Source organism: Herbidospora galbida (assembly GCF_005233835.1).
GTDB lineage: Bacteria > Actinomycetota > Actinomycetes > Streptosporangiales > Streptosporangiaceae > Herbidospora > Herbidospora galbida.
In genome coordinates, this window is the sequence record NZ_SZQA01000035.1 from 1 (window position 1) to 92734 (window position 92734).

The following is a 92734-nucleotide window of genomic DNA, read 5'->3' on the forward strand; positions in this document are numbered from 1 at the left end:
CGCCGGACCGCCGCAGGCGGGCCGGCTTGATTACGTAGAGAAAATCCTCATCCAGCAGCCTGTACGCCTGTGCTTCGATGAGCAGGTGGACGAACAGGATTCGGCCAGAGTCACTCATATGGCCGGCCACGCGAAGCCGTAACGGAAAAGGATCCTTACCACAGGCGACGGGAACGGCCGATACGGCGGTGACGATGCAACCGAGCCGGATTGCTCGTGCAAGCCCACTGCACCCAAAGCAATCAGGAGAAGCGGGCTCATACGGTCGAGATCGGATCGCTCAAGTGAGGATCTACTTCAACGCCTCACGGGTCTGGTCAGCGAGACTGATGGCGGCGAACAGCGTGTTGTCGAGCGTCAGGTGCGCTGCCGGACTGTTGTTGAGCTTGAGCGCGGCCGTGTAGTTGTCCAGTTGGCGAGTTTCCACGCGTCGCGAGGAACGGCCCGGTGTTCTATGTACTCGCGCATCGTGTCGGGATCGCACGTCACCCAGGCTGCCGCGACGTCGACTCCCTTGGCTGCACACCGGTTTGTCAGCCGAGAGAGCCACGCACTGTCATGAAGCTCGGCGACAAGGTTGGCCGAAAGGATCGTCGAGGTGCCGACCGAGATGTGTCGAAGGCCGCATCGATGAGGCACCGATATTCGAGAGGGCGCACCTCGGTGAGATAGAGGTCGCTGTGCCGATCGTGGGGGTCTCCCCCAAGCGTGGTCAGCAGACGTTCGGTGAGGGCCCGGGTCAGGGTGTCCTTGTCGAGCAGCGCCCAACCGGTCACGTCGGCCAGGAACCGCGCGAACTCGGTTCGGCCAGATCCGGAATGTCCGCCGATCAGGATGAGGATCGGCCGCGGACTGGGCTGGCGGTGCCATGCGTCGACAACCCGCCGGCGAAGCATGTCCAGCTCGCCGCCAGATGGGGTGAGCCGGGCCGAGAGCTGGACCAAGGTCTCTTCGATGACCGACGCGGTCTGGGCATCGATCACCGGGTCCGTGGGGCGCGGGAGAGCGGAGATCGGGCTCTGGTGCGTTTCGCCGGGAAGCGGGAGCCGGAAGCCCAGTGCTGATTCGGTGGCTTGGTCCATGAGGCAGTAGGCCCGGCGATATCCCGGGCTCGGGTATACGGCGCCGCTCTCATGCGACCAGAGCGTCTGGAAGCCCCGAACAGGTCGCGTCGCCTCTCGCGGGACGCCCCTACGACCTGCGCCACGCTGCGGTGAGCCTCTGGCTCAACGCCGGAGTGGCACCACCCGATGTCGCCGAACGAGCCGGTCACGGAGTCGATGTTCTGCTCAAGGTGTACGCGAAATGCATCGACGGCGGCGCCGAATCCGCCAACCGCCGGATCGGTGCGGCATTGACAAGCTGACCCGTCGGCAAAGCTCCGCCCCGCCCTCGGCCAATCGGCCGGGGGCTTTTTCGCGTGATCACTGTCGAGCCGAGTCCTGGGGTGCTCCCGCGCAGGAGCCTCGGATTCGGCCCCGCGACCTGGGAAAACGCCACCAAGATCATGTCGCGTATACGTCGCGATCAACGACATGGAGCCGCATTGGACAGCACACGGCTGCACACAGGGAAAATGATCACCAGGTCACCCGACACCCATAAGGCCAGGTCAGACCACGTTTCCCAAGCTAAGCGGAGAGCGTGGGATTCGAACCCACGAGGAACGTCACCGCCCCTAGCGGTTTTCAAGACCGCCAACAGCTATCAGGGGTTTCCTCTGTGACCTGCGCCTCCTGTCGCACTACCGCCCTCCCATGAAAGATCATCCCGTACATATCACACCGCTCGCACCTACCCCGGACTACCGGGACTACCCACACGTGCCGAACTTGAGCGGACGTTGCCGGACATGGGGCCGATACCGCCGGTACAGCCAGTGAGAGCACGGTCGGCGTCAGGCCGCCCGATAGGCACCCCGCTCATAAGGCGATACAGACTGCATCCCGTATTTCGTCATCCGCTGATATCCAGACACCGAGTGCGGACGAGGGGACTGGCGCTTCTCGATTCCGGCCACGGACTCGGGAAACAATTCGGTTTTCCCGAATTCCTCAATAGTGTCCAACCCCTTCGTCCGGCTGATAAGTACGGCGGCCGCGACGACGGCCGCACCGCCGACAGTTAAGATGATCTTATTGTTCTTCTTGATCCACTTCTTTACGGTCTCGGAGACGGGGGCGGTCTCGCCGACCTTGGAGGTGGTCTGGTTGTGCATGGGGGCGTTCATGCACACAGATCTACCGGACGCACCCCTTAATTGTCGAGAAATCACCCGACATCGCCTAATCGAGCAGAGCCGGCGCGAGCAAAGGAACCGACTGAAGCGCGAAGACGGCCCTCTCGCAAGGCAGTGGAGACCTAGGACCCGGCTGTGTCGATGTGCCCGAGTTCAGACGTATTAGAACAGCGACTTCTGCACGGGCCGAAAATCGACACCCGTCGAATCGGCTGCAGCAACATGGGCCATCAAAGTGGCACCAATAATTTCGCCGAGTCTCACCGGAACGGCATTACCGATCAGCCGGCCCAGAGTACTAAAAGTCGGGGATTCCCCTTCTCTTACAAACTCGTATCGTCGAGGAAACGTCTGGATCATGGCAGCCTCCCGCAAAGAAATGGCGCGATTCTGTTCAGGATGGCCAAACCGCCCATTTCCATACCCGAAGCACTGAGTAGTCATCGTCGGCGCTGGGGCATCCCACTCCATCCGGCCATAAACGCTGGGGTACGTAGATCCCGAGTCTCTTTTATGGCACGCGGCCAGCAGTTCTGGATCCCAGTCTCGCCATGTGCCACCTGGCTTGGATGCCTTGATGCGTTTCATGTTCAGATCACTCAACGCTGAAGCGACATGCAGAGAATCCGCTTGATCTTGGCTACCCGCCGCCAAGCGAGGAAGATCCTCAATTGTCTGACGGACTGTACGTTCAGGTCCGAGACTTTCAGGTATGCGTAGGTTCTTGCTTCCCAGTTTTGAAGCTATGAGTACCAGGCGGCGCCTCGTTTGAGGGATTCCCAGCTTGGAACACTCTACTACGGACCAGCTAATAGCATATCCATCGAGCGAGACCAGAAACTCATCGAATACTTCATGTCGCGCAAGTTGGGGAACATTTTCCATGGTTACGAGATCCGGCTGCACTTCTCGGATCAGGCGCCCAAAGGAAGACAGCAGTTGCCAATCCATCCCTCTCTTCTTGCCACGATCACCCTGACTGTATGTAGAAAACGGCTGACACGGAGCACAGCCAGCGAGCAGCGATATCTCATCCTCGGGAAAATAAGGGAGAATGTCTTCGGCAGAAACTTGGTTAACATCTCGTTCGATAAAAACTGCCGAATTGTTCGCCTCGAAGGGGAAGCGGCAAGCTGGATCGAGGTCAATGCCGGCCCGCACGTTAATACCGCTTTGCAAAAGCCCGTGAGTCAAGCCACCCGCACCACAAAATAGATCAACTGCGGATATCCGTGGTGGCGTTTGAAGATCTTCCATCACGTAGCTCCCTGCGGCCTGTGCTCAGGCTTCAAAAAATCGAAGGACTGGATGTGAGAAACAAAGCATTCTATCACTTCTCGAAGGTAGGATCCAACTGCATTCGAGGTGATTCGCAGCTCAGATACTCCGATCCCGTCAGCGCAATCAACGAAAGATATGGATCCATGCGCCAGACTGTTCCGGCGCTGTTTTACGAGCTTTAAAGCGCCGAGGTCGTCTCGCAGGGGGCGTTTAACTTTGGCCCGAACCTTTGCCGAAATGGCGATCTGGCAACCTATACGCTTCCCTATTTTATCTATCGCCTCATCGTCCCAGTTTCCGCCGCCACCAACTTCTATCTCAAACGAAGCAATCGGTAACTGATTGATAAGGAGATCACACATCTCGACTACTTGCTTAAGTCGATTTTCCGGCGACAGCTCTACATGCGTTCGCGCCACCGAGCGCACCCATTCCCGTTGCAGCTCAACATTGAGATGTTCGGGCCGCCATTGGCTCCCATCTTGAGCAGCAAGAGAGAGTGCGTCGATACACCTCGATACTGTCGCCTCTACAAGGTTGTACAGTTGAAGATAAACACTGGAGTACAGGATCTTCTGCTGAGAAGCCGTAATAGGATGCGATGAGCCATTTATTCGCGGCACACCCGACTGGGCGGACAGTTCGATCTCACCCAACAGATCGATGTATGTTTCTATCTCTTCGAATCGTTCGTTAAAGAACGGAAGAAGGCCGCCGGTGGTCACGATTCGACCAACCGGGAGCGCACGAAATCGATTCGACCCTTAAGGCGCGCCTTCGCGTTAGCTCCATCAGAGCCAGTTATGTCGGAGAACTCTTGCCCATGTATCCAGCCTGACACGTCGATAAGCTCAGGGCTAAGGGATTCCAATTCCGGACGATCGCTAAGAGCCCAAAATGCACCAATGGCGATCGATTCGAATCTGGCTCTAGGAGTTGCCCGGCCATTGCGGGTCTTTGTGAAGCCGTGCGGAAATACCCTTTTCACAAATGCCATGGTGTCGCTGAACCTCTTACGATAAAAGGTAGCAAGCCTCGGATTATTTGTGAATTCTTCATTCATCTTTTTGACGTAGTCAAAGATGAAATCGGAAGGGCGATCACGATACCCTTCCAATCCGTCGCCGTAGGCGAAGAATCGAGTCACCAACTCTTCTGGGCCGCGCTCTTTTTCTCGCTTGTTGCTCATCGGCGCCAGCTTGGCGAAGGTCGGATCCTTGGCGAGGTCTATTACCATCGATATGAACGGACCAGCCAATGCTCCGCGCCGAATTTCGGCGTTATTCGCGTGCTTGCTTCCGGTGTTGATCCTTTCGAACATATCCAAACGTGCAGCCTCGTCGGCATGCTCATTCAGGACGATACCACGAATCGATCGGTTCTTAATTTTACGCTGCCGGGATTCGGGTAGATCCGTAAAATAGAAACCGGCCAGCCGTGTAAGCTGATCCAGCTCCCCCAATTGAAGTTCCCCGAATATGAACTCTTCGAGCGTTCGAAGTCTTTGAGAGCCATCTACAATTTCCAGTTTTCCATCCGGCATTTCCCAGAAAAAGATAAATGGAATCGGCAGGCCCATGATCAGCGACTCGATAAATTTCGACTTGCGCTCTGGCTCCCACGTGAACTCTCGCTGATATGCGGGCACAACATACTCACCGGTGCGCATTTTATTCGCGAGAATTTCAACCGAATACTCGGTGATATAGAAGTCTATTCGTTTGGCTTGCTCAACGATTTGAGCTTCCGCAGCCTCTTCGTCTTCGACCCCGAGGATCATGCCTTGACTCATTCCTGGCTCCATCCCGAGGTGGCCAACACTGCGGTTGCAATTGTAGTGATGTTGCGACCAAGTGCACTGACGTGCTGATCATTCCATACCATACCTGCGAACGTCGGGCATACGCCCGGGGCAATCTCGTCGAGACGGCCACAGCAGGAAACCCACCCCCGGTCAGCTATGTCCGGTGGAACCAGGCGCCAGCCACCTGCAGAGACGATGTGATTGCTGAAGGTAGCTAGAACTTGCGCCTAGGTGACACCCTCTTGCGATGGGTCAGCTTCGAGCGGACGATCCTGAGAGGCGACTCCCTCCCAAGGAAGCGAGCGAATCGTGATCTCAATGCTGATCTCGATCGCGTTGAACCGCAGGCTGAGCGGCGATCCCCGCTATGTCCGCTGCGCAGCCTGCGGCCACACGGCAAGCGAACTTGAAGCGCCACTGCTCATCTCAATGCGGTTCACCTTTGTCCAGGGGCAACCCATGGATGGAGATCAGATGCCAGCAGTGTGGACGTGCCCCTCCTGCGGTCGCGCCGGCCCATTGGAGGTGGGCGAGTTACTGGCGAACGACACTCTTTTCGGCTGCCGACGAACTTTGCTCTGCCGATACCGTTGGACGGTCCCGAACAGTGCCTCCACGGTCACCTGCCCCCGCTGCTACACCGGCCAACCTGGCCCCGCCGCCTAATGCACGCGCTTGGGGGTCCGACTGACGTCGTATAGCTGCGCCGGTCGCGACCGGCCGAAGAGCCGCAGCGCGACCGGCGCGGGCGGCACGCCGCAGGCGGGCCGCCTTGAAGACGTAAGGAAAATCCTCATCGAGCGGACCAAGTGTTCTTGATCAGCTCGACTCGTTCAGGCCTCGGGCGGGCTGACAATCGATCCCTTGCCTGGCTTGGTCGTGATCAGCCCGCGTTCCCGGAGAGCCTCCATGGCCTTCCGCACGGTGACCCGAGCAACGTCGAACTCCTCCTGAAGCTTGACTTCGGAGATGAGCGTGAGCGGCGGATAGGTCCCGTCCTCGATCCGGCCGGCAACGACGTTGGCTATCTGCTCCCACTTGTAGAGCCTGGGGTCCCACTCGATCACGTGACGACTGTAGGTATGCCCCCACCTGCGAACATAGAACAGCATGTCCTAGGTACGGCATAGACAGGATAGGACAGGTTGACCTAGGCTCATCTTCATGGCGACGCGATCGGACATCGACTCTCTCCGGACCGCCTTCCCCAACTGGGTGCTGTTCCGCAGCGACGAAGGCGTCTTCTACGCCACCCGGCGCGGCGTAACCCTGGACTGGGAGCAACTCGCCGAGGGTCTGATGCAGACCGTCGCAGCCGACACCGCTGACGACTTAGCCAAGACCATCAAGACGCAAGAGTGCCCGGACGGCACCCAGTGACCAGCCTCAAGGCGTTGGACGCCGCAACTCACGGTCCGCATGTGTCGCCACCGCATCCCGAATCCGGGCGTGTGCGTTGGCTCAGTCCCACCAGTCGCGCCGTCCGCGTGCGCGTTCGCCGGCACACCTGCGAGTGCCAGCCCACTCTCTATGAGCTGTGTCAGTCGGGCGGCCTGATGTTCATCCGCCGCACGCGAAGAGTCAACCACCCTTCGACGATGGAGACGGACTGGCTTCCCACCCGGGACGCCGAGCAGCTCTGGACCAGGATCCTCACTGGCGAAGTCCGATAAGGACTCGATCTATTCGCGATATTGGAGGTGATAAAACCAATATGTCCAGTCGGTGATTCTCCTCATCGACAAATACCGCACTGATTCATAGCGCGCATTCCCGCAGGCCAGCGAAGGTCATGCGGGCTTAGGCGCTGCCCACTGGCAGTTTTTCTGCCAGTCCCCGCAACGCCCCGACCTATCGTCGAGTCACGACGACAAAGGAGGGGTGGGCATGACGGCAACCGAACACATGACCACGGGCCAGCGAATCGCACGCGCCCGTTATCGCAACGGCTGGGATCAAGCCACGCTGGCCGAGAAGATCGGCCGCTCGGTCTCCTGGCTCTCGAAGGTGGAGAACGGACGGCTCCCCCTCGACCGTATGAGCGTCGTCGGCCAGGTCGCCGAAGCGCTGAACGTCGAGATCGCCGAACTGACCGGCCAGCCCTACCGGCACGACACCGCAGAACTCGACTCCGGTCATTCCGCGATCCCGGGTCTCCGCCTCGCTCTCCAGCACGCGAGCATGCCGGGTGGTGCAGCCTTGCTCGGCAGTCGCGAACCACGCGACCTTGCCGAACTGGAGGCCAACGTCAAACTGGCCGAACGGCTCCGCCAGGACGCCCGGTTCAGCGCCCTCGGCGAAGTGCTTCCCGGCATCATCACCGATCTCCTGATCTCAACGAACGACGAGAGGAACCGCGACAGGGCCGAAGCGCTCATGCTGCGTGCCTGCCACATGGCGCGAGTCTCGTCCAACCTGCTCGGACATCACGACCTCGGCTGGACCGCTGTCCAACGCGAACTGGTCGCCGCCCAACGGGTCGGCTCCCCCGAACTGGTCGCCGCCGCAGCTTGGGACCTGTGCGGCGTCTGGCTCCACGAAGCCTCCGTGGACGCCGCGAAGAACGCGGCCTTGGCCGCACTCGATCAGATCGAACCTCACGTCGGCATAGGGGGCGAGACCATCAAGGCGCTGTGGGGCGCCCTCCACCTGCGGGCGGCCGTCGCGCATTCTCGCCTCTGGCGAGCGGTCGAAGCGGAAAGTCACCTCGCCGAAGCCCGCCGAGTGGCCGTCGACCTGCCGGGGTCCGGCAACGTCTTCCAGACACAGTTCAACCAGGTCAACACCACGATTCACGCTGTGGAAGTCAGTATGGAGCTCGGTCGTCCACGCGAGGTCATCTCGCGCGCCGAAGACGTCGCCGTCGCAGAGATCGCCTCGTCAGAACGCCAGGCCCACTACTGGACCTGCGCGGCGGCCGGCTACCTCATGAACCGCAAAGAAAGTGATGCACTAGATGCGTTGCTGCGCGCGGATCGCATCGCGCCACAGCACGTCCGCAACCGCCCACTGGTCCGCAACCTCGTGCGTGACCTCCGTGACAGCGGTAAGCACCGTCGCGAACGCGAGGTGTCCCACCTCGCCTCGGTGATGCGGCTTGCCTGATCGCCTACATGGGGTGATACGTGGCTCTCAACGACATCGAGCGGCAGATCTTGTTGCAGGAACTCGCGGAGATCTCGGCGGACCTGTCCGACCTCCAACGGCGCACTGTGGCGATCACTGCTCGGGTTGATCGGTCCGAGTCCGGGCGTCCAGCTCGTCCAGCCTGAGACTCAGTTTGTGCATGTGTTCGCGGATCTCGCGGAGTTGCTCGGAGATGATCGCGAACTCCTCGCTCTGCTGCGCGGCGGGGGCCTGCCGCGCGCCGGTCGCCTCGGGACGCTCGATCACAAAGCTTCCCGTGCCCTGGCGCGTCTCGATCAGTCCTTCATCGCGCAGCACAGCCAGGGCGTTGCCGATGGTCATCATGGCAACGCCGTACTGTTCCGCCAGCTCACGCGCCACGGGGAGTTGCTCCCCTACGGTGTAACGCCCGTGCGCGATCTCACTGCGGATGCTGTCGGCGATCCGCAGATAGGGCCGCCGTCGATCCGTACCTGCCATGGCACCACCGTACAGGTTCTAGACATCTAGGTCTCTGGGCAACTTCTGTCGAGCTCCTTAGGGCGACATCGCTATATCGGTTTACAGATCTAGTTACCTAGGTATCTTTATATGCAGTACACCAACTCTTCAAGGAGTCTCCAGTGCGCAACATCCCCATCCCCGTCGACACGAGCAGGCTCGCCATCACCTGTGTGAAGGCCCCGCAACCGCGCATCCGCGACCGACAGACAGGAGAGATCAAGGTCGACAAGAACGGCCAGACGGTCTACGAGATCACGACCTCGACCGAAGACGCCTTCGGCAGGATCGAGCTGGTCAAAATCGCCGTCGCCGGCGAACCGCCCGTCGGCGTCGGTCAGCGAATCTTCCCCGTCAACCTGGTCGGCTACGTCTGGGAGATCGCCGGACGTTGGGGCATCTCCTACCGCGCCGATTCGATCATCTCGGCGGAGACCGCACAGGTGGGGGCGAAGTCCCGTGACTGACCACCTGGACTGGCTCGCACTGGTGGCCGCTTCGCTGTCCTGGCTGGTGGCCTGGCGGCTCTGTCACCCGCGTTCGTTCTGGTACGCCCTGGGCTACCCCCTGACCGCCCTCCGCGTCCGTGCGACGTGGCGCAAAGTCGCCCTTGGTTGCGGGCTGACCAAAAAGCGTCAGCGCTTCTGGTTCACCACCGTCCCCGGGCTGATCGCCTCGACCGGCGTCGTACAGGTCAAGCGACGCTGGCAACGCATCTCCGTCGACACCAAGCCGTGGATGTGGCTACCACTGCCCACCCGGCACGGCTGGCGCGTCACCCTGCACCTGCTCGAAGGCCAGATACCCGCCGACTACTCCGAGGCGGCCGAACGCCTGGCGCACTCCTGGGGCGCGCACGCCGTCCGCGTCTCCTCCGACAAGCCCGGCCGCCTGCGCCTGCACGTCACCATGCGCGACCCGTTGGTCAAGCTCGACAACCTCCCGGCGTCTCCGGACCTCCTGAAGATCACGGTAGGCGCCCTGGAGACAGGCCGCCCTTGGGTGATCGACTTCCGGACTGTCCCGCACTGGCTCAACGCGGGCGCCACCCAATCCGGCAAGTCCAACCTGGCCAACGCTCTCATCGTCGGACTGGCCCCCCAGCCCGTCGCCCTGGTCGGCTTCGACCTCAAGGGCGGAGTCGAGTTCACCCCGTACAAATCCCGCTTATCCGCCCTGGCTACCAGTCGCCCCGAGTGCACCGGCCTCCTGGATGACCTGCTCGGCATCATGACCGACCGGATGGACCTGTGCCGCATGGCCGGCGCCCGCAACATCTGGCAACTCCCGCCCTACATGCGACCGACCCCCATCGTCGTCCTGGTCGACGAGCTCGCCGAGCTCTACCTGATGGCCGACAAGAGCGAGAAAGACGACATCGCCAAGACCTCCACCGCGCTCCTGCGCGTGGCCCAACTCGGCCGCGCCTTCGGCATCTACCTGTTCTGCTGCGGCCAGCGCATCGGCTCCGACCTCGGACCCGGCGTCACAGCACTCCGCGCTCAGTGCTCGGGCCGCGTCTGTCACCGCGTCAACGACCCCGAGACCGCGACCATGACCCTCGGCGACCTCGACCCGGCCGCCCTGGACTCCGCCCGCGCCATCCCGGCCGAAACCCCCGGCGTCGCCATCGTCGCCGGTCAGGACGGCCAGTGGTACCGCGCCCGCTCCCACTACGTCAGCGAAGCCACGGCCGAACACTCCGCCCAGACCTTCGCCCACCTGACTCCCGCCTGGGAGGACCTCATCAACCCCAACCCGGTCGCCGACCCGGCGCCCAAAGGAGCCTGACCTTGCGCATTCGCCTCGAAGGCAGCCACGCCGAGATCACGTACGTGGTCATCCGGCTCCGCCAGATCTTCACCGTCATGTCGGTCACCCGGCCCAGGCCGAACCGCAAGCGGCGCGGCCACTACCGGTCTGACCTGACCCTCATCCCGCGCAAGGTCCGCTGACCGGCGCGACGCCCCCCGCCTGGCCACACAACCGCCAAGTTCCGCGCCAGGCCGGGGGCCATCCCACACAGATCACCTCTGCTAAGGACGGTCCCATCTTGCCCCACCCCACCGCTTCGCACGCGGTCGCCGGGATCATCGCCCGGCTCGACGACCCTCGATACGCCCGCTGGGCCGCGCAGATCAGGCGCACCGGCGGATGCCGTCAGCCCATCCACCTCCGGGGCTCCGTCGACCACATCGACGCCGGCACCGGCGAACTCCTCCACCGCTACAGCACCCGCAGCGAACCCGACGGCGTCCTGCGCGTGGCGTGCAAGACTCGCCGCGCCTCCCGCTGTCCGGCCTGCGCCGAGACCTACCGCGCCGACACGTACCAACTGATCCGCGCGGGCCTGGTCGGCGGCAAGGGCGTACCGGCCTCGGTCAGCGCGCATCCGTCCCTGTTCGTCACCCTGACTGCGCCGTCCTTCGGGGCCGTGCACGCGCGCCGAGAGGCCAACGGACGAGTCCACCCGTGCCGCGCTCGCCGGAAGGCTGCACCCTGTCCGCACGACCGGCTTCTGTCCTGCACCGTCCGCCATGCTCCCGACGACCGCCGCCTGGGCGAACCGCTGTGCCCCTCGTGTTACGACTACACCGGGTCGGTCCTGTTCAATGCCACCGCCCCTGAGCTGTGGCGACGCTTCACCGAAGCCCTTCGCCGGCGACTCGCCAAAACGGGCGGCCTGCCCCTGCGGGAACTTCGTGAGCACCTCATGCTCTCCTTCGCCAAGGTCGCCGAGTACCAGAAACGCGGCGTGGTCCACGTGCACGCCGTCATCCGCCTCGACGGTCCGACCGGTCCCGACTCGCCGCCTCCAGACTGGGCAACCGCCGGCATCCTGGCCGACGCGATCCGGCACGCCGCGAACGCCGTCACGGTCACCGTTCCCATCCCCGGCCAGCCTGGCCGAATCCTCACCTGGGGCGATCCGAGCAAGGGTCTGGACATCCGCCCCATCGCCACATCCGACGACCTGACGGAACAGGCCGTCGCCGCGTACATCGCCAAGTACGCCACCAAGGCCGCCGAGTGCGTCGGCACGCTCGACCGTCGAGTCGGTGCACTCGACGACCTGTCCGCCCTGCCCGTCCGCGACCACGCCCGGGAGCTCATCGCCGAGTGCCTGCGATTGGGCGCCCTGGATGAACTCGCCGACCTCAACCTGATCCGCTGGGCGCATATGCTCGGATTCCGCGGCCACTTCTCCACCAAATCCCGCCGCTACTCCGTCACCATGGGCGCCCTCCGAGCAGCCCGCGAGGAACATCAACGCGGCGATGAGATCGGTACAGGTCGCATCCCGCTGTTCGACGAAGACACCGCCCTGGTCATCGCTCGCTGGGAGTACGCCGGAAAGGGCCTGTCCCTCGGCGAAGCGGTCTTGGCCCGCGCGATCGTCGGGGGCGCCGTATGAGGCGGAACGACGAACTCCTGACCGTGCGGCAGATCCTCGACGAGCTCGGCGGCGTCTCCCGCCGCACCTTCTACCGCTGGCGCGAACTCGGCCACGCCCCACGCGGCCTGAAGCTGCCCAACGGCGAGATCCGCGTGTACCGCAGCGAGCTCGCCGCCTGGCTGGACACCCTGCGGGAGGTGTCGTGAACCCCTCGTACGACGTCAAGCTGTGGGAGATCAAGCGCAACCAGTCGAGCAAGACGCCGTCCTACGTCGTGAGGTGGGCGGTCGGCCGCAAAGAGAGGTCACGGACCTTCCGGACGAAGGCCCTGGCCGACAGCTTCCTGTCCGACCTCCGTCAGGCGACCAAGCGTGGCGAGGCGTTCGACGTCGACACTGGGTTGCCCGTGTCCATGGTCCAGGCCAAGAAGGCGACGAGCTTCTACGTCTTCGCGCTGGGATACGTCGACATGAAGTGGCCTCACGCGGCGGCCAAGACTCGCGACAGCATGACCGACGCCCTGAGCACGGTCATCCCGGCTCTCGTCAATGAGGACGCGACCGGCAAGCCCGAACCGTCCGTGATGCGTCGGGCGCTCCGGCAGTACGTGCTCTCGCCGACAACCCGCGACATTCCCCCACCTCAAGAGATCAAGGAAGCGCTCACCTGGCTTGAAAAGAACTCCCTGCCGGTCGAGGAACTGGCCAAGCCACGCCTTGTCCGACTGGGCTTGGACGCCCTGACAGTCCGCCTCGACGGCACCGCCGCCGCGCCCACCACGATCGCCCGAAAGCGTTCGGTCTTCTACAACACCCTTCAGTACGCCGTCGATCTGGAAGAGCTTCCGTCCAACCCGATCGACAAGGTCAAGGCGTGGAAGCCTCCGAAGGTCCGGGAGGTCGTCGACCGCCGCGTCGTAGTGAACCCTGGCCAAGCTCGCGAACTGCTGAACGCGGTCACCTACGTGGGCCTCGTCAAGCGGGGGCGCCACCTGAAGGGGTTCTTCGCCTGTCTCTACTACGCGGGCCTACGCCCGGCCGAAGCCCTCGCGCTTCGTATGGGTGACTGCCGCCTGCCCGAATACGATTGGGGCCTTCTCCTCGTCGCCAAGTCCAAGCCCCAGTCCAACAAGCGCTGGACCGACAGCGGCGAAGGCCACGACGATCGAGGACTCAAGCACCGTGCAGCAGACGAGGGCCGGCCGGTGCCCATCCCTCCCCAACTCGTCACCATCCTCCGGGATCACATCGAAGAGTTCGGCGTCCACGAAGACGGTCGCCTGTTCCGGACCTCACGCGGCGGGATCATCTCGATAGGCACGTACTGCGAGACCTGGCGGGCCGCTCGCGCCCTGGCCCTCACGCCCGAACAGGTCGCGTCTCCCATGGCCGCCCGACCCTACGATCTCCGGCACGCCGCCGTCAGTCTGTGGCTCAACGCCGGAGTAGCTCCACCCGACGTTGCCGACCGCGCCGGCCACAGCGTCGACGTCCTGTTGAAGGTCTACGCCAAGTGCATCGACGGCGGCGCAGAGGTCGCCAATCGTCGTATCGGCACGGCTCTGGACGAGTGACCAGGAGCGCTCAACCGGCCCCGTTGACTTATTCGGTCACGGGGCCCTCGTCATGTCCGGCTCTTCAACAAAGCTCAACCGTGTCAACTCCTGGTTGACACAGCTCCGGCTGCTCAGAAATTGGTATAAGCCCGGCCCACACGGCGATTCCGTGATGTACGGTGCGTGGAATCGTGCCCTTGGCGGGGGCGATGCACCATCCCGGAGATCGCTTCGGGGGCTTCCAGAAGGAAGCCATCTAGTACGCGCATGGCCGGTGACATGAACCGCGCCCGGCGATGTGACCAGGTGTGGGGCTTTCGGATCCGTCAAGCGACGCAGCGCGGGCCTTCATGATCCCCGCGTCCCCATTTGGCGTATCACGAGCTAATAGGGGCAGGGCCCCGGCGACTGCCGGATGGCGCCCAGGATCAGAGAGAGCAGACGGATATGTCTGTTGATCCCCAGTTCCAGGCACCCCATCTCGGCGGAGGGCATCACCCCGACCAGCCGAATACTCACTCCAACGAGCGGTGGGACCCCATCACGCTGAAGGTCGGCGATGAGACGCTGACTGTCAGTAACTTCAGCCACGAACTCCCTGCTCCGTCAGAAGTTCGCGATCGCACCAAGCTGGTGCGCGCCGGTGAAAACAACCCCTACTGCGCGCTGCCGGAGGACGGCTGGCACGCGCTGGCGCGGGCGATTGTGCATCCGGCCGCGCTGACAGCGCAGCTTTCGTACCAGTCTGGCACTGGTGGGTCATCGCTCATTGAGGAGCACGTCGGCGGAGCGACCATGCGCTCGGGAAACGGCCGCGTCTGGCTGACCGAGATCTTCACGTTGGTGCAGCCACGTATCGGGCAAGATCCCCATGCCGAGTCAGACCCGGAGATCGAGGGCGAGTTGATCGCCGATGCCGCCCAGGCGATGCTGGTGTACCGGTTTCGCGACCAGAATCATCTTCGTAACTACCTGCGCCAGACGATCATCGCGACCCGGAATTCCAACAAGCAGTACGACGAGTCCATTCTCAGCCGGCGCATCACTCGGGCGGTCGTCGCGCACATAGCCCGCATCGAATTCTCCGACGGGTCCGAATCCTTCTACGTCCTAGTCGTCCGCGACGGAATCACTCGCGTCGTCAGCGCTTGGGGCGCATTGTGCGGGGATCAGGCGACCCCTGAAGAGATCGCCGATCGGGCCATTGAGGTCATGCTTTCCGAAAAGCCCGCGCGCCGTGGAGCGGACAAGCCACAGACCCAGCGCATGGCACTCGGCCGGCAGGGTGAACTCGACAAGTTGCGTGCCTCCTTCATCCGTGGACTGAGCGGCACCACCCCCGCCGAGGAAGCGATCAGAATTGGACAGGCGATCGTCGTACCGGCACAGATCGCCGTCGGGCTTCAGGTGCACCCCGGTTCTGGGCTGCCTCCCGGCGAGGTCTTTGATGACGCCGTCCGCAGCATCCTCTCCTCGATCCATGTTGAGTTCGGCATGTGGGATTCGGCCGCACAAAACGCCGAAATCGGCTCCCGCGCGCTCAAGCGGACCATGCTCGACGGTGTCAACGACACCACCGGTATCAATGTCGCCGATGTATACCGGTTGGCCATCGGCCACTATCCGCCTGAGCAAACGCCCCAGGTCTTTCGCGACCCCAACATCCCCGGCACACCGCTTTGGCGTGCAGTATTCCTGGTCCACTACCTGACCCGCCCGCCTGTCTTCGCGGTCATGAAGAAGCACGTAAAGACAATCGCGGGCAAGCAGCGGCTGCGCACCAACACCTACGCGGAGATCCTCGGCCCTATTACCGACCGACCGTGGCGTCTGGCCAAGAAGCAGACCCTACGGCAGGCACGCAACGCCTGGGGCAATGGAGGCGTGCTCACCAAAGAGGTCACCGACTCTGATTGGCAGCCGACCCCCTGCTCCGACTTCACCTCGCTGGTCGAACCGGCCGCCTCAGGCAACCTCGACGCCAGGCTTACCTTGGCCGTCGCCGGTGGTATCGCGCTGATCACCGACAAGTTGCTGACTCGCAGCGTCGGCTCGGCGGTTGATCACACCGTCCCGTTTCGCTCCGATGTCGACGACGTCATCGCCATGCTGGCCAGGGCAGAAAACCCCGCCGGCCTGCTCCTACTTGCCCACGCCGCCGACCGGTTCGACGCCGGTCGGGTAGCAGTGAACTCCTTCACCAACAGTCAGTTGATCAAAGAGGGTGGCGAGGACAACCGCTACACGATGGTCGCCGTCGATCTCGAAGCCGAGGATGGCATCGCCCGCGACGGAGCAGGCGTACCCCGCCGCCTCGACGAGTGGACAGTCGTCGCGGTGTCCGACCCCAAGCGCGCGGCCCAAGAAGAGGATGGACGTACAAAGGACAACGACACCGAGCCCAAGTCGGTACTCGATCAAATGGCTGACCACCGGCGCAAACTCCTCGGTACCCTTACCGATGCACAAGAGGCCCTTACCCAGCTCATGCGGCTGAGCCAAACATCAGACGCCGCAGGTGCCCATCCCCTTGGCTCCTCCCGTGAATGGGCAAAACTCTCGAAGCTCGCCGTCAAGGTTCAATCGACGATCTCCTCCAATGATCCGAACCCCGACTCTGATGACGATGCGGTTTAGCGTCAGTGTCAGTAAGTAGAACATGCAGAACCACCAAAGATCATTATTGATGGTGGTGCCAAGATCGCCACTCGTCGTATCGGCTCAGCACTGGACGAGTGATCAGTAACGCCTGATCAGGCCCCGTTGACTCCATTCGGTCGCGGGGCCTTCGTCATGTCCGGCTCGTCCAACACCTTGCTCCGATGGACCTGGGCGAAGCCCTGGGCCGCCGATCGCCCCCAGCCTGACCGGGACATCAGCCACCGCAAGGCGATCGTAGGGAGATGCGTCTACGGACCTAATGACCTGGCGAAACACCACCAAGATCATCCCGTGAATATCCCGTGATCAACGACATGGAGCCGCCCACGACGGCCCACGGTTGCACACATGGGAAATGATCACCAGGCCACCCGACACTCATAAGGCCAGGTCAGACCGCGTTTTCCAAGCTGAGCGGAGAGCGTGGGATTCGAACCCACGAGGAACGTCACCGCCCCTAGCGGTTTTCAAGACCGCCGCCATCGTCCACTAGGCGAGCTCTCCAGCGCACCCCTGTAAGGCGGTGCCACAAAACGCAACCCTACTCTCTCCCGCCCCCACCAGAGGACGGGAGAGCCACGCCACTAGATGTGATCCGGAATCTCGGAGTACCGCCGCTCCCCAACCCCCGGCGCCCCCGCGAACCCGTCCCCCACACAAGCCGCCAGCCGAAGGAACGCCGCCCGAGTAGGCTCCTGCAACCTCTCCAGGTCGATCTCCGCCCCCTCCTCAAGGTGAGGGTCGTAAGGCACCCGGACCACAGCCCGGCACCGAGCCGCGAAGTGCGCCTCAAGCCGCTTGAGGTCGACAGTCGACTTCGACCGGGGCCGCACGCTGCACAACACCACGGTCGCCGACCGAACCAGGTCCCCATAGTCGTGCGCCTCAAGCCAGTCCAAGGTCGCCGAAGCAGCCCGAGCCCCGTCGACCGAAGGGCTGCTCACCAGCACCAGTTGGTCGGCCAGGCCGAGCACACCGGACATCGCCGAGTGCAGCAGCCCGGTCCCGCAGTCGGTGATGCAGATCGAGTAGAAGTTCTCCAGGACGGCGGAGACCGCCTGGTAGTCCTCGGCGGAGAAGGCTTCGGACACGGAAGGATCCCGGTCGGAGCCGAGGATCTCCAGCCGCGAGGGCGTCTGCGAGGTGAAGGCCCGGATGTCGACGTACCGCCGGATGTCCCCGCGCTCGTTCAGCAGGTCGCGGATGGTCGCCGACGTCTCGAGTTCGACCTTGTCGGAGAGCGTTCCACGGTCGGGGTTGGCGTCGACGGCGATCACGCGGTCGCCGCGGACCTGTGCCAGCGTCGCGCCGAGGCCCACCGTGGTGGTCGTCTTGCCGACGCCGCCCTTGAGGCTGAGCACCGCGACGCGGTGGTGGCCGGCCGAGACGGGGGTGCGGGCCCGTGCGACCAGTTCCTGCCGGCGGCGCACCTCAGGGGCCTCACCGGGCTTTATCAAGCCGGCCGTCGCCTTGAAGACGACGCGCCGCCAGCCGGTGGCCGGTCCGTCCTTGCGGCCCTTGAGGAGGGTCGCGGGGTCGAGGCTGTCGGCCGAGGGCTTCGACGAGCGGGGCACCAGGGCCCGCGACGGGGCCGAGAAGGCCGGGGCGGGCAGGTTGTCGGGCTGGCGGCGCCGCGCCTGGTAGGGCTCGCGCTCCGCGATCTCCCGCGACTCCGAGAGGGGTGGCTGGACTTCTCTCGTGTACGCGTCCAGCGCCTCCCGCGCCGAAGTCCGGAAGGTCTCTCCGGGGCCGGGGGCGGGTTCGGCCGGCTGGCTGAGGTTCTCCCGCAGGGATCCCCTTAACGGCTCCTCGGCGTCCCGGATGGGGCGGAAGCGGTCGCCGGGGTCGGTGTCCTCGACGGCCGGGGTCTCCTCGACCTCGGTGCCGGGCCAGGAGAAGCGGCCGGAGTCGTGGTCGGTCAGCGGCTCCGACGGCAGCTTGAACGGCCCGGAGTCGGAGTCGCTCTCGGGGCGCGCGACCCGGTCGGTGTCGCGGGAGAACCTGAAGCCGCCGGAGTCCGATTCGCTGTCGGTACGCAGCCCGAAGGTCCCCGGGTCGGTGTCGTTACGCCCGAAGCTCGCCAGATCGGCCACCGTCTCGGGCGAGAACCGGCCCGTCTCGGCGTCGGGCCGGGGGAAGCGGCCCGAGTCGGCCTGCTCCTCGGACACCGGGACGGCCGGCTCCAGCCAGCCGCGTACCGGCTCGTCGGAGAGGTCGGGCTCGGCCGGTGGCCGCTCCCCGAACGCCCCCACGTTGTAGGAGTCGGTGTCGACCGGGGAGTCCCCGAACGCCCCTCGCCCGTTACCGAACGGCAGCGGGTCGAGCGTCTCCACCCCGTTGTCGATCGCGGGCGGCTCGTCGACCGCGGCGACCGCGCGGAAGGGCGCCGGCTCGGCCGGGACCGACCGCCATGGGTCCTTCGGGTATGGCGAAGGCACCTCGTCGGTTGGCGTCACCGGCTGCTGGGTCGCAGCCAGGGACGACGCCGTCACCGCGGACACCGCGATGTCGACCTCGTCGGGCATCTCCTTGATCGCGTCGAGCCAGGCCAGCTGGTCTTCGAGCGAGTGGGGATCCTCACGATCGTGTCGTGCCACCGTGTTTCCCCCTCGGGATGGGCTAAAGGGGCAGCAAACACATTGCAGATTAGCGCCCCGTATACAGGCGAACGCGGCCAACCGTCGAGTTGGCTGCTCGGTTACTTTAGGTCACATGCGTGCGATCGTGATTTCAAGCCCCGGCGGACCGGACGTTCTGGAGTGGCGCGAGGTGCCGGATCCGGTCCCCGCCCGAGGTGAAGTGGTGATTGAGATCACGGCGTCAGCCGTGAATCGGGCCGACCTCCTCCAGCGGCAAGGACTCTACCCGCCCCCGCCCGGCGCGTCTGAAATTCCCGGGATGGAATGTTCTGGGGTGATCACCGAGGTCGGCGAGGGTGTCGACACCCTCACCGTCGGTGACGAAGTCACGGCCCTGCTGGCCGGCGGCGGATATGCCGAAAAGGTGGCAGTTCCGTGGCAGCAGGTGATGCCCGCCCCCACCTCCCTGGCCGAGTCGGCCGCGCTGCCCGAGGTGGCCTGCACGGTCTGGGCCAACGTCTTCATGGCCGCGCGCCTGCGCAAGGGCGAGACGCTGCTCGTCCACGGCGGGGCCAGCGGCATCGGGACGATGGCCATCCAGCTCGGCAAGGCCTTCGGCTCGCGGGTGATCGTCACGGCGGGCTCGGAGGCGAAACTCGAACGATGCCTGGCGCTCGGCGCGGATAGAGGAATCAACTACCGAGAGGAAGATTTTTCCCAAGCGCTGAAGGACGACCGCCCCGACGTGATCCTCGACATCATGGGCGCCAAGTACCTGCAACCCAACGTCGCGGTCCTGGCCCATGGCGGGCGGCTGGCCATCATCGGGATGCAGGGTGGGACGAAGGGCGAACTCGACATCGCCGCGCTGCTGCGCAAGCGCGGGACCGTCATGGCCTCGGCCCTGCGCAGCCGCACCCCCGACGAGAAGGGCGCGATCTGCCGGGGCGTCGCCGACAGCGTGTGGCCGCTGGTCAGCGCGGGTGCGATCAGCCCGGTCGTCCACGCTGAGATACCGATGGAACACGCTGCGGAGGCCCACCGGATGCTCGAAGCGGGCGACCACATCGGCAAGATCCTGCTAGTAGGTTGAGAGACATGAACGCTGACGAGAGCACTCCACACATCGTGGTTCTTCCGGCAGGCGAAGAGGCCCCGGACGGCGAGGAGCGGTCGGTCGCCGACCTGGTGGAACAGCCCGCGAAGGTGATGCGGATCGGCAGCATGATCCGCCAGCTTCTCGAAGAGGTCCGCGCGGCCCCGCTCGACGAGGCGAGCCGCAAGCGTCTCATGGAGATCCACCAGAGCTCGATCAAGGAGCTCGAAGACGGCTTGGCCCCCGAACTCGTCGCCGAACTCGAGCGTCTCTCGCTCCCGTTCACCGACGCCAACGGCGCCCCGCCCAGCGAGGCCGAACTCCGCGTGGCCCATGCCCAGCTGGTCGGCTGGCTGGAAGGCCTCTTCCACGGCATCCAGACCACCCTCTTCGCCCAGCAGATGGCGGCCCGCGCCCAGCTGGAGCAGATGCGCCGCGCCCTCCCGGGCGGCTTCTCCCAGCAGGGCGGCCAGGAAGACCCCGGCCAGCGCGGCGCCTCGGGGCCCTACCTCTAAAACCGTCGTTCGTGTACGGGCTGGGCGACCCCCACGGCACCCGGCCCGACCACACGACTCCCTCTCAGGCCGCGTAGAGGCGTTCGAGCACCTGGGCGACCCCGTCGTCGTCGTTGGCCGCCGTCACCTGGTCGACCGCCGCCAGCACGTCAGGATGGGCGTTCGCCACCGCGTAGGACGTGCCGGCCCAGCCCAGCATCGGAAGATCGTTCGGCATGTCGCCGAACGCCACCGCGTCGGCGGGCGCGATCCCGCTGCGTTCGGCGAACCGGGCCAGGGCGGTCGCCTTGGTCACCCCCAGCGCGCTCATCTCGATCAACGCCCGCCCACTCGAATGCGTGGGCGTCACCAGGCCGCCCACCAACGCCACGACCTGCTCGTAGAGATCGTCGGCGTCCATCGTGTGGTGATAGGCGAGCAGCTTCGCGCAGGGCAGCCCCAAGACCGAGGCCACCGGCGCGCGGCCGTCGCCGAAACGCAGATCCCAGCCGCCCAGGGGAAAGTCGGTCTCGTACGCGTAGCCGTTCTCGTACTCGACCGAAAAGGCCAGTGAAGGCACGGCGGCCCGCAATAGGGCGACCGTTTCCGCCACCACCTCGGAAGACATCAAGTGGGAGTCGGCGATCGACTCGGTGTGCAGGTCGTAAAGGAGTGCGCCGTTGGCGCAGATGGCCAGGCCGCGGTGATTGACGACGTGCGAGACGGTCGTCATCCAGCGGGGCGGGCGGGCGGTGACGAAGACCAGGGTCGCCCCGGAGTCCTCGACGGCGGCGAAGGCGGCGGCGGTGCGGGCCGAGATGGTGCCGTCGGAACGCAGAGCGGTGCCGTCGAGGTCGGTGGCGATGAGGCGCGGTGGGGCCATAACAGCTCCCAGTTTGCCCTGTCCCCGAGACTCCCCGGTCAGGGGGATCTCAGGACAAGAATTCTCCCCCGGACTTGGAACACCGGGGGGCCGTCATAGTGTTAGATGTGAACGCGTTGTATTAGCTGTTCCCGTAGCGAAAACCAGCTTGACTGTTATGAGCCACCCGGGGAGCTGTGCGACACACCGGGGCTCACGAGGTGTGTGCCCCAAGATTCACTTCCTTAGGGAGAGCGTTAATGGCTCAGGGAACCGTCAAGTGGTTCAACGCTGAAAAGGGCTTCGGCTTCATCGCCCCGGACGGCGGCGCGCCGGACGTGTTCGTGCACTTCTCGGCCATCACCGGTTCCGGCTACCGGAACCTGGAAGACGGTCAGCGTGTGGAGTTCGAGGTCACCGAGGGCCCGAAGGGTCCGCAGGCCTCGCAGGTCCGCGCCCTCTAGACCACTGACAACGGCGAAGGCCGGGGCTCTTCGAAAGAAGAACCCCGGCCTTCGTCGTGTTATTTGACGGGTTCGAGAACGTCGAGCCCCACAAAGGGCCGCAGCGCCTTGGGAACCACGACCGAACCGTCGGCCTGCTGATGGTTCTCGAGAATGGCCACAATCCATCTGGTGGTCGCGAGTGTGCCGTTCAGGGTGGCCACCACGCGGGGCTTGCCGTCTTCGTCGCGGAATCGCACCTTGAGGCGGCGGGCCTGGAACTCGGTGCAGTTCGACGTCGAGGTGAGTTCGCGGTAGCGGCCCTGGCTGGGGATCCAGCCCTCGCAGTCGAACTTGCGGGCGGCCGACATGCCGAGGTCGCCGGCGGCGGTGTCGATGACGCGGTAGGGCAGCTCGCACTTGTCGAGCATCTGCTTCTCCCACGCCAGCAGCCGCTGGTGCTCCTCGGCCGAATCCTCCGGCTTGCAGTAGGAGAACATCTCGACCTTGTCGAACTGGTGCACCCGGATGATGCCGCGGGTGTCCTTCCCGTACGACCCGGCCTCCCGGCGGAAGCACGACGACCAGCCGGCGTAGCGGTGGGGGAGCTGGGAGCCGTCGAGGATCTCGTCGGCGTGGTAGGCCGCCAGCGGCACCTCGGAGGTGCCGACCAGGTAGAGGTCGTCTTCGGGCAGCCGGTAGATCTCGCTGTCGTGGGCGATCGTGAAGCCGGTGCCCTGCATCGACTCGGGCTTGACCAGCACCGGAGTGATCATCGGGACGAAACCGGCCTCGACGGCCTGCTGCATGGCCATGTTGAGCAGCCCGAGCTGGAGCCGGGCCCCGGCGCCGCGCAGGAAGAAGAACCGGGAGCCCGAGACCTTCGCGCCCCGCTCCATGTCGATCGCGCCGAGCAGTTCGCCCAGCTCAAGGTGGTCGCGCGGGGTGAAGTCGAACTCCCTGGGGGTGCCCACGTGGTCGAGGACGACGTAGTCGTCTTCGCCGCCGTGGGGCGCGGCCGGGTCGACGATGTTGGGCACCGACATCAACTCGGCCTCGAGTGCGGAGCCGAGCTGCTCGGCCTCCGCCTCGGCCGCCTTCACCTGCGCCGCGAGATCCTTCGCCCGGTCGAGCAGCGCCTGCCGCTCGTCACCGGACGCCTTGGAGACCGACTTGCCCACGTTCTTCTGCTCGGCGCGCAGGGACTCGAAGGAGCCCAGCGCACTGCGACGACGCTCGTCGAGAGAGAGCAGCGTGTCGACGACGGTGTCGTCCTCCCCGCGGGCGCGCTGCGAGGCGCGCAGCCGGTCGGGATCTTCGCGTAGGGTTCGCAGGTCAATCACGGAGCAAACGCTACCGTTGCACGGCTCCCGCCCGCATGCGACCCAGCCACCCGGCCGCCTCGGCGAAATCGGGGTCGGCCGTGCCGCGCTTGATCTGCGTCGGCACCTTGTCGGCCCGCGGATAGCTCCCGAGGAAGCGCAGATCGCCCGAAATGCGGTGCAGCCCGGAGATGGCCTCCCCGACCCGCGCCTCGGCGATGTGCCCTTCGCAGTCGAAGTGGAAGAAGTAGCTGCCGATCCCGTCACCGGTCGGACGCGACTCGATGCGGGTCAGGTTGACGCCGCGTACGGAGAACTCAGAGAGCATCTCCAGCAGCGCGCCCGCGTGGTCGTCGCGCAGGAAAGCCACCATCGACGAACGGTCGGCGCCGGTCGGCTCGGGCAGCTCACCGGGGGGCGCGACCCGGACGAACCGGGTGACCGTGTCGTTGCGGTCGCCGATGTCGGAGGCCAGCTCGGTCAGGTCGTAGATCTCACCCGCGATGGCCGGGCCGATGGCGGCGTCGTAGGGGGACTCGGGGTTGGCGATCTCCTGGGCCGCGCCGGCGGTCGAGGAGGCGTGGACGACCACGGCCCCCGGGATCTCCCGGTCGATGAAGTCACGGCACTGGGTGTGCGCGGCGGGGTGGGTGAAGATGCGCTTGATCTGCCGCATCTCGGTGCCCGGACGGGCGAGCAGGGAGAACTCGACGGGGAGCAGCAGTTCGGCGACGATCAGCAGCGGCTTGCCCCAGGCGAACTCGTCGAGCGTCTGGGCGATGCCGCCTTCGAGCGAGTTCTCGAGGGGCACGACGGCCCCGTCGGCCTCGCCGTTACGGACCGCGTCGAGCGCGGCCCTGACGTTGGCGCACGGCAGGCGCTCGGCCTCGGGCGCCAGTTCACGAAGGGCGGCCTCACAGAAGGTGCCCTCGGGGCCCAGATAGGCGAGCTTTGACATACCACCAGGTTAGTCACAGTCGGCCGTGGTGTATGCGCAAAAGGAGACACGGACGGCCGAAGGTCGGCCGTGTCTCCGTCATGAATCTGCCCAGAAGACAGGCGACTTCAGCGCGCGGAGTTGCTCCAGAGCCCTCCGGCGGGTCGCAGCAGGTCACCGTCGGCCGCCTCGACTTCGGGCCCCAGCCCGAGCCGCGCGGCCCGCACCGCCTGCTCCTCCTCCGGCGAGAGGGGCTGGAGCCCCTTGCCGCCTCTGAGGGCCCTGACGTAAGTGCGGGTCTCGGTCCGCCCGTTGATCGAGGTGAGGACGATCCCGTCGCCCAGCCCGTTGATCAGCGCGACCGAGAACGACAGCCGCCCGGTCATCTCCTCCAGGGCGTCGTAGCGGAAGACGGCGACGTCGCGGATCGCCTTGGTGTCGACGACCCCCTCGACCGCCGCCCGCCTGGCCAGGACGTCGAGGCAGTCGTCGACGGCGGCCCGCGCGTTGCGCAGCGTGTAGAGGCCGATGGCGACCCCGGTGAACCCGGCGAGCAGCCCGACGATCACGAAAGCGGTAACCAGCACGCGACCGAGCGTAACGGCGCGGTCACGGTTTCGCCCGGGTTCGGGCAAGGATGAACACGAGCGCGACGGCGCCCAGCCCGAACGCGTTCTGCACGATCTTCCCCAGCGTCGGCGACAGCACGGGGATCTCCCACATCTTGATGTAGGCCCCCCACCAGGGAATCGGCAGCACGTAATAGACCCAGGTGACCGCCTTCTGCCGGATCTCCGGCAGCGCCGCCAGCACGACCACGATCCAGGCGAGATGGTGGATCCAGGCCACGGGCGACAGCAGCACGGCCATCAATCCGGTCAGCGCGGTCGCGGTAATGAGGTCGCCGCCGAGGTAATGGCGGCGGGCGGCGCGGAAGCCGTACCAGCCGATAAAGGCGACGGCGGCGAGCCAGAGCACGGTGGTCAGCGCATCGGGCCAGTAGAGGCGCAGCAGCATCCCGCGCATCGACTGATTCGTGGTCGCCGTATTGGCCCCGAGCCTTTCCGAATCGAGCAGCGCCCCGAACCAGAAGTCGACCGCGTCCTGCGGAATCACGAGAAACGGAATGACCGTGAGGAAGGCCGCCGTTCCCGATGCCGTGAGGAACGCTTTCATTTCCTCATTCCGGTACGGCTTCCGCCACGCCACCAGCAGCAACAGGATGAGAAACACGCCCGGCGTGAGCTTCACCGCCGTCGCGACGCCGATGAGAATCCCGCGCGGCCACCACGGCCGTTTGACGACGACGTCGAACAGGCACAACGCGACGAGGAACAGATCGACCTGACCGAACCTGATCTGGTCGCGGATCGGCATCAGGTAAAGGCACGCGATCGTGACCAGCGGCAGCCATTTCCGCTGTTCGGGAAAGGCCACCCAGACGACCGCCACGAGCGTCGCGACGATGGCCGCCGTCCAGACCCACTGGAGCACCGGCCACGGCAACAGCGCGAGCGGCACCGCGAGCATGGCCGCGATCGGCGGATAGGTGAACGGCAGCAACTGCGGCGCCGGCGTGACCACGCCGTAAACGGGCAACCCGTCGAGAAGCGCCTGCCCGCCGAGCCGGTAGACGTCGAGATCGACGAGCCGCTGGTCATCGGGGTTGGTCAGCCAGTAGTGCACCAGTGGCGCGGCCGCGGCCACCACCAGCAGCATCCCCGCCAGCGGCCACCAGGTCGTCCGACTCCGCGCAACGCTTCCCACAGCGAGGCAGGCTACCTTGACATGCCCTCCGGGCCGGTGCGCGCTTCGGCCCTGGTTTGGGAGCCCGAACCGCTGACCCCCATGCTGGTACCGCGCCGACGGACCCCAGGGAAGGACCTCCGTGAACAGACCCTCTACCGGTATGTCCGGCCTCGCGGCGACCGGAGTGGCTCGTCGCGAATGCGGCGGCGCCGTTGGAGGAGCGAGCAGGCGCACCTCCACGCGTCGTGTGGTCTTGGCCCTGCTCATCGCCTTTCTGGCCGGGGTCTTCTGCCTGCCGGGCACCGCGCTCGCGGCCCCTCAGGGGCAGGTGGTGATCATCGGTGTGCCGGGGCTGGAGTGGGCCGATCTCAGCCCCTCGCGGACGCCGCACCTGTGGCAACTGGCCGGGAGCGCCGCCAAGGCCTCGCTGTCGACCCGTGCGGTGCCGCTCGAAGGGCGCGGCATCACGTGCCCGGTCGCGGGTTGGCTGACCGTCTCGGCCGGGCAGCGGGCCGCCTCTCCGGGCTGCGCGCCGCCCGTACGGCCCACAGGCACCGCCGTGCCCGACTGGCAGGCGCTGGTCGCGCTGCAGCGGGAGTCGTCGTTCCAGGCCCGGATCGGGGCCCTCGGGCAGGCGGTGAAGGACGCCGGTGGCCGGGTCGCCGCCGTGGGACCGGGTGCCCTGCTGGCCGCATCCGACATTTCCGGAAATGTCACCACCTACGCCGCCACCATCGCCGACCTCGACCCCGCCGGTCACCAGCTCGTCGTCACCGAAGCTCCGGAGATCTCCGACGCCTGGCTCGCAGCCGGCATGAGCGACCGGGGAAGAGACCAGGCCGTCGCCGCCGCCGACGCGACCGTCGGGGCGATCCTCGCCAAGGTCCCGCAAGGGGCCACGATCCTGGTCGGGGGGATCTCCGACGCCCGTCCCGGCGCCCATCTGCACGTCGCCATGGCCAGTGGGCCCGCGTACGGGAAGGGTCTGCTGACCGCGTCGTCGACCCGTCAGGTCGGCCTGGTCACCATCACCGATCTGACCGCGACCGCCCTGACCGCCCTCGGCCTGCCCGTCCCCGACGGCGTCGTGGGCCGTGCCTGGACCTCGACGGCCCAGGCCGCCGATCCGCGGGCCCTGGCCGACGACGATCTTGCCAGCCAGGTTCTCAGGGACGTGCGCGAGCCGTTCTTCTTCGCTCTGGTGGTGATCCAGGTCCTCTTCTACGCCGTCGCGGCGGTGATCATGCGCCGCCAGGTCGTCGCCGCCGGGCGGGCCATGATGATCGTCGGCGTGGTCAGCGGAGCGGTGCCCGTCTCGACGTTCCTGGCGCAGCTCGTGCCGTGGTGGAGCGTCGCGCATCCGATGCCCGCGCTCGTCGGCACGATCCTCGGCTTCGCCCTGCTCATCGCGGGGGTCGCGTTCGCCGGGCCATGGCGGCGCGACGTGCTGGGGCCGCTGGGCGTCGTGGCGGGGGTGTCGTCGGTCGCGCTGCTGCTCGACGTCATGACGGGCTCGCACCTGCAGGTCAACGCGGTGACCGGCTACGAACCGGTCACCGGCGGCCGGTTCTACGGCTTCGGCAACATGGCCTTCGCCGTCTACTCGACCGGCACCATCCTGTTCCTGGCCGCCGCCGCGCACTTCATCCGCCGTCGTGGGCCGGCGTTCGTCTTCTGCGTCCTGTACGGCCTGCTCGCCATCGCCGCCGACGGCTGGCCCTCCTGGGGGGCCGACTTCGGCGGGGTGCCGTCGTTCGTGCTCGGTTTCGCGGTGTTCCTGCTGCTCCTGGCCGGGCTGCGGGTGTCGGTGGCCCGGCTGGCCCTGATCGCCGTCGGTGGCGCCGCGCTGATCACGGCGATCGCGCTGGCCGACTGGTCGCGTCCGGCCGAGCAGCGGACCCACCTGGGCGCATTCGTCCAGCAGGTCATCGACGGCGAGGCCGGCGGGGTGCTGGCGCGTAAGCTCGGCGCGATGCTCGGCACCTTGGGCAACTGGCCGCTGACCCTGCTCTCGCTGGTCGCGGTGGCGTTCCTGTTCCTCGTGCTGGCCCGGCCGCGCGAGATGAAGGTAGCCGCGCTGAGCGTGGCCTACGAGCAGGCCCCGGAGCTGCGGGCCGGGTTGATCGGCGCGCTCACGGCGGCGTTCGTAGGGTTCCTGATCAACGACTCGGGGATCGCGATTCCGGCGATGGCACTGACGGTGGCCGTACCGCTGACACTCGCGGCAGCCGTACGAGCAGAAACACCACCACCCCCAGCAGCAGCCACGGAACGACCTGAGACCTGACCACCTCCACCAGCCACTCCGACCCGGCGGGCTGGTCGAACTGCCGCGCCGGCAGATAGGCCAGCGACAGCAGCGCGACGCGGGCGACCATGACGTAGTCGAGCCACGACCTCGGCACCAGCGCGAGCAGCGCGAACGCGAGCCCGTCATACCAGGGCAGCGCGTAGGGCGTGGAGAACAGCCACGCGACGGAGAACGCCACGGCGACCCGCGCTGCGTCGAGCGGCGCCAGCGCCCGCAGCAGCAGCGCGGCCAGCGCGGCGAACAGGATGAGCGACCCGACCTGAATCCAGACCTTGTACGACCCCTCGCCGATCACCGTCTGCAGCCCGGTCTTGACCACGCTCCACGGCGTCGCGAGCGAGACCATCTTGCTGGCGTCGAGCACCTGCCCCAGCGAATGCGGCCCCGCGAGCCAGTAGGCCACCCCGGAGACCGCCAGCGCGGTCGCGGCGACCAGCGCCAACCGGCCCAGGTTCCGCCGCAGCTCCCAGGCGACGCCGAGCGCGACCACGCCGACGGTCACCTTGGCCGCGACCCCCAGGCCGAGGAACACGCCCTTGAACCGGGTGACCAGCGCGGCGACCACGAAGGCGATGGCGAGCGTGTCGGCGTGCATCCCGGCGACCAGGTGGTAGACGACCAGCGGATTGGCCGTCCACAGGACCACCCCGCGCGACCCCAGCATCCACGCGACGGCGAGGAAGGCGGCGGCGTTGACGAGCGCCATCACGAACACGGTCAGCCGCACCGAGTCGCCGCCGACGAGACTCGCGAGCGCCTGCACGCCGGTCGTCACCGGGCCGTAGACGCTCGGCGTGGTGGCCCACTCCTCGACCGCCCCGAGAACGGGGTCGCCGGGGAATCGGTCAGGCGTGACCGAATAAGGGTCATGCCCCAAAGTCACCAGCCGGCCGTAGGCGGCGTAGTTCAGATGGTCTGACGACCCGATCGGCGGCAGGAAGGCGAGCAGCACGACGGCGGCGACCCCCAGCCATCGCAACACCCGCAGCGAAGGCGCACCGTAGAGCCCCAGCAGCACCCCGGCCGTCCCCAGCACGACCACCGCCGCCGCGAGCCCGATTGCCGTCCACCCGGACAGCCCGGCGTCGAAGAAGAAGGGCACCCACCCTGCGCCGGTCAGCCGTGGCTGCAGCGCCGACGGGCCGAGCAGGGCCGGCAGCACCGTCAGCCCAAGGGCCGCCGCCACACACCCGACGGCCAGCCTCCCCGCAGCCACACGCTCCACGCCGAGAAGCCTAGAGCCGCACCCTGCGCGTCGACTCCCTACGGACGGGTCTGGGGCCGGAGGCCCTCGATCGTCTCCATGGCCTTGACCACCGTCGGTTCCCGGGCCGCCAGCGCCCGCGACACGTCGCGCAGTTGCTTGGCCCGATGCAGTTGGGCGCGCCAGTCGGTCCCGGTGGCGCGGTGGGCCATCTCGACCTCGACCTCCACGACCCGGAACCCCTTCCGGACGAGGTCGATCGTCAACCCGGTCTCCACGCCGAACCCCGCCGCCAGGGGGCGGGCCGCGTCGAAGGCCGCGCGGGTCAGGCAGCGCTGGCCGTTCAGGGGCTGGGCCGGGTCGAATCCGGTCAGCCGTTTGATGCCGTCGCGGGCGACCCGGACGACGACACCGTGGCCGCCGAGCTTCACCCGGGTGGCGAAGGTCGCGATGGTCATGTCGGCCACGCCGTCGCGGACCGGTCCGATCAGGGGAGCCGCCGCGGCGGCCGTCTCCCCCAGGTCGGCGTCCAGAAAGAGCAGGTGGCAGTCTTCGTCGAGCAGCCGCACGGCCTCGGCGCCGCTCTCCATGGCCGCGGCCTTCCCGCGGTTGCGGCTGTGGCGCACGACGCGGGCGCCGGCGGCCTTCGCCACCCGTCCGGTCTCGTCTGACGAGCCGTCGTCCACCACGAGGACGAGCGAGACGCCGGGCAGGCGGAGGGCGGCGGTGACCGTCGCGGCTATGCGGTCGCCCTCGTCTTTGGCCGGGATGACGACCGCGGTGTCCGAGCGGGGGGAAAGATTGCTCATCCGGTCGGGTTGGCCAGCTCCGCGGGCACGCTCTCGTGCACGGTGAACACCGAGTCGAGACCGGTGACCTGCAGGATCTTACGGACCGCTGGACGTGGCGCGGCCACCTCCAGCACGCCGCCGCGTTCCTTGAGCCGCTTGAGAGCGGACAGCAGCACGTTCATGCCGGTGGAGTCACAGAACTCCACGCCGGACATGTCGATGACGACCCGGTCAAGCGCGGTCTCTTCGAGCACTCGGGTGAACTCCGACTGCAGGCGAGGCGCGGTATAGAGGTCGATTTCTCCGATTACGGCCATCACAGCGTGACCCGCATGCGATCGAGTCGAGACTTTGAGCTCCACAGCGCGCACACTAGCGCCGGTCGGGCGCTGGGTCACGTTCCTCTGGGATTACCGAAGAGTCGTCCGCCCTTTGTCCCCGATTTCGGTCCCATGTAAACGCAGAGTGCGCGAAGCTTGACGCTATGGAACCGGCTCCCGCCGGAGCCCGAGGAGGAGCGGCGCTCATGAACACGGAACTTCCCGAAGATCCACAGAGACGTCGGCTTCGTGAGCGGCTGGAAGTCATCCAGATCCGCACCGACAAGGCGAGTTCATGGCGTGACGCGGTCAGACCTCTGCGGTTCCTGCTCAACCGTGAGGGCTTCGTACCGATCAAGACCCGGCTCGCCTCGACCGACCTCGACTTCCTGGAAGCCTCCCGAGACGATCTGCTCGCCTTCTCCGAGCTGTCGCTGCGGTTGATCGATCTCCACCAGCCGCGCGACGCGGGCGGCATCACGAGTGACACGGCCCATCCGATCCTGCGCTGCCGCAGCTGCATGTGGCGCTGGCCGTGCCCGACGTTCCGGGCGATCACCGAGGCGTTCTCGATCGGTCACGACATGGGTTCGTAGCGGTAGCCGACGCCCCAAACGGTGATGATGCGGCCGGGGTCGGTCGGGTCGCGTTCGATCTTCTCCCTCAGTCGGCGCACGTGCACGGTCACCGTCGAGGAGTCGCCGAAGGCCCAGCCCCAGACGCGGTCGAGCAGGTCGGTGCGGCTGAAGGCCTGGCGCGGGTTGCGCAGCAGGTAGACGAGCAGGTCGAACTCGCGGGCGGTCAGGGTGACCTCCGCGTCGCCCAGGCGCACGTGGCGGGCGCCGACGTCGACCACGAGGTCGGCGTCGCGCAGCACCCCGGTTCCGGCCGGCACGATCGATCCACGGGCTCTGCGGAGCACCGCGGCGACCCGCAGGGCCAGCTCGCGGGGGCTGAAGGGCTTGGTGACGTAGTCGTCGGCGTCGGCGTCGAGGTCGACGGCCAGCTCGATGGCCTCGCCGAGGATGATCACCGGGACCGGCCAGCGGGCGCGCAGCTCGCGGCCGACGGCGAGCCGGTTCATGTCCAGAATGAGCAGATCGGGCGGGCCGGTGAGCTTCCGGGGATCCTGCCGGACCTCGTGGCCGTCGCGTTCGAGATAGCGTGCGACGACCTCGGACACGGCGGGGTCGTCGTCGACCACGAGAATGACGGTCACGCCCCAAAGACTAGGTCGCACGGCGATCGCCGAACGCGTAGTTTGTTGGCCATGACCCGTACTGTTCTTGCGGTCGTGGGGATCGTCCTGGCCATCTGGCTGGTGACCGGATTCATCATCCCCGCGCTCTTCGCGACGCTGAAGTTCCTCCTTATCGTCGCGCTGATCGCGGCGGTCGTGGTCGGTGTGATCACGCTGGTGGGCAAGAAGTAACGCATGTTCGTCCAGGCCCTGCTCGGCGCGCTCGCGATGCCCGGTGGCATCGCGCTCTTCGCCGTGCTGGGCCTGCTGCTCGTCGCGTGGGCGCTGCGGCTGCTGTCCGCAGCGCCACACGTAGCGCACGCGCCGCTCGGCGCGGGCGTCGAAGCCGTTCTCGTACGGCTCCGCCGCCCCAATTCACCAGGCCGCACAAGGTCGAGAGCTCCGACAGGAAACCCGGCGCCCCGCTGATCGCCATTGATCGGCAAGGGCGCCTTCGTCATGCCCGAAGCGAGACGCAGACGGCCGAAGGCCGGCTGTGGCTCGCGCTTTGAATCTGCCTCAAAGCTCGACGAGAGGTTTCCTGAATCGTGTTCGACTTCATCCTGGGCCCGGCCTACGACGCCACGGCGGCGCTGGCCGGCCTCGTCGGCGCCGCCCCGGCGATCGTGCTGCTGACCCTGCTGGTCCGACTCGCTCTGCTCCCCCTGGGGATCCGCCAGGCGAAGCTCCAGCGCATCCGCCAGAGGCTGGCCCCCGACCTGGCGAAGATCCAGAAACGCCATGCCAAAGACCCGGAACGGATGGCCAGGGAGGTCCGGTCCCTCTACGCCGGCGCCGGCACCTCGATGTTCGCCGGCGTCGGGACGGGCCTGGCCCAGATCCCGTTCGTGTTCGTGCTGTACAACCTGTTCACCCACCCGGTGATCGCCGGGCAGCAGAACGTCCTGATGACTCACAGCGCGCTGTCGGTGCCCCTGAGTGAGCACCTGGGGGCGGTCGTCGCCCAGTCCGGGTTGTTCGGCGGGCCCACCCTGGTGTTCGTCGGCCTCCTCGTGCTCATCGCACTGGTGGCGTGGCAGTCGTCCCGACTTGTGATCAGGACGGCTGAAATGCCCGGAAGCGGGCTGTTGAAACTGCTCCCTTACGGGACCGTGCTCGCCGCCGCGTTCCTGCCGTTCGCGACCGGCGTCTACCTGCTGATCAGCACCGCATGGACGACGACCGAACGGCGACTACTCACCGCTTAGACGACTTCGCGCAGTGCGCTTATTTCGGACTCACCTGACTGCCCATTTCGGGCAGGCTGCGGGGCGTGGACGATGGCCCAAACAGTCGTCGTCTCGCCCTCGTGGCGTACTCCCCAGCGCTCTGCCAGAAACTCGACGATGCCGAGCCCCCGGCCCCCCAGAGACGAGAGGGTAGGCCTTCCGGCACGCGGCTCGGTGGTCGCCCCACCGTCGCTCACGGCCACTTCCACATGTCCGTCACCACAGGCCCATGTGACTCTGAGCTGCCCAGACGCGAGGGGGTGTGCGTGGCGCAGGGCATTGCTCAACAGTTCGCTCATCACCAGGACCGTGTCGTCGACCGCCGCTTCGAAAACCCCGGAAGCGAGCAGGTCGGCGCTGAGGCGTTGACGCGCCACAGCCACGCTCGACAGAGCGTACGGCAGCATGACGACGCTCGACGCACTCACCTCCCCGTTCTCCCGAACCCCCTGAAGATGGTCACCCCAGTAAGACCGAAATGCCCCGTTCGCTGACCGTGGAAACCGAGCACTGATTACAGCTTGTGCACATTGGACAATAGGTCAGCTTCGGTGTTACCCCGGCTTACCGCCCCGGTGTGTCGGGTGCGGTGACAAACCCCTCTCTGCGCAGCACGAACTGCATACGTGTACCACCCTCGGGTCGAGGCAGTGCGGCCACCTCCCCTCCTTGGGCCCGCGCAAGGCTCCGGACGATGTAGAGACCCAGCCCCACCCCGCCGAACCGGCGGCGGTCGCCGCTCTCGCCCTGGACGAACCGCTCGAAGACGCGTTCCCGGTCGGACGGGGCGATGCCGATGCCCTCGTCGTCGACCGTGAGGACCACCCGGGACTCCTCCGACCAGGCCGAGACCTGGATGAGGCCCCCGTCGGGGGAGTACTTGAACGCGTTCTCCAGCAGCTGGTCGAGCAGTATGTCGGTGGCGAGGGCGTCGCCGCGTACAAGGGGAAGATCGTCGGGGACCCGCACCTCGACACGGTGGCGGTCGGAGAGGACCGGCAGCCCCAAGGTCGCGGCCCGCACGCGTTCGGCCAGGTCGAAGGCCTCGTCGCGGACCGACGGCTCGGCGGCCCCGGCGCGGGCGCCGAGCAGGAGGTGGTCGATCAGCCGGCCGAGCGACTTGGCCCGTTCGGCGATCGTGTGGACGTGGGCCCGCCGGTCGGCGTCGGAGAGCTTGTCCCACCGGTCGGCCAGGGTGCTGGCGAAGCCGGTCACGACGGTGATCGGGGTGCGCAGTTCGTGGCTGGTGGTGGCCAGGAACAGGTCCTTGGCCTCCTCCAGCTCCTTGGCGCTGGTGATGTCGCGGAAGTCGGCGACGATCTCGCCGGTCTCGGGGATGGTCGCGCAGAGCACGTCGAGCCAGCGGCCCGATTCGAGCTGGAAGGTCAGCTTCTCGCCCGGTGCGGGCAGATCGAAGGGCGGCGGCCTGCCGATCACGTCCTCGTAGGCGTAGCCGGTCAGCTCGGCCGCCTTGGGGTTCCAGCGCATGACGGTGCCGCTCTCGCTGAGCACGGCTATGCCGTCGGCGCTGGCGTCGAAGACCGCGCGTTCGTGGGCCCGCTGCCGGACCGCGTCCTGGTAGGCCACCGCGTTGCCGACCGCGATCCCGGCGTGGCCGGCGAGCAGTTCGAGCAGTTCGAGCTCGACGTGGCCCGGCTTGCGCCGGGCGAACAGGGCGTAGAGGGCGCCGTAGGGCCGCCCGCCGACGGCCGCGATGCCGACCGCGATGGTGTGCAGCCCGTCGAGCTGGGCCCAGATGAGGTCCTGGAGGCCCTCGGGACCGGTTTCTAGGATCACGGGCTTGCCGGTGCGCAGCAGCTTGCCGACCAGGCTGCTGCCCAGGTCTGCGGTGGCGCCCTTCATGCCCTCGGGCAGGCGGTGGGAGCTGACCAGCCGGAGCTTCTCCCCGTCGATCAGCACGAACCCGCCCGCGTCGGCCCCGGTCAGCTCGGTGAGCGAGCCCGCGATCCGGTCGAGCACCACGTTCTGGTCGAGTTCGGCGTTGATGTCGCCGACGACGTCGGTGAGGCGGCGGACCAGCTGGGCACGGCGGACCGACCGGGCCCGCGCCGCCTCGTTGTCGTCGCGCTGGTGGTAGACGCCGACATAGCCGAGCAACGCGCCCGAGGGCGTGCGCAGCCCGCTGATGTCGGCCTGCACCTCGATCAGCGTGCCATCGCGGCGGAACCTGCGGGTTCTCAGCTGTACGGTGCCACCCGTGCGCACCCGTTCGAGCACCGCGTTGTGCTCGGCCGTCAGCTCCTCGGGCACGAAGGGGGGCCGGCGGCCGAGGATCTCGTCGGCGGGCCAGCCGAACAGCCGCTCGGCGGCCGGGTTCCACGTGACCACCGACAGATCGCGGTCGAGGGCGACGATGGCATCGGCCGCGCTGGCGACTACCGCCCGCGCGATCCCTTCGTCCTCGTCGTCACGTTTGTCCCAGTGGTCACATTCCACGGATCCATCGTGCCGCTTTTCCGGTCGTGATCATGGCCTTTTCCCATGCTCCGCTACGCTGCCCTCGAACCCGGGGAAGGGAAGTGCCATGGACGCGTCGGCCGCATCGGGCGACCTGGAGGCACTGCTCCGGGTCACCTCGCCCACGTACGTAGGGGAATCGGCACCCGACATCGCCTTCGGCACCCACGAGACGCCCGCCGGGCCGCTCGTGCTGGCCGTGACGGCGCGCGGTGTGATTGCCACCACATTCGACGACGAACACGCGATGTACGCGCGGATCTACCGCGAGGTCGGGTCGTTCATCGGCCACGACCCCAAGCGCCTCGACCCGCTGAGGCGGGAGATCGACGCCTACTTCGGCGGCCGGCTGCGGACCTTCACCCTCCCGTTCGACCTCCGACTTGCGACGGCCTTCGCCCGCAGCGTGCTCCAGATGATCACCTCGGTCCCCTATGGCACGACCACCACCTACGCCGAGGTCGCCGCCCGCATCGGCCGGCCGCAGGCGCTCCGCGCGGTCGCCAACGCGGTCACCGAGAACCCCGTCTGCCTCCTGGTTCCGTGTCACCGGGTGGTCGAGGGGCCGGGGTCGCCGGGGGCGTACGCCGGTGGAAAAGCGGCCAAAGAACTGCTGCTGAACATGGAAATCGCTTAGCGCAACGCGTCTGTCCCCACACGGTAAACCTGGGATCACTCAATGTGATAGTAATCTCACGCCGTGCAATCACCAGGTCACTAGTGGGGAGTGGTCATGCTGGGGTTCATCGTCGCCGTGGGGTCGGCGATCGCCGTGGTGGCACTGTCGGCGTTCCTGTTCAGAAGGTTCGGCGCCGGGAGTGAAGACTCCGACCCGGGCGGCCCGTCGGTCGGTCACGCCGGGTCGATGTTGTCGGCGCTGTTCCTGCTGGTCTTCGCCATCGCGATCGTCGTACCGTGGACGACCGCCGACTCGGCCCGGCAGAACACCTACACCGAGAGCCAGTCGGCCGTGGAGGCCTATTGGGCCGCCGACGAGCTGCCCGGGCCGGCCGCCGCCCAGGTCCAGGCCGGTCTGCGCGACTACGTCGGCTTCGTGGTCGACCAGGAGTGGCCGCTGATGGCCGACGGCCGGCTCAGCTCCGAGGGCGCCACCCGCCTGAACACGTTGCGCACCCAGGTGGCGGGTCTGGTGGTCGACGGCGAAGACCAGGAAGACGCCAAGGCGGCCGTCGTGGACCAGATCTCCCAGCTGAGCTCGTCGCGGCGCCAGCGCGCCGCCGACGCCGGGGCGACGCCGCCGACGATCCTGCTGGTGCTCACCGTGGTGACCGGCCTGATAGTGCTGGTCTTCCCGTTCCTGGCCGGGGCCCGGCCCAAGGGGATGGCGCTGCTGCCGATGCTGGCCATGGCGGCGCTGCTGGGGGTCGGCATCTACATGGCCTTCGACATCATCCACGTGTTCGACGGCGGGCTGGCCGTGAAGCCCGACGCGTTCACCAGTGCGCTGGCCGAGTTCGGCCGCATATCGGGGTTGAGCTGATGAACAGCCGCATCACCGCCGCCACGCTCGGCTTCCTGATGCTGTCCACCCTGTCGGTGGCCTCGGCCCCGGCCGCGACGGCCGACGACATCCTCGGGGTGGGCCTCGACGTGGGGCCGGGCGTGGGCGTGTGCGTCCAGGTCGGGGTGATCCTCGACGTCGAGCTCGGGGTCGGCGTCCTCCAGCAGCCGCCGTGCGACCAGCCGCCGCCACCTCCGCCGCCCCCGCCGCCCCCGGCGGAGGAGGAACCGCCACCACCACCTCCGCCGCCGCCGGCCGAGGAGGAACCGCCGCCACCGCCGCAGGAGCCGGAGGTGGAACCTCCACCGCCGCCACCTCCACCGGCCGAGGAGGAACCTCCGCCGCCACCTCCGCCGCCACCGCCGCCTCCAGTGCAGGAGCCGACGGTGGAGCCGCCGCCGAGGGTGGAGCGCCCGGCCAGGGTCGTTCCGGTACGTCTCCCGAAGCCGGCCCCGACCGTGAAGAAGCCGTCTCCGCGTCCCAAGCCGACCCCGTCGGCGACGCCGGAACCGAGGGCTCCGAGGGTCGCGGCCGTGGCCACCCCGCCGAAGCGGGACAACCCGCTGAAGTCGGTGCTGTTCATGGTCGTGCTGTCGACCGTGATCGCCTCAGCCGCGGCGGTGGCCTTTACCCGCATCAGATAGCCGTCGCGGCCGAGCGCCGCGTGAGGCTCCGATCGCCAGCGTGACCAGCGCGGCGACCAGGAACGAGCCGAGCGCGGCGCTCATCCACGGCGCGGGGGTGAACCCGACGGCCTCGCGCGCCGACGTCCAGATTGCCTCCCACCAGGCGATGTCAGGCAGCGCCCCGAGCATCCACCAGGTGGCGAACCCGAGCAGCCAGGGCACCGTCATCAGCCACCGCGACGGCGCGGTGTCGGAGGTGTCCCACCCGCGCGAACCGCCGAGCAGGAAGTAGTCGACCACCAGCACGGCGAACATCGGCACGAACACCGCCCCGATGATTCCCAGGAACGCCGAGTACGTGTCGGCGCTCACGAAGATCGCCAGCAGCGTGACCAGCACCCCGACGAGGACCGAGAGAATCCGCCGGTCGACCCTCGGCATCAGGTTCTGCAGCGACATCGTCACCGAGTACACATTCACGAACGACTGGTCGGTCTCGCGCAGCACCAGGATCCCGAAGAAGACCGCGCCGAGCGACGCGGTGACGAACGGGTCCCACACCTTGTTCGTGTCGTTCCCGACCAGCGCCAGCGCCGCGATCCCCAGCGCCAGGCAGGAGACCTGGGCGATCGTGTAGCCGCCGACAACCCCGCCGAACGCGGCCCGCGAGCTCCTTGAGAAGCGCGAGAAGTCGGCCGCCAGCGGCACCCACGACACGCTCAGCGCGATGACGTAGTCGACGGCCGGCGTGAACGCCTCCCACGATCCGGCGCCCAGCGAGGGGCCTCGGGAGATCAGCTCGTACGCGAAATAGACCATTGCGACGACCACGCCGACGGTGACGTACCGCCGCAGGATCCGGACCGCGCCCAGCGGCTTGATGGTGAGCGCCGTGGTGATCACACCGGCGATGACCACCCAGACCGCGTAGGGCACGGTGACGCCGAACTGGCCCGCGATGGCCTGGGCGCCCTGGGCGATGACCCAGAGCTCGAAGGCCCCCCAGCCCAGCATCTGGATGATGTTCAGCACGCTCGGGAGGTAGGAGAGTTTCGCCCCGAAAAGCCCTCTGAGCAGCATCATCGCCGGAGCGCCCGTCTGGGTGCCCGGGATGGCGGACAGGCCGACCATGGCCGTACCGATGAGACTGCCCACCACGGCGGCCGTCAGGGCCGCGACGAAGCTCAGCGGACGGTCGCCGAGAGGGTTGACGAGTGCGATCGCTCCTGAGAACCCGAGCAGTGACACTCCGAGGTTGGCCCACAGGGCACCCTGGTCGAGCAGGCCGAGAGTCTTCGGCGGAGCTTCGTGGAGGGTGAGGGGGGCCTCGGAATCGACGACGGCTGTCATCACACACGCTCCCTACGCCGGCATTACCCGGACAGGTTCATGCGGTCGGCGACGCTGGTCGCCCTCTCAGCCCGGTTACGCCCGAGCTCCCGCGGTTCTTAGGTTGTCCGCGAACCGAGATCAGCCCAGTTCGCCCCCCACATGATGCATCACGGACCCTCCTTCGGCCAGCCCCAGGTACCCCACTTCGTCATACAACGACCGTCCGTCGACGTACGCAGAAGTACAGCTACATCCGTGGTGGTAGCTGTACTTTCGAGCTGTACGAGAGGCCCAGAGCTGCACGCTGACCAGGCAACACACTCCAGGTCGCCTGTGCTCAACGCGAATTGACCCATGTCAGACCCGCCCCCCGCCTTACAGGCGCAGCCCCGACTGAGCCGATCAGTAAGAACGTCGCTGCGGCGGTGCGTCTGCCGACCGTGCGCAAGCGGCGGAACAGCGCGTGGTCGGTGGACGAAGCCCGCCACCTGCTAGAGAACGCGCGGGATGAGGACGACCCGCTGTACGCGGTCTACGTCCTGATCCTGGCGCTTGGGCTACGTAAGGGAGAGGTCTTAGGACTCGATTGGAAGTACGTGGACCTGGACGCGGGAGAGCTGTACGTCGGCGAACGTCACCTCTCGGCAAGGCTCTGGACCCGACAAAGCTCAACGCCCAATTCGATGCCCGGATCAGGAAAGCCGGTGTGCGACGCATCACTGTCCACGGCACCAGAGGCACGTGTGCGACTCTCCTCGCAGCCCTGGACGTCCACCCTCGCGTGGCCATGCGAATCCTCCGCCACAGCAACATCAAGATGACGATGGAGGTCTATACCGATGCCACCGACGAAGCCACCTACGACGCATTGCGCCGACTCGGCGGTGTGTTAGATAGCCCTCTTCAGTTCTCTTGGCTGGGGAGGTCAAGGAGTCGCCTCGGTGACGGCCGTCCCACTGGGCCCGACCAGTCGGGCGATGTCCTTCAGGGGTACGCCGTCCTTCTCGGCACGGAAAACCGGGGGTAGCTGTGGGACCCCCACGTGGGCCAGGCCCTGCGTGAGGTCGAAAACGGACACGCGAAAGGCAAGATCGTCATTACCGCGTGAGCCTATATTGAGACGTATGCCGTTATGGGGAAGACGTCTGCTGGTCGCCCTGGCGATCTACGCCGCCGCGATCAGTTGTTACCTCTGGTCGCCGTACGGTGACTTCTTCGACGACGGGGTGTTGATCGTGCTGGCGCCACTCGTGCTCGGCATGATCCTCGGCGCCGCCGCGCGACTGCCGAACTGGTGGCCCGTCGGGTGGGCGGCGTTCCCCGCCGGCGCCTTCCTGCTGTTCGGCCTGTGGGGCTGGCTGGACATCCTCGGCATCGGGTTCCTCCCGGCGCCCATCATGATCGCCGTTCCGGCGGCCGGCTACGCGCTCGTGTCGTGGCTCGCCTCACCCGGGTTCGCCTGGCCGAAAGTCGGCGCGGGCGTGCTCGCCCTCGCCACGATCGTGCCGGTCTTCCTGAACGCCTAACCGAAGATCAGCGTGTCAACGGCGAGTGAGCCGCCACCAGCGGGGGCGCGGTTCACGGAGGCGGGTGGCCTCCCTCTGGTGCCTGACCGACGCCTTGCGCAGGCGCTGGTCACCTGGCGACTCGTACATCTCCTGCTGGGCCTCTACCGCAAGGTCCAGCAGGGCGATGCGGTACGACGGGCGCAGGCCCCTGATCGCGCGGTGCAGGCCCTTGACATCGCCTGCCAGGAGGCAGCGGAAGTAGTTACCGGTGACCGAGTCGGGCGGGAATGCCCTGGCGGCGTCGCGGAGGCCGGAGACGTCGTTGGCGATGAAGGCCGGGATCATGGCCAGGAGCGGATCGTGGTCCGCTGGGGTGGCGATTCGCCGTTCCCTGCCCTCGGCCATGGCCTGGAGGTCGTCCGCGAATTCGATCGCGTGGGGGTCGCCGAGCTCCTCTGCGCGGGTGCGGACGGCGGCTAGGTCGGCGGGGTCCTTGGTCTGGGTGTAGGTGAGGATCAGTGCGGAGATCGTTGGATCCACACGGGCAATTCTTGATCAGCGGGCGCCGCTTTGGGTCGCAGTGCCGTCACGATCACCAAGGCCGCTGTGCAGCCGCTACCCGTCGCGAGTCTTCCGCTACCTGGCCGCGCTCTTGTAGGTGGTCCGCCGGCGGAGGCACTCCCCCTGTCCAAGCGGCTCTTCCTGGTTGCATGGCGGAAAAGCGGCTTGGACAGGGAGGGGTGTGGAATCCCCATTGGGAGGCCGGACGGCGCGCTTTCACGACGAGGCCGGCGGGTTATGCCCTGACCTCTCGCTGATGTCCGTCATTATGCGCCGGGCCACGCTGCTGGACTCCTGCGCCTCGGCACGGTGGCCACAGTCGACGGCAGTGCCGTCAGCCGTGGTCACCTCGGCGTAGATGTCCCCCTTCTCGACCCATACGGCGATGTGGCCGATCCCGTCCGGTTCCTTCTCATACACGACGATGAGGGCGCGCTCATCTCCGTCGTAGTCGTTGCGGAACCGGAAGGTCTCGCCGGGTCTCATCCAGCGGTCCTCACCCAGCGGTTCGAGCCAGCAAGCGAGCCAATCGTCGGAGCTGTTGGTCACATCAATGACAGCCATGTCGCATATCTACCAGCACGAAGATCGCGGTGATCGGGGCCGCCCAGGAGCGCGCCATTGCGGTCAGCCACACGGCCGACCGTGCGGAGAACGCCGTTCGCAAAGAGGCAGTCGCACCACGACCCCTCCCACGACCAGCCTTGAAGGGCGGATATAAGCGGAATATAGATCGCGACGGGAGGCTCAGCCGAAACCTCCGGCGCCATCGCTGACCAGTCAGAAGATGGCAAACCCATCTCGAAGGAGATCCCGTTGCGCAAGGTAACCTCGGCCCTCGCCGTCGCCAGTGCTTTCGGCGTGCTGGCGCTCGCGACGCCCGCCTCCGCCCATGTGACGGTCGCCACCGTGTACGACAACCGGAACATCAAGGCCGGCTCCGCGTCGGTCAACTCCACGCACACGACGTTCTACGCCTGCGACATGCTCGCCGACAACGTCGGCGTCTACGGCCGTATGAAGCTCTCCAACGGCCAGATCCGGGACGTCGCCGACAGCAACGGCAGCGCGGACGGCTGCGGTGTCGGCACCGCGCCCGCCGGCACGACCATCATCCAGATCGAGGCCGTCTGGCGTGGGGGCAAGACCTCCGGCTGGAAGACCACCTGACGCTAGGGCTCGCCGTGTTCGGTCACCTGACCCGGCGTCCGGGAGCGGGCCAGCGTCGTGAGCTGGGCCGTGTCCAGGCCGTCGCAGGTGAGCTCGGTCGAGGCGAGCGCGGCGCGGATGACGGGGTCGGCGGATCCGGGCACGGCCACCGTCGCAGTCTGCATGGCCGCCCAGTCGCGCAGCTCGTCGAGCTTCGGCTGCGGCAGCTGTGGTGAGTACTGGACGACCAGGGCGTTGTCCCCGACGAGCAGGTGCTCAAGGCTGCCGCCGTTGGGCACGTCCTGGTCGCCCGGGGCGTAGAACGACCGGTCGGGGTGGCGCCACTCGGTGTCGCCGGACGCGGCCAGGGACGTACGCGGCCCCGACTCGCAGGTGACCGCCCCCGGCGGAGCATCGGCTGCCGGGGTCCCGCACGCGGCGCACAGCACGAGCGCGACCGCGGCCGGGAGGAGAGAGCGGCGCATCGAATCCACTTCTGATCTTGTCGCCAAGCCGGTGGCCCGGGGTACCCGGGCCACCGGCGGTGAGCCGAAACGGGTCAGCTGACCTGCAGGACCGCCGAGCGCGAGGTGATCACGCCGGTCGGGTCCGTCGCGCGGACGCGGTACTCGGAGCCGGACAGTTCCGGCGTCGCGGTGACCGCGATCGCGAACGAGGTCTGGCCGGGCACGTCCACGAAGTCGGCCGAGCCCGGAGCCTTGACCTGCCACTGGTAGGTGACGTTCTGGCCTTCGGCGGGGGCCGCGAAGACCGCGTCGTCACCCGGCTGGTGGGTGGCCGTCGCCGGCTCGGACAGGAAGCGCAGGATGACGGCGTCGTCGGCGAGCACCTTCATCCACTCGGCGAGTTCCTTCGCGCGCTCCCGGATCGGGGTGTTGTCGACCCCCGGCAGGTTGGCCTTGACCTCGCGACGGACGACCTTGGCCTCGTCCATGGCCTTGACGTAGTCCCTGACCAGGTAGGCGTTGTACGAGGCGTCGATCGCGCCGTTCAGCGTGGCGGCCAGGTCGGCCGAGACGGAACCGTCCGCCACACCGGCCGCGACCAGGCCGCGCATCTCGATGTGGGTGGAGCAGTTGCCCGAGGACTCGCCGGCGGCCCACTTGATGCCTTCCAGGATGTTCTTCTGGAAGATCGGGTCGGCGGTGTTCTGCCAGTTGTGCAGCAGCGCCTGGGTGAAGGACCGCCCGCCGTCGTAGTTGGCGCACCACGAGATCGGGTGGTCGGCGCCCTCGATCCGGCCCGCGCTGTTGCCGATGCCGGACACGTAGGTCGACTCGGTCAGCGTCTGCAGGACATGCACCTTCTCGCGGGGGAGGAAACCCCGCCAGTTGTAGAGCTCGTCCGAGACCGTCATCTTCTTCTCGAAGTGACGGGTGGCCGGGTGGGTGCCGTCCTCGGTGACCAGTTCGGCCACGAGGCAGCCGCCACAGGTGTTCTGGATGCCGCCGGCGTTGCTGCCGTGGTTGTCGAACTCGCCGCCGACGAGGTTCTTGTACCAGTCCCAGTTGTGCATCGAGTCGGTGGCGCCGTGAATGGCCACGAAGCCGCCGCCGTTGCGGATGTACGTCTGCAGCGCGGCCTGCTCGTTGACGGTGGCACCGGGGGTGGTCGTCGAGGGCCGGTTGGTGACGAACACGTCGTTGCCGACGCTGGAGACGCCGACCAGGGCGTCGTACTGGGACAGGCGCTCGGCGCTCTCGAACGGGTTGCCCGCGACGGACACCTCGGGGCTGAGGTAGTCGTAGACGTCCACGTCGAAGGAGTTGGCCCGGCCGAGGTCCTGGATCATCGCCATCGTCAGCGGGATGTGCTCGTGCCGGAAGGCGCCCGGCCGGTTGCCGAACAGCAGGACCTTGAACTTGGGCCGGTGGTTGCGCACGGCCTCGCCCGGCGCCCGGAACGGGTAGCGGTCCATGCCCTTGCCCGCGCTCACCGCGACGCCGGTGACGACGTCGGGGTGGTCGACGCCCTGCAGCTCCTCGACGAGGTAGGCGGCGTCCTTGACCAGCGAGTCCCGCATGTGGCCCGCGGGCGTCACCTTCGCGGCCAGCGCGCCGAACTTGACCAGCGCCGACTCGGCGGAGCCGCCTTCGGCCTCGGTCAGCAGCGCCAGCAGCCGGTCGCCGTTGGGCGCGGAGACCTTGCCGGCGGTCACGTAGCGCTGGACCAGCGCGCGCAGGTCCGCGATGGAGGTGGTGATCTCGAAGGTCAGCGTGTACTTGGCGGCGTTGCCGGCGGAGTCGCCGACGTTGACCGCCCAGGTGTGCTTGCCGACCGAGAGGGTGGCCAGGTCGAGCGGCATCGGGTAGGTCCAGACGCCGTCGATCCACATGTCCCGCACCGCCGCGCCGCCCGCACCGGGGGTGGGGTCGGTACGGGTCGGGGTGATGGCGGCGGGCAGCGCGCTGTGCCCGACCTTGCCGTTGGGGATGCCGGGCCAGGCCGCCACCGGCACCTTGGTGTCGATCTTCACGCTGATCGACCGCGAGGCCGAGGCGTTGCCGGCCGCGTCGACGGCGACGTACGTCACGTTGCCGTTGCGGTCACCGCTGATCACGTGAGTGGCCGTGCCCCGGGTGCCGTTCTGCACGGCCGGCACGTCGACCGTGGTGCCCGCGACGGTCACCCGGAACAGGGCGACGGCGTCGTCGTCGGTCGCCGACAGGTTGAGCGTGACGTCGTTACCGGTGAACCAGCCGCCGGGGCCGGTGCTGGTGGAGGTCACGTAGGCGTTGTTGGCCACGCCGTTGTAGTTCAGGACGGGGTCCACCGGAGAGAGCGTGGCCACGTCGAGGACGGGCGCGGCTCCGGTCTCGGCGGCGTTGGCGACGCCGGGCGTGCCGACCAGCAAGACAGGCACTGCGAGCAGGGCAGTGGTTAACGATCGTCTGGTGGGACGTGGGCGAGAGGACGGCATGTCGCTCCTCTTTTCGGGTCGTACAGGAACTCCACCGCGAGTCTGAGCGCCGACCCAATGCCTAACGCGATGAATGTCGTGAGTGTGAGCTTCGTCCCACAGATTTGTCAACGATCTTACCGACTTGTGATTTTCATCGACGAAAGTTTCCGCCTAAAAGTTTCGTTCGATCAACCTCCTGTACGCCCGTAAGTTGCGCCCGTCGCGATGCAGAAGTCCGTCCCGGAGTCGCGATCGGCGACCCCGTCGCGCTCGCGAGCTCCTCGACGGCGAGCACCCCCTCGGGGCGGGCGGCCGGCCGAGGGGTCGGCACGCCCTCGGGAACGATCACGCCGGACTCGGCGAGGGTGGCGAACGACACCGACAGCCCATGACGACCGCTCTTTATCTATGAGTCGCCCGTCAGGGCTTTCCGGGCCATTCTTCGTTGAGCCGGAACTCGATCTCGATCGCGCATCCTTTCAATTTGGATCCGGCGAGGCGGGCGGATCCGTGAGGACCGGTGAGGACTGGTGGCGAAGCGCGTGAAGCGATTGCTGACCTGGCTCGGATCCAATGCGGAGGCCCTCATCGCGTTGGTGCTCGCGATAGTGGCCGGCACGCTCGGACTCATCGGGGTGGCCCCGCCCGAACTGGTCGACAGCGCCACCCTGGCAACGCTCGCCGCGCTTTCACTCGCCGTGCTGCGCGACCGTTGGCGCAACGAATCGGAACCCGATGTCCGGGCCGCCGCACTGGTCGCGAAGGACGCCTTGCTGGAACTGCCGGAACACATCGCGAGGATCAGCGCCGCGACGACGTGATCAACGCGATGAGATCGTCGCTCGGCGAGGCCTCCTCGATCCGAGTGCTGGTGGGAGCCGAGATATCAAGATCACTCGCCGACGCTCACGCGCACGCCGAGGAGTGGTATTCAAGGGGGGAACCGCGATCTCCGTCCGGGCAGTCGTCATTCCGGAGTGCGTATATCACGCACGGCGCGACGGTCACCGGGACCCCCGGGATGCCCGGCTGTGCGGGCGCTAGCCCGCTAAGCAGCAATATCCGGGGCTGTACATCCGGATCTCACTCTTGTCCACGATGAGCGTTTTCCGATGGGACATGACGCAGGATCGCCTGATAATCACCGAGCGCGGCCCCCAGTTTCCGGCGATGATGATTCGGAAGGGGCGTTCCTACTACACCTACTGGCGTAACGAACTCCGGGAGAGTTTCGCCCAGGGACACGAGATTCCGCTCCTCTGTTCGCGCAATTCGACATCGAGTTACCGAAGCAGCATTATGCCCACGACGCGAGGAACCCCTACCAGGTGACCTGACGCCGTCCGCGCGTCCCTTGGGTCGCCTCTAGTCTCGTATCGATGAAGATCTCCGTGATTGCGGCGCTGGTCCTGTTCTTCGCCGTGGCGTCCGTTCCCCGGCCGGACGAGCGGGCCCAGATCCTCGCTTCGGCGTACGCGCTGATCGGCCAGTACCCCTACTCCTGGGGCGGCGGCCACTCTGGGAGCGCGGGCCCGTCGCTGGGCACCTGCAAGGGCTACCGGGGCGACATCAAGCCCTGCCCGGCCGAACGCACCCACGGCCTCGACTGCTCCGGGCTGGCCCGCTGGGTCTACGAGATCGCCTACGACCACGACGTGCTGGGCCCCGGCACCACCGACGACCACCTCGGCCGGCTGCGCCGGGCGGCGGTGCCGGCCCCCGGCGACCTGGTCTTCTTCGGCACGGCCAAGCGCACCCACCACGTCGGCGTCTACATCGGCGACGGCAAGATGATCAACGCCTTCAAGACCGGGACGATCGTCCGGATCGACCCCGTGAACGCGCTCGACGACCTGCTCGGCTACTACCGGATGTGAAACCAGGACAGCAGGGTCAGGCCACGTAAGGCGGCTGGCCGCTCTCGCTCTGCATCGGCAGCCCCGACGCCGCCCACGACTGCATCCCGCCGCCGACGTTGACGGCCTCCCACCCCACATGGTTCAGCCACGTCGCCGCCTGGGCCGACCGGCCGCCGACCCGGCAGATCACATAGACCGGCTGACCCTGGGGCACCTCACCCACCCGGTTCTGCAGCTGGCCGAGCGGGATGTGGGTCGCCGAAGGGGCGTGGCCGGCCCGCCACTCGTCGAGTTCACGCACGTCAAGCAGGTAAGCGCCCTCAGGCACACCGGTCGGTTGCACGTCCCGCAGAGTCATGCGCCCCAGTGTAGGGACAGCCGGCCCTACTTGAGCAGTTTGCTCATCCGCCGGTCGGCCAGCGGTTTCCCGCCCGTCTGACAGGTGGGGCAGTACTGCAGCGAGGAGTCGGCGAAGGAGACCTCCCGCACCGTGTCGCCGCAGACCTCGCACTTCTCGCCGGTACGCCCGTGCACCCGCAGCCCGGACTTCTTCTCGGCCTTCAGGTCCTTGGCGGCGATCCCCCGGGCGCGTTCGATCGCCTCTTTCAGCGTGACGACGATGGCGTCGTACAGAGAGGAGATCTGTTCCGGAGTCAGGGTCGAGGCGACCTTGAACGGCGACATCTTCGCCGCGTGGAGCACCTCGTCGGAGTAGGCGTTCCCGATGCCGGCGATGACCTTCTGGTCGCGCAGCAGGCCCTTGATCTGCGTGCGTTTGCCCTCGACGATCGAGGTCAGCGTCTCGACGGTGAAGGAGGGCGTCAGCGGGTCGGGGCCGAGCGCGGCGATGCCCGGCACGTCGCCGGGCGAGGTCGCGACGTAGACGGCCAGGCGTTTCTGGGTGCCCGCCTCGGTCAGCTCGAAGCCGGGGGCGACGCCGAGGGGGTCGGGAGCGAAACGTACGCGAAGAGCGAGTGGGCCTTTCCCCGGCCGCACGGGCTTGGCTCCCGAGAGGTCGTCGCGCCAGCGGAGCCAGCCGCCGCGCGCGAGATGGAAGATGAGGTGGATCCCGTCGCAGTCGAGATCGAGGAACTTCCCGTGGCGGGCGACCGTCGTCACGGTGAGGCCGCCCAATGCGGTGATCGGCGGCGAAACGGTCTTCAACGCCGAGAACGCCACCACGTCGACGGCCTGCACGACCTGTCCGACCGCACGTTCCCGCAGGAACTCGGCCAGCGACTCCACCTCGGGCAATTCAGGCATACTTCAGACTACGTAGGGACGGGCACATGACCAGCATCATCGCCGAAGACGTGCTGCTTCTCGGCTACGACGAGCAGAAGGGCCAGCCCACGATCGGCTCCACCGAGCTGAACGCGGGCCTCGCCGGAGCCCTCCTGGCGGAACTGGCGATCAAGGGCCGGCTCAGCCTGGCCGACAAGAAGGTCGTCGTGACCGACGAGACCCCCGTCGGGGAGCCGGAGCTCGACGCGGCGCTGGCGCGGATCGCCGCCGAGGCCAAGGTCCGCAAGCCCGAGTGGTGGGTCGACAAGCTGCAGGGCGCCAAGCTGCGCGAGCGGCTGCTGGTCCGGCTCGTCGAGGGCGGGGTGCTCTCGGAGGAGCGGGGCAAGATCCTCGGCCTGTTCAAGACCGTCAAGTACCCGGAGCTCGACGGCAGCGTCGAGAGGGCCGTCCGGATGCGGGTGGAGAGCGTGCTGAACGGCGCCGAGCCCGACAAGCGGACCGCGGTGATCATCGGGATCATGCACGCCACCAAGGCCCTGAAGAAGCAGTTCCCCGGCGCCGACGACGCCCGGGTGAAGGAGATCACCGAGGGCGACTGGGCCGGGGAGGGCGTGAAGGAGGCCATCGCCGCCGTGGAGGCGGCCGTGCTGATGGTGATCACCACGGCCGTCATCGTCACGGCGGTGAGCTAGCCCTTCTCGAGCGCGTCCTTCGGCACCGGCTGGTCCGACTCCAGCGCCTCGAAGAGCTTGTTCGCCCGCGTGGTGTCCCACTTGACGACCGACTGCCCGTCGATGGTGGGCAGCGAGCCGATCGGGACCGCGGTGGTGACCGGGTTGTTCTTCATGGCCAGGCCCAGCGAGAGCAGGTTGAACGGGCCGGTGCCCGGGTCGACCGCGACCGACTCGGCGGCGCTGTTGGCCAGCGGGACGGCCGTGAACGGGTTGATCAGGGTGCCGGGGCTGGCGGCCTTCTTGACCACGGCGGAGAAGAACTCGCGCTGCCGCTGGGTGCGGTCGAAGTCGGGGATCGTGCCGGTCTTGCGGGTGCGGACGTAACCGAGGGCGGTGCCGCCGTCCATGATCTGGCAGCCCTTCTTGATGTTCAGGGCCGCCTTAGGGTCTTTGATCGCCTGCTTGGGGCAGATCTCGACGCCGCCGACGGCGTCGACGATGCCGACGAAGCCGCCGAAGCCGATCTCCATGTAGTGGTCGACCCGGATGCCGGTGACCTGCTCGACCGTCTGGGTCAGCAGTTTGGGGCCGCCGAAGGCGTAGGCCGCGTTGAGCTTGCCGTTGCCGTTGCCCGGGATCGGCACGTAGGAGTCACGCGGGAGGCTGACCAGCGTGGGACGGCCGTCGCCGTCGGGAATGTGCAGCAGCATCATCGTGTCGGTACGCCGCCCGACCGCGGAACCGGTGCGGAGCTTCTTCCGCTCGGCGGCGCTCAGCCCGGCCCGGCTGTCGGAGCCGACCAGCAGCCAGTCTTGACCCGGGGTCTCGGCCGGACGCCCGTCGTAGTCGGTGAAGGCGTCGACGTTGTTCATCTTCCCCTGGACACTGAAGAACAGCGCCACGACCCCGATCAGCACCAGCGACAGGAAGACCGCCACGCCGATGGCGATGTTGCGGCCGATGCGACGCGGCTTGCGCGGGCCTTCTTGCACCTTTGGCTCGTTCCCACCACTGGGCATCCGGACCGGTGAGGTGCCCTTCCGGGGCTTGCCGTAGACCTTGGAACGGCCTTTGGGTTCGGGTCCCTTGACTTCCGGCTCGCGAACCGGGTAGGCCGGAGGCTCCAGCGGCCGCCGCACCATTCGCGTCGGCTCGTTGTCCTCAACCACGTTCCTCTACCCCCCGCTTGCCGACATCTGACTCTGCCTTGACGGTACGCCGATCCAACCGCCCGGGGCGGGCCCGTTATCAAGGTTTTCCTATGGAAAAGTACACAGATCCGATCCGGGAAACATCATCGGCAGCTCGCCCGTTACGGTTGAAGCACCCCTAGTTGAAAGGACCGTCGTGTCCGTTTCGGACCCCTGGAGTACCGGCCCGTGCCTAGGCACGGGTCCACGTGAGGCGATGAGATGACCATCGCCCTCGGCCTCCTCGCCGTCCTGCTCCTCACCTTGGCGACCGGCTTCTTCGTCGCCCAGGAGTTCGCTTACGTCGCCGCCGACCGCGCGCTGCTGCGCCAGCAGGCCGACACCAATCCAGCCGCCCGCCGGGCCCTCGACGTCACCGGCCGGCTCTCCTTCATGCTGTCGGGCGCCCAGCTCGGCATCACCGTCACCACCCTGCTGGTCGGCTTCCTCGCCGAACCGGCCATTTCGGTGTCCTTCCGCGGCCCCCTCGAAGACCTGGGGCTGCCGCCGGGCGCCGTACCCGGGGTGAGTGTCGCGATCGGCGTCGCCATCGCCACGATCATCCAGATGATCCTCGGTGAACTGGCGCCCAAGAACCTGGGCATCGCCCGGCCCGAGCCGGTCGCGATGTGGCTGTCGCGCCCGACCCTCCTCTACTTGAAGATCTTCGGGCCGCTGATCCGCTTCTTCGACGGCTCGGCCACCCGGCTGGTCCGGCTGTTCGGCATCGAGCCCGTCGAGGAACTCGAGCACGGTGCCACGCCCGAGGAGCTGCACCGCATCGTCGACGACTCCCGGGATGCCGGCGACCTGCCGCCCCGGCTGGCCGACCTGCTGGAGCGCGCCCTCGACTTCGGCGACCGCACCGCGGAGGACGTCATGGTCCCCCGCCCCCGCGTGGTCTCACTGCACGCCGACTCCCCGACCTCGGCCCTGGTCGACGCGGTACGCGACCACGGCCACTCCCGCTACCCGGTGCTCGGCAGCGACACCGACGACATCGTGGGCGTCGTCGGCCTGCTCGACTACCTGGGCCGCGAGGGCGAGGCGACCATCGCCGGCATCATGCGCACCCCGCTGCTTGTCCCGGCCACCCTGCCCGTGCCGGTCCTGCTCTCCCGCATGTCCGGCTGCACCTTCGCGTGCGTCATCGACGAGTACGGCGGCCTCGCGGGCGTCGTCACCATCGAGGACCTGGCCGAGGAGCTCGTCGGCGAACTGGTCGACGAGAACGACCCCGAACCCCTTGGCGTCACCGTCAACCCCGACGGCTCCTGGGACGTGCCCGGCACGCTGCGCATCGACGAGGTCGAGCGCGCGACCGGCGTCACCCTGCCGGAAGACGACGGCTACGAGACCGTCGGCGGCCTCGTGCTGGCCGATCTGGGCCGCATGGCCGAGCCCGGCGACACCGTCACCGTCGCGACCGTCGAGGAGCACGACCTGCTCGACGACGACGAAGGCCCCCGCCACGCGCTGCTGACCGTGCTCGAAGTCCACCGTCGGGTGCCCCAGATGATCCGCCTCGTCATCGCGGCCCAGGCCGCCGAGGCGGCCGTCGAAGAGCAGGCCCACGAGAACACCGGGCCGCAGGACTACGCGCCCGAGCTCTTCTCGGCCCTGTTCCAGGGGAGGCCGGTGTGAGCTCCACGATGGCGCTCCTGCTCGGCGTCGTGCTGCTGGCGCTGAACGGGTTCTTCGTGGCCGCCGAGTTCGCGGTCATCTCGGCCCGCCGCCACCGCCTGGAAGAGGCGGCCACCGGTCCGTTCGCCCGGATCGCCGCCAGGGCCGCCCTGCGGGGCAGCCGCCAGCTCTCGCTCATGCTCGCCGGCGCCCAGCTCGGCATCACGCTCTGCTCGCTGGGCCTGGGCATGGTGACCGAACCGGCGCTGCACCACCTGCTCGAACCGGTCCTGTCCGGCCTGCCCGAGAGCGTGGGAACCGCGATCTCGTACGTGCTCGCGCTCGGGATCGTCACCTTCCTGCACATGGTGGTCGGGGAGATGGCGCCCAAGTCGCTGGCCCTGACCCACCCCGAGCCGGCCGCCCTGGCCCTGGCGCTGCCGTTCCGCGGCTTCGTCTGGCTGGCCCGCCCGCTGCTGGCCGGCCTGAACGGGCTGACCAACGGCCTGCTGCGCCTGTGCGGCGTACGCCCCCGCGACGAGCTGGCCACGGCGCGCACGCCTCACCAGCTGGCCGTGCTGGTGGCCGAGTCGGGCCGGATGGGCATGCTCGACCGCGACGAGCACGACCTGCTCACGAGGGCGCTGCGGGTGCAGAACCAGTCAGTCGAACGGCTGATGACGCCGCTGGCCGACGCGGTCACGATCGCCGCCGACGCCCCGGCCGAACGGGTGCACAAGACCGCGGTGGCCGCCAACCGGCTGCGCATGCTGGTGACCTCTCCCGAGGGCGTCAGAGGCGTGCTGCACGTCCGAGACAGCCTGGTCCACCCCGATATGACCCCCGGACAGCTGGCGACGCCCGTACCGACCCTCAAGGTCTCGACCCCCATCCCCGACGCGGTGACCGCCCTTCAGGACGCGCGAGCGCAGCTCGGACTGGTGGTCGACGAACGGGGCGAGGTCGTCGGCGAGATCAGCGTGACATCTCTGATCGGCGAACTACTCACGGTGTGATCGCCCCTGCCTCCGGCACGGGGGCGCGCCCTCGCGGCCGTCACACGGGTCGCTCCTGTAACAGGGGGCGGCCCGTATTTCGGGACATTCGGTCTCGCATGACGAGACTTCGGGCAAACTTTTTTCCGCCGAACCCGGGTGCAAGCGGTTTGAAAGCCGCGGTTCGGAGAATATGGATCAGCGCCGTTCGGATTACGGAGGATCAGCTGTGCCACCAGGGACGTTATGCCCCGCAACGAAAAAACCCCGCGGGCGGAAGGTGATCCTTCCGACCAGCGAGGTCGATTCTCTGTGGGCAAGGGGGGAGTTGAACCCCCACGTCCTTTCGGACACACGGACCTGAACCGTGCGCGTCTGCCATTCCGCCACTTGCCCCTTACGGGTGCGCCTCTTTTCGGCTGCCTGGAAAGGTTAGCACGGATCCGCCAGTGCCACTGAACCCGGATACGATCCGTGTAGACGATGGAGGAAGGGAGGTACCCGGTGGGAGTCCTTCAGCGCTTCGAGCGCAGGCTCGAAGGTTTGGTTGAGGGGGCCTTCGCACGTGCGTTCAAGTCCGACCTTCAGCCCGTAGAGGTCGCCAGCGCGGTGCAGAGGGAGATGGACGACCGTGCCGCGATCGTCGCTCAGGGCAGAACGCTCGTGCCCAACGACTTCGTGGTGGAGCTGTCCACGACCGACAACGAGCGCCTCGAGGTCTATGCCGACAGCATCAGCCACGAGCTCGCCAACCTCGCTCGGGAATACGCCAAGGAGCAGGGCTACTCGTTCGTCGGACCCGTCCGGGTGCGCTTCGAGATCGCCGAAGACCTAGCGGTCGGACTGTTCCGGATCAGGTCCGGGGTCATCCGCGGCGCGACGGTCGAGCAAGACGAGATCAGACAGCCGGTCAGCGACGTGCCCGCCGCTCGCAAGAGCAGCGCGTTCGGCGGCCGGCCCCGCCTGCTGGTGTCCACCCAGGACGACCCGCAGGGCCAGCGGTCCTACGAGCTGACCACACCGGTCACTCTTCTGGGCCGCGGGACCGATTGCGATCTACGGCTGGTGGATCCGGGCGTATCGCGGCATCATGCCGAGCTACGGGTCGAGGGTCAGCAGGTCGTTCTGGTTGATCTCGGTTCCACGAACGGCACCTTCGTCAACGGGCAGCCGGTCCGCAGGATCGAGATGCAGGACGGGACGAGGGTGACACTGGGGCGCACGACTCTGGTGTTCAGACGCGATTAAAGGTAGACAAACGGTCCATGTCCGAGCTCGCGCTGCTGCTGATCAGGCTCGCCTTCCTGGCGGTGCTCTGGTTCTTCGTCATTGCCGCGGTCGGCGTGATCCGGACAGACTTGTTCGGTCCGCGAACGGCTCCTTCCGCCAATCCCCGGAAGCTGCCCACGAAACCGGCGAAGAATATTCCTGCCAAGCCCAAGAGGGGGGAGCCACGTCAGATGGTCGTCACAGGTGGCCCCCTACAAGGGACCATCATCAACCTCACCGAACAGCCGATCACGATTGGCCGGGCCACTGACTCGACGCTCGTCCTGAGCGACGACTACGCGTCCAGCCGCCATGCCCAGCTCTTCCCCCAGGACGGCCAGTGGATCGTGGAAGATCTCGGCTCGACCAACGGAACCTATCTCGACCGTTCCAAAGTGACCCGCCCGACGCCGGTGCCTCTCGGGACTCCGATCCGCATCGGCAAGACCGTCATCGAATTGCGCAAATGACAACAGCACTCCGATACGCCGCCCGCTCGGACGTCGGCCTCCTCCGTGAAGGAAACGAGGACTCGGCGTACGCCAGCGGCCGCCTGCTCGCCGTCGCCGACGGCATGGGCGGGCACGCTCACGGTGAGGTGGCCTCCTCGGTCGCCATCGCCGCACTGTCGTCCCTTGACCGGGACGCCTACGGGAGTGACCTGGTCGGCACGATCGAGGCCGCGGTCCGCGACGCCAACCACCAGCTCCACATGATGGTGGCCCGCGATCCCAGCCTGAAGGGCATGGGGACCACTCTCACCGCCATGTTGTGGAACGGCACCAGGTTCGCGCTCGTCCACGTGGGCGACTCGCGGGCCTACCTGCTGCGCAACGGTGAGCTCTACCAGATCACCCACGACCACACACTCGTGCAGTCGCTGGTGGACGACGGCCGCATCACGCAGGAAGAGGCCGCCAACCACCCGCAACGCTCGATCCTCCTGCGCGCCCTCGACGGCAGCGGCGAGGTCGACCCCGACCTGCAGGACCGGGAAGCCCAGATCGGCGACCGCTACCTGCTGTGCTCGGACGGCCTGTCCACCGTCGTCAGCGCCGAGACACTCCATCACACGCTCTCCACCATCGACGATCCGGACGACGTGGTACGCCAGCTCATCGACCTGGCCAATCGCGGCGGCGGACCTGACAACATCACCTGCGTGGTGGCCGACGTCATCGAGACCGACGACGTGCAGCCGCTCAGCCACGCGGCGGCGGTGGTCGGGGCGGCCGGTTCCGGGCGCGTCCGTTCGGCGCCGCCCGACACCCCGGCGGGCCGGGCCACGACGGTGACCGCGCCTCAGCCGGTCATCGTCGACCTCGATCTCGACGACCGACCCGCGCCGGAGGCCCTCGCGGTCTCCGGCCGCCGGGCCGCCCGCAAGCGGCGCACCTGGCCGGTCGTCACGACGTTACTGGTCGTCGTCGTCGGGGTCCTCGGAGCCGGGGGCTACTTCGGCTACCAGTGGACTCAGAACCAGTTCTACGTGGGCGCCGACAAAGGCCGCCTGGTGGTGTTCCAGGGGGTCGACGCCGACCTGGGCTTCGTCTCGTTCAAGCACGTCGTCCACACCTCCGACCTGTCGGTCTCGGCTCTCCCACAGGTGGAACAGGACAAGGTACTGAGCGGGATCATGGTCAACGACGTCGACGCCGGCAAGGCGAAGATCGCCGCGCTCACCGGCGGCACCGAGAGCCCCACGCCCGACGCGTCTCCCAGCCCGACCGTCAGTCCGGCCGACACCTCGGAATCGCCGTCGTGACGACCGCACCCGTGGCGGAGGCGCCGGCCGTCCCGATGACCGCGAAGCGGCGGGGCGCCCAGCTCATCATGCTCGCCTTCGCGATCGTCGTCGTGATGGGCGCCTACGCGAGCGTCGGCCTCGGCATCGACGGCCAGATCCCCTCCGGAACCTTCACCTACGGCCTCGGCCTGGCCGTGCTGATGTTCGCCGCCTACGGCGTGCTGGCGAAATGGGCCCCCTGGGCAGATCCCCTGCTGCTTCCCCTGGTGACGCTGCTCAACGGGATCGGGCTGGTCTTCATCTACCGGATCGAGCAGACCGGGCAGGCCGGCGCTTCCGCCACCAACCAGCTCATGTGGACCGCGCTCGGCGTGGTGATGTTCTCCGCGACCCTGATCGTGTTGAAGGACCACCGGACCTTGCAGCGCCTCACCTACACCATGGGCGCCCTCGGCCTCCTGCTCCTGATCATGCCGCTGCTGCCGGTCATCGGTGAAGACGTCAACGGCGCGAACATCTGGATCAAGATCGGCCCGCTGACCTACCAGCCGGCCGAGATGGCCAAGATGGCGCTGGTCATCTTCTTCGCCGGCTACCTGGTCGCCAAGCGCGACGTGCTGGCGCTGGCCGGGCGGCGGCTGTTCTTCATCGACCTCCCCCGCGTGCGCGACCTCGGGCCGGTGCTCATCACCTGGGGCCTGAGCCTCGGCGTGCTGGTCCTCCAGAAGGACCTCGGCAGCTCCCTGCTGGTCTTCGGCACCTTCATCGCGATGCTCTACATCGCCACCCAGCGCACCTCCTGGGTGCTCATCGGCGTGCTGCTGTTCGTGGGTGGCGCGGTGCTGGCCGGGCAGCTCTTCGGCCACGTACAGGACCGTTTCGAGGTCTGGCTCGACCCCGGCAACCCCGAGTTCTACAGCCGCGAGCTCGGCGGCAGCGAGCAGCTGATGCAGGGTCTGTTCGCCATGGGCTCGGGCGGCATCCTCGGCACCGGCCTCGGCCAGGGCTTCCCCCGCGAGATCCCGCTGTCGTTCTCCGACTTCATCATCGCCGTCGTCGGCGAGGAGCTCGGCCTGACCGGGCTGATGGCGATTCTGATGGTGTACGCCCTCATCGTCGAGCGCGGCCTGCGCACCGCCCTGGCCGCCCGCGACCCGTTCACCAAGCTGCTGGCGGGCGGGCTCTCGTTCCTGCTGGCCTGGCAGGTCTTCATCATCGTCGGCGGCGTGACCAGGCTGATCCCGCTGACGGGTCTGGTCACCCCGTTCCTGTCCGCAGGCGGTTCGGCCCTGCTGACTAACTGGATCCTTATCGCCCTGCTGGTACGCATGTCGGACGCGGCACGACGCCCGCCGCCCCAGGCCATCCAGAACGAAGGACTCACCCAGGTGTTCACGCGATGAACGCAACCATCAAGCGCGCCGCCGTCGCCTGCATGGTCATGTTCGCCCTGCTCATGATCAACGTGAACTATCTGGGCGCGGTCAAGGCCGGCGAGTACAGCACCGACAACCGCAACAAGCGATCCTTCTACGCCCGCTACGGAGTCGACCGGGGCTGGATCACCGCCGACAACGGCAAGACCACCCTGGCCAAGACGGTCGACACCGGCGACAAGACGTTCCGCTACGAGCGCGAATACCCCGCCGGCCGCATGTACGCCCACGTCCTGGGCTTCTTCGCGCCCGAGAGCGCCCGCGGCATCGAGCTCAACGAGAACAAGCTCCTCAACGGCAGCGACCCCGACCTCGTGGTCGGCCGGCTGATCGACTTCGTCAGCAAGAAGCCGCCGAAGGGCGCCAGCGTCGACCTGACGCTGGTTCCGGCCGCCCAGAAGGTCGCCTACGACAGGCTGCGCGCCAGCGGCAAGCGCGGCGCCGTGGTGGCCCTCAACCCGAAGACCGGCGCCGTCCAGGTGATGGTCTCGCTGCCCACCTACGACCCCAACGACCTCGCGGCCCCCGACAAGGCGAAGGTGGCCGCCGCCTACAACAAGCTGGCCGATGACGACACCGACCCGCTGCTCAACCGGGCGATCGAGAAGACCTACCCGCCGGGCTCGACCTTCAAGGTGGTCACCGCGGCGGCGTTCCTGGAGGCCGACCGCAGCCGCGACCCCGAGACGACCGTCCCGGCGCCGCAGGTGCTCGACCTGCCCGACACCACCGCCGGCCTGCCCAACTACGGCGGCGCGGCCTGCGGCAGCGGCGAGGTGACGCTGCGGTTCGCACTGGAGCGCTCGTGCAACACCCCGTTCGGCCAGATCGGCATGGACCTCGGGTGGGACACGATGCGTTCTGAGTCGGCCAAGTTCGGCATCGGCGAGCCGATCCAGTTCGACCTGCCGACCGCGGGCACCACGATCGGCCCCGAGATCGAGACGGCCGCGCTCGCACAGCTCGCCATCGGGCAGCGCGACAACCAGCAGACCCCGCTGCAGATGGCGCAGGTCGCCTCGGCCATCGCCAACAGCGGCGTGCTGATGCGGCCCACGCTGATCAACAAGATCACCGATCCGGACGGCAGCGTCATCGAGGAGCTGCGGCCCGACCAGATCGACGAGGCCATGAGCGGCGAGGTCGCCGACGAGCTCAAGCAGATGATGGTCTCGGTGATCACCAACGGCACCGGCACCGGCGCCCAGATCCCGGGCGTGACGGTGGCCGGCAAGACCGGCACCGCCGAGGCGGGCGACGCCCCGGCGCCGCACGCCTGGTTCATCGGCTTCGCGCCGGCCGAAGACCCCCAGACGGCCATCTGCGTCTTCATCGAGGCCGGCAGCGCCGGCAACGACGCCACCGGCGGTGGCACGGCGGCGCCGCTGGCGCGTGACGTCATGCAGGCGGTGCTCGAAGCCAAATGAGCCACGGCCTGCTCGGCAACCGCTACCGTCTGACCTCCCGGATCGCCATCGGCGGGATGGGCGAGGTCTGGCGTGCGACCGACGACCTCCTCCACCGGGAGGTCGCGGTCAAGCTGCTGCGCGCCCACGTGGCCGCCGATCCGGCGTTCCGCGACCGGTTCCGGACCGAGGCCCGCATCACCGCCGGGCTGGCCGACCCGGGCATCGCCCAGGTCTTCGACTACGGCGAGGAGAACGACCTCGCCTATCTGGTGATGGAGCTGGTGCCGGGAGAGCCGCTGTCGGCGATCCTGGCGCGCAACGGGAAGCTGAGCGCCGAGGTCACCCTCGACGTCGTCTCGCAGTCGTCACGCGGCCTCCACGCCGCCCACAAGGCGGGCGTCATCCACCGCGACGTCAAGCCGGGGAACCTGCTGGTCACCCGCACCGGCCTGATTAAGATCACCGACTTCGGCATCGCCCGCGCCCTCGAGTCGGCCTCGGTCACCGCGACGGGAACGGTCCTCGGCACCGCCCAGTACGTCAGCCCCGAGCAGGCCTCCGGCCATCAGCTGACCCCCTCGACCGACCTCTACTCGCTGGGCGTGGTGGCCTACGAGTGCCTGACCGGCCGGCCGCCCTTCCTGGCCGAGACCCAGGTGGCCGTGGCGCTGCGCCACCTCAACGAGCTGCCGCCGCCGCTGCCCGCCGACGTGCCCGAGGGGGTGCGGGCCCTGGTGATGGCGCTGCTGTCCAAAGACCCCGCACGGCGTCCCGGCAGCGCCCGCGAGCTGGGCGACCGGGCGATGGTGCTGCGCGACTCCCTGGCCGGGCCCGAGGAGGCCCCGCTGAGCACCCTCACCGGTCCGAGCGTCGTCATCACCAACCGGGTGGGCGCCCCGCCGTCGGGCGGGCCCTTGTCGACCAAGCCGCTGCCCCAGAACGGACGCAAGGCGACCGCTCTCGTCGTCGCCGCCGTCGGTGCGGCCGCGGCGGCCGGATTCGGGGCGATTCAGTTCATGCCGACTTCGAAGGAGCCGGAGACGGTGACCGGGACGTCGCCGGAAGATGGTGGTCAGGTGACGTTCGCGCCGGTCGACCAGCCGAGGCGGACGACCCTCACACCCTTGGTGCCGGCCACGCGCCGGCCGCCCTCGGTGCCGTCGGCCCGTCCTATTCCCACGCCGTCGGCTACCGTTGTCAAGACGGCGATCCCGACCAGGAGCCCCGCGCCGTCGCCGACGACCACGACGACTCCCACCCCGACCCCGACGCCGAGCGAGACTCCGACGCCAAGTGAGACTCCAACAACGCCCACACCTTCCCCAAGCGCCACGACCCTCCCGAATGAGGAGACGCCATGACGTATGGGGTCGATGATGGACAACGGCGGCACCCCACGATGAACGGCAAGGGACTGTGCAGGAAATGACTCAGCCACGGCTACTCGGCGGTCGATACGAACTCGACGGCGTCGTCGGGCGTGGCGGCATGGCCGAGGTCTATCGCGCCCGGGACATCCGGCTCGACCGTATCGTCGCGATCAAGACCCTCCGCTCCGACCTGGCCCGTGACCACACGTTCCAGGCCCGGTTCCGGCGCGAGGCACAGTCGGCGGCGTCACTGAACCACCCGTCGATCATCGCGGTGTACGACACCGGCGAGGACATGATGGACGGCACCCCGGTGCCCTACATCGTGATGGAGTACGTCGACGGGCGGACCATCCGCGACCTGCTGCGCCAGGACCGCCGGCTCATGCCCGAGCGCGCGGCCGAGCTCATCGACGGCATCCTGCGGGCCCTCGACTACAGCCACCGCGGCGGGATCGTCCACCGCGACATCAAGCCGGCCAACGTCATGCTGACCCGCAACGGCGAGGTCAAGGTGATGGACTTCGGCATCGCCCGCGCGATGGCCGACTCGGCCGCCACCATGACGCAGACCGCCCAGGTCATCGGCACCGCCCAGTACCTCTCGCCCGAGCAGGCGCGCGGTGAGCGCGTCGACGCCCGCAGCGACATCTACTCGACCGGCTGCGTGCTCTACGAGCTGCTGACCGGCCAGCCCCCGTTCACCGGCGACTCCCCCGTGGCGATCGCCTACCAGCACGTCCGCGAAGACCCGATCCCGCCGTCGCGGATCGACCCGGAGATCCCCAAGTGGTGTGACGCCATCGTCCTCAAGGCGATGGCCAAAGACCCGGTGCAGCGCTACCAGAGCGCGGCCGAGATGCGGGCCGACCTCCAGCGCGCCGTGCAGGGCATGCCGATGGACCCGCAGACGATGGCCCTGGCCAACAACTACGGCCAGTACGCCGGCGCCGACCGCACCCGCACCATGACCAGCGCCCAGGGCGCCGTCCCGGCGCAGGGCACCCGCCACATCCCCGCCTACGAGTACGGCGAGGAGGAGCGCACCAGCCGCAGCGACCGCCACCGGCAGAAGAGCAGCGCCGGGGCCACCGCCGCGAAGACGGCCGCGTGGATCCTCGTCCCGCTGCTGATCATCGGCGCGTTCATCTGGGTCGGCCTCACCTTCCTGGCGCCCACCGACTCGGGCGACAAGGTCGAGACCATCCCGGTCCCGCTCGTGGAAGACCAGCCGAGGGCAGAGGCCGAGGCGGCGCTGTCGAAGGCCGGCTTCAAGGTCACGGTCGAAGAGGAGTTCAACGAGGACTACCGCAAGGGCCGGGCGATCCGCACCGACCCGGCGGCCGGCAAGGACATCCAGAAGGGCACCGACGTCAAGCTCTTCGTCTCCAAGGGCGTGGAGACCATCGCGGTCCCCAACGTCGTGGGCAAGACCCGCGAGGAGGCCACCGCCGAACTGCAGGCCGCAGGGCTGAAGTTCGTGGTCGAGTTCAAGGGCTCGGGCAAGCAGGGCACGGTCACCGCGTCCGACCCGGGCGCGGGTGAAGAGGTCAACAAGGGGAGCCGGGTCAAGCTGACCCTGCCGATCGAACTGATCGAGGTCCCGACCGTCACCACGCTCACGGTCGACGACGCCCGTCAGACGCTCGAAGAAGCGGGCTTCAACGTCAACGTCTCGGAGCAGCCGAGCGACGTGGTCCCGCGGGGCATCGTGATCGACCAGACCCCCGCCGGCGGGTCGAAGCAGCAGCCGAAGCGGACGATCACGCTCGTGGTCTCCAGCGGCCCGTCGACCGAGCAGCCGCAGTTCCCGCCGAGCGAGGACCCGGGCGGCGAGTTCCCGAGCGACGAGCCCACCGACGGCACCGAAGACCCGAACAACCCCGGCGGCGATCCCGGTGACGGCGTCGACGTCGACACGGGCGGCAACGGCGGGACCGGCGAGTTCGGCCAGTAAACGCAGGAAGGGTTTCCGCCACTCGGGGGCAATGGCGGAAACCCTCACTGTGACTTCGGTTACAGCCCCCGCCGTGTTACAGGTTTCTGAGCCAATTTCCGAGCAATTGTGAGCCATGCTCGGACAGGACCGACTCTGGGTGGAATTGCACCCCTTCCAAGGGCGCTGACCTGTGCCGTAGCCCCATGACCACCCCGTCGGGGGTGGTCGCGGTGACGGTCAGCTCCTCGGGCACGCTCTCGGGCGTGACCGCCAGGGAGTGGTAGCGCGTCATGGTCACCGGGCTGGGCAGCCCCTCGAAGACGCCGTGGCCGTCGTGGGCGATCGGGCTGGTGCGCCCGTGCAGCAGCTCGGGGGCTCGCTTCACCTCGCCGCCATAGGCGACGGCCAGGGCCTGATGCCCCAGGCAGACGCCCAGATAGGGCACCCGCCGGGCGGCACACCAGTGGACCAGCGGCACGCTGACCCCGGCGTCTTCGGGAGCCCCGGGCCCTGGGGAGACCAGCACCCCGTCGAATCCGCCGGCGTCGGCGACACCCACCTCGTCTCGGGGCCGTACGTCGCAGTCGGCGCCCAGAACGCGCAGGTATTGGACGATGGTGTGCACGAAACTGTCATGGTTGTCGACGACCAGGATGTGCACGTCCACACCTTATGGCCTACCCCACGGTCACCTCGTCGAGGGCGATGCGCGGCTCCAGCCAGGGGAAGAGGCCGTACCAGAGGAAGAGGCCGGCCAGGACGAGCAGCAGGAGCGTGCCGACCAGCTTGGCGGCGAGGTTGCCGGGCAGGTGGCGCCAGACGAAGGCGTACACGATCTCTCCTGTCTGTTGGGCAGATTCCAGGCGCGAGCCACAGCCGGCCTTCGGCCGTCTGCGGCTCGCTTAGATGACGTCGCGTTCCTCGGTCTTGGTCAGGGAGCCGAAGACGATGAGGCGCTGGCGGGCCGAGTATTCGGGGTGGCAGGTCGAGAGGGTGATCACGGCCTTGTCCGCCTTCTTGCCCGGGTGGCCGGGGACCGGTTCGATCACGTCCACCTCAGTGGGTTCGACGATCTTCGTGCCGGTGACCTCGTAGGTGTAACGGGCCTCACGGGCGTCGACCACGATGGGGTCGCCCTTCTTGAGCTCGTCGATCCGGTTGAAGGGGGCGGCGTAGGTGGTGCGGTGGCCCGAGACGACGAAGTTGCCGATCTCGCCCGGCTGGGCCGAGCCCGGATAGTGGCCGGGGCCCTGGCGCAGGTGCTCGTCCTCGACGCCCTCGACGATGGCGTACTTGTAACTTGCACCGAGGCGGGGGATCCGGATGAGCGCCACGGCGCCGCCGAGTTCGACCTTTCCCAGGGGCTTGTCGGCCTGCTCGGCCACGAGTTGCCGCTGGAGGATGCGCTGGTGGCGTTCGGTGTAGGCGCTGGTGCCCCACAGCAGGTAGGCGCAGAAGAGCAGCAACACGACACCCAGGGTGATGCTGAGCTCACCGATGGTCCGCAGGATCGCCCTCACCGCGCCACCGTAGAAGCGGGGGTGCCCGAGATCCCCGATGTTGACCTATTGTTTGCGAGCGCCCGATGGAAAGGGGAATCGCCCTTCGGGGACGTCGGCGTCTATTCTTAGCGACTACGCTTACTGACAGACCCGCATCGAGCGCGGGTGACCATCAGGAGACTCCCGTGCCCAACTCGAAGGTTCGCAAGAAGGCCGTCTACACCCCGCCGCAGAAGACGACGACGGTCAAGGTGAGCCCCCGCTGGCTGGCGCCGGTTATGGTGGCGTCCTGGATCCTCGGCATCGGCTGGATCGCGGCCTATTACATCGTCGGCCGCACGGGCCCCGTGTTCGAGCCCCTCGGCAACTGGAACCTGGCGATCGGGTTCGCCCTGATCATCTTCGGTGTGGTTCTCTCCACCAAGTGGCGTTAACCTCGCTCACCACGACGGGCTGACGCTTTCCACAGGTTTTTCCACAGCCTGGGGAAGCCTCAGCCCGTGTTCGTCTACTGGGTGCCCATCTGCCGCTGGATCTCGGAGATCAGCGCGTAGGGATCGGCGAAGTAGACCGTCAAAACCAGCACGAGCAGCACCGCGGCCACCCCGGCCCACTGGATGACCGCCCGGTTCTTCTCGGGCGCGTAGGCGAAGATGGCCGCCACCATGGCGCCCACGACCAGACCGCCCAGATGGCCCTGCCAGCTGATGCCCGGGATCACGAAGGTCACGAAGACGTTGATGCCGATCAGCCAGACCACCCCGCGGGCGTCGTAGCCGAGGCGGCGGGCCATCACGAACAGGGCGCCGAACAGGCCGTAGATGGCGCCCGAGGCGCCGACCGCCGAGTAGGCGCTGAACAGGTAGACGGCGACCGACCCGCCCAGCGCGGCGGTCAGGTAGAGCGCCGCGAACCGCAGGTGGCCCAGGCGGCGTTCGAGCTCCGGCCCGATGGCCCACAGCGCCCACATGTTGAACAGGATGTGGGTGATCGCGAAGGCCGACGTGGGCTGGGAATGCAGGAAGGCGCCGGAGATCAGCCGCCAGTATTCGCCGTGGTAGATGTAGAACGGCGAGGTGGCGTACTGGTTGACGAACTCGTTGCCCAGCGCCAGCTCGGCCAGGTAGGCCAGCACGTTGACGCCCAGCAGCGCCCAAGTGACCCGGGGCACCGTGACGTGGCCGCCGCCGAACTGGGCCCGAGCCTGCCGGACGCCCTTGTTGCCCTCACGGACGCACTCGACGCACTGGAAGCCGACCGCGGCGTTCTGCATGCAGTCGGGGCAGATGGGCTTCTCACACCGCTGGCAGCGGACGTAGGTCTCGCGCTCGGGGTGCCGGTAGCAGGTGGGCACCGCCGCCGAGCCCGGTTCCATCGAGGGAGGCTGGGTGGTCAATGGGGTCCTTCCGGAGGGGCCTCATCACAGCCTGCCACACGGAAACGGCGAAGGCGCCCACCGTGGGGCGCCTTCGCCGCGGGCGATCAGACCCGGTCGATGGTGACCGACTCCAGGACCACATCCTTGATCGGCCGGTCGCGGCCGTCGGTCTCGGTGACGGCGATCGCGTCGACCACCTCGGTGCCCTCGATGACCTCACCGAAGATCGTGTGACCCTGGTTGAGGTGCGGGGTCTTGGCGACCGTGATGAAGAACTGCGAGCCGTTGGTGCCCTTGCCGAACCGCTTGCCCGCGTTGGCCATGGCCAGCAGGTAGGGGCGGTTGAACTGGTTCTCGGTGTGGATCTCGTCGTCGAAGTCGTAGCCGGGGCCGCCGATGCCCTGGCCCAGCGGGTCGCCGCCCTGGAGCATGAACCCGGCGATCACGCGGTGGAAGACGGTGCCGTCGTAGAGCTTGGCGTTGGTCTTCTGGCCGGTCTCGGGGTGGGTCCACTCCCGGGTGCCTTCGGCCAGCTCGACGAAGTTGCGGACGGTCTTCGGCGCCTGGTTCGGCCAAAGCTTGATTTTGATCGTGCCCCGGTTGGTGTTCAGGGTCGCGATGAGGTTCTCAGCCATGCGTGGCCGCCCCCTTTGTGTCACAGACTCGATGTTTTCCAAGGGCAAGGGTAGCGATCGTCCGGAGCGCCCCTGGTGATGATTGAGGGGCATTCGACCGGGAAGGTGACGACTCGGGGCCCCAATTCGACAGGGGAGGTTGTCGTGTCCCGGACAATGAAGAAGAAGGCGCGCGCCGCGCTCGACTATCCAGACACATGGGCGAGCCGGGCGAAACACTCGGCCTACCGCACGGCCAACAAGGTCGGCCCGATGGCCGGTATGGCCCGTGACAGCGCGATCGGCATGGCCGGCAACGCGCGCGACTACGCGGGTTCCGCCCGTGACGTCGCGTCCAGCCGGCTCGAAGACGCCCGCTACTGGGCCGCCCCGCGGCTTGACCACGCGGCGGTGTCGTTCGAAGAGCAGATCGCGCCGAGGGTGGCCGCGATGATGGCCGAGATGGCGCGGCGCATCGACCCGGCGCCGCCGATCGTCAGGCGGCGTACCCGGATGCCGATGATGGTGCTGCTGGGCGGGCTCGCCATGGGCGCGATCGGTTTCGCGCTCTACAAGCGGAACGCGCGCCAGTGGGCGGACACCATGTCCGACACCAAGGAGGCGGTCCGCGGCAAGGTGGAGCACGTGCGGCACCGCGCCCAGCAGGCGGGCGAGACGATGGAGCAGAAGGCCGACGAGATGCAGAACCGCATGTCCTGAGGCCCAGGTCGGAGGAGCCGGTGCCCATGATCGGGTGCCGGCTTCTTTGTGTATGGGGGCACCTTTGGGGCAGTCTTGGCTCTCGTGACGGACAAATCCGTTTCTTCGGGGCCCCCGCCCGTCGAGGCGCCCATCGCACACGCTCCCATCGGCGCCGTGGCCGAACCGGCGCCTCCGCCCGAACCCGAGTCGACCGGCGAGCACAAGCTGCCGTTCGGCCGCCCCGGCAAGCCCATGGGCAACAGCCCGTTCATGTTCGGCCTGGTGGCCGCGCTGGGCGTGCTGACCGCCTGGTGGCTGGTGCAGATGGTGGCCGCCGCCGGGTCGGTCCTGGTGCTGATCGTGGTCTCGCTGTTCCTGGCGGTCGGGCTCAATCCGGCCGTCGAGTGGCTGCACGGCCGGGGCATGGCCCGCATCTGGGCGATCACCATCGTGTTCGTCGGGGTGATCGCGTTCTTCGCGATCTTCGCCCTCTCGATCGTGCCCGCCCTCACCGAGCAGACGACCGGATTCGTCCAGGACGTGCCGACGCTCGTACAGCAGCTTCAGAACCATCCCCTGATCCGGTCGCTCGACCAGGAGTATCAGGTGCTGGACAAGCTGACGCAGTACGTCACCAGCGGCGACCTGGCCAGCCAGCTCTTCGGCGGCATCCTGGGCGTGGCCGGCGTGGTGATCAGCGCCGTGTTCAGCTTCCTGACGGTGCTGGTGCTGACGCTCTACTTCCTCGGGTCGCTGAACTCGATCAAGGAGTCGGGCTACCGGCTGGTGCCGCGGTCGCGGCGCGAGCGGGTGACCAAGCTGGTCGACGAGGTGATCAGGCAGATCGGCGGCTACGTCGGCGGCAACCTGATCATCTCCCTGATCGCCGGCGTGGTGACGTTCATCTTCCTGAGCATCGCCGGGGTCCCCTACGCCCTGCCGCTGGCGATCTTCGTGGCGATCACCGACCTGATCCCCATGGTCGGCGCGGTCATCGGGGCCGTGGTGGCCTCGCTGGTGGGACTGCTGACCTCGCTGCCGGTCGGCATCGCGTGCGTGGTCTTCTTCGTGATCTACCAGCAGATCGAGAACTACGTGATCTCGCCGAGGGTGTTCAAGTCGTCGGTCGACGTGCCCCCGATCGCGACGATCATCGGCGCCCTGCTGGGCGGCGCGCTGCTCGGCGTGGTGGGCGCCCTGCTGGGCATCCCGCTGGCCGCCGCGGTGCTGCTGATCCTGCGGGAGGTGGTCCTGCCCCGGCAGGAGAAGCTCTAGTGGTGGGCGTGCGCGTGGGCGTACTCCTCGCGGCGGAACAGCATCACGGCGAGCATGAGCGGGAACATGATCACGTGGGTCACCATCATCAGGCCGTGTTCGTCGAGCGCGCCGGCCCAGAACAGCGGGAACGCCACGAGCGCGGGCGCGTACATGGCGGCGCACATCTCCAGGGTGCGCGGCCATGAGTGCCCGCGCAGCAGCATGACGGCGGCCATCCCGATCGACATGTTGGTCGCCATGACGAGGTAGCCGAGCTCGGGGCCGAGGTCCCAGCGGCCCGTGATCAGGCCGAGCAGGAGCATCCCGGCGAACATCGCGACGACCATCTCGAGGTAGTGCAGGGCGAATCGCTTCCAGTTCATGGGGTCGAGGATGATCCGGGAGAAGGAGCCGTACCTACGCCCGAAGACCAATGTGTCCGGAAATCTGGGCTCTTAGTCTGCTGTCATGCGGAGAGTCGTGGTCGTCGGGTATCCCGCCGCCGAATTGCTGGACATCGCCTGCGTCACCAGCACGCTGATCATGTCCAACCTGTTCGGCGCCGCGCCTCCCTACGACGTCTCGTTCGCCACCCTCGGCGGACGTCCCGTCGTCTGCGCCAGCGGCCTCACCCTGGCCGCGCAGACCGTGCTCGAACACGAGACCGGCCCGCTCGACACGCTGATCATCGCCGGCGGGATCGGCTGCGACGACGCCGCCGGCAACCCCCTGCTGATCGCCCACGTCAGGCGGCTCGCCGCGGTCACCCGAAGGGTCGCCTCGGTCTGCACGGGCGCGTCGGTCCTGGCCGAGACCGGCCTGCTCGACGGCCGCCGGGCCACCACCCACTGGTGGCACGCCCCCCGCCTGGCCGCCCGCCACCCGCAGATCACGGTCGACTCCGACCCGATCTTCATCCGCGACGGCGCGGTCGCCACCTCGGCCGGGGTCACCGCCGCGCTCGACCTCACGCTGGCCTTCATCGAGGAGGACCACGGCGCCGAGGTGGCCCGGACGACCTCCCGGCACCTGGTGACTTACCTGCAGCGCCCCGGCAACCAGGCCCAGATGAGCATGTTCGTCAAACCCCCCGCCCCCGACGGGCCGCTGAGCACCCTGACCGCCTTCATCGGCGCCAACCTGTGCGATGACCTGTCGACGCCCGCCCTCGCCCGCCGGGCCGGCACGAGCGAGCGCCACCTGACCCGGCTGTTCGTCAAGCACCTGGGCTCCTCGCCGGCCCGGTACGTGCGCGAGGCCCGGCTGGAGGCGGCGGCGCGGCTGCTGGAGACGACCGACCTGACGATGGCGGTGATCGCCCAGCGGACGGGCTTCGGCCGCGCGGAGTCGCTGCGGCAGGCCTTCACCAGCCGCTACGGCATCGCCCCCTCGGCCTTCAGGAAGAGCCGCTAGAAGAGCGTCAGCGGTTCCGTCTCGGGGGGTTCGGGCAGTGGCTCCAGTTCGGGCAGGCGGGCCCGGACGGCCTCATGGAAGCGGCGGTTGAGGGTGAGCGCGTCGACGTTGTCGGGGGTGTGCACGAACATCGTCGGCGAGCGGCCCTCCTTCAGCCACTCGACGGTCTTCTCCACCCAGAAGGCCCAGCCCTCGACGGTCCGGTCGGGGTCGTCGCGGCCGATGTAGCGGATCAGCGGATGGGCGGTCAGCGCGCGGTCTCTTCTGGGCATCCGCGGTTTGCGCGTCCAGGCCTCGCGTTCGGTGTCGGAGGTCGGGGGACGCTCGAACAGCACCGTGGTGTCGAAGGGGACCCATTCGGCGTCTCGGGCGGCCAGCACCTTCTCGAGGGCCGAGGCGGCCTTCTCGTCGTCGAAGAAGGCCCGGTGGCGGACCTCGACGGCGTAGCGGTGGCCCGCGGGCAGGGTGCGCAGGAAGGCTGCCAGGGTGCCGAGATCGAGCGGGCCGAAGCCGCCGGGGAGCTGGATCCACAGGGCGTGGTTGCGGGGGCCGAGGGGCTCCATCGTGTGCAGGAACGCCCTCAGCTCGTCGGCCGCGCCCGTCAGGTGGCGTTCGTGGGTGATGGTCTTGGGGAGCTTGATCAGGAAGCGGAAGTCAGGATCGGTCTGGCGGGCCCACGACTCGACGGTCTCGCGCGACGGGACGGCGTAGAAGGTCGTGTTGCCCTCGACGGCGGTGCAGTAGGTCGCGTAGTCGGCCAGGCCCTGTGACGGCCACGATTTCTGGTTCCACATCGCACATCCCACGGCAAGGCGCATGAGGTCACCCAATCACCTGACCCGAGGTGACGAAAACGGGCACGGCCAGGAACAGGCGGCCCTCCGCCGCCCTCCGGCGCTGGTCGTCGCACCAGGCGGCGATCTCCTCGCCCTCCTGGTCCTTGGCCAGGTTCAGCACGACGGGCAGGCCCTCGGGGCCGGTGATCACCGTACTGAGGATCTCGGTGGCGACGTCGGTGAATCCGGCCTCCCGCAGCAGGTGGTGGGCCTTGCGGGCGGCCCTCGGGTCGGCGATCTGGTCGGCGCGGGCGTGGACGACGCGGCGGGTGACCTCGGGCAGGCCGGAGTCGACGGCGAACAGGTCCCAGTCGTGCCCGGCCAGGACCAGCCGGCCGCCGGGGCGGAGCACGCGGCGGGCCTCGGCCAGCGCCCTCGGGGCGTCGAGGGTGTGAATCACCCGTTCGGCGCGGTAGCCGTCGAGGCTCGCGTCGGGGAAGGGGAGGGCGTGCGCGTCGGCGACCTGGAAGCGGGCGGCGGGGTAGCGGGCGCGGGCGACGGCGATCGTGGCCGGGTCGTGGTCGACGCCGATCGCGCGGGCGCCCAGTTCATGGACGGCCCGGCCGCCGCCGCAGCCGACGTCGACGATCCTCTCGGCGCCGTCCAGCAGCTCGTGGGTGCGCTCGCGTACGCGTACGGCGTCGGGGTGTCTCTCTATCTCGTCCAGGAGGGCGATGACCTCGGTGTTCGACATGCCACACATCCTGCGACTTAATGTCGACATGAAGTCAAGCGTGGCGATCGGGACGCTGGCCGGGGAGTTCGGTCTGGCTACCCACGTGCTGCGGCACTGGGAGTCCGAGGGGCTGCTGCGGCCGGCGCGCGACTCCGGCGGGCGGCGGCGGTACGGTGACGACGACCGGTTCCGGGTGGCGGTCATCATCAGGGCCCGGCAGGCGGGGCTGTCGCTCCCGGACATCCGGGCGCTCTTCGCGGCGCCGCCCGACCGCAAGGCGATCATCAGGCGGCACCAGGACGACCTGAAGCGGCGGATCGCCGAGATCCAGGCGACAGTCGACTTCCTGGAGGGCGGGCTGCGCTGCACGCACGACGATTTCACCACCTGCCCGGCCTTCCGGAAGAACCTCTTCCCGAATGTTTCATGACCCGTCCCAGGTGGGCTGATCTCCTCACAGCGGAACGTTGCCGCCTGAAATATTTCGGGTCATTCTCCGATATATTTCGAACGTTCGGAGGAGAGCATGAAACGACTCCTGGTCGCGCTCTTGATCCTCGCCGCGGGGCTGCTCCCCCTGCGGCCGGCTCAGGCGGCCTCGCTCGTCGAGGTGACGGGTTTCGGCACCAACCCCACCAACCTGCGCATGCACCTGTACGTCCCCGACAACGTCGCCCAGCGCCCGGCGATCCTGGTGGCCGTGCACTACTGCACCGGCACGGGTCCCGCCTTCTACTCGGGGACGGAGTTCGCCTCCCTCGCCGACCGCCACGGCTTCATCGTGATCTACCCGTCGGCGACCCGCAGCGGCCAGTGTTTCGACGTCTACAGCTCCGGCGCGCTCACCCACAACGGCAACAGCGACCCGGTGGGCATCATCTCGATGGTCAACTACGTGAAGTCGCGCTACAACGCCGACCCCAACCGGGTCTTCGCCACCGGCGCCTCGTCGGGCGGCATGATGACCAACGTCCTGCTCGGCGACTACCCCGACGTGTTCCGGGCCGGGGCGGCGTTCATGGGAGTGCCGTTCGCCTGTTTCGCCACCACGGGCGGGTCGACGTGGAACAGCCAGTGCGCCAACGGGCAGCTGATCAGGACCGCCCAGCAGTGGGGTGACCTGGTGCGCGGCGCCTATCCGGGCTACAGCGGGCCAAGGCCGAGGATGCAGATCTGGCACGGCACCGAGGACGCCACGCTGCGCTACCCGAACTTCCAGGAGCAGATCAAGCAGTGGACGAACGTCCACGGCCTGTCGCAGACGCCGACCTCCACCGACACCCCGCGCTCCGGCTGGACGCGGACCCGCTACGGCACCCAGGTCGAGGCGATCAGCCTCCAGGGCGTGGGCCACAACCTGCCGCTGTCGGGCCAGGCCGCGATGGCGATCAGCTTCTTCGGCCTCGACGGCACCCAGCCGTCGCCGTCGCCCTCCCCGTCCCCCTCTCCCTCTCCGTCGCCCTCTCCCTCTCCCTCGCCTTCGCCCTCTCCGACTCCTTCGCCGACTCCCACGCCCACCCCGACCGGCAGCGGTCCCTGCCGGGTGGCGTACACCGTCAATCCCTGGAACACCGGGCTGACCGCCGGTGTGACGATCACCAACACCGGGACCAGCCCGATCGGCTCGTGGAACCTGGCGTTCACGCTGCCCTCCGGCCAGACCGTGACCTCGGCGTGGAACGCCACCGTCTCGCCGACCAGCGGGAACGTCACGGCGCAGAACCTGTCGTACAACGCGACCATCCCCGTGAACGGGAGCCAGTCGTTCGGGTTCAACGCCAACCACGGCGGCAACACCGCGCGGCCCAGCGCGTTCACGCTGAACGGCAGCGCCTGCACCGTCGTGTGACCGGGAAACGGCCCGGCTCCGGCGGGGCCGTTTTACGGGACGTTACGGTGTCACTATGAGTGAACCCCCGCGTACCCACTGGCTCCGGCGCTGGCCGGGGCTGGTGCTCGCACTGCTCGCCGTGCTGGCGACCGCAATCGACAACCGGGTGATCTCGCAGAACGCGCGGCCGGGACTGGCGGAGTTCCAGCGTCCGCCGTTCGAGCTGCCCATCTGGCTGCACGGACCGGCGTTCGCCTTCCTCTCACTCACTCTCGCCCTGATCGCCGGGCTGCTCTGGTACGAGGAGGCCCGGCCCTTCGCCCTGTGGTGGTGGGTTGCCCAGCTGGTCGCCTACTTCCTGTGGGCGCCGCTCTCGCTCGGGCTGCGCCTCCACTACCTGGCGGCGATCGACGCGGCGATCTTCCTCGTGCTGCAGGTCGTCGGCTTCTTCGTCTTCTGGCGCGACAGCAAGATGGCGGCCCTGCTGCTGCTTCCGTTCATGGTCTGGACGGTTTACCTCACCGCGCTGAGCTACGAGTTCGGCAGGCTCAATACGTAGGGAGGACCTCGGTGTTCTGGCAGGCGGTCAGCAGCCAGCGGCCGTCCTCCCTGGCCATCACCCACAGCGGTGAGCCCGGGTTGCCGTCGGACGGGGTGTAGCGCTGGATCACCTTCACCGCCGCGACGTCAGGGCGGATGAACAGGACGTGCTCGATCTCGAAGGTCACCGACAGGTCCTTCATCGCGCCCGGCAGCACCTTCCGGGTGAAGGCGGCGATCTCGTCGCGCCCGAACAGGCGGCGGCCGTGGCCGGTGGTCCAGATCGCGTCGTGCCGGAAGAGGGCGAGGAACTCGTCTACGAGTTCGTTCTGCTGCGCGTGCTCGACGGTGGCGACGACGGCTCTGATCTCCTCGATGTCCATGGCCGCAAGCGTGCTTCATCAAGTGAGCTTGACGTCAAGGAGGACTGAGGTCTCTTCCGCTGGAGTCCTCGGGTATCTAGATTTCGTCCCATGATTCGTGTCTTCCTGCTCGACGACCACGAGGTCGTGCGGCGTGGAGTGGCGGCGCTGCTGGAGTCGGAGGACGACATCGAGGTCGTCGGCGAGGCCGGCACCGCCGCCGCGGCCTCCGCGCGCATTCCCGCCCTGCGGCCCGACGTGGCGATCCTCGACGTACGCCTGCCCGACGGCGACGGCGTCAAGGTCTGCCGTGAGGTCCGCAGCCAGGTGCCGGGCCTGGCCTGCCTGATGCTCACCTCCTACGCCGACGACGACGCCCTCTTCGAGGCCGTCATGGCGGGGGCGGCCGGCTACGTGCTGAAGCAGATCCACGGCTCCGACCTGGTGGGGGCGGTCCGCACGGTCGCCGCCGGGCAGTCGCTGCTCGACCCGCAGACCACCGCCTCGATGCTCCACCGGCTGCGCGACCAGGCCAATCGCAGCGACCCCCTGGGGGCGCTGTCGGAGCAGGAGCGCACGATCCTGGAGCTGATCGGCGAGGGGCTGACGAACCGGCAGATCGGAGAGCGCATGTATCTGGCGGAGAAGACCGTCAAGAACTACGTCTCGAACCTGCTGGCCAAGCTGAACATGCAGCGCCGGACCCAGGCGGCGGCGCTCGCCGCCCGGATGAGAGCAGATCGGCGCGATTGACGGGACTTAAGTCCCTAATCCGCTATATGCCATTACCGGCAGACTCACATCATGAGAATCGACTCGGCCGGACTCTCTGTGCTGTCGCGGGAGGAGTGCCTGCGCCTGTTGGCCATCACGCCTATCGGGCGGCTGGTCTTCACCTATCGGGCGCTGCCCGCCGTCCAGCCGGTCAACTACGTCCTCGACGGGGAGACCGTCGTCATCCGGACCGCCATCGGGTCCCGCCTGGCCGCCGCCACCCGTGACGCCGTGGTGGCGTTCGAGATCGACGACGTCGACAAGGACACCGGGTCGGGCTGGTCGGTGACCGTGCTCGGGCACGCACGCGGGGTGACCGCGCCCGAGGAGATCACCCGGCTGTCGGCGCTGCCGCTGATGCCCTGGGCTCCGTCGGCGTTCGACCACTTCGTGACGCTGTCGACCGAGGAGGTCTCGGGCCGCCGTATCGACTGAGCGAGACGCGGACGACCGAAGGCTCTGCCTCAATGAACAGGCACGCTCCAGCGGAGCCGGGTGTTCCAGGCGGCCGCCGCGCCGATCGTGAACGACCCGCCCAGCAGGACCGCCCGTTCTTCCAGGTTGCGCAGGCCGCTGCGGCGGCCCGTGGCGGTGATGCCGACGCCATCGTCCTGGACGATCAGGGTCAGCACGCCGTCGGTCACCTCGGCCACCACTTCGGCGCGGGACGCCTTGGCGTGGCGTACGAGATTCGAGAGGGCTTCGCGCAGGACGGCGAGGAGCTGCTCGGCGACCGCGTCGCCGACGGCGTTGTCGAGCCAGCCGTCCATTCGCAGGCCGGGCATGAAGCCCAGGTGGCCGCGGGCGCCCTCGACCAGTTCGACGATGTGGGAGCGGAGGCTCTGCTCGCCCATCACGGCCGGCGACTGCAGGGCGAAGATGGTCGAGCGGATCTGCCGGATCGTCTCGTCGAGTTCGTCGATCGTGTGCCTGACCCGGGTCGCCGCCTCGGGGTGCTCGACGAGCCGGACCGTGCTCATCAGCGTCATGGCCGTGGCGAACAGCCGCTGGATGACGACGTCGTGCAGGTCTTTGGCGATGCGGTGGCGGTCTTCCAGCAGGCCCAGGCGCTCGGCGTCCTCGCGGGCCTCGGCCAGCTCCAGCGCGATCGAGGCCTGGTCGGCGAAGGCGCTCAGCATGCGCAGCAGCGACGGCGTGAACGGCAACCGGCCCGGACGCTTGCCGAGCAAGAGCACCGCGCGCACCGAACCGACGCGGCCCAGCGGTATCGACGCCTGGTCGACGAGGTCGGCGAGGTCGCCCTCGACGATCTCGGTGCCGTTGCCGAAGCGCAGCACCGCGACGTCGGCGTCGGCCATCTCGCGGGCCCGGCCGACCACATGGGTGAGCACCTCGTGGGGCCCGGCGCCCGACAGCAGGCTCGTGGTCACCTCGGACGACGCCTGCAGCCACATCTCGCGGCGGCGGGTCTCCTCGAACAGGCGGGCGTTCTCGATCGCGACGCCGGCGGCCGTGGCCAGCGCGGTGACGACCGCCTGATCTTCCTCGTCGAACTCGGCGCCGCCGCGCTTCTCGGTCAGGTAGAGGTTGCCGAAGACCTCGTCGCGCACCCGCAGCGGCACGCCGAGGAAGCTGCCCATCGGCGGGTGGCCGGGCGGGAAGCCGTAGGAGTCGGGGTGGTCGGAGATGCGTGCCAGCCGCAGCGGCTTCGGCTCCTTGATGAGCAGGCCGAGCAGCCCGAGGCCGTGGGGCCAGTGCTCGATGCGGGCGATCTCCTCCTCGCTCAGCCCGACCGGGATGAACTCCAGGAGGGTGGACTCCTCGCCCACCACGCCGAGCGCGCCGTAGGTCGCGTCGACCAGCCGGGCGGCGGTCTCCACGATCCGGCCGAGCACGGTCTCGAGCTGGAGGTCGCTGCCGATGAGCACGACGGCCTCAAGCAGCGCGTGGACGCGGTCGCGGGTGGCCAGCACCGCTTCGAGCCGGGTCTGCAGCTCCGCGAGCAGCTCATCCAGGCGCATGCTGGGCACGAGTGGGTGAGCCATGCCGACATTCTGCTCCTAACCGGCGGGACTTTGGTCCTTTGGCGGCGTGGTTTCCATTCCTGGTGAGGTGGCGGTGCTGGCACGGTCGGAGGCGGTGCTGGCGGCGCTCGTCGAGGTGCTGCCGGTGTGTTCCTACGTGCGGGCCGACGACGCGGAGATGCCGGCCCACTGGGGCGACGACCCGCTGACGACCGTCATCGTCGTCGACTCGCTGGGGGAACCCCGCGAGTTCGCGCGGATGGCGGCGCGGGTCAGCCGGCGCAAGCCGATCGTGGTCTTCACCCCGGCCGGGATCACCGAGGGCCTGACGGCACTCGCCCGCGCGGCATCACGCTGGGCGCGTCGTGGCCGGGGGTGGAGATGACCGTGCGGGGCGTCAACGACCCCGTGACCGGGCCGCTCGTGGTGGTCGGCTACGGCGGGGTGGTCGCCGAGCTGACCGGCGACCGGGCCTGCCGGGTGCCGCCGCTCGGGCCGGAGACCGCCGCCGAGATGATCGCCGACCTGCGCTGCTCACCCCTGCTGTACGGCTACCGCGACCACCCCCGGGCCGACACGACCGCGCTCGGCGAACTGCTGATCCAGGTCGGGCGCCTGGTCGCGACCCTCCCGGAGGTGACGTCGGTGGATCTGTCACCGGTGACCGTGTCGTCCAAAGGGGTGACGGTCACCGGTGCGCGGATGAGCGTGCGTTAGAAGTCGGCGTCGAAGCTGACCGTGCCGGTGACGCCGACCTGGTAGGCCGAGACCTTCCGCTCGAAGAAGTTCGAGAGCTCCTGCACGTCCTGGAGCTCCATGAAGGCGAAGGGGTTCTTCGAGCCGTACAGGGGCGGGATGCCGAGCTGGGCCAGCCGGCGGTCGGCGACGTGTTCCAGGTAGAGGCGCATGTCGCTGATCGACATGCCGGGCACGCCCTGGTTGAGCAGGTCTTCGGCGAACTGGGCCTCGCAGTCGACCGCCTCGGCGAGCATCTGCCTGATCTGGGCGATCAGGTCGTCGTCGAACAGGTCGGGCTCCTCCGCGCGGGCGACCTCGACGACGTCGAACGCGAAGGCCATGTGCATCGACTCGTCGCGGAACACCCAGTTCGTGCCCGAGGCCAGGCCGTTCAGCAGGCCTCGGGAGCGCAGGAAGTAGACGTACGCGAAGGCGCCGTAGAAGAACAGGCCCTCGATGCAGGCGGCGAAGCAGATGAGGTTGAGCAGGAAGGCCCGGCGGTCGGCCTTGGTCTCCAGGCTCTTGAGGTCGCCGAGGGAGTCGATCCAGCGGAAGCAGAAGTCGGCCTTCCGGCTGATCGACGGGATGTTCTCGACGGCCGCGAAGGCCTCGAAGCGCTCCTGCTCGTCGGGCACGTAGGTGTCGAGGAGGTTCAGGTAGAACTGCACGTGCACGGCCTCCTCGAAGAGCTGCCGCGACAGGTAGAGGCGCGCCTCGGGGGCGTTGACGTGCTGGTAGAGGTTGAGCACCAGGTTGTTGGCGACGATCGTGTCACCCGTGGCGAAGAAGGCCACCAGCCGCGACACCAGGTGGCGTTCGGCGGGCGACAGCTTCCCCAGGTCGGCGAGGTCGGAGTGGAGGTCGACCTCCTCGACGGTCCAGGTGTTCTTGATGGCGTCGCGGTAGCGCTCGAAGAACGCCGGGTAGCGCATCGGGCGCAGGGTCAGGCTCATGCCGGGGTCGAGCAGCATCACTGGCACGCCTCACAGGACTCGGGGTTCTCCAGGGAGCAGGCGATGGCGGCGTCCACCGACATGACGGGGACCGTCGCCTGCTGGATGCGCGTCGCGGGGCGCGAGCGCAGGTAGTACGTGGTCTTGAGGCCCGACTTCCAGGCGTACAGGTACATCGACGACAGCTTGTCGATGGTCGGGCTGGCCATGAACAGGTTGAGCGACTGGCTCTGGTCGATGTACGGCGCCCGCGCCGCCCCCATGTCGATGAGGGCCCGCTGGGGCAGCTCCCAGGCGGTGCGGAACAGGCTTCTGACCTCATCGGGCAGTTCGGCGATCCCCTGGACCGAGCCCTCGGCCTGGCGGATGGCGGTCCGGACGGGCTCCGTCCAGAGGCCGCGGGACTTGAGCTCGGCGACCAGGGCGTTGTTGATCTGGAGGAACTCTCCGCTCAGCGTCTCGCGCTTGAAGAGGTTCGACACCTGCGGCTCGACGCACTCGTAGCAGCCCGCGATCGACGCGATGGTCGCGGTGGGGGCGATGGCGATCAGCAGGGAGTTGCGCAGGCCGTGCTCGGCGATCTTCGCGCGGAGCTCGGTCCACTCGGGGCTGAGGCCGTGCAGGTCGGGCTGCAGCCGGCCGCGGGCCGCCCAGGTCTCCGCGTACGCCGGGTGCGGGCCGTGCTCCGCCGCGAGGTCGGCCGAGGTGTCGAGGGCGGCCAGGTAGATCTCCTCGGAGATCTTCGTGGACAGCTCCCGGGCCTCGGGCGAGTCGAACGGCAGCCGCAGGGCGAAGAAGACGTCCTGGAGGCCCATCAGCCCGAGGCCGACCGGACGCCAGCGGGGGTTGCTCGCCGCGGCCTGCTCGGTCGGGTAGTAGTTGATGTCGATCACGCGGTCGAGGAAGACCACGGCCGTCTTCACCGTCTGGCGGAGCTTGTCCCAGTCGATGCCGCCGTCGGCGAGGTGGGCGGCCAGGTTGATCGAGCCCAGGTTGCAGACCGCGGTCTCCGTGTCGTTCGACACCTCGATGATCTCGGTGCACAGGTTCGACAGGTGGACCACGTTGCCCGGCTCGGCGGCCTGGTTGCAGGTGCGGTTCGAGGTGTCCTTGAAGGTCATCCAGCCGTTGCCGGTCTGGGCCAGGGTGCGCATCATCTTGGCGTAGAGGTCGCGGGCGCGGATCTGGCGTACCTGACGGCCTTGGTTCTCGGCCTCGCGGTAGACCTCGTCGAAGGCCTCGCCCCACAGGTCGGGCAGCTCGGGCAGCTCGTTCGGGTCGAACAGCGACCACATCTGGTCGGCCTCGACGCGGCGCATGAACTCGTCAGGGATCCAGTTGGCCAGGTTGAGGTTGTGGGTCCTTCTCGCGTCCTCGCCCGTGTTGTCGCGGAGCTCCAGGAACTCCTCGACGTCGGGGTGCCAGGGCTCCAGGTAGACGCAGGCGGCGCCCTTGCGGCGGCCGCCCTGGTTGACGGCGGCCACGGAGGCGTCGAGGGTGCGCAGGAACGGGACGATCCCGTTGGAGTGGCCGTTGGTGCCCTTGATCAAGGCGCCCCGGGAGCGGACCCGCGACCACGAGATGCCGATGCCGCCGGCGAACTTCGACAGGTGGGCGACCTGGGCGTACCGCTCGTAGATCGAGCCGAGTTCGTCGCGGGGGGAGTCGACCAGGTAGCACGACGACATCTGGGTGTGCCCGGTGCCGGAGTTGAACAGCGTCGGCGAGCTGGGCAGGTAGGCCAGCGACGACATCAGGCGGTAGAGCTCGACCGCCTCCTCGGGCTTCCGGGCCAGGCCGCAGGCCACCCGGAGCAGCCAGAACTGCGGGGTCTCGACGGGGAGCCTGGTCTGGGGGTGGCGGAGCAGGTAGCGGTCGTACACGGTGCGCAGGCCGAAGTACTCGAACCGCCGGTCGTTCCCCGTGTCGATCGTGGCGTCGAGCAGGTCGGCGTGGTCGGCCACGAAGGCGGCCGTGGCGTCGCCGATCAGGCCGAGGGCGTGGCCCTCCTTGATCGACCGGCTGAAGGTGTCGGCGTCGACCTCCTTCTGGATGTACGCCGCCAGCAGCCGCGCGGCCAGCCGGGAGTACTGCGGCTCCTCGCCGATCATCTCGGCGGCGGTCTGGATCGACAGGCGGTCGAGTTCGGCGGTGGTGGCGCCGTCGTACAGGCCGCTGATCGTCCGGGTGGCGACCCGCAGCGGCTCGACGTCGGCGAGCCCGCCGGCACAGCTCTCGACCGCGGCGACGATCCTGGTGACGTCGACCGGTTCGAGCGAACCGTCGCGCTTCTTGATGCGCATCCTCGTCCTCTCCTCGCGAACTCACCGAGGCGCGCGGGCACGAGGGCACCGGGCGGGGCCGTCCCACGCGGCCTCGGACCAAAACGCGATTGGCAGGTCTTCGGACTCGCGGGCGTGCTTCTTCTCGAAGCGCCTACCGGCCGTCGCTTCCCAGGCTCCTTTCGGCAGCCCAGTGCTCGATTGACGGCTTTCGTTCCCACTCACCGCTGCGGGGCAGTCCCGGATTCCCACCGGGTTCCCTCTTACGGCGCCCCGGCTGGCGGGCGGGGCGAACCAACGCGTGGGACACCATATCTAGGATCCAGATCGGCTGTCACATCAACATGTGGTGTCCGGCACCCCCGGACGAATCCCCCTGGCGGAGTGTGCGCAGGATGGGGTGATGGAGCGGAAAACCTGCACCGTGCGACTGGTGGGCGGGCCCACGGCGCTGCTGGAGATCGGCGGCCTCCGGCTGCTCACCGACCCGGCCTTCGACGCGCCCGGACCGATCGCCAGCGGCACCCGGACGCTCATCAAGACCACCGGCCCGGCCGTCTCCCGGGAGGAACTGGGCGATCTGGACATCATCCTGCTCTCCCATGATCAGCACGCCGACAACCTCGACCGCGCCGGCCGGGCCCTGCTCGACGAGGTGCCCGAGGTGCTGACCACGCCGGAGGCGGCCGAACGGCTCGGCGAGGACATCACCGGCCTGCATCCCTGGGACCACCTGACCTTCGAACGGCCCGACGGCGGCTCCCTCCGCATCACCTGGGTGCCCGGCCGCCACGGACCGCCGGGCACGGAAGATCTCACCGGCCCGGTGACGGGCTTCGTGCTGACCGCCTTCGATCTACCGGCGATCTACGTGAGCGGCGACAACGCCTCCCTTGAGGCGACCCGCGAGATCACCGAACGGCTCGGCCCGATGGACGCCGGGGTGTTCTTCGCCGGCGCGGCCCGGACCCCGCTGCTCGACGGCTTCCTCACCTTCACGGCCGAGGAGGTGGTGGAGGCGACCCTCATCACCGGCGCGGAGGTGGTGATCCCCGTCCACATGGAGGGCTGGCAGCATTTCACCGAGGGCCCGGCCGACCTGCTGGACGCCTTCGAGAAGTACGAGCTCGCCGACCGGTTGCACCTCCTGGAACCCGGCCAATCGACCTCCTTCTGAGTGAAACGTCACGGAAAGAAACGGCGAACTCCTCGGTAGTAGCAGAATGTGCCATTTCCAAGTGATATGCCCTGGCACCATGCTCTGTGGAGACCATCTCCCCCAAGGAGCAGAACACCTGTGGCTAATCCCAGAGCACGCCGCCTGATCGCCGCGGCAGGTCTGTCGTTAGCGGTCGTGGCCAGCCTGACGACCGTTCAGGCCCCTGCGAACGCGCTGTCGTCCGACGTCGTCATCTCCGGCGTGTACGGCGGTGGCGGCAACTCCGGCGCGACCATCAAGAACGACTACATCGAGCTGGCCAACCTGACCGGCAGCCCGATCAACGTGTCCGGTTGGAGCGTTCAATACGCCTCAGCCGCAGGTGCCGTCTTCCAGATGACGAACCTGACTGGAACGATCCCGGCCAACGGGAAGTACCTGGTCCAGCAGGCGGCCGGCGCCGGCGGCACGCTGAGCCTGCCGACCCCCGACGCCACCGGCTCGATCCCGATGTCGGGCACCTCCGGCGTCGTCGCGCTGGTCACCGCGCAGATCCCGCTGGTCGGCTGCGGCATCTCCTGCTCGACCGCCCCGAACGTGAAGGACCTCGTCGGCTACGGCGCCACCGCCAACGTCGAGACCCTCGCGGCCCCCGGCCTGTCGAACACCACGGCCGCCGCCCGTTCGGGCTCGATGATCGACACCGACAACAACTCGGTCGACTTCACCTCCGGCGTGCCGAAGGCCACCAACACCGCGGGCACCACGGTCACCGCGACCGACACGGGCGGCCCGACCGACCCGACGCCCGGCTCGGTCCGCATCCACGACATCCAGGGCAGCGGCCGGATCTCCCCGATCGTCGGCCAGAACGTCACCAACGTGCCCGGCATCGTCACCGCCGTCCGCACCACCGGCAGCTCGCGCGGCTACTGGATGCAGGACACCTCGGTCGACGCCGACCCGCTGACCTCCGAGGGCCTCTTCGTCTTCATGGGCACGACGTCTCCGACGGTCGTCCCCGGCGACTCGGTCCTGGCCTCCGGCCGCGTCACCGAGTATCGCCCCGCCACGGGTTCGCAGGCGCTGACCGAGCTCGGCGGCACCGTCAGCACCATCAAGCTGTCGGGCGGCAACGCGCTGCCCGCGCCGGTGACGGTGGACCTGCCGCCGGTCTACACCAAGTCGGGCTCGCTGGAGGCCCAGCCGCTGGAGCCGTCGTCGTACGTGCTCGACTGGCTGGAGGTCCACGAGGGCATGCGCGCCACCGTCGCCGAGACCACCAAGCTGGTCAGCCCGGTCGACACCGAGTTCGGCGAGCTGTGGGTCACCTTCGACCCGACGCACAACCCGACTCCGCGCGGCGGCCACATCTACCTCGACTACGCCGACAACAACGCCGGCCGGTTCTTCATCCAGTCGCTCGTCGGCGCCCCCGCCGCGAACGTCGGCTCGACGCTGGCCGCCGGCACCACCGGCGTCATCGACTACCAGAGCTTCGGCGGCTACGTCCTCCAGGCCACCCAGCTCGGCGCCATCACCGAGGGCGGCCTCAAGCGCCAGAAGGTGACCCCGCCGAAGAAGGCCGGCGACCTGTCGATCGCGACGTACAACGTCGAGAACCTGACCGTCGCCGACTCGGCCGCGAAGTACCAGCGCCTCGCCGAGGCCGTGGTCGTCAACCTCGGCACGCCGGACATCCTGGCCCTGGAGGAGATCCAGGACAACAACGGCACCGCCACCGGCACCGTGGCGGCCGACCAGACCGTGGCCAAGTTCATCGCGGCCATCGTCGCGGCCGGCGGCCCGACCTACGACTGGCGCTCGATCGACCCCAACGAGGGCACCGACGGCGGCGCCCCCGGCGGCAACATCCGCCAGGTCTTCCTGTTCAACCCGGCCCGCACCACCTTCGTCGACCGTCCGGGCGGCGACGCCGACACGGCCGTGACGGTGCTGCGCGAGCGCCCGACGAGCAACCAGGTCTACCTGTCGGCCTCCCCCGGCCGCATCAACCCGACCTCGTCCGCCTGGGCCTCCAGCCGCAAGCCGCTGGTCGGTGAGTTCCTGTACGACGGCAACAAGCAGCTGTTCGTCGTCGCCAACCACTTCAACAGCAAGGGCGGCGACCACCCCCACTCGGCGGCCGTCCAGCCCCCGAACCGGACCACCGAGGTCCAGCGCATCGCGCAGGCGACCGAGGTGCGGAACTTCATCGCCGACCTCAACGCCAAGAGCGGCGGCCAGGCCCGCGCGGTCGTCCTCGGCGACATCAACGACTACCAGTTCTCGCCGGCGGTCGGCGCCCTCACCGACAACGGCGCGCTGCTGAAGGCGCTGATCAACGACCTGCCCGCCGGTGAGCGGTACTCGTACATCTTCGACGGGAACTCGCAGGCGCTCGACCACATCCTGGTGACCCCGAACATCAAGGGTTACGCGTACGGCGTTGTCCACATCAACGCCGAGTTCTCCGACCAGGCCTCCGACCACGACCCGCAGATCCTGCGGATCCTGACGGGGTGCAACACGGAGCCGCTCCCCGAGCGGTGCCGTCCGGGCAGCCCGGTCGTGGACGTCGAGTAACGCCCTGATCCAGCGAAGCGCCCGTCCTCTTCCCCGGGGGACGGGCGCTTTCGCGTCAGGGGAGGTCTTCTCTGAGGCGTCGATAAGGGACGTCCGGCCCCATGTGGTGCTGCCATTCCGCTTCGGTCAGGTTCTTGGCGAGGCGCCCCAGTCCCTGTGTGATCAGTTCCTCGGTGGTCAGGCCCGCGCGGGCCTCCCACACCCACGCCGCGCCGTCTTCGCTCGCCGACAGGACCCGGCTCCCACAGGGGCTGAACACCGCCGACCACACCCAGCCGCCGTGGTCGACCCGGGCATGTTCCCGGCCGGTGGCCGCGTCCCACACGCGCACCGAACCGTTCACGGCGGCCGACACGACCCGGCCGCCGTCGGGGCTGAACGACGCCCGCCACACCCAGGCGCCGTGGTCCATCCGGGCGAGTTCCGCGCCGGTGGCCGCGTCCCACACGCGGGCGACCCCGTCGGCGCAGGCCGTGGCCACCCGTCCGCCCCCGGGGTCGAACGTCACCGAGTACACGACATCGCCGTGGTCCAGCCGGACCCGTTCCGCGCCCGACTCCGTCTTCCAGAGCCGCGCCGAACCGTCTTCTCCGGCCGTCGCGACCGTGCCTCCGTCCGGGCTGAACGACACCGACCACACGCGGCGGCCGTGGTCGACCCGGACCAGCTCCGCACCCGACCACGCGTCCCACACCCGGGCCGAACCGTCTTCACCCGCGGTCGCGACCGTGCCTCCGTCCGGGCTGAACGACACCGACCACACCGGGCCGCCGTCGTGGTCGAGCCGGAGCAGACCCCCGCCCAGCACCTGGGCCGTACCGTCGTCGCCGGCCGTCGCGATCCGGTTCCCGTCCGGGCTGAACACCACCGCGTAGACCGGACCCTTGTGTTCCAGCCGGGCGATGTCGGCCTCCGCGCATACCCTCCACACCCGCGCCGATCCGTCGGCGTCGGCGGTCGCGAGCTTGGTTCCGTCAGGGCTGAACACGACCGACTGCAGCGGGCCCCGGAGGTCCAGCCAAGCCAGGTCCGCGCCCGAGATCGCGTTACGCACCCGCGCCGTTCTGTCGAGGCCGGCCGTCGCCACCCAGTGCCCATCAGGGCTGAAGACCGCCGAACGCACCGCGCCCCCGTGAAGCAGGCGTCTGTGGACCGGACCGGCGAGGGCGAGCGCCCGCCGCACCGCCTCCTCCCCCTCGGCCGTCGGCGCCGACTGCAGGGAGCAGACGCCGAGGGCGAGCGCCAAGTGAACGTTCGTGTGCAGGACCGCCTCACTCTCCCGGGCGAGCCGGGAGGCGGCCACCTGGAAGAGCGGGTTGTGGCGCTCGGCCCGTTCGCGGTCGGCGTTCAACCTGCTCAGGGTCACGTATTCGGCGACGCCCTCGCAGTCGGCGGCGTGTCCGGCCACCATCTCGACGGCCTTGGCGAGCGCGGAGCCGCGCAGCAACTGGTCTGCCTCCCGGTCGTTGCTCTCCCAGCGCTGGCGGTCGGCGATGACGCCCGCCTTCCACACCCGGAAGTCCTGACTCAGCGCGGCCCAGTCGGCCAGCCGCCGCCAGCCGCGCAGCAGGGCCTCGTGCGCGACCTCGACGATCTGGTCGCCGCCCGCGGCGGTGGTGATGGCCAGCAGCCGGGCGTCGCGGAGCAGTTCGGCCGTCGGCCAGTCGTCCGAACGCAGGTCGATCCGCCTGATCTGCCGGGCGATCTCGTGGTCGCCCGGCTGCAGGAGTTCGGTGAAGATGCGCCGCGTGGCCTCCTGCTGGGCCGGGGTGAGCACGCCGAAGCGTTCCTCGGCGTAGAGGGCCAGCGTGCTGTTGACCCCGCCGAGGTCCCGGTAGGAGCGGAGGGTGAGGCTGCGGCCCTGTTGCAGTTCCCACAGGCGGGTCAGGGTGAACTCCAGCAGCGGCAGTTCGGCCGGCCTGCCCTTGAACTCGTCGCAGATCTGCTCGGCGAGCCCGTCGGCGAAGGTGACGTCGCCGGCCACCCGGGCGGGGCCGGTGACGGCGAGGTGCAGTTCCCCGGCCGACATCGGCCGCAGATGGTGCCAGTGCTCCTTGGCGTAGGAGCCCAGAGGCTCGGGGGCTTCGGTGAGCAGCCAATGGAAGTCGGTGCGCATGCTGACCGCCACCCGGACGGACCTTGGCCGCTCGGCCACCAGCCGGTTCAGCACGTCGAACAGGGCGGCCCGCTGGTCGGGGCCGCACTCAGTGAAGACCTGCTCGAACTGGTCGATGATCAGCAGCAGCCGGGACGTGCCCGTGGCGACGCCGACATAGCGGGCCACGGCGGCCGGCCCGCCCTCGGCCAGCCGATCCTGCCACGCCTGGAGTTCCCTGATCGGGTAGGGCAGCCGAAGCCCCGCCGCCTCGGCGACGGCCCCGATCAACCGGGTCATCGGGTCGTCGCCCGGCCGGAACGAGCCCACCGCCCAGGAGCCCTGCTCGCGGAGCCGGGGCACCAGCCCGGCCGCGACCACCGACGACTTGCCCACGCCCGACCGTCCGGCCACCACGATCAGCGGCCGTTCCTCGACGGCGGTCACCAGCTCGGTCACGAAGTCGGCCCGGCCGAAGAAGAACGGCGCGTCGGCCTCGGTGAACGCGCTCAGGCCCCGATAGGGGTTGGGCGGCGGCCGGTAGAGCACCTCGGGCCAGGCGCGGACCAGGGTCGCGGCGCTGATGACGTACACGTCGTCGGCCCTGCCGCTCGTCGGCACGGCCTGCACGATGCCGACCACCTGGCCGGTGCCCTGATCCCAGACCGGGCCGCCGCTGTAGCCGCCCTGCACCCGGAAGGAGCCGCGCAGGTCGACGTCGACCTGGAGGCGGGCCGCGTCGTAGGCGCCGGCCAGCGTCCCGACGACGTTCCCCGCTCGGGCGGGCCCGCTGTCGCGGTTCGGTCCCCACGCGCCGACCCGCCGCTCGCCGCACGGCCCGTCGTCGGCCACCAGAGTGGCCGGTTCGACGCCGGGCGGGAGCTCGGCCTCCAGTTCGAGACCCGCCACGTCGGTCTCCTCGAAGGGGAGGCCCTCACGCGGCATCCAGCGGACGACGTGGGCCATCCGGGTCACCCGGCTCCCGGAGTCGGCCGCGAACGGGAACTCGACCTCGATCCAGGCTCCGGTCGGTTCGTCGGCCGTTCGTTCGTCGCCGAGGCCCAGCGCGGTGTTGATCACGTGGGCGCAGGTCACCACGTGGCGGTCGCCGGCGGCGAAGGCCACCCCGACCGGCTTGCGGGTGGCCCGGCTCAGGACGCGGGCGATGTAGCGGTCAGGGCTGGTCCTGGCCATCCTCGTCGCTCTCCTCGACCACGGCCGACCCTGGACCGTTCCAGGTGACCGTCACCTTGAGCGCGGCCTCGGCCTTGCCCTTGGTGAAGATGACGCCCGTCTCGCCGCCGAACTTCAGGCCGAACTCGACGGTGATCGCGTCGGGCGCCCTGGCCGCCGACCGCAGCCGGGTCACGATCGCCGACACGGCCGGTTCGAGGGTGTCGAAGGTGTCGGCGAGGCTGCGTAACGCCTGGGCGGTTCTGCTCGGGCCGATGTCGGAGACCAGTTCGACGCCCGGCTCGTCGGCGATGTCGTCGTAGTCGACTTCCACCACCATCACGGGCGCGCCGGGAGTGTCGTCGAGAGGGATCCGCATCAACATGAGCAGAAGATAGCCCGCGTCGAATCATTTCACCCTGAGATGTTTGAAGGCGGCCCTCTATTTCACATTTGAGCCAACCCGGCCGTCAGGTAGTCCACGAAATACCTGTTGTGCAGTGCGAACTCGGATCTGCGCGTCCTGACCAGGTTGATCGCGTCGTCCAGGCCGTATCCGAGCAGGAGGAGGGCCTGGGCCACGACCAGACCCGAGCGGTTGTAGCCCGCCCTGCACCTGACGAGGACCTTCAGCTCAGACCGCACGGCCTCGGCGGCGAGGTCGGCCATGGCGCAGACCTCGCCGATCTCGGCCGGGTTCAAGGGGCCGTCGGGCACGTGGCAGGCGTGGTGGACGGCGGAGGCCCCCGGGCCGTGGCCGTCGAGGCGGATCATGCTGATGACCACGTCGAACTCGTCGGCCACGACCACGGGCAGCAGGCCTCCGGGGTCATTGCGGAAATGGCCGCCCATGAAGAGTCCGGGGATGATTTCGTGCCACGGCTGGTCGTCAAAGGGAATGGACCTGTATTCCATTCGTCCATTCTGCGTCAGTAACGCACGGAACTCTGGAGCAAGGGCGGATATACGGTCGACGGCTCGCCGTCGACGGTCGTGCCGGCGAACTGGAGCATCGAGCGGACCTCGCCGTTGACCGCCGCCGGGTAGCCCAGTGTGGGGGCCGAGATCTCGTCCAGGACCCGGAGTTGTTCTTTGGAGAGGGCCGCCTCCACGAGGTTGCTCTCCAGGTGTTCGACCCGGCGGGCGCCGACGATCGGGACCACCGTGCCCTGGCGGGCGCGGAGCCAGGCCAGACTGACCGCCGCCGACGTCGCGCCGGTCTCCTCGGCGACCTGGGCCACGACGTCGATAACCCGGTACTCCTCCTCGGTCGGGCCGCCCACGTAGGCGGTTCTGGCCGAGTCGGCCACCTCGGCGCCCCTGCGGTACTTGCCCGACAGGAAGCCGTTCTTCAGGGGGCTCCACGGGGTCAGCGCGAGGCCCTGGTCCAGGGCCAGGGGTGCGATCTCGCCTTCCACCGTGCGGGCCAGCAGCGAGTATTCGACCTGGAGGGCGATCAGCGGGGTCCAGCCCCTCAGCAGGGCCGTGGTCTGGGCCTGGGCGATCACCCACGCGGGGGTGTTGGAGAAGCCGATGTAGCGGATCTTGCCGGCCCGCACCAGGTCGTCGAGGGTCCGCATCGTCTCCTCCAGGGGAGTGTTGCGGTCCCAGTTGTGCAGCCAGTAGAGGTCCAGGTAGTCGGTCTGGAGGCGGCGCAGGGTCTCGTGGAGCTGGGCGATGATCGAGCCCCGGCCGGCGCCGCCGCCGTTGGGGTCGCCGGGGTGCATGTTGCCGAAGAACTTCGAGGCCACGACCGTGTGGCCGCGCAGGCCGGGCCGGGCGGCGAAGTAGTCGCCGAGGATCTTCTCCGAGTGGCCGTTGCTGTAGAAGTTGGCCGTGTCGACGAAGTTCCCGCCCCGGTCGAGGTAGGTCGAAAGGATCTTCTCCGACTCCTCGACGTCGCACCCGGCCGAGCCGGGGTCGTCGCCGAACGTCATCGCCCCGAGGGCGAAGGGACTGACGCGGAGGCCGGAGCGTCCGAGGGTCACGTAGTGGTCGAGCGGCATGATCGTGCTCCTTTCTTCTTCCTCCATCGAAGCGCTGAGCTGCGAGAAGGGGTAGACAGATCCGGTCGACCTCTTGCACGATCCTGCCGTCAGCGGGACTTCAGGCGGATGACCGGCAGTTGCCGGTCGGTCTTCTCCTGGTATTCGGCGAAGCGGGGCGACTTGGTGACGATCTCCTTCCAGGCCTGCTCGCGTTCGGCTCCGTGCAGCTGGTCGGCGGTGACGTCGTACGTCGTGCCGTCGAGTTCGATGCGCACCTGGTCGGGGTGGGCGGCGAGGTTGTAGTACCAGGCCGGGTTTCCGGCCGCACCGGCGGCGGAGGCGACGATCAGCCAGGTGCCGTCGGGGCCCGGGAACCAGCCGACGGGAGTGGTGCGCGGCTGGCCGGACTTGCGGCCGACGGTGGTCAGGACCAGCGCGTTGAAGCCGCCGAAGCTGCCGCTCCTGCGGATGCGGCGGGCCATCAGCTTGTTGAACCAGATGAACAGACGTCCGCCGGGCCGGCGGCCGCCACGGGTTCCGGCGGGGGTGTCGAAGGTCATGGGCACCTCGGTTGGTTAATGACGCGTACTGTACGCGGCGCTAACTATATGCACGATGTACCGTTACGTCCATGAACGACGTCGCCATCGGGCTGGTCCAGCTCTCCGGGCTGGTGCAGGGCCTGTACACGCGTGTCTCCCAGCGTCACGATCTGACCCCCGTACAGGCCAAATTGCTGTGCGTCCTGCTGGAGGGGCCTCGGGGGATGGCCGAGCTGGCCTCGGGCTTCGGCGTCGAGAAGGCGGCCCTGACCGGGCTGATGGACCGGGCCGAGAAGCGCGGCCTGGCGCGGCGCACTCCCGTGCCGGGCAACCGGCGGGCCCTGGCGGTGACGCTGACCGACGAGGGGCGGCGGGCGGCGACGGCCTTCTACGAAGAGGTCCACGCCGAGCTCGAAGGGCTGGTCGCGACCCTCACGCCCGAGGGGCGCACCCATTTCGAGCAGGCGATGGCCGAGATCATCAAGCGCTGCGGCGGGGGCTGCTGAGCGGTCATTCGGCCGCGCGCGGGAACTCCGAACAGCGGAACGACCCGAAGCTCTCCCTGCCGCGCCGGACCACGACCGTGACCGCGTCGGCGTCGATGTTCGACCGCGCGGCCAGCGCGGCGGCGGCCGTGCAGGTGAGCTGGCCGAGCCACAGCAGGCGGTCGCGCTGGGCCGCGAAGCTCTCGCGGGGAGCCGGCACCGGCACGGCGGCCGCGGTGGGCGCCTCGACGGTGATCCGCACCTTGGCGTCGTCGGCGGTGACCGCGCCCAGGGCGCCGATCCAGCCGTTCAGGTCGGTGGCGAGGCCGAGGCGGCGTTCGGGTTCGCTGGGGCCGTCGACGAGCAGGTTGAGCGTCTCCTTCAGCGACGGCCAGGGCATCGGCCGGGTGACCGCCTTCAGCCGCTGACCCGACACGAAGTAGAGCCGCATGCTGGGCTGGAAGCCGCTCGCGGGTTCACCGCCGTCCTGTACGCCCGTCGGGCTGATGCCACACCCGGCCACCAGCAGGAGCGCCGCCAGCAGATATCTCATCGCGGTTCCCTGGGCAGCGTGAGCCGGAACACCGCGCCGCCCTCGGGGCGGTTGCCGACCTCGATCGTGCCGCCGTGGAGGCGGGCGTTCTCCAGGGCGATGGCCAGGCCGAGGCCGCTGCCGTCCGACCGGGTGCGGGCGGCGTCGGCCTTGGAGAACCGGTCGAACACGCGCGGGAGCAGGTCGGGGTCGACGCCGGGGCCCGCGTCGGCGACCTCGATGACGACGTCGTGGCCCTCGTCCAGCGAGACGGTCACCGGCTTGGCGCCGTGCCGCAGCGCGTTGCCGACCAGGTTGGCCATGACGACGTCGAACCGGCGCGGGTCGAGCCGGACGCGCACCCCCGGCCCGATGTCCACCTCGACCTCCGAGGTCCACCCCCGTGTACGCAGACTCGCCGCCACCGCCTCCGCCACGTCCACATCGTCGACGACGAGGCCGACGGCCCCCGCGTCGAACCGGGAGATCTCCATGAGGTCCTCCACGAGCTTCACCAGCCGTCCGGCCTCCAGATTCAGCAGGCGGGCCGCCTCGGGCAGGTCGCCGTCGAGCCGGGCCGACTCCTCCTCGATCACCTCGGCCATGGCGAGGATCGAGGCCAGCGGGGTGCGCAGTTCGTGGGAGACGTCGGCGACGAACCGCCGGGCCATCGACACGTTGGTCTCCAGCGCCTCGGCGGTGGCGTTGAACGTCTTGACCAGGCGGGCCAGTTCGTCGCGGCCGGTGACCTTGAGCCGGGTGTCGAGTTCTCCGGCCCCCAGGCGGCGGGCGGCGCGGTCGAGGTCGCGTACCGGCCGGAGCACCCCGCCCGCGGCGAGCAGCGCGAACAGCACGGCCAGCAGCAGCACGGGCAGGACGCCGTTGCGCGCGGCGGCGACCAGCGCCTCCTGGTCGGCGGCCTCGGTGTGCAGCGAGGAGACGAGGTAGACCTCGACGCCCGACGGCACGCCCTCACGGCGCAGCAGCACCGGCGTGCCCACCACGAGGTAGGGGTCGCCGTCGCGCACCACCCGCTGGTAGACGAGGCGCTGTTCGGCGGCCACGCGCCGGCGCAGGCCGGCCGTCAGGGCCGCGACGGCGTCGCCCGACGCGACCAGGCCCGAGTCGCCGTAGACGGCCGCGCCGGTCGCGTCGAGGAACGCGGGCGCGACGCCGTTGGCGAGCTGTTGCAGGGCGGCCCGGCTGGGCGGGTGCTGCATGTTCTCGGTGAGGGTGGAGACGCGGAGCCGGAACTCGTTGACGACCGACCATTCGGTCCGGGTCAGCATGAGGTCGCGGGCCTGCTTGTAGACCAGCCCGGCGGCGGTGAGCGCGCTCAGCCCCGCCAGCACGACGAAGACCACGACCAAACGGGCACGCAGCCCCCTCACAGGGGGCCGAACCGATAGCCGAAGCCGCGTGCGGTCTGGACGTAGCGGGGCTGGGCGGGGACGTCCTCGATCTTGGTGCGGAGCCGCTGCACGCACGCGTCGACCAGCCGCGAGTCGCCCAGGAAGTCCAGGTCCCAGACCGATTCCAGCAGTTGCTGGCGGCTGAAGACCTGGCCGGGAGAGGCCGACAGCTCCAGCAGCAGCCGGAGTTCCAGCGGGGGCAGCGTGAGCGGGATCCCGTTCTTGGCCACCGTCAGCGCGCCCCGGTCGATCACCAGATCGCCGTAGGTCTCCTGACCGGCGTCGAGGGGCGCGGCCCAGCGGCGCAGCACGGCGCGGATGCGCGCCTCCAGCACGCGCGGCCTGACCGGTTTGACCACGTAGTCGTCGGCGCCGGCCTCCAGCCCGCTGACCACGTCGAGGTCGTCGCCCCGGGCGGTGAGCATGACGATCGGCAGGTGCCCGCCGGCCCTGATCCGGCGGCAGACCTCGAAGCCGTCGAGGCCGGGCAGCATGAGGTCGAGCACGACGATGTCCATCGTCGTCTCGCGCAGCCGCCGCAGGCCCTCCTCGCCGGTCTCGGCGGTGGCGACCTCGTGGCCGTGGCGGCTGAGCGACAGCCGGAGTCCTTCGCGGACGGACTGGTCGTCCTCGATGAGCATCACCCGGGCCACGCGACCCAGTATCCGGCTTGATCAGCACATATACGGCCGGAAGCGACGTTCATTACACGCTCATGACATTCCGCTCATGGCCAGCGGACATCGCGCTGCCAGGATCCCGGGTCGAGACCTAGGAGGATGTATGCGATTCACTCTGGCCGCCATCGGCCTCGTCGCGGCCACGCTCACCTTCGCCGCCCCGGCCGCCGCGTCGCCGTCGCCCGTCCCGGAGCAGTCGCGGGCCTCCGCGGCGCCGGCGCCGGCGCCGTCCGAGCGGGCGCG

At 68.2% G+C, this 92734-nt stretch carries 96 protein-coding genes, 3 tRNA genes, 1 pseudogene and 2 riboswitches; of the genes and pseudogenes, 49 read left to right on the forward strand and 51 right to left on the reverse strand.

Going from position 1 to position 92734, the window contains the following annotated elements; genetic code table 11:
• Positions 1-292: 292 nt before the first annotated feature.
• The 8 genes from FDA94_RS41225 to FDA94_RS29760 all read right to left on the reverse strand — a co-directional run bounded on the left by FDA94_RS41225 (position 293) and on the right by FDA94_RS29760 (position 6391).
• Positions 293-427, reverse strand: coding sequence for a hypothetical protein (locus FDA94_RS41225; protein ID WP_281286651.1), 135 nt, complete (start codon positions 425-427; stop codon positions 293-295).
• Positions 428-533: 106 nt separating this feature from the next.
• Positions 534-1082 (reverse strand): P-loop nucleotide/nucleoside kinase family protein, encoded by a 549-nt coding sequence (locus FDA94_RS29725; protein ID WP_212735569.1) that lies wholly within the window; start codon positions 1080-1082, stop codon positions 534-536.
• A gap of 554 nt (positions 1083-1636) precedes the next feature.
• Positions 1637-1737, reverse strand: a tRNA-OTHER gene (locus tag FDA94_RS39525).
• A 160-nt stretch (positions 1738-1897) separates the two neighbouring features.
• Positions 1898-2230 (reverse strand): hypothetical protein, encoded by a 333-nt coding sequence (locus FDA94_RS29740; protein WP_137250385.1) that lies wholly within the window; start codon positions 2228-2230, stop codon positions 1898-1900.
• Between the two features lie 171 nt (positions 2231-2401).
• Complete coding sequence (locus FDA94_RS29745; protein WP_137250386.1) at positions 2402-3496, reverse strand: DNA cytosine methyltransferase; 1095 nt, start codon at positions 3494-3496, stop codon at positions 2402-2404.
• Positions 3496-4245 carry an MAE_28990/MAE_18760 family HEPN-like nuclease gene (locus FDA94_RS29750; RefSeq protein ID WP_137250387.1) on the reverse strand — a complete coding sequence of 250 codons (750 nt, stop codon included), beginning with the start codon at positions 4243-4245 and terminating at the stop codon, positions 3496-3498. Before FDA94_RS29750 ends, FDA94_RS29745 begins: the two co-directional genes overlap by 1 nt.
• Positions 4242-5300 (reverse strand): DUF262 domain-containing protein, encoded by a 1059-nt coding sequence (locus tag FDA94_RS29755; protein WP_212735570.1) that lies wholly within the window; start codon positions 5298-5300, stop codon positions 4242-4244. The genes FDA94_RS29750 and FDA94_RS29755 overlap by 4 nt, the downstream gene beginning before the upstream one ends.
• Positions 5301-6157: 857 nt before the next feature.
• Complete coding sequence (locus FDA94_RS29760) at positions 6158-6391, reverse strand: GntR family transcriptional regulator (RefSeq protein ID WP_137250389.1); 234 nt, start codon at positions 6389-6391, stop codon at positions 6158-6160.
• A gap of 97 nt (positions 6392-6488) precedes the next feature.
• On the opposite strand from FDA94_RS29760, the gene FDA94_RS29765 reads away from it, so the two are divergent.
• The gene (locus tag FDA94_RS29765; RefSeq protein WP_137250390.1) at positions 6489-6704 is read left to right on the forward strand and encodes a hypothetical protein; all 216 of its coding nucleotides are present in this window, start codon (positions 6489-6491) and stop codon (positions 6702-6704) included.
• A 507-nt stretch (positions 6705-7211) separates the two neighbouring features.
• Positions 7212-8429 (forward strand): helix-turn-helix domain-containing protein, encoded by a 1218-nt coding sequence (locus tag FDA94_RS29775; protein ID WP_137250392.1) that lies wholly within the window; start codon positions 7212-7214, stop codon positions 8427-8429.
• Positions 8430-8543: 114 nt separating this feature from the next.
• Here the strand turns inward: FDA94_RS29775 and FDA94_RS29780 are convergent, their stop codons facing one another.
• On the reverse strand, positions 8544-8930 hold the full coding sequence (locus FDA94_RS29780) for a GntR family transcriptional regulator (protein ID WP_061290201.1): 387 nt from the start codon (positions 8928-8930) through the stop codon (positions 8544-8546).
• A gap of 143 nt (positions 8931-9073) precedes the next feature.
• Here FDA94_RS29780 and FDA94_RS29785 point away from each other — a divergent pair, with 143 nt between their 5' ends.
• The 7 genes from FDA94_RS29785 (at position 9074) to FDA94_RS29810 (ending at position 16540) form a co-directional block, all read left to right on the forward strand.
• The gene (locus tag FDA94_RS29785) at positions 9074-9418 is read left to right on the forward strand and encodes an SCO3933 family regulatory protein (protein ID WP_061290203.1); all 345 of its coding nucleotides are present in this window, start codon (positions 9074-9076) and stop codon (positions 9416-9418) included.
• Positions 9411-10742 (forward strand): FtsK/SpoIIIE domain-containing protein, encoded by a 1332-nt coding sequence (locus FDA94_RS29790; RefSeq protein ID WP_137250393.1) that lies wholly within the window; start codon positions 9411-9413, stop codon positions 10740-10742. The genes FDA94_RS29785 and FDA94_RS29790 overlap by 8 nt, the downstream gene beginning before the upstream one ends.
• Positions 10743-10744: 2 nt before the next feature.
• Complete coding sequence (locus tag FDA94_RS39530; RefSeq protein ID WP_157521631.1) at positions 10745-10906, forward strand: hypothetical protein; 162 nt, start codon at positions 10745-10747, stop codon at positions 10904-10906.
• A gap of 98 nt (positions 10907-11004) precedes the next feature.
• A complete protein-coding gene (locus FDA94_RS29795; RefSeq protein WP_137250394.1) occupies positions 11005-12366 on the forward strand; it encodes a replication initiator in 1362 nt (453 codons plus the stop codon).
• Entirely contained in the window at positions 12363-12554 is a 192-nt protein-coding gene (locus FDA94_RS29800; RefSeq protein ID WP_061290209.1) for a helix-turn-helix transcriptional regulator, read from the forward strand. The genes FDA94_RS29795 and FDA94_RS29800 overlap by 4 nt, the downstream gene beginning before the upstream one ends.
• Entirely contained in the window at positions 12551-13921 is a 1371-nt protein-coding gene (locus FDA94_RS29805; RefSeq protein WP_137250395.1) for a tyrosine-type recombinase/integrase, read from the forward strand. Before FDA94_RS29800 ends, FDA94_RS29805 begins: the two co-directional genes overlap by 4 nt.
• A gap of 429 nt (positions 13922-14350) precedes the next feature.
• Positions 14351-16540 (forward strand): hypothetical protein, encoded by a 2190-nt coding sequence (locus FDA94_RS29810; RefSeq protein ID WP_137250396.1) that lies wholly within the window; start codon positions 14351-14353, stop codon positions 16538-16540.
• Positions 16541-16979: 439 nt separating this feature from the next.
• Here the strand turns inward: FDA94_RS29810 and FDA94_RS29815 are convergent.
• Both FDA94_RS29815 and FDA94_RS29820 read right to left on the reverse strand, forming a co-directional pair.
• Positions 16980-17068: transfer RNA gene (locus tag FDA94_RS29815), tRNA-Ser, on the reverse strand.
• Between the two features lie 80 nt (positions 17069-17148).
• On the reverse strand, positions 17149-19161 hold the full coding sequence (locus tag FDA94_RS29820; protein WP_246060221.1) for a nucleotide-binding protein: 2013 nt from the start codon (positions 19159-19161) through the stop codon (positions 17149-17151).
• Positions 19162-19276: 115 nt separating this feature from the next.
• On the opposite strand from FDA94_RS29820, the gene FDA94_RS29825 reads away from it, so the two are divergent.
• Positions 19277-20236, forward strand: a complete 960-nt coding sequence (locus FDA94_RS29825; RefSeq protein ID WP_137250397.1) for an NAD(P)H-quinone oxidoreductase — start codon at positions 19277-19279, stop codon at positions 20234-20236.
• 5 nt (positions 20237-20241) lie between these two features.
• The gene (locus FDA94_RS29830; protein WP_137250398.1) at positions 20242-20754 is read left to right on the forward strand and encodes a bacterial proteasome activator family protein; all 513 of its coding nucleotides are present in this window, start codon (positions 20242-20244) and stop codon (positions 20752-20754) included.
• Positions 20755-20818: 64 nt separating this feature from the next.
• Here FDA94_RS29830 and FDA94_RS29835 read toward each other — a convergent pair whose 3' ends face one another.
• The gene (locus tag FDA94_RS29835) at positions 20819-21616 is read right to left on the reverse strand and encodes an HAD family hydrolase (protein ID WP_137250399.1); all 798 of its coding nucleotides are present in this window, start codon (positions 21614-21616) and stop codon (positions 20819-20821) included.
• Positions 21617-21855: 239 nt separating this feature from the next.
• Between FDA94_RS29835 and FDA94_RS29840 the strand changes: the two genes are divergently transcribed.
• Positions 21856-22059, forward strand: a complete 204-nt coding sequence (locus tag FDA94_RS29840) for a cold-shock protein (RefSeq protein WP_030455233.1) — start codon at positions 21856-21858, stop codon at positions 22057-22059.
• Between the two features lie 59 nt (positions 22060-22118).
• Here the strand turns inward: FDA94_RS29840 and serS are convergent, their stop codons facing one another.
• From serS to FDA94_RS29860, 4 genes are all read right to left on the reverse strand, one after another.
• The gene (gene serS / locus FDA94_RS29845; protein ID WP_137250400.1) at positions 22119-23381 is read right to left on the reverse strand and encodes a serine--tRNA ligase; all 1263 of its coding nucleotides are present in this window, start codon (positions 23379-23381) and stop codon (positions 22119-22121) included.
• 10 nt (positions 23382-23391) lie between these two features.
• A complete protein-coding gene (gene pheA / locus FDA94_RS29850) occupies positions 23392-24318 on the reverse strand; it encodes a prephenate dehydratase (RefSeq protein ID WP_137250401.1) in 927 nt (308 codons plus the stop codon).
• 107 nt (positions 24319-24425) lie between these two features.
• Complete coding sequence (locus tag FDA94_RS29855) at positions 24426-24884, reverse strand: DUF4446 family protein (protein WP_137250402.1); 459 nt, start codon at positions 24882-24884, stop codon at positions 24426-24428.
• A gap of 22 nt (positions 24885-24906) precedes the next feature.
• The gene (locus FDA94_RS29860) at positions 24907-26016 is read right to left on the reverse strand and encodes a glycosyltransferase 87 family protein (protein ID WP_137250403.1); all 1110 of its coding nucleotides are present in this window, start codon (positions 26014-26016) and stop codon (positions 24907-24909) included.
• A gap of 277 nt (positions 26017-26293) precedes the next feature.
• On the opposite strand from FDA94_RS29860, the gene FDA94_RS40720 reads away from it, so the two are divergent.
• The gene (locus FDA94_RS40720; protein WP_246060222.1) at positions 26294-28333 is read left to right on the forward strand and encodes a hypothetical protein; all 2040 of its coding nucleotides are present in this window, start codon (positions 26294-26296) and stop codon (positions 28331-28333) included.
• Positions 28334-28835: 502 nt separating this feature from the next.
• Here the strand turns inward: FDA94_RS40720 and mptB are convergent.
• The 3 genes and pseudogenes from mptB to FDA94_RS29875 all read right to left on the reverse strand — a co-directional run.
• Positions 28836-29582: pseudogene (gene mptB, locus FDA94_RS41390) on the reverse strand (polyprenol phosphomannose-dependent alpha 1,6 mannosyltransferase MptB); the annotation flags it as partial.
• 38 nt (positions 29583-29620) lie between these two features.
• The gene (locus tag FDA94_RS29870) at positions 29621-30370 is read right to left on the reverse strand and encodes a glycosyltransferase family 2 protein (protein ID WP_137250405.1); all 750 of its coding nucleotides are present in this window, start codon (positions 30368-30370) and stop codon (positions 29621-29623) included.
• Positions 30367-30714 carry an STAS domain-containing protein gene (locus FDA94_RS29875; RefSeq protein WP_030455225.1) on the reverse strand — a complete coding sequence of 116 codons (348 nt, stop codon included), beginning with the start codon at positions 30712-30714 and terminating at the stop codon, positions 30367-30369. The genes FDA94_RS29870 and FDA94_RS29875 overlap by 4 nt, the downstream gene beginning before the upstream one ends.
• Positions 30715-30878: 164 nt before the next feature.
• Between FDA94_RS29875 and FDA94_RS29880 the strand changes: the two genes are divergently transcribed.
• Positions 30879-31268, forward strand: a complete 390-nt coding sequence (locus FDA94_RS29880) for a hypothetical protein (RefSeq protein ID WP_062347249.1) — start codon at positions 30879-30881, stop codon at positions 31266-31268.
• Here FDA94_RS29880 and FDA94_RS29885 read toward each other — a convergent pair.
• Complete coding sequence (locus FDA94_RS29885; protein ID WP_212735571.1) at positions 31250-31891, reverse strand: response regulator transcription factor; 642 nt, start codon at positions 31889-31891, stop codon at positions 31250-31252. The two genes, FDA94_RS29880 and FDA94_RS29885, sit on opposite strands and share 19 nt — an antisense overlap.
• A 51-nt stretch (positions 31892-31942) precedes the next feature.
• On the opposite strand from FDA94_RS29885, the gene FDA94_RS39540 reads away from it, so the two are divergent.
• The 3 genes from FDA94_RS39540 to yidC all read left to right on the forward strand — a co-directional run bounded on the left by FDA94_RS39540 (position 31943) and on the right by yidC (position 33120).
• Entirely contained in the window at positions 31943-32104 is a 162-nt protein-coding gene (locus FDA94_RS39540; RefSeq protein ID WP_170991187.1) for a hypothetical protein, read from the forward strand.
• 3 nt (positions 32105-32107) lie between these two features.
• Positions 32108-32341 (forward strand): hypothetical protein, encoded by a 234-nt coding sequence (locus FDA94_RS29890; RefSeq protein ID WP_137250406.1) that lies wholly within the window; start codon positions 32108-32110, stop codon positions 32339-32341.
• 119 nt (positions 32342-32460) lie between these two features.
• Positions 32461-33120 carry a membrane protein insertase YidC gene (gene yidC, locus FDA94_RS29895; protein WP_246060223.1) on the forward strand — a complete coding sequence of 220 codons (660 nt, stop codon included), beginning with the start codon at positions 32461-32463 and terminating at the stop codon, positions 33118-33120.
• Here yidC and FDA94_RS29900 read toward each other — a convergent pair.
• Both FDA94_RS29900 and FDA94_RS29905 read right to left on the reverse strand, forming a co-directional pair.
• Positions 33117-33548: an ATP-binding protein gene (locus FDA94_RS29900; RefSeq protein WP_034385582.1), complete on the reverse strand. Its 432-nt coding sequence runs from the start codon at positions 33546-33548 to the stop codon at positions 33117-33119. The genes yidC and FDA94_RS29900 overlap by 4 nt on opposite strands.
• Before the next feature lie 157 nt (positions 33549-33705).
• The gene (locus FDA94_RS29905) at positions 33706-35598 is read right to left on the reverse strand and encodes a PAS domain S-box protein (protein ID WP_137250408.1); all 1893 of its coding nucleotides are present in this window, start codon (positions 35596-35598) and stop codon (positions 33706-33708) included.
• 88 nt (positions 35599-35686) lie between these two features.
• Here FDA94_RS29905 and FDA94_RS29910 point away from each other — a divergent pair, with 88 nt between their 5' ends.
• The 3 genes from FDA94_RS29910 (at position 35687) to FDA94_RS39545 (ending at position 37785) form a co-directional block, all read left to right on the forward strand.
• Positions 35687-36256, forward strand: a complete 570-nt coding sequence (locus tag FDA94_RS29910; RefSeq protein ID WP_137250409.1) for a methylated-DNA--[protein]-cysteine S-methyltransferase — start codon at positions 35687-35689, stop codon at positions 36254-36256.
• A 96-nt stretch (positions 36257-36352) separates the two neighbouring features.
• Positions 36353-37120: a bestrophin-like domain gene (locus FDA94_RS29915; RefSeq protein WP_137250410.1), complete on the forward strand. Its 768-nt coding sequence runs from the start codon at positions 36353-36355 to the stop codon at positions 37118-37120.
• The gene (locus FDA94_RS39545) at positions 37120-37785 is read left to right on the forward strand and encodes a hypothetical protein (RefSeq protein ID WP_170991188.1); all 666 of its coding nucleotides are present in this window, start codon (positions 37120-37122) and stop codon (positions 37783-37785) included. Before FDA94_RS29915 ends, FDA94_RS39545 begins: the two co-directional genes overlap by 1 nt.
• Here the strand turns inward: FDA94_RS39545 and FDA94_RS29925 are convergent.
• On the reverse strand, positions 37750-39117 hold the full coding sequence (locus FDA94_RS29925) for a purine-cytosine permease family protein (protein WP_137250411.1): 1368 nt from the start codon (positions 39115-39117) through the stop codon (positions 37750-37752). The genes FDA94_RS39545 and FDA94_RS29925 overlap by 36 nt on opposite strands.
• Positions 39109-39220: riboswitch (TPP riboswitch) on the reverse strand. It overlaps the preceding gene by 9 nt.
• 465 nt (positions 39221-39685) lie before the next feature.
• Here FDA94_RS29925 and FDA94_RS41610 point away from each other — a divergent pair.
• The gene (locus FDA94_RS41610; protein WP_137250412.1) at positions 39686-40126 is read left to right on the forward strand and encodes a tyrosine-type recombinase/integrase; all 441 of its coding nucleotides are present in this window, start codon (positions 39686-39688) and stop codon (positions 40124-40126) included.
• Between the two features lie 97 nt (positions 40127-40223).
• A complete protein-coding gene (locus FDA94_RS29935) occupies positions 40224-40625 on the forward strand; it encodes a hypothetical protein (protein WP_137250413.1) in 402 nt (133 codons plus the stop codon).
• 15 nt (positions 40626-40640) lie between these two features.
• Here FDA94_RS29935 and FDA94_RS29940 read toward each other — a convergent pair whose 3' ends face one another.
• Both FDA94_RS29940 and FDA94_RS29945 read right to left on the reverse strand, forming a co-directional pair.
• Entirely contained in the window at positions 40641-41147 is a 507-nt protein-coding gene (locus FDA94_RS29940) for a hypothetical protein (protein ID WP_137250414.1), read from the reverse strand.
• 237 nt (positions 41148-41384) lie between these two features.
• Positions 41385-41732 (reverse strand): hypothetical protein, encoded by a 348-nt coding sequence (locus FDA94_RS29945; protein ID WP_137250415.1) that lies wholly within the window; start codon positions 41730-41732, stop codon positions 41385-41387.
• Between the two features lie 252 nt (positions 41733-41984).
• Here FDA94_RS29945 and FDA94_RS29950 point away from each other — a divergent pair, with 252 nt between their 5' ends.
• A complete protein-coding gene (locus tag FDA94_RS29950) occupies positions 41985-42338 on the forward strand; it encodes a hypothetical protein (RefSeq protein WP_137250416.1) in 354 nt (117 codons plus the stop codon).
• A gap of 2 nt (positions 42339-42340) precedes the next feature.
• Here FDA94_RS29950 and FDA94_RS29955 read toward each other — a convergent pair whose 3' ends face one another.
• Both FDA94_RS29955 and FDA94_RS29960 read right to left on the reverse strand, forming a co-directional pair.
• The gene (locus FDA94_RS29955; RefSeq protein WP_137250417.1) at positions 42341-42802 is read right to left on the reverse strand and encodes a hypothetical protein; all 462 of its coding nucleotides are present in this window, start codon (positions 42800-42802) and stop codon (positions 42341-42343) included.
• A 74-nt stretch (positions 42803-42876) separates the two neighbouring features.
• Entirely contained in the window at positions 42877-45201 is a 2325-nt protein-coding gene (locus FDA94_RS29960) for a ThuA domain-containing protein (RefSeq protein WP_170991189.1), read from the reverse strand.
• A 569-nt stretch (positions 45202-45770) separates the two neighbouring features.
• Here FDA94_RS29960 and FDA94_RS29965 point away from each other — a divergent pair.
• A complete protein-coding gene (locus tag FDA94_RS29965; protein WP_137250419.1) occupies positions 45771-46061 on the forward strand; it encodes a hypothetical protein in 291 nt (96 codons plus the stop codon).
• A gap of 558 nt (positions 46062-46619) precedes the next feature.
• A complete protein-coding gene (locus FDA94_RS29970) occupies positions 46620-47117 on the forward strand; it encodes a C40 family peptidase (protein WP_137250420.1) in 498 nt (165 codons plus the stop codon).
• Positions 47118-47133: 16 nt separating this feature from the next.
• Here the strand turns inward: FDA94_RS29970 and FDA94_RS29975 are convergent, their stop codons facing one another.
• Entirely contained in the window at positions 47134-47457 is a 324-nt protein-coding gene (locus FDA94_RS29975; RefSeq protein WP_137250421.1) for a rhodanese-like domain-containing protein, read from the reverse strand.
• A gap of 26 nt (positions 47458-47483) precedes the next feature.
• Positions 47484-48362 carry an Fpg/Nei family DNA glycosylase gene (locus FDA94_RS29980; protein ID WP_137250422.1) on the reverse strand — a complete coding sequence of 293 codons (879 nt, stop codon included), beginning with the start codon at positions 48360-48362 and terminating at the stop codon, positions 47484-47486.
• A 26-nt stretch (positions 48363-48388) separates the two neighbouring features.
• Here FDA94_RS29980 and FDA94_RS29985 point away from each other — a divergent pair, with 26 nt between their 5' ends.
• On the forward strand, positions 48389-49036 hold the full coding sequence (locus FDA94_RS29985; protein ID WP_137250423.1) for a GOLPH3/VPS74 family protein: 648 nt from the start codon (positions 48389-48391) through the stop codon (positions 49034-49036).
• On the opposite strand, the gene FDA94_RS29990 is transcribed toward FDA94_RS29985, so the two are convergent.
• On the reverse strand, positions 49033-50010 hold the full coding sequence (locus FDA94_RS29990) for an LCP family protein (RefSeq protein WP_246060224.1): 978 nt from the start codon (positions 50008-50010) through the stop codon (positions 49033-49035). The genes FDA94_RS29985 and FDA94_RS29990 overlap by 4 nt on opposite strands.
• Before the next feature lie 420 nt (positions 50011-50430).
• Between FDA94_RS29990 and FDA94_RS29995 the strand changes: the two genes are divergently transcribed.
• Both FDA94_RS29995 and FDA94_RS30000 read left to right on the forward strand, forming a co-directional pair.
• The gene (locus tag FDA94_RS29995; RefSeq protein WP_137250424.1) at positions 50431-51852 is read left to right on the forward strand and encodes a hemolysin family protein; all 1422 of its coding nucleotides are present in this window, start codon (positions 50431-50433) and stop codon (positions 51850-51852) included.
• Complete coding sequence (locus FDA94_RS30000; RefSeq protein ID WP_137250425.1) at positions 51849-52847, forward strand: hemolysin family protein; 999 nt, start codon at positions 51849-51851, stop codon at positions 52845-52847. Before FDA94_RS29995 ends, FDA94_RS30000 begins: the two co-directional genes overlap by 4 nt.
• 292 nt (positions 52848-53139) lie before the next feature.
• Here FDA94_RS30000 and FDA94_RS30005 read toward each other — a convergent pair.
• Positions 53140-53222: transfer RNA gene (locus FDA94_RS30005), tRNA-Leu, on the reverse strand.
• 108 nt (positions 53223-53330) lie between these two features.
• Between FDA94_RS30005 and FDA94_RS30010 the strand changes: the two genes are divergently transcribed.
• The 7 genes from FDA94_RS30010 (at position 53331) to pknB (ending at position 62014) form a co-directional block, all read left to right on the forward strand.
• Positions 53331-54074: an FHA domain-containing protein gene (locus tag FDA94_RS30010; RefSeq protein ID WP_030455206.1), complete on the forward strand. Its 744-nt coding sequence runs from the start codon at positions 53331-53333 to the stop codon at positions 54072-54074.
• A gap of 17 nt (positions 54075-54091) precedes the next feature.
• A complete protein-coding gene (locus tag FDA94_RS30015; protein WP_030455205.1) occupies positions 54092-54565 on the forward strand; it encodes an FHA domain-containing protein FhaB/FipA in 474 nt (157 codons plus the stop codon).
• Positions 54562-55860 carry a Stp1/IreP family PP2C-type Ser/Thr phosphatase gene (locus FDA94_RS30020; RefSeq protein ID WP_137250426.1) on the forward strand — a complete coding sequence of 433 codons (1299 nt, stop codon included), beginning with the start codon at positions 54562-54564 and terminating at the stop codon, positions 55858-55860. Before FDA94_RS30015 ends, FDA94_RS30020 begins: the two co-directional genes overlap by 4 nt.
• Positions 55861-55895: 35 nt before the next feature.
• Positions 55896-57245, forward strand: coding sequence for an FtsW/RodA/SpoVE family cell cycle protein (locus tag FDA94_RS30025; protein ID WP_137250462.1), 1350 nt, complete (start codon positions 55896-55898; stop codon positions 57243-57245).
• The gene (locus tag FDA94_RS30030; RefSeq protein ID WP_137250427.1) at positions 57242-58705 is read left to right on the forward strand and encodes a peptidoglycan D,D-transpeptidase FtsI family protein; all 1464 of its coding nucleotides are present in this window, start codon (positions 57242-57244) and stop codon (positions 58703-58705) included. Before FDA94_RS30025 ends, FDA94_RS30030 begins: the two co-directional genes overlap by 4 nt.
• Positions 58702-60048, forward strand: coding sequence for a serine/threonine-protein kinase (locus FDA94_RS30035; protein WP_137250428.1), 1347 nt, complete (start codon positions 58702-58704; stop codon positions 60046-60048). The genes FDA94_RS30030 and FDA94_RS30035 overlap by 4 nt, the downstream gene beginning before the upstream one ends.
• 64 nt (positions 60049-60112) lie before the next feature.
• Positions 60113-62014 carry a Stk1 family PASTA domain-containing Ser/Thr kinase gene (gene pknB / locus FDA94_RS30040; RefSeq protein WP_137250429.1) on the forward strand — a complete coding sequence of 634 codons (1902 nt, stop codon included), beginning with the start codon at positions 60113-60115 and terminating at the stop codon, positions 62012-62014.
• Positions 62015-62090: 76 nt separating this feature from the next.
• On the opposite strand, the gene FDA94_RS30045 is transcribed toward pknB, so the two are convergent.
• The 3 genes from FDA94_RS30045 to FDA94_RS30050 all read right to left on the reverse strand — a co-directional run bounded on the left by FDA94_RS30045 (position 62091) and on the right by FDA94_RS30050 (position 63516).
• A complete protein-coding gene (locus FDA94_RS30045) occupies positions 62091-62657 on the reverse strand; it encodes an anthranilate synthase component II (protein ID WP_425460181.1) in 567 nt (188 codons plus the stop codon).
• Positions 62658-62673: 16 nt separating this feature from the next.
• Positions 62674-62829 (reverse strand): hypothetical protein, encoded by a 156-nt coding sequence (locus FDA94_RS39550; RefSeq protein ID WP_170991190.1) that lies wholly within the window; start codon positions 62827-62829, stop codon positions 62674-62676.
• A gap of 69 nt (positions 62830-62898) precedes the next feature.
• Positions 62899-63516 (reverse strand): class E sortase, encoded by a 618-nt coding sequence (locus tag FDA94_RS30050; RefSeq protein ID WP_137250431.1) that lies wholly within the window; start codon positions 63514-63516, stop codon positions 62899-62901.
• A 167-nt stretch (positions 63517-63683) separates the two neighbouring features.
• On the opposite strand from FDA94_RS30050, the gene FDA94_RS30055 reads away from it, so the two are divergent.
• Complete coding sequence (locus FDA94_RS30055) at positions 63684-63932, forward strand: cell division protein CrgA (protein ID WP_030455197.1); 249 nt, start codon at positions 63684-63686, stop codon at positions 63930-63932.
• Positions 63933-64006: 74 nt separating this feature from the next.
• Here the strand turns inward: FDA94_RS30055 and FDA94_RS30060 are convergent, their stop codons facing one another.
• Complete coding sequence (locus tag FDA94_RS30060) at positions 64007-64873, reverse strand: rhomboid family intramembrane serine protease (protein ID WP_137250432.1); 867 nt, start codon at positions 64871-64873, stop codon at positions 64007-64009.
• Between the two features lie 107 nt (positions 64874-64980).
• A complete protein-coding gene (locus FDA94_RS30065; RefSeq protein ID WP_137250433.1) occupies positions 64981-65511 on the reverse strand; it encodes a peptidylprolyl isomerase in 531 nt (176 codons plus the stop codon).
• Between the two features lie 144 nt (positions 65512-65655).
• Here FDA94_RS30065 and FDA94_RS30070 point away from each other — a divergent pair, with 144 nt between their 5' ends.
• Complete coding sequence (locus FDA94_RS30070; RefSeq protein ID WP_137250434.1) at positions 65656-66210, forward strand: hypothetical protein; 555 nt, start codon at positions 65656-65658, stop codon at positions 66208-66210.
• A 156-nt stretch (positions 66211-66366) separates the two neighbouring features.
• Positions 66367-67467: an AI-2E family transporter gene (locus FDA94_RS30075; RefSeq protein ID WP_246060225.1), complete on the forward strand. Its 1101-nt coding sequence runs from the start codon at positions 66367-66369 to the stop codon at positions 67465-67467.
• Here the strand turns inward: FDA94_RS30075 and FDA94_RS30080 are convergent.
• On the reverse strand, positions 67464-67832 hold the full coding sequence (locus FDA94_RS30080; protein WP_137250436.1) for a hypothetical protein: 369 nt from the start codon (positions 67830-67832) through the stop codon (positions 67464-67466). The two genes, FDA94_RS30075 and FDA94_RS30080, sit on opposite strands and share 4 nt — an antisense overlap.
• Before the next feature lie 85 nt (positions 67833-67917).
• On the opposite strand from FDA94_RS30080, the gene FDA94_RS30085 reads away from it, so the two are divergent.
• On the forward strand, positions 67918-68862 hold the full coding sequence (locus tag FDA94_RS30085) for a GlxA family transcriptional regulator (protein ID WP_137250437.1): 945 nt from the start codon (positions 67918-67920) through the stop codon (positions 68860-68862).
• Here FDA94_RS30085 and FDA94_RS30090 read toward each other — a convergent pair.
• The gene (locus FDA94_RS30090) at positions 68859-69656 is read right to left on the reverse strand and encodes a DUF72 domain-containing protein (protein ID WP_246060226.1); all 798 of its coding nucleotides are present in this window, start codon (positions 69654-69656) and stop codon (positions 68859-68861) included. The genes FDA94_RS30085 and FDA94_RS30090 overlap by 4 nt on opposite strands.
• A 28-nt stretch (positions 69657-69684) precedes the next feature.
• A complete protein-coding gene (locus FDA94_RS30095; protein ID WP_137250439.1) occupies positions 69685-70392 on the reverse strand; it encodes a methyltransferase domain-containing protein in 708 nt (235 codons plus the stop codon).
• A 28-nt stretch (positions 70393-70420) separates the two neighbouring features.
• Between FDA94_RS30095 and FDA94_RS30100 the strand changes: the two genes are divergently transcribed.
• The 3 genes from FDA94_RS30100 to FDA94_RS30110 all read left to right on the forward strand — a co-directional run bounded on the left by FDA94_RS30100 (position 70421) and on the right by FDA94_RS30110 (position 72764).
• Positions 70421-70804 (forward strand): helix-turn-helix domain-containing protein, encoded by a 384-nt coding sequence (locus tag FDA94_RS30100; RefSeq protein ID WP_137250440.1) that lies wholly within the window; start codon positions 70421-70423, stop codon positions 70802-70804.
• A 96-nt stretch (positions 70805-70900) separates the two neighbouring features.
• A complete protein-coding gene (locus FDA94_RS30105; protein ID WP_137250441.1) occupies positions 70901-72223 on the forward strand; it encodes an extracellular catalytic domain type 1 short-chain-length polyhydroxyalkanoate depolymerase in 1323 nt (440 codons plus the stop codon).
• A 55-nt stretch (positions 72224-72278) separates the two neighbouring features.
• Positions 72279-72764 (forward strand): TspO/MBR family protein, encoded by a 486-nt coding sequence (locus FDA94_RS30110; protein ID WP_137250442.1) that lies wholly within the window; start codon positions 72279-72281, stop codon positions 72762-72764.
• On the opposite strand, the gene FDA94_RS30115 is transcribed toward FDA94_RS30110, so the two are convergent.
• Entirely contained in the window at positions 72754-73128 is a 375-nt protein-coding gene (locus tag FDA94_RS30115; RefSeq protein WP_137250443.1) for an SgcJ/EcaC family oxidoreductase, read from the reverse strand. The genes FDA94_RS30110 and FDA94_RS30115 overlap by 11 nt on opposite strands.
• Positions 73129-73218: 90 nt before the next feature.
• Between FDA94_RS30115 and FDA94_RS30120 the strand changes: the two genes are divergently transcribed.
• Entirely contained in the window at positions 73219-73860 is a 642-nt protein-coding gene (locus FDA94_RS30120) for a response regulator (RefSeq protein ID WP_137250444.1), read from the forward strand.
• A 51-nt stretch (positions 73861-73911) separates the two neighbouring features.
• Positions 73912-74316: a pyridoxamine 5'-phosphate oxidase family protein gene (locus FDA94_RS30125; protein ID WP_137250445.1), complete on the forward strand. Its 405-nt coding sequence runs from the start codon at positions 73912-73914 to the stop codon at positions 74314-74316.
• 29 nt (positions 74317-74345) lie between these two features.
• On the opposite strand, the gene FDA94_RS30130 is transcribed toward FDA94_RS30125, so the two are convergent.
• Positions 74346-75887 (reverse strand): sensor histidine kinase, encoded by a 1542-nt coding sequence (locus FDA94_RS30130; protein ID WP_137250446.1) that lies wholly within the window; start codon positions 75885-75887, stop codon positions 74346-74348.
• Positions 75888-75933: 46 nt separating this feature from the next.
• Here FDA94_RS30130 and FDA94_RS30135 point away from each other — a divergent pair, with 46 nt between their 5' ends.
• Both FDA94_RS30135 and FDA94_RS30140 read left to right on the forward strand, forming a co-directional pair.
• On the forward strand, positions 75934-76251 hold the full coding sequence (locus tag FDA94_RS30135; protein WP_137250447.1) for a hypothetical protein: 318 nt from the start codon (positions 75934-75936) through the stop codon (positions 76249-76251).
• A complete protein-coding gene (locus tag FDA94_RS30140; protein ID WP_137250448.1) occupies positions 76248-76583 on the forward strand; it encodes an acetate--CoA ligase family protein in 336 nt (111 codons plus the stop codon). Before FDA94_RS30135 ends, FDA94_RS30140 begins: the two co-directional genes overlap by 4 nt.
• Here FDA94_RS30140 and FDA94_RS30145 read toward each other — a convergent pair.
• The gene (locus tag FDA94_RS30145) at positions 76580-77575 is read right to left on the reverse strand and encodes a ribonucleotide-diphosphate reductase subunit beta (RefSeq protein WP_137250463.1); all 996 of its coding nucleotides are present in this window, start codon (positions 77573-77575) and stop codon (positions 76580-76582) included. The two genes, FDA94_RS30140 and FDA94_RS30145, sit on opposite strands and share 4 nt — an antisense overlap.
• Complete coding sequence (locus FDA94_RS30150; protein WP_137250449.1) at positions 77575-79860, reverse strand: ribonucleoside-diphosphate reductase subunit alpha; 2286 nt, start codon at positions 79858-79860, stop codon at positions 77575-77577. Before FDA94_RS30150 ends, FDA94_RS30145 begins: the two co-directional genes overlap by 1 nt.
• A gap of 73 nt (positions 79861-79933) precedes the next feature.
• A riboswitch (cobalamin riboswitch) is annotated at positions 79934-80153 on the reverse strand.
• 89 nt (positions 80154-80242) lie between these two features.
• On the opposite strand from FDA94_RS30150, the gene FDA94_RS30155 reads away from it, so the two are divergent.
• Together FDA94_RS30155 and FDA94_RS30160 are read left to right on the forward strand one after the other, a co-directional pair.
• Complete coding sequence (locus tag FDA94_RS30155; RefSeq protein ID WP_137250450.1) at positions 80243-81016, forward strand: MBL fold metallo-hydrolase; 774 nt, start codon at positions 80243-80245, stop codon at positions 81014-81016.
• Between the two features lie 120 nt (positions 81017-81136).
• Positions 81137-83584 (forward strand): lamin tail domain-containing protein, encoded by a 2448-nt coding sequence (locus FDA94_RS30160; protein WP_137250451.1) that lies wholly within the window; start codon positions 81137-81139, stop codon positions 83582-83584.
• Positions 83585-83639: 55 nt separating this feature from the next.
• On the opposite strand, the gene FDA94_RS30165 is transcribed toward FDA94_RS30160, so the two are convergent.
• The 5 genes from FDA94_RS30165 to FDA94_RS30185 all read right to left on the reverse strand — a co-directional run bounded on the left by FDA94_RS30165 (position 83640) and on the right by FDA94_RS30185 (position 89400).
• Entirely contained in the window at positions 83640-86873 is a 3234-nt protein-coding gene (locus FDA94_RS30165) for an nSTAND1 domain-containing NTPase (RefSeq protein ID WP_137250452.1), read from the reverse strand.
• Complete coding sequence (locus FDA94_RS30170; RefSeq protein WP_137250453.1) at positions 86854-87237, reverse strand: CU044_2847 family protein; 384 nt, start codon at positions 87235-87237, stop codon at positions 86854-86856. Before FDA94_RS30170 ends, FDA94_RS30165 begins: the two co-directional genes overlap by 20 nt.
• Positions 87238-87299: 62 nt before the next feature.
• Complete coding sequence (locus tag FDA94_RS30175; RefSeq protein ID WP_170991192.1) at positions 87300-87767, reverse strand: dual specificity protein phosphatase family protein; 468 nt, start codon at positions 87765-87767, stop codon at positions 87300-87302.
• A gap of 14 nt (positions 87768-87781) precedes the next feature.
• Positions 87782-88858, reverse strand: coding sequence for an aldo/keto reductase (locus FDA94_RS30180; RefSeq protein ID WP_137250454.1), 1077 nt, complete (start codon positions 88856-88858; stop codon positions 87782-87784).
• Positions 88859-88947: 89 nt separating this feature from the next.
• Positions 88948-89400 carry a nitroreductase family deazaflavin-dependent oxidoreductase gene (locus FDA94_RS30185; protein WP_137250455.1) on the reverse strand — a complete coding sequence of 151 codons (453 nt, stop codon included), beginning with the start codon at positions 89398-89400 and terminating at the stop codon, positions 88948-88950.
• A gap of 71 nt (positions 89401-89471) precedes the next feature.
• Here FDA94_RS30185 and FDA94_RS30190 point away from each other — a divergent pair, with 71 nt between their 5' ends.
• A complete protein-coding gene (locus FDA94_RS30190; RefSeq protein ID WP_137250456.1) occupies positions 89472-89888 on the forward strand; it encodes a MarR family winged helix-turn-helix transcriptional regulator in 417 nt (138 codons plus the stop codon).
• Between the two features lie 4 nt (positions 89889-89892).
• Here FDA94_RS30190 and FDA94_RS30195 read toward each other — a convergent pair whose 3' ends face one another.
• From FDA94_RS30195 to FDA94_RS30205, 3 genes are read right to left on the reverse strand one after another with little or no spacing between them, the layout of a single operon-like run.
• Positions 89893-90420, reverse strand: coding sequence for a hypothetical protein (locus FDA94_RS30195; protein WP_137250457.1), 528 nt, complete (start codon positions 90418-90420; stop codon positions 89893-89895).
• Positions 90417-91763 (reverse strand): sensor histidine kinase, encoded by a 1347-nt coding sequence (locus FDA94_RS30200; RefSeq protein WP_246060227.1) that lies wholly within the window; start codon positions 91761-91763, stop codon positions 90417-90419. The genes FDA94_RS30195 and FDA94_RS30200 overlap by 4 nt, the downstream gene beginning before the upstream one ends.
• Before the next feature lie 23 nt (positions 91764-91786).
• A complete protein-coding gene (locus FDA94_RS30205) occupies positions 91787-92464 on the reverse strand; it encodes a response regulator transcription factor (protein ID WP_170991193.1) in 678 nt (225 codons plus the stop codon).
• Positions 92465-92734 lie beyond the last annotated feature (270 nt).

Excerpts from the sequence above, each read along its gene's own strand:
- FDA94_RS29915 (WP_137250410.1), top strand. The coding sequence starts at position 36,353 with ATGCTGGGGTTCATCGTCGCCGTGGGGTCGGCGATCGCCGTGGTGGCA.
- FDA94_RS30105 (WP_137250441.1), top strand. The coding sequence starts at position 70,901 with ATGAAACGACTCCTGGTCGCGCTCTTGATCCTCGCCGCGGGGCTGCTC.
- FDA94_RS29880 (WP_062347249.1), top strand. The coding sequence starts at position 30,879 with ATGAACACGGAACTTCCCGAAGATCCACAGAGACGTCGGCTTCGTGAG.
- FDA94_RS30145 (WP_137250463.1), bottom strand. The coding sequence starts at position 77,575 with ATGCTGCTCGACCCCGGCATGAGCCTGACCCTGCGCCCGATGCGCTAC.
- pknB (WP_137250429.1), top strand. The coding sequence starts at position 60,113 with ATGACTCAGCCACGGCTACTCGGCGGTCGATACGAACTCGACGGCGTC.
- FDA94_RS30100 (WP_137250440.1), top strand. The coding sequence starts at position 70,421 with ATGAAGTCAAGCGTGGCGATCGGGACGCTGGCCGGGGAGTTCGGTCTG.
- FDA94_RS29830 (WP_137250398.1), top strand. The coding sequence starts at position 20,242 with ATGAACGCTGACGAGAGCACTCCACACATCGTGGTTCTTCCGGCAGGC.
- FDA94_RS29980 (WP_137250422.1), bottom strand. The coding sequence starts at position 48,362 with ATGCCTGAATTGCCCGAGGTGGAGTCGCTGGCCGAGTTCCTGCGGGAA.
- FDA94_RS29890 (WP_137250406.1), top strand. The coding sequence starts at position 32,108 with ATGTTCGTCCAGGCCCTGCTCGGCGCGCTCGCGATGCCCGGTGGCATC.
- FDA94_RS29975 (WP_137250421.1), bottom strand. The coding sequence starts at position 47,457 with ATGACTCTGCGGGACGTGCAACCGACCGGTGTGCCTGAGGGCGCTTAC.
- FDA94_RS29800 (WP_061290209.1), top strand. The coding sequence starts at position 12,363 with ATGAGGCGGAACGACGAACTCCTGACCGTGCGGCAGATCCTCGACGAG.
- FDA94_RS30195 (WP_137250457.1), bottom strand. The coding sequence starts at position 90,420 with ATGAGATATCTGCTGGCGGCGCTCCTGCTGGTGGCCGGGTGTGGCATC.
- FDA94_RS29970 (WP_137250420.1), top strand. The coding sequence starts at position 46,620 with ATGAAGATCTCCGTGATTGCGGCGCTGGTCCTGTTCTTCGCCGTGGCG.
- FDA94_RS29955 (WP_137250417.1), bottom strand. The coding sequence starts at position 42,802 with ATGCGCCGCTCTCTCCTCCCGGCCGCGGTCGCGCTCGTGCTGTGCGCC.
- FDA94_RS30015 (WP_030455205.1), top strand. The coding sequence starts at position 54,092 with ATGTCCGAGCTCGCGCTGCTGCTGATCAGGCTCGCCTTCCTGGCGGTG.
- FDA94_RS29825 (WP_137250397.1), top strand. The coding sequence starts at position 19,277 with ATGCGTGCGATCGTGATTTCAAGCCCCGGCGGACCGGACGTTCTGGAG.
- FDA94_RS30130 (WP_137250446.1), bottom strand. The coding sequence starts at position 75,887 with ATGGCTCACCCACTCGTGCCCAGCATGCGCCTGGATGAGCTGCTCGCG.
- FDA94_RS30115 (WP_137250443.1), bottom strand. The coding sequence starts at position 73,128 with ATGGACATCGAGGAGATCAGAGCCGTCGTCGCCACCGTCGAGCACGCG.
- FDA94_RS29780 (WP_061290201.1), bottom strand. The coding sequence starts at position 8,930 with ATGGCAGGTACGGATCGACGGCGGCCCTATCTGCGGATCGCCGACAGC.
- FDA94_RS39540 (WP_170991187.1), top strand. The coding sequence starts at position 31,943 with ATGACCCGTACTGTTCTTGCGGTCGTGGGGATCGTCCTGGCCATCTGG.
- FDA94_RS30125 (WP_137250445.1), top strand. The coding sequence starts at position 73,912 with ATGAGAATCGACTCGGCCGGACTCTCTGTGCTGTCGCGGGAGGAGTGC.
- FDA94_RS29995 (WP_137250424.1), top strand. The coding sequence starts at position 50,431 with ATGACCATCGCCCTCGGCCTCCTCGCCGTCCTGCTCCTCACCTTGGCG.
- FDA94_RS30155 (WP_137250450.1), top strand. The coding sequence starts at position 80,243 with ATGGAGCGGAAAACCTGCACCGTGCGACTGGTGGGCGGGCCCACGGCG.
- FDA94_RS29840 (WP_030455233.1), top strand. The coding sequence starts at position 21,856 with ATGGCTCAGGGAACCGTCAAGTGGTTCAACGCTGAAAAGGGCTTCGGC.
- FDA94_RS29835 (WP_137250399.1), bottom strand. The coding sequence starts at position 21,616 with ATGGCCCCACCGCGCCTCATCGCCACCGACCTCGACGGCACCGCTCTG.
- FDA94_RS29740 (WP_137250385.1), bottom strand. The coding sequence starts at position 2,230 with ATGAACGCCCCCATGCACAACCAGACCACCTCCAAGGTCGGCGAGACC.
- FDA94_RS30140 (WP_137250448.1), top strand. The coding sequence starts at position 76,248 with ATGACCGTGCGGGGCGTCAACGACCCCGTGACCGGGCCGCTCGTGGTG.
- FDA94_RS30080 (WP_137250436.1), bottom strand. The coding sequence starts at position 67,832 with ATGAACTGGAAGCGATTCGCCCTGCACTACCTCGAGATGGTCGTCGCG.
- FDA94_RS29925 (WP_137250411.1), bottom strand. The coding sequence starts at position 39,117 with ATGACAGCCGTCGTCGATTCCGAGGCCCCCCTCACCCTCCACGAAGCT.
- FDA94_RS29870 (WP_137250405.1), bottom strand. The coding sequence starts at position 30,370 with ATGAGCAATCTTTCCCCCCGCTCGGACACCGCGGTCGTCATCCCGGCC.
- FDA94_RS30190 (WP_137250456.1), top strand. The coding sequence starts at position 89,472 with ATGAACGACGTCGCCATCGGGCTGGTCCAGCTCTCCGGGCTGGTGCAG.
- FDA94_RS30025 (WP_137250462.1), top strand. The coding sequence starts at position 55,896 with ATGACCGCGAAGCGGCGGGGCGCCCAGCTCATCATGCTCGCCTTCGCG.
- FDA94_RS30030 (WP_137250427.1), top strand. The coding sequence starts at position 57,242 with ATGAACGCAACCATCAAGCGCGCCGCCGTCGCCTGCATGGTCATGTTC.
- FDA94_RS29860 (WP_137250403.1), bottom strand. The coding sequence starts at position 26,016 with ATGCTGCTGGTGGTGGCCGCGGCCGCGCCACTGGTGCACTACTGGCTG.
- FDA94_RS30110 (WP_137250442.1), top strand. The coding sequence starts at position 72,279 with ATGAGTGAACCCCCGCGTACCCACTGGCTCCGGCGCTGGCCGGGGCTG.
- FDA94_RS30095 (WP_137250439.1), bottom strand. The coding sequence starts at position 70,392 with ATGTCGAACACCGAGGTCATCGCCCTCCTGGACGAGATAGAGAGACAC.
- FDA94_RS29985 (WP_137250423.1), top strand. The coding sequence starts at position 48,389 with ATGACCAGCATCATCGCCGAAGACGTGCTGCTTCTCGGCTACGACGAG.
- FDA94_RS30185 (WP_137250455.1), bottom strand. The coding sequence starts at position 89,400 with ATGACCTTCGACACCCCCGCCGGAACCCGTGGCGGCCGCCGGCCCGGC.
- FDA94_RS30180 (WP_137250454.1), bottom strand. The coding sequence starts at position 88,858 with ATGCCGCTCGACCACTACGTGACCCTCGGACGCTCCGGCCTCCGCGTC.
- FDA94_RS30090 (WP_246060226.1), bottom strand. The coding sequence starts at position 69,656 with ATGTGGAACCAGAAATCGTGGCCGTCACAGGGCCTGGCCGACTACGCG.
- FDA94_RS29755 (WP_212735570.1), bottom strand. The coding sequence starts at position 5,300 with ATGATCCTCGGGGTCGAAGACGAAGAGGCTGCGGAAGCTCAAATCGTT.
- FDA94_RS29745 (WP_137250386.1), bottom strand. The coding sequence starts at position 3,496 with ATGGAAGATCTTCAAACGCCACCACGGATATCCGCAGTTGATCTATTT.
- FDA94_RS29765 (WP_137250390.1), top strand. The coding sequence starts at position 6,489 with ATGGCGACGCGATCGGACATCGACTCTCTCCGGACCGCCTTCCCCAAC.
- FDA94_RS30085 (WP_137250437.1), top strand. The coding sequence starts at position 67,918 with ATGCGGAGAGTCGTGGTCGTCGGGTATCCCGCCGCCGAATTGCTGGAC.
- FDA94_RS29810 (WP_137250396.1), top strand. The coding sequence starts at position 14,351 with ATGTCTGTTGATCCCCAGTTCCAGGCACCCCATCTCGGCGGAGGGCAT.
- FDA94_RS30120 (WP_137250444.1), top strand. The coding sequence starts at position 73,219 with ATGATTCGTGTCTTCCTGCTCGACGACCACGAGGTCGTGCGGCGTGGA.
- FDA94_RS30065 (WP_137250433.1), bottom strand. The coding sequence starts at position 65,511 with ATGGCTGAGAACCTCATCGCGACCCTGAACACCAACCGGGGCACGATC.
- FDA94_RS30165 (WP_137250452.1), bottom strand. The coding sequence starts at position 86,873 with ATGGCCAGGACCAGCCCTGACCGCTACATCGCCCGCGTCCTGAGCCGG.
- FDA94_RS29725 (WP_212735569.1), bottom strand. The coding sequence starts at position 1,082 with ATGGACCAAGCCACCGAATCAGCACTGGGCTTCCGGCTCCCGCTTCCC.
- FDA94_RS30150 (WP_137250449.1), bottom strand. The coding sequence starts at position 79,860 with ATGCGCATCAAGAAGCGCGACGGTTCGCTCGAACCGGTCGACGTCACC.
- FDA94_RS29775 (WP_137250392.1), top strand. The coding sequence starts at position 7,212 with ATGACGGCAACCGAACACATGACCACGGGCCAGCGAATCGCACGCGCC.
- pheA (WP_137250401.1), bottom strand. The coding sequence starts at position 24,318 with ATGTCAAAGCTCGCCTATCTGGGCCCCGAGGGCACCTTCTGTGAGGCC.
- FDA94_RS29935 (WP_137250413.1), top strand. The coding sequence starts at position 40,224 with ATGCCGTTATGGGGAAGACGTCTGCTGGTCGCCCTGGCGATCTACGCC.
- FDA94_RS39545 (WP_170991188.1), top strand. The coding sequence starts at position 37,120 with ATGAACAGCCGCATCACCGCCGCCACGCTCGGCTTCCTGATGCTGTCC.
- FDA94_RS30170 (WP_137250453.1), bottom strand. The coding sequence starts at position 87,237 with ATGTTGATGCGGATCCCTCTCGACGACACTCCCGGCGCGCCCGTGATG.
- FDA94_RS29910 (WP_137250409.1), top strand. The coding sequence starts at position 35,687 with ATGGACGCGTCGGCCGCATCGGGCGACCTGGAGGCACTGCTCCGGGTC.
- FDA94_RS29900 (WP_034385582.1), bottom strand. The coding sequence starts at position 33,548 with ATGCTGCCGTACGCTCTGTCGAGCGTGGCTGTGGCGCGTCAACGCCTC.
- FDA94_RS30035 (WP_137250428.1), top strand. The coding sequence starts at position 58,702 with ATGAGCCACGGCCTGCTCGGCAACCGCTACCGTCTGACCTCCCGGATC.
- FDA94_RS30175 (WP_170991192.1), bottom strand. The coding sequence starts at position 87,767 with ATGGAATACAGGTCCATTCCCTTTGACGACCAGCCGTGGCACGAAATC.
- FDA94_RS29945 (WP_137250415.1), bottom strand. The coding sequence starts at position 41,732 with ATGGCTGTCATTGATGTGACCAACAGCTCCGACGATTGGCTCGCTTGC.
- FDA94_RS30020 (WP_137250426.1), top strand. The coding sequence starts at position 54,562 with ATGACAACAGCACTCCGATACGCCGCCCGCTCGGACGTCGGCCTCCTC.
- FDA94_RS30060 (WP_137250432.1), bottom strand. The coding sequence starts at position 64,873 with ATGGAACCGGGCTCGGCGGCGGTGCCCACCTGCTACCGGCACCCCGAG.